Genomic DNA, 114,624 nt, shown 5'->3' on the forward strand with positions numbered 1-114,624 from the left:
GCTGCCGACCAGCAAGACGGCGAGGCAGATGTACGGGTAGATCCCGAACAGGAACTGATGCAAGTAAGCGTTCATGTCTTTCCCCAGTTGGGCCCGCGCTTACGCGCCGCGGGCCGGCCGCCTGTCGTGGAACCGCACGGTCTGCTCCGCCGGCGTCGCTGCCCCGACGAAGCGCACGGCCTCGTCCGCATACGATGCGTCGAGCGCGCGGTAGTCGTCGGCGCTCGGCCGCTCGGCGGCCACGTCGTCGTCGGCTGCATCCGGCGCGTCGGCCGGCGCGAGGCCGGCCAGCGGCAACAGCGCGCCGACGACGAAGCTGTAATGGCTGCCGCGCTGCGCGAGCTGGCCGGCCAGCGCGCGCAGGATCTCGCCGGTTTCGGCGAGCAGCTTGCGTGCGTCGGGTACCGGCAGCCGCGACAGGTATTCGAGGAACACGGGCAGGTAGTCGGGCAATTCGCCCGGGTTCAGGAACAGCCCGTGCCGCTCGTACATCTGCAGCAGGTCGACCATCGCCTGCCCGCGGTCGCGCGATTCGCCGTGCACGTGTTCGAACAGGTACAGCGACGTCGCGCGGCCACGGTCGAACAGCCCGACGTAGTTCTCCTGCAGCGTCAGCAGGTCGCGCTCGCGCACATAGGCAAAGAACCGGTCGAGGCCTGCGCGCACCGACTTCGGCGCGCGGGTGCGGTCGCGCAGGTGCGCTTCGATCGAGTCGAGCGCGTCGACGAGCGATGCGTCGGGATAGTCGAGCAGCGCCGCGAGCGCCGCGTAGGTCGGATCGGATGCGGTGCTCGTCATCGGGAAGCCTCGTGGATCGGGATGGTCTTGTTGCCCTTCTTCGGGCTGAACAGGCTCGCTTCGGAACGGCCGTCCGAGCAGCCGTTGCCGAACGAGAAGCCACACGACGCGCGCAGGTCGTATGCGTTCTCCGCATACTCGCGGTGCGCGGTCGGGATCACGAAGCGATCCTCGTAGTTCGCGATCGCGAGATAGCGATACATCTCCTCGACCTGCGCGAGCGACAGCCCGACCTGGTCGAGCACGCCGCGCGCGTCGATGCCGTCCACGTGGCGCGCACGCATGAACGCACGCATCGCGAGCAGCCGTTCGAGCGCGAGCTTCACGGGCGCCTCGTCGCCGGCCGTCAGCAGGTTCGCCAGATAGCGCAGCGGGATGCGCAGCGATTCGACGTCCGGCAGGTAGCCGTTCATCCCGAGCGCGCCGCTGTTCGCGGCCGAGTTGATCGGCGACAGCGGCGGCACGTACCACACCATCGGCAGCGTCCGGTATTCCGGGTGCAGCGGGAATGCAATCTTCCAGTCGATCGCCATCTTGTAGGTCGGCGAACGCCGCGCGGCGTCGATCCACGCGGCCGGCACGCCGTCGCGCTCGGCCTGCGCGATCACGGCCGGATCGTCCGGATCGAGGAACAGCGACAGCTGGGCTTCGTACAGGTCCTTCTCGTTCTCCACGCTGGCCGCTTCGCCGATGCGATCGGCGTCGTACAGCAGCACGCCGAGATAGCGGATGCGGCCGACGCAGGTTTCCGAGCACACGGTCGGCTGGCCGGCCTCGATGCGCGGATAGCAGAAGATGCACTTCTCGGCCTTGCCGCTCTGCCAGTTGTAGTAGATCTTCTTGTACGGGCAGCCCGATACGCACATGCGCCAGCCGCGGCACTTGTCCTGGTCGATCAGCACGATGCCGTCCTCCTCGCGCTTGTAGATCGAGCCCGACGGGCACGACGCGACGCACGCCGGGTTCAGGCAGTGCTCGCACAGGCGCGGCAGGTACATCATGAAGGTGTTCTCGAACTGCCCGTAGATGTCCTTCTGCACGTTCTCGAAGTTGGTGTCCTTCGCGCGCTTCTCGAACTCGCCGCCGAGGATTTCCTCCCAGTTCGGCCCCCACTCGATCTTCTCGAGCCGCTGGCCGCTGATCACCGAGCGCGGCCGCGCGACCGGCATCGCGCGCGTGTTGCCGGCTTCCTGCAGGTGCGCGTAGTCGAACGTAAACGGCTCGTAGTAGTCGTCGATCTCGGGCAGATGCGGATTCGCGAAGATCTGCGCGAGCAGTCGCCACTTGCTGCCGAGGCGCGGCTCGATCTTGCCGTCCGCGCGCCGCCGCCAGCCGCCGCGCCAGCGGTCCTGGTTCTCCCAGTCCTTCGGATAGCCGATGCCCGGTTTCGTCTCGACGTTGTTGAACCACGCGTATTCCATCCCTTCGCGGCTCGTCCACACGTTCTTGCAGGTCACCGAGCAGGTATGGCATCCGATGCACTTGTCGAGGTTCAGCACCATCGCGATCTGTGCGCGTACCTTCATGACGTTTCTCCCGTGTCGATGGGAGTTGGCGCTTTAGCGCCTACTCCCGTCCCATGCAAGGCCCCTATCGCGTGCATTGCGGGATCGACCGCAGTCTCTTCGCCGTCGAGCCAGTCGATCTTGTTCATCCTGCGCACGATCAGGAACTCGTCGCGATTCGAGCCCACCGTGCCGTAGTAGTTGAAGCCGTACGCGAGCTGCGCGTAGCCGCCGATCATGTGGGTCGGCTTCAACGCGATGCGCGTGACCGAGTTGTGGATGCCGCCGCGCGTGCCGGTGATCTCGGAGCCCGGCGTGTTCACGATCTTCTCCTGCGCGTGGTACATCATCACCATCCCGGACGGGATCCGCTGGCTGACGACGGCCCGCGCACACAACGCGCCGTTCGAGTTGTAGCACTCGATCCAGTCGTTATCGACCGCGCCGATCGCCTTCGCGTCGTCCTCCGACATCCATACGATCGGGCCGCCGCGCGACAGCGTCAGCATCAGCAGGTTGTCCGTGTACGTGCTGTGGATCCCCCACTTCTGGTGCGGCGTCAGGAAGTTCAGCACACGTTCGGGGTTGCCGTTCGAGCGCGTGCCGAGCATGTGCGCGTAGCTGCCCGTATCGACCGGCGGCTTGTACGCGCACAGCGATTCGCCGAACGCGCGCATCCACGCGTGATCCTGGTACAGCTGCTGGCGGCCGGTCATCGTGCGCCACGGCACCAGTTCGTGCACGTTCACGTAGCCGGCGTTGTACGACACGTGCTCGGATTCGATCCCGCTCCAGGTCGGCGACGAGATGATCTTGCGCGGCTGCGCCTGGATGTCGCGGAAACGGATCTTCTCGTCGGCGCGCGCGGCAGCGAGGTGCGTGTGGTCGATGCCCGTGATGCCGGACAGCGCGCGCCACGCCTTCACCGCCACTTCGCCGTTGGTCTCGGGCGCGAGCGCGAGGATCACCTCGGCCGCGTCGAGCGCCGTGTCGATGCGCGGGCGCCCTTGCGCGGTGCCGTCGGCGACCCTGTAGTTGAGCTCGCCGAGCAGCGTCACTTCGTCCTTCGTGTCCCAGCCGATGCCCTTGCCGCCGTTGCCGAGCGTGTCCATCAGCGGCCCGAGCGACGTGAAACGCGCATACGTATTCGGATAGTCGCGCTCGACGACGGTCACGGTCGGCATCGTCCGGCCCGGCACCGGTTCGCATTCGCCGCGCTTCCAGTCCTGCACGTCGAACGGCTGTGCCAGCTCGCCCGGCGTGTCGTGCGCGATCGGCGCGAGCACGACGTCGCGCTCGACGCCGAGATGCCCGTCGCACAATTCGGAGAAGCGCTTCGCGATCCCCTTGAAGATCTCCCAGTCGCTCTTCGATTCCCATGCGGGATCGACGGCCGCCGACAGCGGATGGATGAACGGGTGCATGTCGGACGTGTTCATGTCGTCCTTCTCGTACCAGGTCGCAGTCGGCAACACGACGTCCGAGTACATGCAGGTCGTCGACATCCGGAAATCGAGCGTCACGAGCAGGTCGAGCTTGCCGCGCGGCGCTTCGTCGTGCCACGTCACTTCCTCGGGACGCGAGCCGCCGGTTGCACCGAGATCCTCGCCCTGCACGCCGTTGGTCGTGCCGAGCAGGTGCTTCAGGAAATACTCGTGACCCTTGCCCGACGAACCGAGCAGGTTCGAGCGCCACACGAACAGGTTGCGCGGGAAGTTGCCGGGCGCGTCGGGATCCTCGCTTGCCAGCTTCAGCGTGCCGGCCTTCAACTGCCGCGCGACATCGGCGCCCGCGTGCGCGGGATCGGCGAGCGCCGCGCCGACCTTCAGCGGATTCACCGACAGTTGCGGCGCGGACGGCAGCCAGCCCATCCGTTCCGCGCGCACGTTGTAGTCGATCGGCGCCCCATGGAACTGCGACTTGTCCGCGAGCGGCGACAGCAGCGTGGCCGGGTCCATCGGGTCGTAGCGCCACTGATCGGTGTGCGCGTAGAAGAACGACGTCGAATTCATCTGGCGCGGCGGGCGGCTCCAGTCGAGCGCACCGGACAATGCCGTCCAGCCCGTCTGCGGACGCAGCTTCTCCTGGCCCACGTAGTGCGACCAGCCGCCGCCCGGCTTGCCGATGCAGCCGCACATGATCAGCATGTTCATGATCGCGCGGTACGACATGTCCATGTGGAACCAGTGGTTGATCCCGGCGCCGATGATCACCATCGACTTGCCCTGCGTCTTGTGCGCGTTCTCCGCGAACTGCCGCGCAACCGAGATCACGTCCGCGCGCTTCACGCCGGTGATCGTTTCCTGCCATGCGGGCGTGTACGGCAGGTCGTCGTCGTAGCTCGCGGCGACGTCGCGGCCGCCGAGGCCCTGGTCGAGCCCGTAGTTCGCCACGAACAGGTCGTAGACGGTCGCGACCAGCATGTCGCCGTTGCGCGTCGCGATGCGCCGCACGCCGATCCGGCGCGACAGCTCGGACGCATGCTGCGTCGAGTTGAAGTGCGCGTGCGGCTGGTTGCCGAAGTACGGGAACAGCACGTCGACCACGTCGTCGTGCTCGGCCGTGCACGACAGCCGCGGTGACAGCGCCGCGCCCTTCGACGTCTCGCCGCGCAGGTTCCACTTGCCCTTGTCGGCGTCGCCCTGCTGCCCCCAGCGGAAGCCGACCGAGCCGACCGGCACGACGAACTCGCCGTTCGCGTCGTCGATCATCACGGTCTTCCAGTCCGGATGCGCGGCCTCGTCGAGCGCGTCGTCGAAATCCGACGCGCGCACGAGGCGCTCGGGCACGTAGCCGTCGCCGTGCGGTACGAGGCGCACCAGGCATGGCATGTCGGTGTAGCGCTTGCAGTAGTCGGAGAAGTAGTCGCTCTTCCCGGCGAGATGAAATTCCTTGAGGATCACGTGGCCCATCGCGAGCGCGAGCGCCGCGTCGGTGCCCTGCTTCGGGTGCAGCCACAGATCGCCGAACTTCGCGCCTTCCGAGTAATCGGGGAACACCGACACGACCTTGGTGCCGCGATAACGCGCCTCGACGAGGAAGTGCGCGTCCGGCGTGCGCGTCTGCGGGACATTGGAGCCCCACATCATGATGAACGTCGAGTTGTACCAGTCGGCCGATTCCGGCACGTCGGTCTGTTCGCCCCAGGTCTGCGGCGACGCCGGCGGCAGGTCGCAATACCAGTCGTAAAAACTCAGGCACACGCCGCCGATCAGCGACAGGTAGCGCGAACCTGCCGCGTACGACACCATCGACATCGCGGGAATCGGCGAGAAGCCGACCACGCGATCGGGGCCGTGCCGCTCGACCGTGTGCACGTTGGCGGCCGCGACGATCTCGTTGACCTCGTCCCAGCTCGCGCGCACGAAGCCGCCGAGCCCGCGCCGGCTCTGGTACGAACGGCGCGCTTCATCGTCGTCGACGATCGAGCGCCATGCTTCGACGGGGCCGAGCGTGCGGCGGCGTTCGCGCCACAGCTTCACGAGCGCGCTGCGCACCATCGGATGCTTGAGGCGGTTCGCGCTGTACAGGTACCACGAGTACGACGCGCCGCGCGAGCAGCCGCGCGGCTCGTGGTTCGGCATGTCGGGACGTGTGCGCGGATAGTCGGTCTGCTGGGTTTCCCAGGTGACGATCCCGCCTTTCACATAGACCTTCCACGAGCACGAACCCGTGCAGTTCACGCCGTGGGTGGAGCGGACGATCTTGTCGTGCTGCCAGCGCATCCGGTAACCGTCTTCCCATTTGCGGTCTTCGTCGGTGACGGCGCCGTGCCCGTCGGAAAAGCGTGGCCTGGTGGTGGAGAAATAACGCAATCTGTCCAGGAAATGGCTCATGGGGATCTCGTTTTTCCGGTCTTTTGGCAGACCCTGATTATTTAAGGAGGCGAAATACCGGTTGTAAAGGACGATCGAATGTCGATCATTTCGTCCTTCTCACCGTGATCGAACCCATTGTCAGGCGGATCGACATATCACGACTTGATACAAATCACGGAATCGTTCATCTATCCGCAACAGTGAAATCGAATGGGGATCGAGCGCGCGGCACGGCCTGTTATGCTGCGCACTGCATTCCCGCGTTGCCCGTCCGTTGCCGTCATGCATCCCGTGACGGCGGGCGGACTCCGCATTGAATTGCACTGGACGATCCGATCCACCGCATCGGGATTCGCCAACCGCAGCCGGCCGTTCATCAAAGACCGCGCGGTTTGTTCAGTGCATTTCCGGCCGTCGGACCATCGCACCTTTACATACAAGAACCGCCATTTCATGACATCCCGACTTCTCGCCGCGCTCGTTGCCGCGGCCTTGAGCTGCACCGGCCTGCCCGTCGCCCACGCGCGCACCTACGTCGCGCCGACGGCGTCGCTCGGCAAAGGCGCCTACGTTCACCAGTTCGTGCTGCGCGACCCCGTCACGCAACAGCCGCTGCCGAACGCGCGCTACCGGCTGTTCCTTCCGGGCCAGGTCATCGCGGGGCTGCCCGTCAAGCCGGGCGAGCACGACAGCGTGATCTTCGGCACGACCGACGCGGCGGGCCGCACGATCCGGATCCGGCTGCCGAAATCGCATCCGCAGAAGCAGTGGGTGTTCAACCCGGTCGTCGGCGACGGCGACCTGGGCGAATCGTTCCGGCTGGTCGATCCGGGCGGCAAGGCGTCGCTCGGCCGTTTCCCGTACGTGCTGGACGTGGAGAACGAATATCTGGCATGCGGCTATTCGGACGCGAACGGCTACACCTACTACGCACAATCGCGCACGCCGCGGAACGTCAATCTTTACGTCGGCATGCTGGAAAAAGCGGCCGACACCGACTGGTGCGCGGGTCCGGGCCTGACCATCGCGAACAGCGCGAACGAACCCGGCACGCCGGACCTGTACACGCAGTACCTCGGCACGCTGGTCACCAACAGCGACCGGATCAGCGGCGAGTTGCGGCAGCAGATCGTCGCGAAGCTGCTGTCGCTCGCGATCGCCGAACGCGACGCAAGCCGCGTGGCTGCCGTGCTCGATCTCGACACGATTCCGGACGATCGCCTGAACGATATCGGCTACCGGCTCGTCGATGCGGGCGTGGAGGTCGATCGCGGGCTCGCAATGATCGACACGCATCTCGCGAAGTCGCCCGACGATGCGTATGCGCTCGACAGCAAGGGCTGGGCGCTATATCGCCTCGGCCGCAACGACGAGGCGCTCACGTGGTTCGACCGCTCGATCGCGATCTTCGCGAAGGACGACGACGGCGACGCGCGCGAAGCCCATGCGACCGGGCTGACGCACAAGGGTGAAGTGCTGTGGAAACTGGGGCGCCGGGATGAAGCGCGCGATGCGTTCGCGCAGGCGCAGAAGCTTCAGCCGAAGAACGCGGAGCTGGCGGAAACGCTGAAGCGGCTGGACGTGCAGGCGAGCCCGGACAGCGCGGCGGCGCCCGGTGCGAGCGGCACGTAATCTCGACGGAAGCGGTGATCGTCAGGGCAACGACGGTCACTGCTGACAGGGATCGTCACGGGACAGCATATAGACGTGCCCCGACGCGTTCGCCATCGCATGACCGTTGGCCACAAAGCGCTGCTTCGTGTTCGACATCATCGCAACGACGACTTTCGACTGATCGATGCCCGGCTGCCCCATCAGCTATGTTGTCGTTCTTCGAGCACGATAGTGCCTGCACGCGTTCCCTCAAGGAAAGACGCAGCCTCCCCGCGTCATTCCTCGCCTTTCGCGCCCGGATTGAGCATCACGACGAAGCCGCCCACACCGACGATCAATGCGATCGCGCCGCCACGCAGCGCCATCGCTTCGTCGAACAGCAGCCCCGTTACGACGGCCATCATCCCCACGAGCGACACGAACACGGCGATCGCCGCGACGACGATGCGGTACTGGCGGCGGATCATCGCTCGAGCGCCGCGTTACGCCGCAGCCGCGGCCGCCGCTTCGTCGGCATCGTCGCCGCGAATCAGCAGCACCGGGCACTTGGAGCCGCGCACGAAGCGCTCGGCGACGCTGCCGAGCAGCACGCGCCGGATCCCGCGCCGCCCGTGCGTGCCGACCACCGCGAGATCGATCCCGTGCTCCTTCACGTAGCGCTGCAGGCGCTCCGCGATGTCCTCGCCGATGCTCTCGGTCTCGACGAGTTCGGCTTCGCCTTTCGCGCCGGCCAGCGCGACGATCTGTTCGGCTTCACGCAGCACCTTGCGCCCGTCGTCGCGGATTTCCTCGACGAGCGCGTGCGGATCGAAACGTCCCGCGTACGTGAACAGCACCGACTTGTCGACCACATACACGACGCTGACGTGCGTGTCGCTCGCCAGCGCCACTTTCACGGCCTCGGCAAGCGCCTGTTTCGACGAAGCACTGCCGTCGACGGCCACCATGATCTTCTTGTACATGCGAACCTCGCTGGGGTGAACTGCCGCGCGCCCTGTCGCGCGCGGCCATGTCACCATCATCGGCCGACGGCGGGCCCGGATGTTGACGACGATCAAGCCGGCGGGCGTCCGGCCTGCGACCGGACGACGCACGCGCCGGGCACCGGGCGCCACGCATCGACGCCCGCGCCCGTCCCGTCATCGCGCGTGCGGCGCGCGGTACTTGTGCCGGTCGAACCCGCTGTCGCGCAACCAGGCACCGGCGACCGCGTCCACGTCCTGTCCGGCGAACGGCAGCACCGTGTCGGGCTGCGCACCGTGGCGATAGTTCGGCCCGGCGAACTCGGAATCCGCCGCATAACCGAAGTACGCGTTGCCGCTCCACACGATGTTCGCGTAGCTGCCTTGCGCATTCTTCGTCCGGTAGATCGCGCCGCTATCCGAAGCGTTGTAGAAGCGGTTGCCCGTCACCTGGAACGCGTTCGCATAGCTGAGGTTCTCGACGATCGGCGTCACCAGCCCCGGCGTACGCGTGATCACGACGTTGTCGCGCACCACGGAATCGGCCGATCCCGCCGCCGAGACGATCCGCCGCTTGTCGTTCAGGCTCAGGTTGTTTTCGACGATTGCCCCCGTCTCCTGCGCCGTGTGACCCAGGCCGTCGGAACCGCATCCGCAGAACAGCATCAGCCCGCCGTCGTTGTCGTGGCTGAAGTTCGCAGCCACGCGCGTGTTGCGCGTGCCGAGATCCGCGTCGAACGCCATCCCGTCGCCGGCTTCGATGTTGTTCTGCAACCGCACGCCGTTGACTTCGTTGTACTGGAACAGCGCATCGTCGGTGTTGATCGCCCACGCGCCGGCGCTGTTGCCCGGTGCGCGCATCCAGATGTCGTACAGGTGGTTCGCCTCGACCTTCGGCGCGGTTGCCGTGCGCACGATGATGCCGTCGCCGCCGACGTTGTGGATCAGGTTGTTGCGCAGCACGACGCGCGTCATCGGGAAGTAGTCCGACGCCGCCTGCGTGGCCGGATTCGTCAGGTAGGCCGGATTGCCCTTGTACGGCGGATAGTCGCCGCACGGCGCACCGCCTTCGCGGCACATCCACGCGGAGCGCGTCGACAGTGCGACCGCATCGACGGCGTAGATTTCGCTGTTCTCGACCGCGATGTCGTCGAAGTTGGTCGGCTTCTCCTTCGTGCCGACGACTTCGTTGTCGCGCGTCACCTCGAACAGCATCCCGCCGGTCGTCTTGTACGAGCCGACCGTATTGCCGGCGACATCCTTCAGATAGCCGCGAACGTGATGCACGTACACGTCGTCGACATGGTAGTGGCTGCCCGTGCCGTAATCCTCGAGCCGCACGTACAGCCCGAGGCGGCCGCCGACGGTCGTCGCATCGTTGGTCAGTTCCAGCGAACGGATCTCCCAGTACTGCGTGTTGTACAGATAGATCGCCGCGCGGTTCACGGTCGGGTTGTCCGTCTTGCACAGCGAGTAATAGCCGCTGAATCCGTTGGGCGTCTTGTGCTGCTCGGTGATCGACTGGTCGGGGTCGGCCGTCGTATCCGCACAGCCGGCCGCGATGACGGGGCGCGATGCCTTCGGGTCGCCGTATGCATCGACGACGATCGGTGCGCCGGCCGCGCCGGTACTGCCCGGCGCGGGCGTAAAGCTGCCGTTGCAGGTGGTGCCGCGCTTGAAGCGCACGTGCGTGCCGGGTGCGAGTACGATCCGGTTCAGCGTCGCGAGATCGCGGATCGGATTGGCCGGGGTGCCGAGCGTCGCGGGCGATCCCGTTCCATTCGCGCCGAGCGAACAGTCGACGTGCAGCGTGCCGGGCGTCGCGCCGCCGGCCTGCCCGGCCACGGACGCGGCGGCAAGCTGCTGCCCCGCCACGCCGTCCGCCGATTCTCCACCGCCGCATGCGGCCAGCGCGCCGATCAGCGGCGCTGCGACAATCTTCCAGTGTTTCAAAGTCAGTCTCCCGAAATATTGCATTCGTGATCCGGCACCGGGTCGACCGCCGGTCGCTCCGCATGCCGTCCGCCCATTCCGGCAGCCGGTTCGTCCAGACGAACCGGCGCCCCCTCGCTTGCCGCGGGCAACAGCCCTGCCCGCTCGGCCAGCACCCACAAACCGGCCGCCGCCGCGCCGTCGATCGTGTCCACCGGCGGCCAGCCGAACAACGACGCCGCGTGCCGGTAACGCGAGCACAACGCGGCATCGCCAATCAGCATCGGTCGCGGCGCGCCGGCGCCTGCTTCGGCGCCCGGCCCGTCGCCTTCCGCGGCAAGCCCCGCAAGCTCATGCCCGATCAGCACGCCGGACAGGTAGTCGCGCTGCTCGGCGGCCGCCAGTTCGCCGGCCAGCAGCCGCGCGCGGCTGCCGAAGATCGTCGCGAGCAGCCCCGTCGCATGGCCCGCCTGCGCCGCGTGCACGCCGCGCTCGAATGCATCGCGCGCGAACGCGGCCGGCGGCCGCATCGTGCGGCCGAGCAGGCTGTGCGTGCACAGCAGCGCGTACAGCTCGCCGGTCATGAACGTGCGGAAGCGCTCGATGCGCGAGCCGCGCACGGCAACCCATTTCGAATGCGTGCCCGGCAACCCGATCCACCGGGCAGGCGCCGAGTCGTGCGCCGCGCCGCCCGCATGCAGCGCGCCGACGATCTGCGTCTCCTCGCCGCGCATCACGTTCGCGAGTTCGCCGCGCTGGATCAGCCCCGGCACGATGTGCACGATCGCGCCGCGCCGCGCGTGTACCGGCTGCAGCGACGCGCCGAGCCGCACCGCATCGATCGGCACGTCCGCGTACGGCGCCTCGCGCCAGCCCTGCGCACTGCCGACCATGCCGGCCGCGACGACCGGCAAGTCCGGCCACGCATCGAGCCACGCGCCGCAGACGCTCTCGAACGCGTCATCGCAAGCGTCGGCGATCGCAACGCCCGCGCCGCCGATCTGCATCACGCCTTTCGGCGCGGCGCGTTCGTCGAGCACGGTGCGCGCGTCCGCCATCAGGTACGCGCGCAGCGACGTGGTGCCCCAGTCGAGTGCGATCAGGCGTGGCAACGGCGATTGCCCGCTGGCACGTGGTGTTGCATCTTGCATAGGATTCCTCTGTTTGACGGTTGCGGCTCGCTGCGTGATTCGGCCTGGATCAGAAGAGCGTCTCGATCCCCGCATAGATGCCTGTCTGTCCGTGCCCCGGCATCGGCGACGCGCCCAGCCCGTTACCGTTGCCGAGCCCCGGCGACTGCGGGTTCACGCCCAGGTTCGCGTTCGCGCTGTTGAACACGTGCGCGGCCGTCGCATACAGGAACGTGCGCTTGGACAGGTCGTACATCGTGCCGAGCCCGATGATCGTCGAGCGCCCTTCGCCGCTGTGGTCGGCGGTCCACTGGCCCGCGTCGATCTTCATCGAATAGACGGCGCCCTGCAGATGCAGGAACGGCGTCGCGTCGTACGTCAGGCCGCCCCAGTAGTAGTTCGCGGTACGCGACAGGCCGGCCGGCGTATCGGGCGCGCTGTAGCGCGTATAGCCGAGTTGCACCAGCGCCGGGCCGAAGCGCTCGCGCACGCCGATGAACGCTTCCTGCGACGCGGTGAACAGGTTGTCCTCGCGGCCGTACTGGTTGCGGATCTCGTTCCAGATGGCGCGCACTTCGAAGTCGCCGTGCGTATAGGCCACCGTCGCGCCGTCGGACAGGCCCGTCGCGCCGACATTGTTCGGCGAGCCGCGCAGCCAGCCGTTCGAGCTGTTGCCGAGGTTCGCCTGCAGCGCGAACGAGAAGCCGCCGAACTTCGGCGATTCGTAGCGGATCCCGTTCGACAGCTTCGGGCCATTGCGGTACGACGTCAGCGATTCGACCGAGTAGTTCTCCTCGAGCAACGGATCGTACGACCAGATATAGCTGTTGATGAACGAGCCCTGCCCGAGCCTCAGGAAACCGTAACGCTCGTTCTTCAACCCGATCCACGCGCCGCGCTGGAACAGCACGCCGCCGCCGTAGTTGCCGTTCGCCGCATTGATCGACGACTCGAGCCAGAATACCGCCTGGTTGCCGCCGCCGAGATCCTCCTTGCCGGTGATGCCGAGGATGCTCGTCCCCCAGTCGTTGCCTTCCGAGAAGCGCGAACCGGTCGAATGCGGGCCGTTCTGCACGCCGCTCAGGTACTGCACGTCGCCGCCGACGCGCCCCCACACCGTGACGCTCGACTGAGCCTGCGCCACCGCCGGCACCGCCAGGGCCAGCGCCGCGATCCACCCGTACTGTCGCATCAAGATCTCCTCCTGCTTTTCGTTGACGTTTCGTCTGATTTGGGAAAACGCTTTCCCTCAACGGCAAAAAAATTTCGCGGCGGTTGTCGTGTGTCGTTTTCCGCTACGTTTCGAACGGAAGGCACGCGTGCTATGCTCGCGAAATGGGAAAGCGTTTTCATTGTCGGCGCGCGATTGCGCTTTTTCAAGAAAATTCTGGCCCCCCAAGGGATACTACCGAGTCCGGTCGCGCGGCACGCCTGCGATGCCGCCGCACGGCCGCCGCCGCCGGCGCGCATGCTATGCTCGCCGGCAAAATGCACTGACACTCACTTTCACCGTGGCCAAGATCAACGAAGTCGCCGCCGCTGCCGGCGTCTCCATCGGAACCGTCTCGAAGTTCATCAACAAGACGAAGCGCTTCTCGCCGGACGTCGAGCGCCGCATCGCCGAGGCGATCGAGCAGCTCGGCTACGAGTCGAACCCGCTCGCGCGCTCGATGGCCACCGGCCAGACGGGTGCGGTCGGCGTCGTGATCCAGGACATTCTCAACCCGTACTTCACCGCGATGGTCAAGGGCGTGAACCGGATCGCGCAGCGCAACGATTTCGTCGTCCTGATCGTCGATGCCGACGAGAACCGCAAGGGCGAACGGCCGGCGCTGACGAAGCTGAGCCGGCGCGTCGACGGGCTGATCCTGAACACCAGCATGCCCGACGACGACCTGCGCTGGACCGCGAGCCTCGGCAAGCCGGTCGTCGCGGTCGGCTCCGCGCCGCGCGACGGCCTGCTCACGCTGTACTCCGATCCGGTCCGCGCGGGCGAGATGCTCGGGCAACACCTGTTGATGGAGAAATACCAGCGCTTTGCGTATATCAGCCTGCCGAACGCGCGCGGCGACGACGAGCGCCGCGCCGGCGCCGAGCAGGTGCTCGCGCGTGCCGGCCTGCCGCTGCGCACCTTCAGCGTGCCGCGCGCGACGGTGGCCGACGGCGAGCGCGTGTGCGCGTCGGTGATGCTGTCGGCCGAGCCGCCCGACGCGGTGATCTGCTACAACGACATGATCGCGGCCGGCTTCATCAAGGAAGCCGAACGGCTCGGCATCTCGATCCCGCACGACGTCGCCGTGTGCGGCTTCGACAACCTCGAACTCGGCAAGCTCACGTCGCCCACGCTGACGTCGATCGACACCGAAACCGAGCGCGCGGGCGAGGTCGCGATGACGACGCTGCTCGACGCACTGGCCGGCAAGTCGCCCGATCCGCATACGATGCTCGATGCGCGGCTGGTCGTGCGCGAATCGACGGTGCGGCCGCGCGACGCGCGGCGCCGCTGACCGCCCGGCCGTTTGCCCGTTCAACGCGGCGTGGCCGCGACCGCGTCACCGAGCCATGCGTGCGCAACACGATGCTGTTCGAGCCCGGCGACACCCGGGCGTGTCTCGAACAGGCTGCCCGCGAGCGGCCCGCGCAACAGCCCGTCCGCGCTCACGTTGACCGACGCCGACGTGACGAACAGCGTCGCACGATCGGCGCCGCCGAACGCAACGCTGGTCGGCCGCTGCACCGGCATCTCGACAACCCTGTCGAGCGCGCCGTCGGGCGCATAGCGATGCAGCCGCCAGCCGTCCCAGACCGCCGACCACACGCCGCCTTGCGCATCGACCGCGAGCCCGTCAGGCACGCCGCGCGCGTCGTCGAACGTCGCGAACGGCCGCGCATTCGACAACTGCCCCGCAGCGACGTCGAAGTCGTACGCGAAGATCGTACGGCGGCCGGAATCCGTCACGTACATCGTTGCGCCGTCCGGGCTCCAGCCCATTCCGTTCGCACAGGCGAAACCCGCGACCGCGACACGCGACGCACGCGCATGCTCGAAGCAATGCAGATCGCCGGGTCCGTCGCCGTCGTCGGCCATCGTGCCGACCCAGAAGCGGCCGCGCGCATCGACCGCGCCGTCGTTGTAGCGCAGCGACGGCCGCGCGTGCGCGGCGTCGGCCAGCCGTTCGAGCGTGCCGTGTGCGGGGTCGAACAGGTGCAGGCCGCTCTTCAGCGCGACGAGCAGCCGCCCGTCGTCGACGCTTGCGACGCAGCCGGCCAGCTCCGGCAGCAGCCAGAAGCCCGTCTGCCCGTGGCCGGGCGTGTAGCGGTAGAGCGCGGTGCGCTTGATGTCGATCCAGTAGAGCGACGCCGAGCGTTCGCACCAGAGCGGGCCCTCACCCAGGATCGCGTTCGCGCCCTGTACCAGTTTTACTGTCGTCATCGAAATTCTGTTTTTGTGCATGCGTTCGGCCGCCCGCCGGTGCGGCGGGCGGAACCTGCCGGGAGCCGGCCTTACAGCGCGCGGCCCGCGTCGTCGAAGAAGTGCGCGTGCCGCATGTCGACGCGCACACCGACCGGCTGCCCCGACGCGACCGCATACGCGTCGCGGTTCTGCCGCACCGACAGCGGCCGGTCGTGGCCCGCGAGTTCGACATAGACGATCGTCGCGTCGCCCAGATGCTCGGCGTGCGTGACGCGGCCGTCGAGCCCCGTGCCGGGCGCGCCGACCGTGAGGTTCTCCGGCCGGATCCCGAGCTGCAGCGAACCCGACGGCCACGTGCGCGACACGTCCTGCGTCGCGGCGAGCGAGCCACCCGGCACGTCGAAGCGCGGCGCATCGGCGCCGCCCCGCGCGCGGCACGGCAGAAAGTTCATCGACGGCGAGCCGAGGAACGATGCGACGAAATGGTTCGCCGGCTGCTCGTACAGCGACAGCGGCGAGCCGACCTGCTCGATGCGCCCGCCGTTGAACACCGCGATCCGGTCGCCGAGCGTCATCGCCTCGACCTGGTCGTGCGTCACGTAGATCATCGTGCTGCCGAGCTCGCGATGCAGCCGCGCGAGTTCGAGCCGCATCCCGCCGCGCAGCGCCGCGTCGAGGTTCGACAGCGGTTCGTCGAACAGGAACACGCCCGGCTTGCGCACGATCGCGCGGCCGATCGCGACGCGCTGCCGCTGGCCGCCCGACAGCGCCTTCGGCTTGCGGTCGAGCAGCGCGGACAGCCGCAGCGCTTCGGCCGCCTGCCCGACGCGCGTGCGCGTCTCCGCCGCGTCGACCCCCGCGAGCTTCAGCCCGAACGCCATGTTCTCGAACACCGTCATGTGCGGATACAGCGCGTAGTTCTGGAACACCATCGCGAGCCCGCGCTTCGCGGCCGGCACGTCGTTGACGCGGCGGCCGTCGATCAGCAGGTCGCCCGACGTGATCTCCTCGAGCCCCGCGAGCATCCGCAACATCGTCGACTTGCCGCAGCCCGACGGGCCGACGAACACCATGAATTCGCCGTCCTCGATGTCGAGGCTGACGTCCTTGATCACATCCGCGCCGTCGTCGTAACGCTTGCGGATCTGCTTGAGCGACACACTTGCCATGATTGCGTTTCTCCTCGTCCGTTCGTGCCGCTTACCATTCGGCGACCGAGCCATCCTCGCGGCGCCACACCGGGTTGCGCCAGCGGTGCCCGGTCGCGGCGGCTGCCCTCACCTTCTCCTCGTCGATCTCGACGCCGAGCCCCGGCGCATCCGGACGCGCCACGTAGCCCGCGTCGAACGCGAACGGGATGCCGCGCGTGTACGCATACATCGCGTTGTCGTCGTGATAGGCCACATTGGTCGACTGCTCCTGGATGAACGCGTTCGGCGTGCAGAAATCGATCTGCAGCGACGCCGCGAGCGTCAGCGGGCCGAGCGGGCAATGCGGTGCGACCGCGACGTCGTACGCTTCGGCCATCGCCGCGATCTTGCGCAGCTCCCAGATACCGCCCGTATGACTCACGTCGGGCTGCACGATATCGACGACACCTTCCTGCAGCAGCGCCTTGAACTGCCAGCGCGTGAACAGCCGCTCGCCCGTCGCGAGCGGCACCGCGCAATCGCGCGCGACTTCGCGCAGCGCGTCGTTGTGCTCGGGCAGCAGCAATTCCTCGTAGAACATCGGATCGAACGGCGCGAGCGCTTTCGCGAGCGCCTTCGCAACCGGGCGGCGCACGCGGCCGTGGAAGTCGATGCCGAGCCCCACTTCCTTGCCGATCGCGTCGCGTACCGTGCCGAAGCGTGCGACCGCGCGGTCGATCGCCGCCGGCGATTCGATCCAGTCGGTCGCGTTGACGACCCCCATCTTCAGCGCGGTATAGCCGGCCTCGACGAGCTGCCGCGCGTTCGCGGCCATCTCTTCGGGGGTGTCGCCCTTCACGTGCGCATAGACCCGCGCCTTGTCGCGCACGGGGCCGCCGAGCAGGTCGTAGACGGGCACGCCGAGCGCGCGCGCCTTGATGTCCCACAGCGCCTGCTCGATGCCCGAGATCGCGCTCGTCAGGATCGGGCCGCCGCGATAGAAGCCGCCGCGGTACATGACCTGGAACAGGTCCTCGATGTGGCGCGGATCGCGGCCGATCAGGTAGTCGGCGAGTTCGTGCACGGCCGCCGCGGTCGTGGCCGCGCGCCCTTCGACGATCGGCTCGCCCCAGCCGGCCAGCCCTTCGTCGGTGCTGACCTTGACGAACTGCCAGCGCGGCGCGACCGCGAATGTTTCGATTTCGGTGATCTTCATGTGGAGGAACGGGTCCGGTTGAACAGCAGTGCCGACATGCCGTTGTCGGCGACGAGATCGGCGCCGGCAATGCCGGTCGCCGCGTCCGACAGCAGGAACGCGGCGATCCGGCCGATATCGGCCGGCTCGTTGATGCGCTGCGCGGGATGCAGCGCGCGATACGCGTCGAGCAGCGCGGGATCGCGCTCGAGCGCCGCGCCGATCGGCGCGTTCAGCGTGAAGCCGGGGCTCAGCGTGTTGACGCGGATGCGCTGCGGCGCGAGGCTCGTCGCCATCGCGCGCGACATCGCGACGATGCCGCCCTTGGTCGCCGCGTACATCTCGAAGCCCGGCACGCTCGCGCCCGCATGGTTCGACGCGATGTTGACGATCGCGCCGCCGCCGGCGCGAGCGATGCGCGGCGCCGCGAGCTGCGCGCACTGGAACATCGAGCGCAGGTTGGTGCGGTACAGGCGGTCGCAGTCGTCGAGCGAGAACGCATCGAACGGGCCGTGCAGCGTAATGCCCGCGTTGTTCACGAGCCCGTCGAGCCGGCCATGATGCGCGTCGACGCGCCCGAACAGCGCGACGACGCTCGCCGGATCCGCGACGTCGGTTTCGACGAACAGCGCGTCGCGGCCGCCGAGCCGTTCGCGCACCGCATCGGCGCGCGCGACGTTCTTCTCCGCGACGACGACCTGCGCGCCGCATTGCGCGAGCACTTCGACGATGCCGAGACCGATGCCGTCGCCGCCGCCGGTGACGACGATCACGCGGCCGTCGAGCGATTCGAATGGATTCATGATTTCACCCCTTGACCGCGCCGGCCGTGATGCCCGCGACGATCCTGCGCTGAAGAATGAAGAACAGCACGAGCAGCGGCAGCGTGCCCATCACCGCCGCCGGGAACAGCTTGGTCGGGTCGATGTCGTTGGTGCCGATGAAGCGGAACACCGCGACCGTGATCGTGAACTTCGACGAGTCGGTCAGGAACAGCAGCGGATAGACGAGGTCGTTCCACACCGACAACGTGACGAACATCGCGAGCGTGCCGGTGATCGGCCGCAGCAGCGGCAGCACGATGTACCAGTACACCTGCAGCGGGCTGCAGCCGTCCATCACCGCCGCTTCTTCCAGTTCGAGCGGAATGCGCTTCAGGAAGCTCGTGTAGAAGAACACGCCGAGCGGCAGGCTCTGCACGGTGTACGCGAGCACGACGCCGAGATACGTATTGAGCAGGTGCAGGTCGCGGAACAGCACGTACAGCGGCGTCAGGCTGACGAACATCGGGATCGTCAGGCCGAGCGTCAGCACGATGTAGACCGCGGTCGACAGCCGGCCCTTCACGCGGGCCAGCGGATAGGCCGCGAGCGACGACAGCAGCGCGACGAGGAACGTGACCGCGAGCGTGATGCCGATCGTGTTCGCGACGCTGCGCCAGTAGTTCATCTCGGTGAACACGGCCACGTAGTTGCCGAAGAACACGTGATCGGGCAGCCCGAGCGGGCGCGCGATGATGTCGTCGCCGGTGCGCAGCGACATCAGCACCATGTAGATCGTCGGCAGCAGCACGATCGCGACGATCGCGATTGCGGCCACCAGCCGCGCGAAGCCCGGCACGCGGCGCAGCAGCGTGCCCGCGCGCAGCCCGCCGCCCGACGTGCCGGCGGACGGATGGTCCGCATGAAAGCGTTGGCGGATGACGTTCACAGGTTGTCCTCCCGGCGGCGCAGGATCGTGTTCTGGGTGGTCGCGACCACCACGACGATCGCGAGCATGATCATCGACAACGCGCTCGCGAAGCCGAACTTGTAGTCGTTGAACAGGCTGTGGAAAATTTGCAGCCCGAGCGTGGTCGTCGCGCCGTCGGGCCCGCCGTTGGTCAGCACGAGCGGCAGTTCGAAGGTCTTCAGCGTGCCGATCGTGCTCAGCGTGATGTTCACGGTGAAGGCCGGCGCGAGCAGCGGCAAGTCGATGCGCGTGAAGCGCACCCACGCGTTCGCGCCGTCGAGCTTCGCCGCGTCGTGCAGTTCCGACGGAATGTTCAGGTAGCCGGCCAGGAAGATCGCCGTCGAATAGCCGACGTACATCCACACGTGCACGGCCGTGACGGCCGGCAGCGTGACCGACGGATCGCCGAGCCATACCTGCTGCAACGCGTCCAGATGCACGAGATGCAGCAGCTCGTTGATGCCGCCGCCGAGGGGCGAGTACAGGTACTCCCACACGAACCCGGCGATCACCGCCGAGAACATGCTCGGCACGAGCAGCCCGACCCGCAGCGCGCCTCGCAGCCGCGGCAGCGAGAACAGCAGCGCCGCGAACAGCAACCCGAGCCCGTTCTGCACGATCACGACGATCGCCGCATACGCGAACGTGACGACGAGCGTATGCAGGCTCGCCGGATCGCGAAACGCGGCCGCGTAGTTCGCGAGCCCGATCCAGTGCGCATCGCCCACGCCGGAGAAATCCGTCAGGCTCATCCGCGCGGCCTTGAACAACGGATACAGGCTCAGCAGCGCGTACAGCGCGAGCGCCGGCACGGCGCACCACAGCAAGGTCCGGTTGCGCTTCATCGTGCGCCTCCTTCGTCGAACCGCGCCGCGCACCCTCGCGCGGCACGGGAAATGTCAGCAGTCAGGCAGCTCATCGCGCGGCCGCATCCCAACGGGCGAGCAGTTTCGCCGGGTCCTGCCCGATGTCGAGGAAATACGCGGACATCGAATTCCAGATCGCCGTGAACAGCGCGCCGGTCCACACGCCCTTCGGATACAGCACGACGTGCCCGTTCTTCTGCGCGGCCGCGTACGGCTGCGCCTGCGGCGGCATCGCGTCGGTGCCGCCCTCGAATGGGCTGAACCCGGCTTCCGCGTCGAGGAACTGGCGGTCGTTGTCGGGGCGCGCCCAGAACGCGAGCCACTTCTTCGCGGCATCGGCCTGGTGCGACGCCGCATTGATCGCCCACGCGGTGCCGAGCATGTCGAGCGCGACCGGCCCGTTGCCGGACACGAGCGCCGGCAGCGGCGCGAACTGGAACGACAGCCCCTTCGTCGCACTGAACTTCGCGATATTCCACGCGCCCTGCGGCATCATCGCGACGCGGCCGGCCTGGAATTCGGTCAGCCCCGTGCTCCACGCGCTCACGCCATTGTTCAGGCGCGGCACGAAGCACTTCGCGTCCGCGAGCACCTTCAGCGCAGCCATCGATTGCTTGAACGCCGGATCGGCCGCGAAGCGCGCGCTGCCCGCACCGACGAACGACTCGGCGCGCGCATCCGCGTCGCCGCCGCCGGCCGCGAGCCCGGACGCGATCACGAGCGCCGCGGGCGCCCAGCCTTCCTTCGCGGGCAGCAGCATCGGCGTGATGCCGGCCGCCGCGAGCTTCCCGCACGCGGCTTTCAACTGGTCGACGTCGGTCGGCACCGTCGCGATGCCCGCGCGCTTGAGCAGGTCGAGGTTCGCGAACAAGCCGATGCCGACCAGTTCCATCGGCAGCATGTAGGTCTTCCCGCCGATCTGCGTATGGGTGCGCACGCCGCGCCAGATCGTCGGCACCCACTTCTCGCCGCTCAGGTCCAGCAACTGGTGCGCGCCCTGCCACTGCCGCATCAGCTCGCGGTCGACCATCAGCACGTCGGGCCCGTTGCCGCCCTGCAGCCGCGACGCCACGACCGTCGTCGTGTCGTTGCGCGACATGTATTCGAACTTGACCTTGATGTCGGGGTTTTCCTTCTCGAACTTTGCGATCAGCGCCGCCATGTTGGCGGGCTCGGCGCCGCCGCCCTTCCAGCCCGTCACGTCGAGCGTGACCGGCGCGGCGCACACCTGCGCCGCCAGCACTGAAAGGACTGCGAAAGTTACCGCTCGAAGCCTGTTGAACATCTGCTGTCTCCACGTTGTTGTTGAATCGTTGCGCACGGCCAGTGGCGTGCGGCGGCCGGCTGTGCGGCATGCAGCCGCGATCCGTCGCGCAGGGCGCCCGCGTTTCCCGTCGTCCGATTCATTTGGGAAAGCGCTTTCCCTATTGTGTCGCACAACCTGCCCGGCGTGCAAGCACCGGCATGAAACGATCGGCTAGGGGATATCCCGAGGGCCTGCGCGACGGCCGCGAGCCGTCCCTATGCGCCCGGATCGAGCGGCCATCGTGCCGAAGGCGCTATCATCGACGATGCGACTTTCGTCCGGCCCCTTTTTGCCGGCCCCACTTTCAACTCGCTCAACCGACATGACAACGACTACCGAACGCGTGGACGGCGCCGCCCAGCATCTCGTCGCCGCCCGCCATGCCGGCTCGCCCGGCCCGCTGTTGCCTGATGCGCTGCGCCCCGAGGACGTCGACACCGCGCTCGCGATCCAGCAACGCGTGGCCGACCTGCTCGGCGAACCCGTCGGCGGATGGAAATGCGCGCTGCCGCCGCCCGACCGCGTGATCCTCGCGCCGATCTTCGCGTCGACGATCCGCGAAGCGGATGCGCCGTACCGCGTCGTCGGCGGGCCGATCGTACGGATCGAACCGGAAATCGCGTTCGTGCTCGATCGCGACCTGCCCGCCCGCGAGCGGCCGTATGAGGAAAGCGACGTGCGCGCCGCGATCCGCGAAGTGCGCGTCGTGCTCGAGGTGCTCGGCTGCCGCTATGCGGAACCGGCGCGCGCGTCGAAGTTCGAGCTGCTGGCCGACGGGCAATTCAACCAGGGGCTGTGCGTCGGCCCCGTCGTGCCCGACGGGCTGAACGTGCCGCTCGCCACTTTGGCGCTGTCGTTCGAAGGCGCGCTGAACCGCACGATCGACGGCCGCCATCCGGACGGCGATCCGCTGAAGCCGCTCGTGTGGCTCGTCAATTTCCTCGCGTCGCGCGGCGATGCGGTGCGCGCCGGGCAGATCGTGACGACGGGTTCGTACGCGGGCGCGATCGACGTGCCGCTCGGCGATGCGCTGACGGTCCGCTTCGGCGAGCTCGGCAGCCTGTCGGTGACGTTGACGGCGTGATCGGTCAGGTGCGTGGCTGCCCGGCGTTTCGTGACGGCAGCGTCATCGCCGCCACGCCCGCGACCACGCATCCGAGTCCCAGCCAGGCCGACATCGACAGCGACTCGCCGAGCAGCGCCATGCTGATGCCGACGCCGATCGGCACGCGCAGATAGGCCTGCGCGGTCGTGCCGACCGAACCGAGCGTCTGCACGAGCCGGAAGTAGATGACGAACGCCAGCGCCGTCGAGAAGATCGCGAGCGCGGCCAGCGCCAGCAGCGCTTGCGGCGACGGATGAAGCGTCCACGGCCGGTCGACGACGAGGCTCGCGGGCACCAGCACGAGCGCGCCGACGACGAGCGAGCCCGCGGCCGGTGCGGCGGGCGACAGTCCCTTGAACGAGCGTCCGTAGATCGCGGCGCCCGCGTAGCAGACGGTCGCCGCGACGATCGCCAGTTGCGGCACGAGTTGCCGCCCCAGTCCGTCGAGCACGCTGACGCCGACCACCAGCGCAATGCCCACCAGCCCCGCAACGACGCCGAACAGTTTGCGCGGCGTCAGGGGTTCGTGGCGCGTGATCAGCCAGGTGCCGAGGAACGCGAGCACCGGGGAAGCGGAATTGAGGATCGTCGCGAGACCGGCTTCGACCGAACGCTCGGCCCACGCGATCAGCGTAAACGGCACGACGCTGTTCAGCAGCGCCTGCACGAAGAAACGCCGCCAGACCGTCGGATCGCGCGGCATCGGAATCCGCCGGACACGCATCCACATCAGCAGCACCGCGCCTGCGATCAAGGTGCGCGCGGCGATCAGCGTCAGCGGCGGGATCGTCTCGACGCCGATCCGGATGAATGTGTAGGACGCGCCCCATAACGTCGAAAGCGTCAGGAGCAGCAGCAGGTCCGCGACGGCGGGCGGGCTGCGGGTCAGGGCTGGCTGCATGTCGGGTAACTCGGATTCGCGGGACGGGACGGGGCTGGCCGGGTCGGCATCGACCCGTTCGCGTCAGGCCGCACGTGCGGATTATGGCGGCGGCCGCCAGCGGATGCTTCAGCCTCGCGCGAAATGTGGGTTGCCGGCATCGACGACGCACGCTTCGCCCGCCCGTCACCCCATGACGCGGATGCGACACGACACCGTGCACCTTCGATTCGCCGTGATAACGTTGCACATCGTCGCGCGTTCCGGCCCTGACGCCGCGCACGCGCATCGCCTTCACGCCCAGACCCGCCATGTCGCTGACACCGCTTCCCGCCCTGCTCGACGAAACCCTGCACGCCGTCGTGCGCCGTTACCGGCTGCCGCCGCTCGACGGCGCGTCGTCGCTGACCGATGCGACGAACCCGGCCACCGCCCTGGCGATCGTGATCGAGGCGGCGCGCAGGATGCGGGCGGACGGCCACGCTCCCGGCGCAGCATTGCGGCAACGCTTCATCGATGCACTCGCGCAGATGATCCGCGACGCGATGGATCCGGCATCCGGCGATCCGTCGTTTCAGGCCTCGGTGCTGCGTCACGATGCGCCGAGCGTACGCGAATACGCGTCGCTGTCCGCGCACGCCGAGCAGGACCGGCGCGCGCTCCACTCGGCCGTCAATGCGATCGCGCACCCGGCCAAGCTCGAGCGCAGCGCACTGGCCTGGCAACGCGACGGCCTCGCAAGGCTGCATGCGGCCGCGACTGCAGCGTCGTGGGCCGGTCTGCATGCCGCGCTGGCGCAACTGCTCGCGCTGCCCGACATGGCAACCGACGCCGCTTTCGAGCAGGACATCGTCAAGCTGAAGGACAGCCCCGCGCTCGAACGCATGCTGCGTCTCGATGCACTGGCATCGGACGAAGATGTGCGCCGATACCGCGCGCTGTGGGTCCGCCAGGGGCCGCTCGAAGGCAGCACGGTCGCCGTTGCGCAGGGCGCCGCTTCCCAGCAGCGCGGTGCTGCCGTCGAAGCGCTGGCGGCACAGGCACTCGATGCGCTCGCACGCAGGCTCGACGCGGTGGACGAGCAGCGGACCTACCGCGTGGTCACGTCGATGCGCGTGCCTTCGTCGATACCGGGCCGGCACGACCGCGCAAAAACCGAATGGGACGCGATCCTGCTCGAACGCGCGCGCGGCACCGATCCCGCGTCCGCATGGAACGTCCGCTTCCTCGTCGAAGCGAAGGCGTCCGCGGATGCCGCGACGACCGATTTGCCGCGGCTGCTGCGCGGCCTGAACCTGCTCGCGCAGGCCGACCCCGGCACGGTCTATGCGTTCGAGACGCACCAGGGCACGGTGCGCGTGCAGGGCGCATCGCTGCGCGCACTGGCGACCGACGAAGCGTCGCTGCAACGGGACGTGCTCTATTGCTGCGATGCCTCCGCGGACGCGACGCCGCGCCTGCTGGGCGCCGCAAGCCGGATGCAGCTGCTGTCGGCGCAGGCGAGCCTCGAATACGCGAGCGCGCTCGCGCAGCAGCGGGATGCCGATCCGGACGGCCTCGGCGTCGTGTGGCACGCACTGCTGACCCTGCCGCAATGGCATGCCGTGCTGCATCAATACCCGTCGCTGCGGCAGGTCCGCGAACTGATGGTGGCGATCGACGACCTGCGGGCCGCGATCGACGACACGGACGAAGGCGGCATCGCAAGCAGCGTGTGCGCGTGATGCTCGAGCACGCCCGCCGCGCGACGCACACGCGCGGCCCGCTCAGTTGGTGAGCACGCCGAACGGCAGCGTCCACCCGGTCAGCCTGCCGCCGTCGCCCCATCGCGCGTCGGCCGCATCGACCGGCAGCAAGACCGGCGCGGCCGCACACTCGAGCGTCTCCTTCGGCGTATGGCCGAATTCCGCCTTGAACAGCCGGTGGAAATACTTCTCGTCGGGAAAGCCATGCGCCCACGCAATCTCCGCGATGCGCTGATGCCGGCGCTGCGGATCGCCGAGCACGTGGTACGCGTGGCGCAGCCGCCTGCGCGTGATCTGCCGCATCACGCCGCCCTCCTCCTTGAACAACTGATAGAGCCGTGCCCGCGACACGCCGATGTCGCGGCAGATCCGCTCGGGCGAGAGGTCCGGCTCCAGCAGGTGCACGTCGATGTAGCGGCGCACCCGGTCGACCAGCGCATGATCGATCAGGCCGCGCGCATCGTTCAACGCCTGCGCGGCGGGTGAAACGGCCGCGGCCAGCAACAGCAGCATCGACTGGACGATGCTCGGCACCTCGTGCATGCGCAGGTTCGACAGGTTCCGGAACAGCGACAGCATCTGGTCGGCGACGAGGCGCCCCACCCCGCTCGTCAGCGTCTGGCCGTGCGCGTGCGCCGCGTGGCTCGGCAGCAGATATCTGGGCACGACCAGGCTGATCACGTCGCCGGCCTCGACCTGGCAGTCGTTGATCTGCGCGACGTCGTAGACGAACAGGTCGCCGGCGCCCTTGATCAGCTCGGGCCCGCCGGTATGGCACGCGAGCCGCCCGCCGAGCAGCAGCGTGAAACGGATCGAATCCTGCCCGTCGAGCCGGATTCGCCGCGGGGTGCGGTGCACCGTATAGGTCGGCGCGCGCGAGCGCCAGTGCCTGCCTGACAGGATCAGCGGGCCGAGTGCCGCGCCGCTCGCTTCCGCGTCGAACGGGCCGAGCCCGCCGTCGTCATCGAGCCGGTAGTCGCACAGCATGTCCTTGACCCAGACATGGAACCGGTCCGGCTCGGGGTAGTCGATCGTGCGAAACTTGAAAACAGGGACGAATGCTGCTTGATCCATGACAGTTTTTTTATCGAACCGGCGGGAAAGGGTGCATCGGTTCGTCGATTATCGGACCAAATTGCGCCGGCGCAAGGCCGGCGCAGTACATCGTCCACCCAAACGGTCGACCGGCGCCCGGCGGCGGGCGTCGTCGTCATCGCAGCCATCAGCGTTGCGGATGGCATTCCCAGTTGTTGTACGTCGGCCGATCGATCGGCGTGAGCCCCGGAATCATGAACACCGTACAGCCGAAACGCCGCCCCTTGCCGGTCGTCGCGTCGTAACTCACCTTCTGGCCGCCCAGTCCGTCCTTTTTCCCGTACTGCACGTTGGCGATCGTGATCTCGTCGGACGACGCGAGCCCGAGCGTCTTCGCGGTCGACGTCTGCACGTCGATCATGTTCATCTGCGTCGTGCCGCACGCGGACAACACGAGGGCCGCGACCAGGGCGCCCAGCGCGGTCCGGACGGTGCAATGCAAGCTTCCTTTCATGCTTTCTCCCTCAATTTCCCGGCGCGAACCGGTTACGATCCCGGCGTATAGAAACTGGCCTGCACCTGGCTGCCGACGCTCGGGACATACGACAGCCAGGCAAGCGCCATCGCCCCCGTCGCGTTCACGGCCAGCGCCGGCCACGACGCGCTCTGGGCCGCCACCGTCGACGCGCTCCACGCACCCTTCCGGTAGCTGGCCGCGATGACCGCCGACGCGCCCGGCAGGCCCGTGTCCTGCCATGCCGCCGTCACGTTGCCTCCCGCATCGACCACGAGCGGCGGATACTGGCCAGCCGCACCGTTCAGGTGCTCCGTCAGCCGCTGCAGCGACCCCCAGTTCCCGCTGGTATCGGAGACGCTCACCTGCAGGGCCGCGCCGCCTTCCGCCCACATCGCGGCGGCCACGCCGTTGTCGTTGACGGCCAGCATCGGCGTCGCGATGAAACCCGTCGGCTCGACGATCGCCGGCGAAACGGGCTGCGCGGGCTGCCATCCGGTTCCGGACACATATCGTTGCGACATCGTGGCGGTGTAGATCTTCCCGCCCGTCACGTCGATTTCCCCCCAGAGCAGCGTGATGTTGCCCTTCGCGTCCATGCCTGCCACCGGCGAGATGATCGTCGTGAACAGGCTCGTGTTCGACACGGCCTGATTGACGTTGGTCCAGCCGTTGGCCGCGTCGTACGTGGCGGTCCACAGCGCCGAGTGCGTATGGTTGGTCTGCCGCCATGCGAGCACGGCACGGCCCGACGACAGGACCGAGATCATCGGCCTCACGTTGTCGGTGTCGCCGGTCACCGCCCCCGGCCCGCTCTGCACCGGCATCTGGATCACCGCCGGCGACGACCACTGTCCGGCCTGCGTGTAGCGCGACCACGCGATGCGCGTATCGAGCAGGCTGATCGACTGCGTCCACGCGACGAGCGCGTTGCCCTGGCTGTCGATCCCGGCCGAATAGGTCGAACCCGTCACGTCCGGCACCAGTTCGAATGCCGCGCCCCAGCCGCCGGCCGGGCTGTACGGCCGCGCCCACAATGCGTACGTGTTGGGGCCCGGCATCCATTCGGTCCAGAACGCGACGGCCTGCCCGCTCGCGTTGCCGACCAGTTGCGGCGGACTCGAGCTCGTCGTGTTCATCGAATGCGAGCCGTCGCCGGTGTCGAGCCGCGTCGCGCTGCCCCAGCCCGAACCCGCGACATAGTGCGCGCCCCACATCTCGTTGCCGTTCGCACCGGCCGGGCCATTGGTCATCCAGGTGGCGAGCGCGTTGCCGCTTGCGTCGATCGTCACGCTGGGATCGCCCTCCGGCCCCTTGCCGTCCACCGCAGCGGCCGTCGACCAGCCGGCCTGCGGTTGCGTGGACCCGCCGCCCGTCGGGCCGCCGCTCGAGCCGCCACCGGGCGAGGTCGGGCCGGAAGGCGAGCCGGGATTGTTCGGCGTCGACAACGACGCGCCGTCGTTCGTCGCGACGTCGTCGCCGCCGCATGCGGTCAGCGCGAGCGCGGCTGCCATGACCATCCATGTAATGGGTTTCATCGGAATCCTCTTGTTTTCATTTGCCGGCGCACTCTCGTCTGCCGTCCGCCGCAACGACGCATCCCATCGTCCGGCCCATTGATAAGCAATACTATTTAACAGGCATGGAAACCGGCATCGGTTCGCCACCCCTTGATGATCGATTCCGCCGTGCGGATCGACGCGAACGCCGCTTGCGGCAAACCTCCCCCGTCGGGCAGCAACGATCACGCCGGGTCGTCTTTCGTCGGATGTCCGTCACTGCCGGCTGCATCTTAATTCAAGCGATCCGGATTCAAGGTGGCGTTGCGTCCACACTGAGTGGACTTCCATTTCGCCGGGCCTGTGCTCGGCCGGGCCGGCCCGGCTGCACGCCGGCAGGCGTTGCCGCCCGTGAGGTACGATACGCGCCGGGGCAAACCGCGCCCCCTGAGAGATCCGGCCGTCGCGGCCTCCTACCCAGCACAAGAAAAATGCCAAGAAACCCATCGCTGCACCGAAACCTGTTCGCCGCGCTGGCGGCCAGCCTGCTCTGGACGCCGGCCGCCCATGCCAGCGGGGACGACGGCTGCTACGTGCCGAACACGCTCCGGCAATCTTCCTATTCGTGCGGCAACCTGCCGATCCTGACGCCCGCCAACGACACGCGCATCAACGCGATGCTGATGATGGTCGATAGCAGCAAGGTCGCGCAGGTGTTTCCGGACCCGAAGACCATCCCCGCGAAAGAGCGGATCAACCAGATCGTCGTGCCGTTCCCGATGGATTTCTCCGGATGGATCTACATCGGCCAGAAGGAACCCGACAAGACCGGCAACGCGCCGGATGCGGATGCGTCGTCGAACCGGTATGCCGACGGCGAAGGCAGCATCTGCCGCAGCATGGGCTCGGGCTCGGACGCGTTCAACGACGCTCTCGGCGGCGCCGGCGGCCTCCCCGCCGACGAGGCCACGCGCCTGCGCGCGGCGCGCGCCGACATCGCACAAAAAACCTGTGCCGCGGGCGGCGCGAGCGCCGCGTGGACGAAGCCGCCGGTCAAGTCGCCGCTCGGCCAGCAGTTCGCCGCGTATCTCGACGGCACGAACGCGTTCTACCGCGCCGACTTCCTCACCGCGACCCGGGCCTTCGCGAACGCATCGCACAGCGCGGACCCGTGGCTGAAGGAAACCGGCCTCTATATGGCCGGGCGCGCGCAATTGAACGCCGCGCAAGCCAACGCATTCGACAACGACAACCCGACGCCGTCGCGCGCACGCGTGTCGAAGGTGTCGCTCGACGCCGCGAACACGGTGTTCCGCACCTACCTGAAGGTGTATCCGCAGGGACGCTATGCGGCCTCCGCGACGGGGCTGCTGCGGCGTGTCGCGTGGCTCGGCGGCAACGTCACGCAGCAGGCCGACCTGTATGGCCACGCACTCGCGCGCTGGTCGCCGGCGACATCGAACGTGCCGCTGATGCAACTGGCAAACGAACTCGACAGCAAGCTGCTGTTCGGACCGGACTTCGACGCGCGCCAGATCCAGTCGCCCACCGTGCTCGCCACCGTCGACCTGCAGCGCATGCGCGTGTCGGACAGCAGCGATTCGACCCGCAAGCCGATGACGCTGGACGAATTGCAAGCGCAGAAGCCGCGCTTCGCGAACGCGCCCGCGCTGTACGACTACCTGCTCGCAACCTGGTATGTCCAGATCGGGCACAAGCCGGATGCCGCGCTCGAACTGCTGCCGCAGACGCCCGCCGCGCCGCTCGACTACTTCGGGCTCAGCCAGCAGGCGCTGCGCGCATTCGCGCTGGAGGACAGCGGCCAGAACGACAAGGCCCGCCAGCTGTGGCGCGACCTGGTCCCGCTCGCGAAATTCCGCTTCCAGCGCGAAATGCTGGAACTCGCGCTTGCGACCAACCTGGAGCAGGCCGGCCTCGTCAACGACGTGTTTGCCGACGATTCCGTCGTGCAGAACGCCGCGATCCGTGCAGTCCTGCTGCAGCGCACGGCCAATGCGGACCTGCTGCGCGCGCAGGCGCAGAACCAGGCGACCGGCGGCGCGCTGCGCGACACCGCGCTGTACACGCTGCTGTACAAGGAACTCACGCGCTCGCATTACGCGGAATTCATCGCCGATACCGCGCTGGTGTCCGGCACGCCCGCCGATCCGCTGAAGCCGTTCATCGCATCCGGCGCGAAGAACGAAGACGGCTACGCGTGCCTGTCCGCGCGCGACATCGCCACGGCGCTGCAGCAGAATCCCGCCGATCCGAAAGGGCTGAACTGCCTCGCCGATTTCGTGCGCCTGCATCCGCCCGCGTCCGGCCTCGAAAGCGATCCGGTGCCGCCGTGGATGCGCAGCGCGTCGAACACGTCCGCTACCCGCGTGCCGCCGACGCTCGGTGCATCGCCGTCGCAGTTCGCGGGCAAGCCGTACGAGCGGATGTCGAGCTACGTGACGGTGATGGCCGATGCGCAGGCGAACCCGAACGACCGCGCGTACGCGTTCTACCGCGCGATCAAGTGCTATGCGCCGGCCGGCTCCAACGAATGCGGCGGCAAGGACGTGCCGAAGAACACGCGCAAACGCTGGTTCGATACGCTCAAGACCGCCTATCCGGGCAGCCCGTGGGCGCAGAAGCTCCGCTACTACTGGTAAGCGCCGCATGAAGCGCATCGCGTGCATCGCGCTGCTGCTGGCCGCGCGCGCCGCGCTGGCCGGCACTGTCGACGCTGCGCAGTACGACGCATTCTGGCTGTGGGCGGGCGTGAAGCCGCAGGCGGTCGTGCACGGCGCGCGCACCGTCTACGTGCTGCAAGGGCAGATCGAGGCGTCGCCGCAGGACGAGTCGCAGGTACGCGTGATCGCGCAGGGCGTCGCGCTGCCGCCCGCGCCCGATGCGCGCGTGTGGCTCGTCTATCGTGCGCATACGCTGCGCTGGACGCCGCGCGTCACGCAGATCATGCTCGCGCAGCTCGAGCGCTGGCGTGCGTCCGGCCGCACGATCGCCGGCATCCAGATCGACTTCGATGCGCGTACGCGCCACCTGCAGGATTACCTCGAATTCCTGCGGACGCTGCGCGAGACCTTGCCCGCCGATTGCCGGCTGAGCATCACGGGGCTGCTCGACTGGAGCAGCCGCATCGATACCGGTCAGGTCAACCAGCTCAAGGGGATCGTCGACGAGGTGGTCGTGCAGACCTACCAGGGCCGCAGCACGATCCCCGACTACGCGGCCTACCTGCCGCGTGTCGCGCGGCTGCAGCTGCCGTTTCGCATCGGCGTGATCCAGGGCGGCGAGTGGGACGCGCCGCCCTACCTCGCATCGAATCCGTGGTTCCGCGGCTACGTCGTGTTCCTGCGCAACCGGTAGCGGGCGGCCGCACGGCGAGGGCGATCCCGCCCGCGCGCCCGGGTCAGCCCGGGCGCGGCGAGCTCGCGTCCACGTACACCCACGCCGCAACTCCCGACTCGAGCACGACGCGGTCGCGCCGATACGCGTCGACTTCGTAGTCGTCCGCGTGCCGCAGTTCCTCGCGCGTGATCGCAAACACGGTGCCGGTCACGCGATCGCCGGACTGGCCGGTATAGGCCACCACCGGGTGATGGGTCTTCCCGCTCGTCGCGACCACTTCCGGGTCGTCGATCTTCAGCATCGTCATCGCGTAGCCGGGCATCGCGTCCTCGCGACCGTCGAGCTTGCGGCCGAAGGTGGCGAGCTGCACCTGTTCGAGTTGCAGCGTGCCGTACGAAAAGAGGTGTTCGGAAAAAGCGGTAGCGGAACTGGACATGATTGAACTCGAGGAAAAAATCCGGGGCACGTGAAGCGTAACGCAGATCGCCGAAGCGCTACACGGCGCCCGCGATCGTGCTGCCGAGCCCGGCGAGCGCAATTGCGAGCAGCGCGAGCGCCGACGACGCCGAGATCCATCGCTGCTTCCGGTGAATCGATGGATGGTTGATCGCGGCCATGTAGCCGGTCAGGATCGTGAAATCGACTGCGATCCACAACGCGGCCAGGATGGCCAGGCTCACGCGCGAGTCCGGCGTGATGCCGACGAACTGCGGAAAGAACGCGACGAAGAACAGCAGGTCCTTCGGGTTCGCGATGCCGACGAGGAAGCCGCGCACGATACCGGGCAACCCCCGTGGCTGCGGCACCGGTGCGCCTGCCGCCGCGTCGTGACCGGCGCGCCATTCGCCGAGCAGCGTCCGGATCGCCAGCACCGCGATGAATACGCATCCCGCGACATGCAGCCCGGCGAGCAGGCGATCGCTGACCATCACGACGCCGAACACCATCAGCATCGCGCCCGCGATCATCACGAGGCTCGCGGCATTCGCGCCCACCGCGGTCAGCACGCCCTGGCGGAAGCCGCGCCGCGCGACGGTACCCGTCACGAGCATGACGACCGGGCCGGGGGTCGCGATGAGCAGCACGATCGCGGCGAGATAGGCGAACAGCAGCGGGTAATGGAGTGACATGAATAAAAGTTGATCGACGATTCGGGAGGCGTACCCATCACGATGGCATCATGGAGGCTCGACGTCTCGGACGGCACGGTTTCAGCCAGTATCGCGCGTCCAGGCTGCCGGTGAAAAACGGAAAATCCTGTCTAGTGACATGAGTTTTATTCATATTCAAAACCCATGAAGGCCAAATCGCTTCCCCCCGTCTATGCGCTGCGCGCGTTCGAGAGCGCCGCGCGCACCGGCTCGTTCACGCTCGCCGCCGAGGAACTGAGCCTGACGCAAAGCGCGGTCAGCAAGCACGTGAAGACGCTCGAAGCCTATTTCGGCCGGAAGCTGTTCGTCCGGCGCGGGCCCAGGATGACCGTGACGGCGGAAGCGCACATCTTCGCGTCGGGCCTGAGGCGCGGGTTCCGGCAGGTCGAGGAAGCCTGCATGCTGTTCCAGACGCAGCGCGACGTGCTGCGGGTCAAGGCGCCGTCGACGCTCACGATGCGCTGGCTGCTCGACGCGCTCGCCGCCTTTCGCGCCACGCAGCCGGCGTTCGAAGTGCAGATCGCGAGCGTGTGGATGGATGTCGATACCGTCGATTTTTTCAGCGAATCCTACGATTGCGCGGTCCTGCTCGGCACCGGCAGGTTCGGCGAAAGCACGCACTGCGTGAAGCTGTTCGACGAATGGCTGATTCCGGTGTGCTCGCGCGCGACCGCGACGGTCGCGCGCGCGAACCCTTCCGCGTGCGAGCTGATCCACCCTTCGCCCGACCGGCGCGACTGGCGCCGCTGGCTCAAGGGCAGCGGTCACGATCTGGATGTGGACATCACGCGCGGGCAGGTGTTCGACATGCTCGAACAGGGGATCGCGGCGGCGATCGCCGGCCACGGGATTTCGATCGGCGACCTCGCGCTGTGCGCGAAGGCGATCGACGAGAAGCAGCTCGCGCTGCCGTTCAAGACGGCCGTCAGCACCGGTGACGCGTATTACCTCGTCTGGCCCGAGGATTCCGGCAAGGCTGCGCAGGTGCGCGAACTGCATACGTTTCTGGCAGGCCGGATGCCGCGCCTCGCGCATCCGGGTGTTCGCTTCAACGGGATGGGCTGAAACCTGGCGATCGCGCCGCCCCTTTCAACGGGGCCGGCGGATCGCCTGCCGCCGGTCACGGCGCAGCCCGCCGACGCAGGCATGCGCCCAACATCGTTACGCCTGCACGAACGCCAGCAGATCGGCGTTCAGCACGTCCGCATTGACCGTCAGCATGCCGTGCGAATAACCCGGGTAGGTCTTGAGCGTGCCGTTCTTCAGCAGCTTGACCGACTTCAGCGCGGAATCCGCGATCGGCACGATCTGGTCGTCCTCGCCGTGCAGCACGAGCGTCGGGACGGAGATCGACTTCAGGTCGTCGGTCTGGTCCGTTTCCGAGAACGCCTTGATGCCTTCGTAATGCGCCTTCGCGCTGCCTTCCATGCCCTGGCGCCACCAGTTGCGGATCACGCCCTGATGCACGGTTGCCCCTTCCCGGTTGAAACCGTAGAACGGGCCGCTCGGCACGTCGAGGAAGAACTGCGCACGATTGTCGGCGAGCGCCTTCCGGAAGCCGTCGAACACTTCGAGCGGCAAGCCGTCGGGATTCGACGCGGTTTTCAACATCAGCGGCGGCACCGCGCTGACCAGCACGGCCTTCGCGACGCGACCGGCCGGCTCGCCATGCTTCGCGACGTAGCGGGCCACCTCGCCGCCGCCCGTCGAGTGACCGACGTGCACCGCATTGCGCAGGTCGAGCGCTTCGACGACGGCGAACGCGTCCGCAGCGTAATGATCCATGTCGTGGCCGTCCGAGACTTGCGCCGAGCGACCGTGGCCGCGCCGGTCGTGCGCGATCACGCGATAACCCTTCTGGACGAAGAAGAGCATCTGCGCATCCCAGTCGTCGCCGGACAGCGGCCAGCCATGGTGGAACATGATGGGCTGCGCGTCCTTCGGGCCCCAGTCCTTGTAAAAGATCTCGACGTGATCCTTCGTGGTGACGTATGGCATCGCGATGACTCCTGTGAGGTGAATGAACATGGCGCACTCGCCGGCAGCCATTATCGGACATTAATGTGAAATCCCGATGCCATGACAGGCCACGCAGGCCGATCATCCGCCGACAGGAAATGAACGGCGCCGTTGCGTCGCGCACCGCGCGCGTCAGCCGTCCGTCGAAACCGTCACGGCCTCCCACGCGCGGATTTCGTCGTCCAGTGCCGACAGTTTGTTCCGCACCAGCCGCAGCGCATCGCTGCCGAGCAACAGGTGCGCGGGCGGGTGTTCGGCTGCCATGACGGCGAGCATCGCCCGCGCGGCCTTCGCGGGGTCGCCCAACTGCTTGCCGCTCTTGTCCTCGCGCGCCTGGCGGATCGGGTCGAACAGTGCGTCGTAGTCGGCGATCGAGCGTGGCGTGCGCGCCATCGAGCGGCCGGCCCAGTCGGTGCGGAACGAACCCGGCGCAACGGCCGTCACGGCCACGCCGAACGGCGCGAGCTCCTTGCCGAGCGTTTCGGAAATGCCCTCCAGTGCGAATTTGCTGCCGCAGTAGTAGGCGATGCCCGGCATCGTGACGTGACCGCCCATCGACGTGATGTTCAGGATGCGGCCGCGCCGGCGCTCGCGCATGAACGGCATGACGGCCTTCATCATCGCGACCGCACCGAATACGTTCACGTCGAACTGCCGGCGCATCTCCGCGAGCGGCGCTTCCTCCATGATCCCTTCGTGCCCGTAGCCCGCGTTGTTCACCAGCACGTCGACCGGCCCGACGTTCGCCTCGATGTCCGCGACGACGCCGTCGATGCGCTCGAAGTCGGTCACGTCGAGCACGCGTGCAACCGCCGCCTGCGCGGACAGCGCCTCGAATTCCCGCGCCGCCTGCGCGCTTCGCACCGTGCCGACCACCGTGTGACCGGCCGCCAGCGCCTCCTGTGCCAGCGCGCGACCGAAGCCGCTGCTGACGCCCGTGATGAGCATGATGTTGCCTGATGCCATGTGTGCTTCTCCCGAATGTCGATTGAAGCATGCATACTAGTCTGACGATCGATGTCGATTAAGCCCGATTCCACTGATTTTCTTGCACAAAACTATGAGCACGGCCCCCACCTCCGCCCGACCTCCGTCGCTGCCGCCGCGCGACCGGAAGCGCCTGGTCACGCTGCTGCGCGCGCTGGCGCCCGACGAAGGCTACAACCTGACGGCGCTGCCGAGCGTGCGCATCCTGCGCTCGAACCGCGCGCTGTCGCGCACGCCGGTGCTGTACGACCCGGGTATCGTGATCGTGTGCCAGGGAACCAAGCGCGGCTACTTCGGCGGCGAGCGCTATCGGTATGACGAGCACCATTACCTGGCCGTCGCCGTGCCCGTCCCGTTCAGCATGGAAACCGACGCCACGCCCGAGCGCCCGCTGCTCGCGCTGTACCTGCACCTCGATTTCACGCTGGCCGCCGAACTCGCCGCGCAGATCGACCGCGAAGGCAGCGCGGAACCCGTGCAGGCGCCGAGGAGCATGATGTCGACGCCGATGGACGCAGCGATGCACGCGTCGGTACTGCGGTTCGTCGAGGCGATGCACCGGCCGCTCGATGCCGCGGTGCTCGGCCCGGCGTTGCTGCGCGAGCTGTATTTCCGCGTGCTCACCGGCGCGCAGGGCAGCGCGATGCGCAGTGCGCTCGCGATGCGCGGGCAGTTCGGCCGGATCGGCCGGTCGCTACGGGTGATCCATGCCGACTACGCGCAGCCGCTCGACGTATCGCAACTGGCCGGCGAAGCCGGCATGAGCGTGCCGAGTTTTCACAGTCACTTCAAGGCGATCACGCAGGTGTCGCCGATGCAGTACCTGAAATCGACTCGCCTGCATCAGGCACGGTTGTTGATGGTGCGTCAGGACCTGACGGCGGAGGCGGCCGGCTACGCGGTCGGCTATACGAGCCCGTCGCAGTTCAGCCGGGAATTCAAGCGCCTGTTCGGCCTGACGCCCGCGAAGGAAACGCAGCGCATGCGCGAAAGCTTCGCGATTCCGGAGGCATTCGAGGATGCGGTGTTCGTGTCGTCGCATTGACGGGGGGAACCGCGAGCGGCACATGCACGATGCCGGCCGGTCCGCGCCGTCCCCATGCATGCCCTCGTTGCGCCGGTCGGCCATGACCGCACGTTTTGCGGGCATGTCGCCATCGCCCGGAAAGAACGGACCAACCCGGGCCATGACATCGGCCGGGGCCGGACGATCGACACCGATGTGGATGCCACGGGAATGCCGGATGCTGTCGCGCACACGAACCGGTCAATCCCGCCAATCGACGCTGCGCATCGAAACCATGCGCAACCGGATCGCTATCGGAAGACGTCGCGCATGTCCGCTCCGACCCGCTCGAACACATGGCGCGCTGCCGGCGTCACGCCGCCCATATGAATGCAGCCATGGACCATTCCGGGCAGCACACTCAGATTGACCGGCACATTGGCATGCTGCAAACGCTTCGCGTACGCTTGCGCTTCGTCGCGCAACGGATCGAATTCACACACGAGCAACGTGACGGGCGGCAACCCCTCGTGCGAACGCGCGCGCAGCGGCGACACATAAGGCGATCGCCCGTCGGCCGGATCGTCCAGATACATTGCGTAGCAGTACTGCATGACCTCTTTCGTCAGATAGTAGCCCTGCCCGTAAGTGTCATAGGACGACGTGTCCATCGACGCATCGAGCGGCGGATACAGCAACAGCTGATGCGCGATGGCAGGGCCACCTTGCTCGCGGGCTACCAGACACGCCGCCGCCGCGAGGTTGCCCCCGGCACTGTCGCCGCCGACGGCGATGCGCCCGGGGTCGAGCCCGAGGTTGCCCGCGTGTCGGCACACCCAGGCAAGCGCATCGCAGAAGTCCTCCAGCGGCCCCGGGAACGGATGCTCGGGCGCAAGCCGGTAATCGACCGACAGCACGACGCACCGCGTCGCGTTGGCCAACGCGCGGCAAGGATTGTCGTAGAGCTCGAGCGTACCCAGGCACCACCCGCCACCATGCGCATACACGATGGCCGGTCGCGGTAACCCGCCATCCCCGGTGTCGTGCGGCCAATAGGCACGCACGCGTATCTGTCGCCCGTCGCGCGTCGGCGCCGCGAAGGTTTCCATACGGCCGATGGATTCCAATGGCCCGTGCCATGCCCGCAGCGCGCGATCCGTGGCATCCCGCAGCTCGGCCAGGGACGAAGGCGGTTCGCCCACGGCCAGTTGTTCCAGCAACGCTGCAATGTTCGCGTCGACCGGCATCTCAGCGGCTCCGTTCCAGGAACGGGAGCAGGTGCCCGATAAACACCTCGGGCGCCTCCTCCATCACGAAGTGGCCGCAGTCGGGCACGATCGCGCCCTGCAAGTCGGTCACGTTGTCGCGCATGGTAACCAGCGGCGCGTCGCGGGTGGCGTGTTCCGCGCCGATGGCGAGCACCGGCATCGTCAGCTTGCGCGTCGCCCGCGCCTGATTCTGGCGAATCGTCTCCGGTATCGCGCGGTAGTAGGAGAAACCACCCCGCAGGCCACCCGGCGATGAATAGGCATCGACGTAGACCTCGACGGCCACGCGGTCGCGCCGGAACGACCAGCGGTCGAACATGAACTCCAGATAGGCCCGCTCACGCCCCGCAATCAGCGTTTCGGGCAGGTCGGCCAGCTGGTTGAACATGAAATGCCACAGGAAGATGTTTTCTTCCGGTGGCGCGAAGATCGAAGGCGCGGGCGCCAGCCCGGGGATCACCGCCTCGGTCAGGACCAGCGCCGTCACGGCCTCGGGCCGGTCGCTGGCCAGCGCATAGGCCACCCACATCCCGACATCGTGGCCTGCCACCTGGTACGCGTCGAAGCCGAGTTCCACCATCACACGATGCATGATCGCGGCCGTGTGCCCCGTGTCGTAACCCTCGTGAGGCCGGTCGGAATAGCCGGTGCCCGGCGGGTCGACCGCAATGGCCATGAAGCCCCGTTCTTCGAGTGCGCGCATGACGTGGCGCCACGCGTACCAGGTCTGCGGCCACCCGGGAATCAGCAGGACGGGAGCGCCCGTGCCGGCGATGACGCAATGGATTCGCTGGCCGTCGATGCGGACGTATTGATGCGTAAAGCCTTCGAAGCCGGCCGACGGAGACAGAAGTTGAGCGGACATATGATTTTCCGTAGTGATGTGGGAGCGGCTCACGCCAGGCCGAGCATGGTGTGGATTTGCCGTGCATCGACCGCCGCACCGGCGAAATCGTCGAACGCGCGCTCCGTCACGCGGATCATGTGGTCGTTGATGAACGCCACGCCTTCGCGTGCGCCATCCTCCTGGTTCTTCAGGCAACACTCCCACTCCAGGACCGCCCAGCCCGGGTAGTCGTACTGCGCGAGCTTGGAAAAGATCGCCTTGAAATCGACTTGACCGTCGCCAAGCGAACGGAAACGACCCGCACGATCGAGCCATGAACTGTAGCCGCCATAGACGCCTTGCCGCCCCGAAGGCTGGAATTCCGCGTCCTTCACATGGAACATGCGGATGTGTTCGCGGTAGATGTCGATGTAGGCCAGATAGTCCAGCTGCTGCATCACGAAATGGCTGGGATCGAACAGGATCTTGCAACGCGCGTGCTGGTCGACCAACGCGTGGAATCGTTCGAACGAGACGCCGTCATGCAGATCTTCGCTGGGGTGGATCTCGTAACACAGGTTGACGCCGTTGTCGTCGCAGACATCGAGAATCGGGCGCCAGCGGCGCGCCAGTTCATCGAAGGCCGCCTCGATCAGGCCCGCGGGCCGTTGCGGAAACGGAAACAGGTAGGGCCATGCCAACGAGCCCGAGAAGGTGCCCATCTCGGTGAGCCCCAGGCGGCGTGACGCGCGTGCCGCCAGCTCGAGTCGCTCCAGCGCCCATGCCGTGCGCCTGGCCGGATTGCCGCGCAAGGGCTCCGGGACGAAGTTGTCGCACATCGCGTCGTACGCCGGATGCACCGCCACCAGTTGCCCGAAGAGATGCGTCGTCAACTCGCTGATCTCCAGGCCGTGCCCGGCCAGCATGCCCTTCACTTCGTCGCAGTAGTCCTGGCTGTGCGCCGCGGTCTCCACATCGAACAAGCGCCGCTCCCAGGCGGGAATCTGCAACGCCTTGAAACCAAGGCCGGCAGCCCATTGCGCGATGTTCGGCAAGTTGTCGAAAGGTGCGACGTCGGCAGCGAACTGCGCAAGATGGAGGCTGGGCCCTTTGAGGGTACGCATGTGCATGTCCTATTCTTTGTTGATCGACAAAGAATAGGACATGGGAATATCCCGTGTCAACACGGCACGCGATAAAATCGGCGCAACGACGGATCGGCAGACGAGAGAGGCAATGGCAGGAAGACCGAGGGAATTTGATCGCGACACGGCCTTGAAACAGGCGATGCTGGTGTTTTGGCGACGCGGCTACGAAGGCACGTCGATGTCCGACCTGGTCGAAGTCATGGGCATCGCCTCCGCACGCATCTACGCCGCCTTTGGCAGCAAGGAGGCCCTGTTCCAGGAAGCCGTGGCGCTCTACGAGCAAAGCGACGGCGGTTTCGCCGACCGCGCGCTCCGGGAAACGAATGTCCGCGCGGCCATCGAGACGATGCTGCATGAGGCGATAGCCACCTATACCAGGCGCGGCCGCCCTCATGGTTGCATGGTGGTCTCATCCGCCACGAACTACTCGGCCAGCAACGAAGGCGTCATGGCGTGGCTGACCGAACATCGCCGAGCCCGGACGCAATCGATCCTCGAACGCCTGCGAGAAGCGCTGGCCCAGGGCCAGCTCAAGCCTGGCACCGATGTCGGCGCATTGGCCGATTTTTACGCCGTGCAGTTGCATGGCATTTCCGTCCAGTCCCGCGACGGCGTATCGAAGGATCGCCTGCTGGCCGCCGTCGGGCCGGCGATGATGCCGCTGGATCTGGCGCTGCGCTAGCGAACCAGCGGCATCGTCCCGTGCTCGTCGGCATCGCGATCAGGGACGCGCGTTGTGCAAGCACGATGGCGCCGGCTTCAAGCAGAATCGCCAACACGGCCTCGACCTGGCGCGACACCCGCCATCTGTTCGCGGAACCCGCACGACGCCCGTCGTTGTGCAAGCGCGTCTGGCCGCGCCGCCGGTCGAAGCGCGCCACGCTGGCGACGTAAGTTTCCGCCGTCTGCATGCACGGCCTTTGCGAGCCCGACGCCCGATGCATGCACCTAGCCGGGACGGGCCTGCTCGCCGTGCGCGGTGTCGAGCACGAGACCGGCCAGCGACTTCAGGATGAATGCGGTCACGCCCCAGATGTCCTGCGGCTGGTCGGCCCAATACCAGCCACCGGCACGTTCGCCGTCGCTGTATTGCCGCGGCAGATCCGGGTTCAGCAGCGCGGAGAACGGAAACTCGAAGATCTCCTCGACTTCGGCCGGTGCGGCTTCCCATGCGGCGGCTTCCGGCACGAGGCCGATCACCGGAAAAATCGCGTGGTGGCGCTTGCGGGTCTTGTGAATCGGCATGGACCCGACGACCTGCACTGCGCCGGGATCGAGGCCGATTTCCTCGAACGCTTCGCGCAGCGCCGTTGCGCCGATGCCGGCATCCGACTCCGCCGGACGCCCGCCCGGAAAACTCACGTGCGACGAGTATTCGCTGAGCCCCGACGATCGCTTGGTCAGCAGGATCGTCGGCTCGCGCCGCGTGACGATCGCGACCAGGACCGCGGAGAATTTCCACTGGCCGTCGTTGTCCGCGAGGGAGTGCTTCGCCGTCGACCAGTCCGTTGCGGCGGGAATCCGGAAGCCTTCCACACCGCGCACGATTGCGTCCAGCGCGCCCTGCCGCGAATCGGCGTTCGGGACGCCGCTGTCGGATTTCATGTCTCCTCCTTCCTGCATGCTTGAATCTGCAAGCGCTGAGCGACACCGAACCCGACACGTGTTGCACGGGCACGGCGTCGTTATCGTAAAACCGATGAATCCGCATCCGGATGCGATCGCAAATGACACGCGTTCGAGCGCGGCCGTCTGCTTCGGCGCAAAAATATCCGCCATCGTTGCGGATGGTTGAATGCCTCGACCGGATCGCCTTCGACGCATCGAAGCAACCCGATGATGCATGAAAACCGGATCGCAGGTACGCCGCCCCCTTCATCGCATGTTGCGGGCACAATGGCGTACTGCATGGCCACCCCATGCATCGATCACGCGGCTGTGGACAGCCGATCACTCCTGTTTCGAAGCCGGGCAATCGCTTCATCCACGCGAGATTCACATGACCCCGTATGCCTTCCGCCTGCTGAATGTCTTCGCCGAGTCGACGTTCGGCGGCAACCCGCTGTGCGTATTCGACGATGCGCGCGGCATGGACGATGCGACCATGCAGGCGCTGGCCGTGCAGTTCAACCTGTCGGAGACGACCTTCGTGCTGCCGTCGGAGCGTGCGCATGCGCGCGTACGCATCTTCACGCCGGGCTATGAAATGGCCTTTGCGGGCCATCCGACGCTCGGTACCGCGCATGTCGTGCGCGACCTGCAGAAAGCAGGCGACACGCTCGCGCTCGAATTCAAGGCGGGGGTTGTCGACGTCCAGGCGCACGACGACGTGTGGACGTTCACCGCGCCGCATGCAGGCATGCCGAAAACGGCGCCGTGCCAGTTGACCGATGCGCAGACGGCGGCGCTGCTGGGCCTCGCCGAGAACGATCTGCTCGCGCCGCCGATCTGGGTCGACACGGGTGCAGACCAGTTGCTGGTCGCGCTCAAGGACCCCGCCGCCGTGCGGCGCGCGCGGCCTGACAGCGCCCGCCTCGACATCTGGCCTCAGAGCAGTCTCGGCCGCAGGACCGCGTATGTGTTCGCATTCGACGCCGAGCGCCCGGGGACGGTTGTGTCCCGCTACTTCTTCGTGAAGCAAGGCGGCGGCGTGTCGGAGGATCCGGGCACCGGGTCGGCCTGCGCGAACCTGGGTGGCTGGTTGCTTGCCGCCGGACGCGATCTGCCTGCCGCGTTTCAGGTCGAGCAGGGCGATACCGTCGGCCGGCCTTGCCGACTGCGGCTGTCGGTCGGCGCTACGGGTGACATCCGCGTCGGCGGGCGCGTGATCGAAATCGGGCGCGGCGTGATCAACGTGTGACGCGGGCGATCAGGGCGGCGCTTTCGCGCATCGCGCTCCCACCCGCCCCACTGCACTTCGTGCAGCGTCTCGCCGGGCCTGAGTACGCTCACGTCATCGCCGATCGACGCTAGGTGAAAGAAAACAGGGCGCCGGGCTTTTCGGCTTGGAAGGGATTCTGCGGTACGGTCCCGCGCCACCACTTCACATGCCCGCTCGATGAGCGGGCATTTTCCTCATCTCGCCCGCTTGACTGTACGTTCGCCCGAAAATACCGCGTTTCGGGCACGCACTTGCGCCACGCACGGTAAGCTGCACGCATCGCCCGCCCAAGCCGATCGCCGCCATGAACGACCTCGCCCCCGACCTCGCCCGCACGCTGCGCGCGTCCTGCGACGCCTGCTTCGGCACGGCCGCCGTCTGGCCGCTCGTCGAGCGTGCCTATGGCGAGTCGCAGCGCTTCTACCACACGCTCTCGCACCTGGCCGAACTGTTCGGTCATCTCGCGCCGTATCGCGCGGAACCGCTGTGGCCGGCGATCGAACTCGCCGTCTGGGCACACGATGTCGTCTACGCGACGACGCTGCCGGACTATGCGGAAAACGAAGCGCGCAGCGCGCAATGGCTCGTCCAGGTCACGAACGCGCGCTGCGACGCAGCGTGGTTGGAAGCGCATGCATCGCATGTCGCCGCCGCGCATGCATTCGTGCTTGCAACGAAATCGCACCGGCTGCCCGACAGCCTCGCGTCCACGCCGGCATTGCAGCGCGCGGGGCTGATTTTTCTCGATGCCGATCTCGCGATCCTCGCGGCCGCGCCCGGCCGGCTGCGCGAATACGATCGCGCGATCGCCCGCGAATGGGCGCAGGATCCCGATGCGCCATCGGCCATTTTCCGCGCGGGCCGCAAGCAGGCGCTCGAACATCTGCGCGCGCAGACCCCGCTGTTTCGATCGGCGGAATTCGCGCCGCTCGCACCGCTCGCGCAACGCAATCTCGATACGCTGATCCGCGCGTACGCATAAGCGCCGCGCCCGCCTGACGGACGCGCCCGCATCGCCGCCGCCTTCCTGGCTAAGCCCGCCGTGCACGCCCGGTGACCCGGCGCGCGCCCTCGCATCACGCGACTTCCCGGAAGCAGCACCCCGCCATCAAAGGCGGAAGCTGCATTTCGGCCTTGTACGACATCCGATAACAAGGTCACCGATACCACGATTCCGGCCACACATACCCCGTGAAAAGTGACCCCAATAACATCAGGAGATTGCATTCTCACATTTAATGTGATTTTATTATCATCTGTTGCAAGCCGCCGCCGACCACGCGCGCGGCGCACCCCATACCAAGGAAGAGACGCAGATGGAGACAATCGCCGTCATCGGCAGCAACATGGTCGACCTCGTGACCTACGTCGACCGCATGCCCGCCCGGGGCGAAACGCTTGAGGCGCCGAACTTCGAGCTCGGCTGCGGCGGCAAGGGCGCGAACCAGGCCGTCGCGGCCGCCCGCCTCGGCGCACGCGTCGTGATGGTCACGAAGGTCGGCGACGACGTGTTCGCCGACAACACGATCCGCAACTTCGCGCGCGAAGGGATCGACACCACGCACGTACGCAAGGTCGCCGGCGTGCCGAGCGGCGTCGCGCCGATCTTCGTCGAGCCCGATTCGAGCAACAGCATCCTGATCGTCAAGGGCGCGAACCGCCATCTGCAGCCGGCCGACATCGACGCGGCCGCGCCGGCGCTCGCCGACTGCGCACTGATCGTGCTGCAGCTCGAGATCGAACTCGACACCGTCTATCACGCGATCGAATTCGGCGCGCGGCACGGCATCCCGGTGCTGCTGAACCCCGCGCCCGCCGTGGCCGACCTCGATTTCGAACGGATCTGCTCCGTCGAATTCTTCGTGCCGAACGAAACCGAGCTCGCGATCGTGTCGGGCATGCCGGTCGATTCGCGCGAGAGCGCGGCCCGTGCCGCCGAAGCGCTGGTCGCGCGCGGGCTGAAGCATGTGCTCGTCACGCTCGGCGACCAAGGCTCGCTGCTCGTCTCGCGCGACGGCGCCCGGCACGTGCCGGGCGTCCCGGTCGACGCGCGCGATACGACGGGCGCCGGCGATGCATACATCGGCTGCTTTGCACGCTGCTACGCCAGGTCGCGCGATGCCGTCGACGCGATGCGCTACGCGTCCGCGTATGCCGCGCATTCGGTCACGGGCCTCGGCACGCAGAAGTCGTATGCGGACGCCGCGACGTTCGAACGCTTTCTCCACGACGCCGGCCTCTGATCGGCGCCTTCATCGACGAGACATTGGGAAGGAGACACCCATGAGCCGAGCCAGGATCGAACACACACCCGACGGCTATTACCTGAACCGCACGCCGCTCTTCGCATTCACGTTGCTGTGCTGCCTGTTCGCGCTGTGGGGCACCGCCGCGAACCTGAACGACGTGCTGATCGCACAGTTCAAGAAATCGTTCTTCCTGTCCGATTTCGAATCGGCATTCGTGCAGTCCGCGTTCTATCTCGGCTACTTCTTCCTCGCGATTCCGGCCGCGACCGTCGTGAAGAAGTTCAGCTACAAGACGACGATCCTCGTCGGCCTGCTGCTCTACACGACCGGCTGCCTGCTGTTCTTCCCGGCCGCGTCGATGGCGAAATACGGGATGTTCCTCGTCGCGCTGTTCGTGATTGCCGCGGGCCTGTCGTTCCTCGAAACGGCGGCGAACTCGTATTCGACGCTGATGGGCCCGCGCGACACCAGCACGCGGCGGCTGAATATCTCGCAGACGTTCTATCCGTTCGGCGCGATGGCCGGCGTCTACATGGGCAGTCTCCTGATCTTCAAGGAAGGCGACGCGTCGCATGCGCAGCTCGCGGCGATGTCGGCCGCCGAAGCGCACGTGCACCAGCTCGCGATGATCCAGGCCACGCTCGAGCCGTACAAATGGCTGATCGCCGTGCTCGTCGCCGTGTTCATCGTGTTCGCGCTCACGCCCTACCCGGCCTGCAAGGGCAACGGGCCCGGCGCGGTCACGCACCGGATCGACGCGCGCGGCACGCTCGCACGGCTGTTCGGCAACCGGCGCTTCGTCGCGGGCGTGGTCGCGCAGTTCCTGTATGTCGGTGCGCAGGTGGGCGTGTGGAGCTTCACGATCCGGCTCGCGATGCAGATCGGCGGCCTCACCGAGCGCGGCGCGTCGCACTATCTGCTCGCGACGTTCTTCGCGTTCTTCGTCGGCAAGCTGGTCGCGACGCTCGTGATGAAACGCGTCGGCCCGGCCAAGGTGCTGATCGTCTACGGCATCCTGTGCATCGCGCTGCTCGCGTACACGATCAGCGTGCACAACATCACGGCCGTCTATGCCGCCGTGTGCGTGAGCGTGTTCCTCGGCCCGTGCTGGCCGACGATCTACGGCCTGACGATCGACGGTCTCGGCAAGGACACCGAATACGGCGGCTCGATCCTCGTGATGAGCATCGTCGGCGGCGCGGTCGTGCCGCTGATCCAGGGGCTGATCTCCGACCACACCGGCGGCAACATGCAGCTCGCGTTCGTCGTGCCGCTCGCGTGCTTCGTCGTGATCGTCTACTACGGCTTCTACTGCCTGCGCCACCTGCCGGCCGCGACGCCCGATGCGCCCGCCGACAGCCGCGCGCCCGCACGCTACGCCGCACCGCGCAACACGTCGGGAGCATGACCATGCGAGGCGAGATCGAACTGCGGCGCGACGACTTCCGCGAGACGCCGCGCACGCTGTACCGCACCAACGGCTTCACCGTCACCGCGTTCGCGTATCCGTCCGGCGTCGAAGCGCTGAAGCTCGAAAACCGCCGCGGCCATCTCGTCGTGCTGCCGTATCTCGGCCAGATGATCTGGGCCGCGCAATTTGATGGCCGCGACCTGACGATGCAGCACATGTTCCGGCAGCCGAAGCGGGCGGCATCGATCATCGATACCTACGGCTGCTTCATGTTCCACAGCGGGCTGCTGCGCAACGGCTGCCCGGGGCCGGACGACACGCATGCGCTGCACGGCGAGATGCCGTGTGCGCCGATGGACCGCGCGAGCCTCGTCGTCGGCATGGATGCGCGCGGCGCATGCGTCGAAGTGACCGGCGAATACGAGTACGTGCAGGGCTTCGGCAGCCACTACGTTGCGCGTCCGTCGGTGCGGCTGGCGGAGCACGACGCGCAGATGACGATCGCAATGGACGTAACGAATCTCGGCGGCACGCCGATGGACCTGATGTACATGGCCCACCTGAACTACGCGTATGTGCCGGGCGGCCGCTTCGTGCAATCGCCGTCGCGCGGCGGCTTGCGGCTGCGCGACAGCGTGCCCGCGCACGTGAAGCCGACCGCGGCATGGCGCGACTACACGGCCACGCTCGCGCGCGAACCCGAGCGGCTCGCGACGCTCGATACGCCCGCGCTGTACGACCCCGAGATCGTGTTCTTCATGAACGGCGTGGAAACGGACGCCGACGGCGTCGCGCATTTCCGGCTCGCGCATCCGGACGGCGGGGCGTTCCACACCGCCTATCGCCCGGAGCAATTCCCGCATGCGACGCGCTGGATCCTGCACAACGCGGACCAGCAGGTCGCCGCGTTCGCGCTGCCGTCGACCTGCGAGCCCGAGGGTTATGAAGCCGAACGCCGCAAGGGCCACGTCGCCGCACTCGCGTCGGGCGCATCGCGCCGCTTCGACGTGCTCACCGGTTACCTGAGTGCGGCGGAAGCGCGCGATGCGTGATGCGATGCAAAGCGCGACGCACGCCCGCGCGCCATCAGGTCACGAGCGCGATCCCGTGTTCGCGGATCGCCGTTTCGTAGCGGCGGCTCAGTTGCCCGTCGGAGATCACGTAGTTGAAATCGGTCAGTTCGGCGAAATAGGCCGCGCGCACTTCGTCGAACTTCGTGTGGTCGACGAGCAGGAAGCGGTTCTGCGCACGCGCCATCACCTTTTTCTTCGCATCGACTTCGTGGAAGTTGAAGCACGTGACGCCGCAGCGGTCGCTCACGCCGGCCGCCGAGATGAACGCCTTCGACACGCGTACCGAGTCGAGGATGCCCGTTTCGGCGACCGATTCGAACACCATGTTCTGGCGGTGATACGCACCGCCGCACAGGATCACGTTGCAATGCGGCTTCTGCTGCAGCTTCGCGAACACGTTCAGCGAATTGCAAACCGCCGTGAATTCGAGATCGTCCGGAATGAAGTCGACGATGAACGGCGTGGTCGAGCCGCAGTCGACGAAGATCGTGTCGCCGGTCGTCACGAACTGCGCGGCCAGCTTGCCGATGCGGCGCTTTTCCTCGGTCTGCCGGTTGTTCTCGGCACTGATCAGGTACTCGCCGATATCGCTGCGCTGCGCGGCGAAATGGCGCGTCACGTAGCCACCGATCAGGCTGAGACCGTGCGGATTGTCCGCGAGATCGCGGCGGATCGTCATCTCGGACACACCGAACAGCTCGGCCACTTCCTTCAGATGAATCGCGTTCTGCCCTTGCAGCACGTTCATCAATGTCTTGATCCGTTCGCCCTTCTTCGTTTCCATGCCAGTATCCTGCGTACCCGTCGCATCCGTCGCGTGTCGTGCCGGGCACACAGGCCCGGCCGGAATGTCGTATTTGTAACAAACCGATGTGAAAACATCAACTTTCCGTGTGCCCTTTCCGCACACGATCCGTGGAGTCCTGACACATGCCGCTTTCCAACGCCCAGCTCGCCCAAACCATCGATCACACGCTGCTCGCGCCCGACGCGAGCGACGCGCAGATCCGCGAACTCTGCCGCCAGGCGGCCGAGCATCGCTTTTACTCGGTCTGCGTGAATTCGGCGAACGTGCCGCTCGCCGCGCGCGAACTGGCCGATACCGGTGTGCTCGTGTGCTCGGTCGTCGGCTTTCCGCTCGGCGCCGGGCTGTCTGCCGCGAAGGCATTCGAAGCCACAGCCGCGATCGACGCAGGCGCCGGCGAGATCGACATGGTGATCGACATCGGCGCGCTCAAGAGCGGCCGCGCCGACGACGTGAAGGCCGACATCGCGGCCGTACATCGCGCATGCGGCGCGGTGCCGCTCAAGGTGATCCTCGAAACGGGGCTGCTGACCGACGACGAGAAAATCCGCGTATGCGAGATGTGCCGCGATCTCGGCGTCGCGTTCGTGAAGACATCGACCGGGTTCGGCCACGGCGGCGCGACGCTCGCGGATGTCGCACTGATGCGCCGCACGGTCGGCCCCGTGCTGGGCGTGAAGGCATCGGGCGGCGTGCGCGACCGCGCGACCGCGCTCGCGATGCTCGAAGCCGGCGCGACGCGGCTCGGTACGAGCTCGGGGGTCGCGATCGTCACCGACCAGGGTGGCAACGGATCGGGGTACTGAACCGCGCAGGGCCGGCCGCCGGGAAACTTCACGCGGCCGGCAACCTGCGGCACCGCCCAGGAAACGCACGCCTCGTCGCGCGGCGTCACGCTCGCGAGCCGCGACGGCCGCACGCCGTTCACGACGTTCACCGATGCCTCCCAAGGCCGGTGACCGGCGCGCGCATCCTATTCTGGACGACTCGTGTCGCGTGACACCGGCGCTTTCCAGAACAGGCCGATGACGATGCCAAGCACGCACAGGGCGACCGTGTAGTAGCCGGGCGCCGCAACGATCCCCAGCTTGCCGACGAAATACGACGCGACGGCGGGCGCCGTTCCGCCAAACAACGCATAGGCCGTGTTGTAGGCAAGTGCGAACCCGGTGAAGCGGACTTCAGGCGGGAAACTGCGGACGATGATGTACGGCCCCAGCGTAATGGTCCCGATCAGGAACCCGCCGGCCACGTAAAGCGGCCACGACACGCCGCCGCCTGCCGTCAGCGTCCAGTAGAACGCGCCGCACACGGCGAGCATGCCGGCACATCCGATCGCATACGCGCGGCCTCCGCCGATCACGTCGGCCGCCCAGCCGGCAGCGACGCTCCCGAGAATCAGCATCAGGATCGACCACGAATTCATCGTGAACACCGTCTTCGCATCGAGATGAAACTGCGACTGCAGATAGGTCGGCGTGAACAGGAAAAAAAGCACGAAGACGCCGGAAAACACCCAGGTCGCCAGCATCGACACGGCGATCGCGCCACGATGATTCCCGAGCACGATCGACAGCGGCAGCCTGGCGTCCGCCGCGCGTTTTGCACGCAGCGCCTCGAACACCGGCGTCTCGTGCAGATAGCGGCGCAGGTAGACGGACACGAGCCCGAACACCCCCCCGGCGATGAACGGCATGCGCCAGCCCCATGCCAGCAGGCTCTCGTGATCGAGGTTCGACGACAGGTACCTGGCGCTCAGCGCACCGAGCAGGATCCCCGTGCACAGGCCCGCCATCAGCAGCCCGCAGGCCAGCCCGACGCGATCGCGCCGCACATGCTCCGAACAGAAGATCCAGGCGCCGGGCACCTCGCCGCCCACGGACAGGCCCTGCAGCACGCGGCACAGCAGGAACAGCAGCGGCGCGACGATGCCGAGCGTCGCGTAGCCCGGCAACAGGCCGATCAGCAGCGTCGGAAACGCCATCAGGAACAGGCTCAGCGCGAACATCTTCTTGCGCCCGATCCGGTCGCCGAAATGCGCGAAGAAGATGCCGCCGATCGGACGCACGAGATAGCCTGCCGCGAACACGCAAAAGACCTCGAGCTGCGCCAGCCATTCAGGCGTATGCGGCGGAAAAAACACCGTCGCGAGCAGCTTCGTGAAAAACACCGCGACGATGAAGTCGTAGTATTCGAGCGCGCCGCCCAGCGACGCCAGAAAGAGCGTTTTGACATCGTTGCGCGATAGCGAACGGACATCCGTCGACAGCTCGCCGGGTTGCACGGGGGTTGAATTCATTGCAATCTCCAAACACTTGAAAGGTTCACTTCCGTTCGGTATCTTTATAATCAGCCCACTGACGAATTGGATGCAAGTCAACCATCCGGAGGGTTCCTGTCCTGCATCGCCAGGGTCTGTCTTACTATCGGAACATCGACGCTGCCACCCTCCCGCATCGCCTCCATCGATCGGGATCGTTTTCGATCATTTAATCAGTACACTGACATATTGTTTTGTATATCGAGAATTTTCCCGCTGCAAGCAGGGTTACCCTGACATCACGGCCGTCACGGCCAGCGGGCGCGTCGTGCCCGATAGCGGCCGGGCTACAATGGCCCCATCGAACGACCCCTCTGGATGTTCCGTCATGACTTCCGCTACGAACAAGAAGACGTCCAAGCCCGAACCCGACCTCGAAACGGGCCATCTGTGGCAACGCCCGGGCTTCCTGATCCGCCGCCTGAACCAGATTCACATCGCGCTGTTCTTCGAATGCTGCAAGGGCTTCGACATCACGCCGGTCCAGTACGGGCTGCTGACGACGTTGAACGAGCGCCCCGGCCTCGACCAGACGTCGCTGTGCGCCGAAGTCGGCGTCGACCGCACCACGATGGCCGACGTGCTGCGGCGGCTGGAGGAGCGCGGGCTCGTGAAACGCGAACCGAGCCCGCTCGACGGCCGGCAGAAGCTGGCCACCATTTCGGCGAAAGGCACGCGCATCATGAACGAGATGTACGACAGCATGCGCGAGGCGCAGGTCAGGTTCATGGAGCCGCTGTCCGCGAAGGAGCGCACGGAGTTCGTCCGGATGATGATGGCGCTCGTCGAAGGCAACAACCAGTACGGACGCACGTCGCTCAAGCATTTCGACTGATCGCGGCAGGTTCGTCGCCCGTTCAGAACCGGTGCAGCATCCCCACGCGCGCGAGCATCTGCCGGTTGCTGCCCGACGGGCTCGACACGGCCATGATCCACGCCTTCGGCTGGTCGTCTCCGGCAACCTGCTGGTACACGGTTTCCACATAGGCCACCGTGCGCTTCGACAGCGCATAGCGGGCACCGAGCGAAAACTGGTGCGCGCGATCGTCGTGCAGCACACCGTTGCCGCGCATCAATTCGTAATCGCCACCGATCGACAGCGCCGCGTCGGCCTGATAGCGCACGCCCGCCTGATAGACATCGATTCGCGCATCGTTCGCGGTGTTCGTCGTATTCGTGTACAGCACGTTGAACGTCAGCGCGCCAAGCGCATACGTCGCGCCCGCACCGACATTGCGGATGCCGCGCATGCCGCCACCGAGCTGCGGATAGCGCTGGTACGTGTAGGCCGCACCGAGCGACAGCGCCCCGATTGCATAGTTGAGGCCCGCGCTCTGCCCGCTCTGCTGCGCAATCGAACCGGGAACGCCGCCGAACCCGGCCATCACGCCGGCCGACAGGCCGTTCCAGGTCGGCGTCACATACTTCGCGGCATTGGGCATCGCCGTTCCGGACATCCGGTCGAAGTTCGAACTGCCCGACACGTTGTTCGGAATGCCCAGGCCCGCGAACGGGCCCTGCCGGAAACCATACAGGCCGGCAATCGCGACCGAGTTGTCATGGCGCAGCAGGCTGTCGATCATGAAGTCGTACTGCTCGCCGAACGTGAGCCGGCCGAGACGATCGCTCGCCAGCCCAACGTAGGCAGTGCGGCCGAACAGCCCGCCGCCGTTGGTCGGAAAGACCGCGCCGGTGCCGAGATTGAACTGGTCGGTCAGCTCGAAGACCGCGCGATAGCCGCCGCCCAGATCCTCCTGGCCACGCAATCCCCATAGATTGGGCGATGCGATACCAGTATCCATCAGCGTGTTGCGATGCCCCTTCTGGTTGCTGACGACGGTCACGCCCGCATCGACGACACCCCAGAGCTGAACACTCGACGCATCGGCCCACGCCGACACGGACCACCACGCCGTGCACATTCCACACGCCGCCACTTGCCACGCACGCATTGTCGTTTCCTTGAAAGGATCTCTACCGTGACGGCCCGTCCTTGTGCGGGCCGCCTGTTTTTCATCGAGCAGCCGCGTCAGTGCGATACGTCGCGCCGGAATGTCTCCGGGACGAACGCGGCACCGACCACGGCCGAGACGAGCGCGACCGAGACCGGATACCAGAGGCCGAAATAGACATTGCCGTGCGCGACCGCCATCGCCGACACGACGAACGGCAGCATGCCGCCGAACCAACCCGAGCCGAGATGGAACGGCAGCGACAGCGACGTGTAGCGGATACGCGCGGGAAACAGCTCGACCATGAACGCGGCCATCGGGCCGTACACCATCGTCAGGTAAAAGATCAGCAGCCACATCAGCAGCACGACCGCGACGCCGTTGATCCGCGCCGGGTCGGCGCGATCGGTCCAGCCAGCCGCGAGCAGCGTGCGCCGCAGCGCGGCCGGGTCGGTACCGTCGACCCTGACGGTGCCGATCGTCGTGTACGGACGCCCGGCCGTCGCCGCCTGCTCGTAGGACACGCCGGACGCACTCAGAAAGGCCCGAATGCGGTCGCACTCGCTGCGCGGCGCACCGAACAGCGAGAAGTGGCAATCGTCCGCATGCACGACGACGTCGGTACGCGCCTGGAACGCCTCCAGTTGCGGATTGGCATAGTGCGTCAGCGCGTGGAAGATCGGCACGGTCGTCGTGGCCAGCAACGCGCAGGCGGCGACCATGATCCACTTGCGCCCGATCCGGTCGGACAGCCAGCCGAACAACAGGTAGAACGGAAATGCGCCAACCAGCGCGATCGCGAGATACAGGTTGACGGTCTCGGGCGCGACCTTGAGCGTGTTCTGCAGGAAATACATCGAGTAGAAATGCCCGGTGCCGAACACCACGCCGACACCCGACGCCGTGCTGAACAGCATCACCAGCACATACTTCAGGTTCGCCCACGTGCCGAAGCTTTCGCCGATCGGCGACTTCGACAGCTTGCCGGTTTCCTTCATCCGCTGGAACGTCGGCGATTCGGCGAGGCGCGTGCGCAGGTAGACGGATATCGCGAGCAGCACCAGCGAGACCAGGAACGGGATGCGCCATCCCCATGCCTGGAACGCATCGTGCCCGGCCAGCGCGCGCGTCGCGCCGACCACCGCGATCGACGACAGCAGGCCGAGCGTCGCCGTGGTCTGCAACGCGCTCGTATAGAGCCCGCGGCGCCTGTCCGGCGCATGTTCGGCCAGGTAGGTCGCGGCGCCGCCGGTCTCGCCGCCCAGCGCGAAACCCTGCAGCAGCCGGAGCACCACCAGCAACACCGGCGCCGCCACGCCGATGTGCGCGTACGGCGGCAACAGGCCGACGCCGACTGTCGCGACGCCCATCAGCACAATCGTGGCCATGAACGTGTACTTGCGGCCGATGCGATCGCCGAGACGGCCGAAAAACAGCGCACCGAGCGGCCGCACGAGGAAGCCCGCGCCGAAGGTCGCGAGGCTGGCCAGGAACGCCGCGGTCGCATTGCCGCTCGGGAAGAACAGCGTACTGAACGTCGCGGCGAGCGCCGCGTAGATGTAGAAGTCGTACCACTCGAGCAATGCCCCGAACGACGACGCCACGATCAGCGTGAATTCGCTGCGCGTGACTGTCCCCGCCGCCAGGGCAGGCGTTGCTGTCAACATGCTGTCTCCTTGTCCCGGATCGGGCCGGGCGATTCTTTTATCCGGCCGATCGCTTCAGCGACAGCCTTTGCGTCACGTTCGATCGAGCGCGGTACCCGTCCCGTGCGGAGCGGATACCGCGTGCGGTCACGTCGCCTCGTCCAGGCACGCGAGCGCTTCGTCGCGCGCCATGACGGCTGCGTACTTCTGCGCCATGTCGAAAAGATTCGCATCGTGCGGGGCAAGCGCGCGATCGCCGACGCAATCGGCGAGCACGAACGGGCGGAAGCCGTACTGCATCGCGTCGACGACGCTCGCCCGCACGCATCCGCTCGTGACGGCGCCGGCCACCGCAAGCGTGCGCACGCCGCGCTGCGCGAGCCAGGCCGCGAGCGGCGTGCCGAAGAACGCCGACGGGCCCGTCTTGCGCACCACGAGTTCGCCCGCCCACGGCGTCAGTTCCGGCACGATCGCGCTGTTGTGCGCGTGCTCCTTCAGCGCGAGCAACCCGGGCACCTTGGTCGTGAAGAGGTTCTCGTCGGCATCGTCGTCGGCAAACACGATGCGCGTATGGGCGATCGGCCAGCCGCGCGCGCGGGCGGCTGCGAGAAGCGGCACGGACCGTTCGATCGCCTGCGCGATATTGCCGCCGCCGAACACGTCCGGATCGGCGAAGCCGTTCACGAAGTCGACGATCAGCAGGCCGACCGGCGCGACCGGTTCGAGTGCCGCACCGAAGCGCTGGCGGCGATAGGTATCGAGGTCATGTGTCATGTGCGGTCTCCTCAAACGACTTTGCCATTGCGCACCACGGCTTCCCCGTCGAGGAAGACGTCGCAGTGGCGCAACGGGATGTCGATGTGACAGGTCGTGGTGCGCTGGCCGCCGCCTTCGTTGTTCGGTCCGAGCGAGAACAGGAAATTGCCTTCGAACGCGCGGGCATCCATGCCGATGGTGGCCTCGCGGTCGTACAGGCCGAGCGTCGCCCAGTGCGCCCGCGGTTGCAGCCCCCAGCCGATATGCGAGATCGCATACGCTTCGCGATCGTCGAACGTCGCCATGTATTCGGACAGCAGCTGCGCATCGATTCCCCCTTCGATGCGCGTCGCAAAGCCGGCCTCGACGGTGAGGACGATCGGCTCCCGGACGTAGCACTTCTGCGGAAGCAGGATGTCGCCGCGATCGATCACGATACGTCCGCACGCGCGCCCTTCGTCGGGGAACGTCAGCGCGAAACCGCTCGGCCAATGATCCCAGCGCCCCGGTTCGTCGACGAAACCGTATTCGGCAATCGCGTCGAACTCGCCGATCGGGCAGCGCAGATCCGTCCCGGCCGCCGACACCACGCGCATCTCCTTCGCGCACGCGATGCGCGCGCGGGCGGCCAGCACGCGGATGCGGTCTTCCTGGGTGGGCACGAGACGCGTCAGCACTTCGGGAGGCTCGACCGCGAGCAGGATCTTCGTGCCGCCCTTCAGGATGTCGAGCTGCTCGGGCGAAAACAGCAGCGTCATCAGGTCGAGCACGAGATCGCTCGCCTTGAGCGCCGCAATCGCCGCCCGGTTGCCGGTCAGCGGCGTCGTGCCGAGATACGCGAGCGAATCGCGGCTCAGCGACTTCTCGCCGTTGACGGGCGGCAGATCCAGCCGGTTCACCACCGCGCCCATCGACTGGGCCGCGATCGATGCGGTACTGAGGGTTTGCGGGTGGGTGGCCGAGCTCGTCAGGATCGTGACGGTCTGGCCGGGTTCGAGGCGCGACAGCGTCAGGACCTGCTTCCACGCGTCGACCATCTGGAAATCGCTTACGGGCATGATGGGCTCCTTTGAACGTGTGTCGTGGCTCAGCGCCCGGTCGCGACAGCGAACGGCAGCGGCACGCCGAGAAATCCGCCGAAGGCCCGATAGAAGCCGGCTTCGTCGTCCCACGGGATCATGTGGCCGGCATCCGCGACATGGGCGTGGACGAGATGCGGAACGAGGCGCTGGATCTCGTCCACGTCGGCCTGCCGGACGACATCGCCGCGCCCGGCCGTCATCAGCATCACCGGGATGTCGATCGACGGCAGGTCGCGATGGATGTCGTCGGTATGGAAGCCGTCGAAGCTGGCCCGCACCGCGCGCTCGTCGCACGTGTGCAGCCATTCGGCGCGCAGCCGCAATTGCTCGTCGGTCCAGGTCGGACAGAATTCGCGCATGGCTGCGTAGCCGGCACCGTCGCGCGCCATGCGCATCGAATCGATGTACCACGGAAGCGCAGACGGATAGGGGCGACGCCCCGGCCCCGATACCGGCGGGTCGACCAGTACGATGCGCGCCATGCCGGCAGGCTTCGCCGCCGCGGCACGCACCGCGATGCGCGCCCCCATCGAATGCCCGACGACGCTGTAGTGCTCGAGGCCGAGCGCGTCGGCAAACGCCACGAGGTCGCGCGCCTGGGCATCGAGACTGTAGTCGAGCGTATCGGACGCCGACGACAGCCCGCGCCCGCGCACGTCGAGAACATAGGTGTCGCAGGTCGTGCCGAGATGCTCGCCGACGAAGCCCCAGGTCGCCGCCGGGCTCGTGATGCCCGGCACGATGACGACCGGATCGCGGCCGGCACGCGGCGCCTGCCGGCCGCCGTAGCGCAGGTAATGCTGGCGGATGCCGTTCGCGTGAACGTTGCCGCCGTACATGAAAGTGGAACGATCGCTCATGAACACACTCCGCTTCGTCAGTACGCGCCGGACAACAGTGCGCCGGCGCCCGGCACGACGGGCTCGAGATCGAGCTCGCGCAGCATCGCGTAGGCGGTCGCGATCGCGGCCGTGATGACCGGCTTGCCCGTCATCGCCTCGACCTGCGCGACGGCCGGCAGCGACGGCATCTGCACGCACGCGGACAGCACGATCGCATCGGCATCCTGGTACGGCAGCGTCTTCACGATGCCGGGCAGGCGCGCCGGATCGTGGCGGCCGACGTCGAGGTTGTCGGGGATCTCCAGCGCGCGATAGGCGAGCACGTCGAAGCCTTCGTTGCGGATGTAGTCGACCACGAGTTCGGTGAGCGGCAGCATGTACGGCGCGACGACAACGATGCGCTTCGCGCCGATCACCTTCAGTGCGTCGACGAGCGCGCCCGCGCTCGTCAGCACGGGCGCCTGCGCGCCGTTGTCGGCCGTGTGCTTCGTCAGGCGCGCCTGCGACACGCGGTGGTAGCCGTGGCCCATCGCCATGATCGCGACGAGGCACGCGTAGCCGAGCACGTCGACGCGCGCATCGCTCAGCTCCATCGCGCAGCGGTCGGATTCGGCATCCATCGCCGCGAGCTCTTCCTTGACGACCTTCTTCATCCGCATCCGGCTCGAATGAAACGTGAAGCGTTCGGGGCGGATCGTTTCGCGCAGCCGCAGCATCGCCGGGATCTCGGTTTCCATCGTCGTATTGGAGCTCGGCACGATCTGGCCGATACGAAATTGCTTGCTCATTGCAGGTTCCTGTTTCTACGGAGAAGGGTGTCGTGACGCCGGACCCCGGCGTCAAAGCCTGAAAATGCGCGCCGCATTGCCGTGACAGACGCGCTGCCGTGTTGCGTCGTCGAGCGGCGCCTGCTCGATGAAGTCGGCCGCGACGGCCGTCGACTCGTACGGGTAGTCGACCGAAAACATCACCGCGTCGGCCCCCATTTCGCCGATCGCACCGATCAGCGCGGGCGCCGAACACACGCCCGACGTCGTGATCAGGATGTTTCGGCCGAAATAGTCGGAAGGCTGGCGTTCAAGCCTCACGCCGTGCGAATAGACGGCGAAGCGGCTGTCGAAGCGCCAGCGCAGGAACGGCAGGCCCTCGCCCATGTGCCCGAGAATCACCTTGACGCCCGGGAAGCGGTCGAACACGCCGCCGAACAGCAGCCGCAGCGCATGGGTGCCCGTTTCGACTCCCCACCCCCATGCGGCGCCCGCCAGTTCCGGATGTCCGTCGAACACCCGCGGCGTCACGTACGCGTCGGCCGGATGCAGGTACAGCGGCACGTCGAGCGCCTGCAGGCACGCCCAGAACGGGTCGTACGCACGCTCGTCGTAATACGCGCCGAACGTGTGCCCGTTCACCAGCGCGCCCTTGAAGCCGAGCGTCGTGACGGTGCGCGTCAGTTCGTCGATCGCGGCATCCGGCGACTGCATCGCCAGCGTCGCGAATCCGCCGAAGCGCGACGGATGCCGCGCGATCTGTGCAGCCAGGAAATCGTTGCTCTCCCGCGCACGCGCCACCGCGACGGCGGCGTCGCGCTCGCCCTGCACGCTCGGGCCGGTCTGCGACAGGATCGTGTAGTCGATGCCCGCCCGGTCCATCTCGGCGAGCCGAAGCACGTCGAAATCGGCCAGCCGCGCGCCGAGGTCGGCCAGCACCGCCGGCGCGATGTGTTGCGTAAAACTCTTCGAGTACGCGTGGAACCCGGGCGTCGAAAAATGTTCTTCCAGCGCGATCTTGCGGATACGGTCGGTCACTTCATGCTCCATATATTCAGCATACTGACAATTTTGGCGGGATATCGCGGACGATGCCGTCCGCGGCCTGCCTTGCTCAGCGTCCTCCGAACAGGCGCTTGATGCGCCCCCAGACGACGCTCCAGATCATCGCGCCGACGTTGAACTTCGTCGTCGCCGGCCCGGCCGCGGGTGCGGCGTCGCCGCCGAGCTGCGCGGTGATGCGTGCCCCGAAATCGGCGATCATCCGCCGCACGAAATCCTTGACGAGCCCCGATCGCGAAAACTGCGCGAGCGGCCCCTGCAGCATGTATTCGAGCGTCACCGCGACACGTGTTTGCGCACCGTCTTGCTCGGGCGTCAGCGCATACGTGACGTCGCCGTTCGCGCGCGACCGGCTGATATTGTCCTGGCCGGCACCACGCATCACCGCGCGATGGTTCGCGTCGTCGCGCTCCAGCCGGGCCGAGCCCGCGAAGTTCGCGGACATCGGTCCGAACTTGATCGCGATGCGGCCCTTGACCTTCTCCGCGTCGTGCTCGACGAGTTCCGCGCCCGGCAGGCACGCGGTCACCGACGGCAGATCGCCCATGAACGCCCATACGCGCTCGAGCGGGAACGGCACGATGAAGCTGTCGTCGATCGCGGTCCAGCCCTTGCGATCGGCGGCAGACGGCACGGTGGCGGACGGCTCCGCCACCTGCACCGGGCGGACGGGCGGCGTCGCGGCGCCCGGCACCGGTTCGGCACGCTTCGCATCGAACGTCGTGAATCCGGCCGTCGCGCCGGCGCGCCCGGCGGGCCCGGCGACCGCCGGCAACGCCGACGGCACCGGCTGCGCGAGCGGATTGCGTCTCAGGTCGTCGAGCACCCAGCGAATCGCTGCAACGATGCCCATGTACCCGGTGCAGCGACACAGATTGCCCGACAGTTCGAGCCGGATGCGCGCCTCGTCCGCGTCCGGCAAGCGCTGCACGATATCGCGCGCAGTGATGAGCATCCCGGGCGTACAGTAGCCGCATTGCAACGCGTGATGCTGCGAGAACGCGCGGCGCAGCCGCGTCATCAGTTCGTCGTCGTCGAACCCCTCGATGGTCCGGACCTCACGTCGATCGCACGCGACCGCGAACGTGATGCACGCGCGCACCGGTTCGCCGTCGCACAGCACCGTGCACGCGCCGCATACGCCGTGCTCGCAGCCGAGGTGCGTGCCGGTCAGGTGATGGGTATCGCGCAGGAAATCGCCGAGATGCACGCGTGGCGCGACTTCGTTGCGGACGGGTTTGTCGTTGATCGTCAGTTCGATGGCAGACATGATATCTTCCTGTCAAAAACGGCCTACCGGCCGAACACGGCGGCAAGACAGCGTTCGACCGCCGCCTCGTGCATGCCGCGATCGATCGCATCGGCGTTGGGCATCACGGTCGCGACCGCGTCGGCGATCGCCGCCTGCGTCGCCGCAGCCGGCCCGTGGCGGGCGATCTCCGCTGCCAGCGCATCGAGCGCGGCGGGCGGGCCGTCCAGCGCACCGGCCACCACGCGCGCCAGGCCCGTTTCCGCGTCGAAGACGGCCGCCGCGCTCGCGTGCGCGAATTCACCGGTCTTGCGGCACAGCTTGTAGTAGCCCCAGCGCACGGCGTCGCTCGTTCTGGGCACGAGCACCGCGGAAATCAGCTCGCCGTCCGCCAGTTGCGTCGTAAATGCGCCGAGCATGAACGTGGCCGCGCGAACCTGCCGGACACCCGACGGCCCGGTCAGTTCGAGCCGCGCATCGAGCGCGCTCAGCGCCAGCGGCCAGTCGGCCGCCGGATCGGCATGCGCGAGGCTGCCGCCGATCGTGCCGCGATTGCGGATCGCGCGGTACGCGATACCCGACGCGACAACCTGCAGCATGCCGCCGCGCAGCAGCGGATGCTTGCCGTCCTCGATTTCCGCGTGCGTGACGGCCGCGCCGATCCGGATGTCGCTGCCCGCTGCGCTGACCTGGCGCAAGGCATCGATGCGCGACACGTCGATCACGCGTGCCGGCCGCGCCAGCCGCAGATTCAGCATCGGCCCCATCGACTGGCTGCCGGCCATCGGCTTGGCGCTTCCGTTGCCCCGTTGCAGTTCGTCCAGCGCATCGGCGATCGACGCACACGCCACGTATTCGAATGCGGCGGCCTTCATCGGATTGCCTCCCCTGCCGCGACCGCGGAATGCGTGCCCGCGGCGTGGCCGCCTTTCGCCGCCTCGATCGCCTGCAGCAGCCGGCGCGGCGTCAGCGGCGTTTCCGATACCCGCGCGCCGAGCGGCCGAAGCGCATCGTTGACCGCATTGAAAAGCGCGGCCGGCGGCGCGATCGCACCGCCCTCGCCGACACCTTTCGCACCGAACGCCGTGTACGGCGACGGCGTTTCCATGTGATGGATCCGCAGCGACGGCAGCTCAGTCGGCCCCGGCAACATGTAGTCGGCCAGCGTCGACGTCAGCGGCTGCGCATTGTCGTCGTACAGCGTCTCTTCGTAGAACGCGGTGCCGATTCCCTGTGCCGTCCCGCCGATCGTCTGTCCTTCGACCACCATCGGATTGATCATCGTGCCGCAGTCTTCGACGATCACGTAATCGAGGATCTCGACCTGCCCCGTTTGCGTATCGACCGCCACGACCGCCGCATGGGTCGCGTAGCTGAATGCGCCCGTGTCGACCGCCGGCTTGAAGCCTTGCGTCGTTTCCAGGCCGGCCAGGTCGACGCCCTTCGGCAACGTGTCCGGCCGCAGATACCAGGCCGCCGCGACGTCCGCGAGCGTGACGCTGCCGCTCGCGCCCACGACGCGCCCCGCGTCGAATCGCACCGCGCTTTCCGCTTCGTTCAGCAGGTGCGCGCCGATCCGGACCAGCCGCGGGACCAGTTCGCGACAGGCCGCGGCGACGGCGCCGCCCGCCATCACGATGCTGCGCGATGCATAGGTGCCGGTCGAATACGGCGTGAGCGCCGTATCGCCGTGCACCAGCCGGATCTTCTGCACCGGCACGCCGAGCACCTCGCTCGCGATCTGCGCGAGCGTCGTCTCCATGCCCTGCCCGTGCGAATGGATGCCCGCGCGCAGTTCGATGCCGCCGTCGGCCGTGATGCGCGCGGTGGCAAGATCGTAGCCCGGTACGACGGGCAGCCCCCACGACGCGAACACCGACGTGCCGTGTGCGGATTGCTCGGTGAAGGTGGCGAAGCCGACGCCGATCAACCGGCCGTCGGGCTCGCCCAGCGCCTGGCGCTGCCGCCAGCGCGACACGTCGATCTGCTCGACGGCCTGCTTCAGGCTTGCCTGGAAATCCCCGCTGTCATAGTGCTTCTTCACGACGTTCGTGTACGGCATGTCGGCACCGCGCACCAGGTTGTCGTGACGCACCTCCCACGCCTCGCGTCCGACCGCGCGCGCGATCGCGTCCATCGTCAGTTCGATCGCGAAGCACACGCCCGTTCGCGCGACGCCGCGATACGGCAGGAAGCCCGGCTTGTTGGTCGCCGCGCATTGCGTACGGCACCGGTAGCCGCGGAAATCGTACGGCCCGGGCAGGTTGCCGAGCGCTTGCCCGGCCTCGAGGCCGATCGTGAACGGCCACGCCGAATAGGCACCACCGTCGATCAGCAGTTGAGCATCGAGCGCCAGCAGGCGGCCGCGATCGTCCGCATAGGCCGTCAGTTCGTAATGGTGCTGCCGCGTATTCGCGCCCGCGATCAGGTGTTCGCGCCGGTCCTCGATGAACCGGAACGGCCGCTTGTACGTCAGCGCGAGCCACGCGACGCACAGCTCCTCCTGCTGCAGCACGCACTTGTAGCCGAATGCGCCGCCGACGTCGGGCGAGATGACGCGCACCTGTGCCTGGTCGAGCCCGAGGCACTGCGCAAGGATCGTGCGGATCATGTGCGGCACCTGCGTCGACGTGATCACGACGAGCTGCGCCTGCGTGTGGTCCCAGTATGCGAGCGCGGCCTTGCCTTCCATCGGCACCATGCACTGACGCGCCAGATCCACCGTCTGCTTCACGACGACGGTCGCACGCTGCGCGTGCGCGTCGAAGTCGACATCGGCCTTCAGATCGAGAAACAGGTTGTCGGGCCAGTGATCGTGCACGCGCGTGTCGGTGCGCTCCCGCGCGGAAAACGCATTCGCGAACGCCGGCAATTCGTCGAGATCCAGCTCGATCTCCTCGGCGATGTCTTCCGCTTCCGCACGCGTTGCCGCGAAGCACATGGCGACCGGCTCGCCGACGAAGCGGACCTTGCCCGACGCCAGCGGCGGATGCGCGGACGACCGGTAGCTCGGCAGGCTCGAATCGGCGACGATATCCGTCGCGCCTGCCATGTCGTCCCGCACGATCACCTGGGCCGCATGCCGTTCGGGCTTGCCGATGCGACGAACGATCGCATGCGCAAGCGGACTGCGCAGGAACGCCACTTCCTGCAGGTCGGGAAACGTGTAATCCGCGACGAACCGCCCCTTCCCGTTCAGGTGCCGCTCGTCCTCCCGGCGTCGCACGCGCGCGCCGACGCCGCCGGTATCGACCGGCGCCTCCGTGTTCGGTGCTTCGTTCATATGCTGTCCTCCCGGGCCGCCCGCAACGGACGCCCGCTCGTTTGCGCGCTCGCCATCAGACCGGATACGCGAGATCGTTGGCGATCAGCGCCGTGTCGTACACGGCCTGCCGCTCCTTCAGCAGCAGGCTGCTGCCGTTGCGTGCGAAGCGGTCGTACAGGCGGCCCGCCTGATGAACCGTTGTCGCGCCTTCAACCAGCGTCTGCAGCAGGACGTAATTGCTCTGCGCGACGATCTCCTCGTCGTTCGCGTCGAGAATCCGCACGTTCGTGACCAGATGCAGCACGCGGCGCGGCGCGAACATCTGCGTGCGCGAGATCGCGACCGCGCGATCGCGCAGCATGTCGCGGCCTTCCGCATAGACGAGCCCGACCGGCAACCCGCGTTCCGCATTCTCGTATTCGGTCACGCGATACACGCACTGCTCGGCAAAGAACTCGGGCCAGCGCTCCAGCTCGCCGTCGTCGAGCGCAGCGCAATACTCGGCGTGAAATGCCTCGACCGCCATGCGGGCCGCGATCGCATCCCCGTGCGCGACCGGCTTTTTGTCGAATCCTTTCAGCATCAGAACCCCATCACTTCCCGATAGTGTTTGTACATGGCGCGAATCGCCGCCTCCGAGATCAGGTTGTCCGCGGTACCGATCTTGTCGCCGTCGAGCCGGATCACGCTGCGGTCGGTCACGGAGCGCCGCACGCCCTCCTGGACGAACTTCATCGCCTCGTTGTCCTCCAGCCCGAGAAAGCCCGCCGGCCCCATCAGGTTGCCCTGGCGCAGGCGGTGGCGAACCATGTCGTCGCTGTCGTCCTCGTAGCCGAACATCGTCCACAGCATGATCATGCTGTTCGGCCCGTTCGGCACGATGTGGCGCACGCCCAGCGTGTTCATTTCGCGCTGCACGACCAGGTTCGGCCAGATCGTCTGCATCGTCACCGACCATTCGGAATCGAACTCCTTGACGAATTCGAGGAAGCGCTCGTCACGCAGCACCATCCCTTCGTGGAACGAACGCATCTCCTTCTTCTTGTCCTCGTCGACCTGCGCGTAAAGATCGTCGCTCTTGGCCGACGCCATCGTGCCGTGAATCCCGTACTTGCCATCGGCGATCATCGCGGAACGGTTGCCCGCCACCAGCAGGCCGAACACCACGAGGAACGAATGCAGCAACGTCGCGTGATACGGATCCTTCAGGTTCTCGTGGTACATCTTCCAGTTGCACGGCAACTCGTTCTTGTAGAAGCCGAGAATGCGCAGCCGCTTGCCGTTGAACACCGTATCGAAATCGGTGAGGATCTCCGGCGTCAGGTAATCCTCGAGCGGCTCCATGTCGTGCACGAACGATGCGAACACGACGCCGTTCCGCGTCGCGACCGCAAGCTTGCGCAGCCCGTGCGCGTCGTTGCGGAAATCCTTCGGCATGCCGCCGAGCTTGTTCACCCCGCGCTTGAACGGAATGCCTTGCAGGTTGCCTTTCAGGTCGTACGACCATTGGTGATACGGACAGACGAACTCCGCGTTGTTGCCGCGGCTGTGCCGGCAAAATTCCGCGCCGCGATGTGCGCACCGGTTCTCGAACACGTTGATCGACCCGTCTTCGGCACGCGATACGACGACCGGCGTCGGCCCGACGTACGAACGCTTGTAGTCGCCGGCGTTCGGCACCTCGGCTTCGAGCGCGACGAAGTTCCAGGTCCGGCCGTGGAAGATCCGCTCGACCTCCCGCGCATAGACGGCGTCGCTGGTATAAACCCAGTCGGGAATCGCCTGAAGGCCTTCGTCGGGCCACGCGAGCGCTTCGACCGGAAGGTTTTTTGCCTGCGGCGTTCCGCCGCCGATGATGGTGTCGCACGAATACACGTTGTTCTCCGCTGGGGCGCAGCCGCTGCGCCCGAATTGATGACTACGCCGCCCGCTGGTCCAGCTGCCGCAACTTGACCGACGGGTCCGCCAGTGCGGCCGGGTCGACCGGCGTCCCGCGCTCGAGCAAGCGGCGCAATGCACGCAGTTCGCCTCCCTGGTTGATCGCCAGTGCATACACGATCGCGCCGCCGCGCAGTCCGATCGACAAGGCCTTCCCGTCCGGCGACGGCCGCTCGACCCAGCACTCGATCGCACTGTCCGGCATGCCGAGCATCTGGATGTTCCAGTCGTACTGATCGGTCCAGAACCACGGCGTGGGTCGATAGGCCAGCTGTTCGCCCGTCATGTTGGCCGCCGCGACGATCGCCTGTTCCTGCGCGTTCTGCCAGGACTCGAGACGCAGTCGCTGACCCGTCGCGCCGAACGGAAAGTTCGCGCAATCGCCCGCCGCATAGATGCCGGGCGCCGAGGTACGGCAGTACGCGTCGACCACGATGCCGTTGTCGGTTTCAATGCCCGACCGGCGCGCGAGATCGTCGTTCGGCGTCTGCCCGATCGCAACGACACAGAAATCGAAACCGGCGCTGCCGCTTTCCGTTTCGAGGCGAACACCCGGCCCCGAATCGTCGACGCGCAATCCGCACGCATCGAAGACGAACCGCACGCCATGCGTCTCGTGCTTGTCGCGCAGCCGCGCGGCAAATGCCGCCGGCACCGCCCGCGCCAGCAGCCGCGACGCCGATTCGAAGATCGTCACGTCGAGACCCCGCTTGCGCGCGCTGGCCGCGAATTCGAGACCGAGGAACCCGCCGCCGATCACCGCCACCGATTGCGCGGTGGCAAGCCGTTCACGCAAACGCATCGCATCCGCCAGCGTCCGCAACGAGTACACGTGCCGCCCTTCGCGCAGGCCCGGCCAGTGCCTGGCACGTCCGCCCGTCGTCAACAGGCACTGGTCGAAGTGGATCGACGGTCCGTCGCGGAACGCGGCAACCCGATTCGCAAGATCGAGCCGCTCGACGCAATCGTCGCGCCATTCGATGCGCGAATCCTGATAAAACGACGCCGGATGCAGCCAGCCGGTGAAGCAATCCGCATCGTCGCCGGCAAGCAGCACGTCCTTCGACAGTGGCGGCCGCTCATAAGGGCGCGCAGGTTCATCGCCCGCGAGCACGATGCGGCCCCCGAACCCCCGTGCGCGCAGCGCCTCGGCCGCGCGCCCGCCGGCCTGCCCTGCCCCGACGATCAGGATCGTCTGCGACGCGTGCCGTGCATCGACCGTCGACGCGTTCATAGATCCACCATGATCGAATCGCCTTCGAGCCGGACGTCGTACACGCGTACCGGTGCCGTTGCCGGCGCGCACACTGCGGCGCCCGTGCGAATGTCGAAACGGCCCTGGTGAAGCGGACATTCGATACACCCGTCTTCCATGTAGCCGTCGCTCAACAGCGCGAACTGATGCGTGCACACGTTGTGCGTCGCGTGAACGTTCCCGTCGAGCAGATACAACGCAATCCGCTCGTCGCCGATCGTCACCGGAAGCGGTTCGTCTTCCACCAGGTCGGCCCGCTTCGCTGCGAATCTGTAACTCATCTGCTTGCCTCAATTAATCAGTATGCTGATGAATTAAGCTTAACAGCGTCAAAATCGAAGTCAAGCACTCCGGTCCAGTGTTTACCCGACGACATGACGCGTTACCGACCCGCTCGCAACAATTTCAAGAACGCGTGCCGGAGAAGCCGGGGCGTTGCCCGTCGTGCTGGATCCGCGACTTGCCGCACCGGCCAGGATCGACGAGGGACCGTCCCCCCAATGAGATATTGGAAGCCACCGCCGCGGATGCCGGAGAGTTTGACATGACGATCGACGTCGGCGAGTTGAAGCGCGGCCGCGCCGACGACGTGACGGCCGACATCGCGGGCGTACACCACGCATGCGGCGCGGTGCCGCTCAAGAGACCCTCGATACGGGGCGGCTGACCGACGACGAGACAATCCGCGCATGCGGGATGTGCCGCGATCTCGGCTCGGCGTTCGTGAAGACGTCGACCGGGTTCGGCCACGGCGATGCAACGCTCGCGGATGTCGCGCCGCTGACTGAACCGCCGCTGGCGTCAGCGGGTAAAGACGTTCAGCCCGCCGTCGCTGAACAGTTCGGCAGTCACGCGCGTCGGCGGCGTACCGGCGAACGTGAGCGCGTATTTCGACCCGGGCGGCGCCATTTCACCCGACGGGCTGATCGCGAACGTATCGCCGTCCCAATGCGCGCACGCGAACGGCACGTTGCCGGCACCGATCGTCAGCACCAGCGCGTTGTTGACCACGCTCACCGTCATCGGCCCGTAGTAGTCGTTGCCGTAGGTGCCCGCATAGGCGGCCAACGCTTGCGGCGGCGCCGGCGACACGGGAGCGGCGGCACCGGCCAGCGAACCGGCCGGCGCGGTCAGCGGGGCCGTCTGCTCCTTCGCGAAGGCCGCCCAGTCCCGCTGCTGCGCACCGTACTGGACCAGGTCGAGGAAGGCGAAACCGATCGCCTCCGCCACGCCGACCGGCCAGGTGTTGGTCAGCACGGCAATGCCGATGTCGAGCGACGGCACGAGCACGAAGAAGGTACCGGCGCCCAGCAGGAAGCCGCCGGAGTGGCTGACCATCGGCCGCCCGCCGTCGGCGGTCGTGCCGACGTTGAAGCCGAAGCCGTAGTACGCGGCGGCGCCGTCCGCGCTCGCCGGGCGGATCTGGATTTGCGGCGACAGCGCCGGCGACAGCGCGGCGGCGGGGATCAGTTGCGTCGCGCCGGCGCGGCCGCCGGCCAGCACCATCGCCATCCATCGCGCGAGATCGTTGACCGACGAGCTCGCGCCGCCCGCCGGCGATTGCAGGTCGGCATCGCGCGGCGCCGCGACCGGCACGAACACGCCGTTGACGGGCACGTGCCCCACCGCATGGTTCGCGCTCGCCTGGTAGTCCGCGTATCGCGAGCTCGTGCGCGTCATCCCGAGCGGCGCATAAACGGCCTGCTCCGACAGCGTCGCCCAGTCGATGCCCGCCGCATTCGCGACGCCGATCGCCGCGGCGGTCAGGCCGATGTTCGTATACGCATAATGGCTTCGGTAGCCGACGAGCGGGATCTCGCGCAACCGGTTGAATACGGTCGCCTGGTCGAACCCGAGTTCCTCGAGCTGATCGCCGACATGCTCCGGCAGCCCCGAACGGTGCGCATACAGGTCGGCGACCGTCAGCGACTGCGTGACCGCCGGATCGGACAGCGCGAACGATGGCATCAGCTGCTGCATCCGCGTATCCCAACGCGCGACGCCCTTGCCGACCTGCGACGCGACGACCGTCGCACCGATCGACTTCGAGACCGACGCAAGCTGAAAGATCGTATCGGCGTCGACGGGCTGGCCGGTGGCCGTGCTGCACACGCCGTAGCCCTTCGCGAACAGCGTCTTCCCGCCGTGCACGACGGACACCGCGATGCCGGGCACGCCCGAGCTGCCGAGCAGCGCGCTCACGAGCGGGTCGAGCCGTGCGACGGCCGCCGCGACCTGTGCATCGGGCACCGGCGCGAGCGGATCCGGCGACACCGAATCGCCGCCGCACGCCTGCAGCATACCGAGGCCGCCGAGGCCGATTGCCGAGCCGAATGCCGTCTTGAGGAAGCGCCTGCGATCGAAAGAGTCGGTCATGATGCAAACCCCGTGGATTGGTGCGTGCGTGTTCTGTTCTTGATCTCCGGCGCGATCCGGCACGGTCCGGCCCCGATCGCCCGGATAATATGCCTGCCCCTCACGAATCCCACAATACCCGGGCGCCGTCGCGCACCGTCTTCCGCTCATGCCGCAACGCCGGCACAATGCCGCCCATGCGCTACGACAACACCTTCGTTTACCCGTCCGCCGGCATCGCCGGCCGGCTCGCCAACCGGATCGTCGGGAGCGGCCCGCTGCTGCGCGCACGCCGCGCGCTGCTGTCGCGGCTGCCGTTCCTGCAGCTCGCGAGCGACGTCGAGAACGTCGTGTATTGCACATGGGTCGTCGAGGTCGCCGCCGTCGCGCACCTCGTGCCGCGCGGCGTCACGCTTGCGAGCCGCGACGGCCGCACGCTGTTCACGACGCTCACCTATGCGCACCGGCACTTCGGCCCGCGTCTCGCCGGCCCGCTGCGGCGCGTGTTTCCGTCGCCGCTGCAGAGCAACTGGCGGCTCTACGTCGACGCGCTGCCGGACGGGATGCCGGCCGAGCGCACCGTGCTGTTCGTGAAGAACGTATTCGACCACCCGCTCTATGCGCTCGGTAGCCGGCTCTTCAGCGATGCGTTGCCGTCCCATCTCGCGCGGCGCTTCACGCATGCGGCCCACGCCGGACGCTACGACACGGTGCTGGCCGGCGGTGGCGGGAGTGCGCCCGACTTCCGCTGCACGGCCGAAGCGTCGGACGACCGGACGCTGCCCGCCGCCTTCGCGCCGTTCTTCGACGACTGGCGCGCGGCCGTCGCGTACCTGGCGCTGCAGCATGCGGCGATCGCGCATGTCCAGGACTGCGACCGTCTTGCCTGCGCGTCGATCGACCTGCCGATCCGCGTCGACGCGGTCCGGCCGCTGACGACGACCGGGCCCGCGGGCGGCGGCGATTTCCTCGCACGCATCGGCGCCACCGGCGAACCGATGTGCTTCGTTGTGCCCAACGTCGCGTTCCGTGTGCTGTCCGAGCGGTTGCTGTAACGCGGCGCTCAGCCGGTTCGGCGCCCGGGCGCGCCTTCGTCCGCGCCGCCTTCGTCCGCCAGCCGCCCCGCGTAATCGCGCGCAAACTGCACCGCAATCCGCCCCGAGCGCGCACCACGTTCGAGCGCCCATTGCAGCGCCGGCTCGCGCGCCGCACGGATCTGCCCGTCATCGAACCCGGCCGCGCCGAGACAGCTCTCGACGACGGCCAGATACTCGTCCTGCGTGAAGCCGTAGAACGTGACCCAGATCCCGAAGCGCTCGGACAGCGAGATCCGCTCCTCGACCGCATCGCCCGGATGCAGCTCGCCGTTCTCCGCGCGCGTCACGTTCGCGTTGTCGCTCGCCTGCTCGGGCATCAGGTGGCGGCGATTGGACGTCGCGTACACCAGCACGTTCGACAGGTCGCTCGCAACCGAGCCGTCGAGCACCGTCTTGAGCCCCTTGTAGCCGGTCTCGCCGGCCTCGAACGACAGGTCGTCGCAGAACACGATGTAGCGCTCGGGCCGTGTGCGCACCAACTCGACGATCGCCGGCAGATCGTTCAGCCCTTCCTTGCTGACCTCGATCAGCCTCAGCCCGTGCGCCGCGAACGCGTGCAAGCACGCCTTCACGATCGACGACTTGCCGGTGCCGCGCGCGCCGGTCAGCAGCACGTGATTGGCCGCGAACCCGCGCACGAACTGCCGCGTGTTCCGTTCGACGATCGCCGCCTGCCGGCCGACGTTGCGCAGCGCGTCAAACGCGACGAGCGCGGGCGTGGCGATCGGCTCGAGCGGCGCCGATCGATCGCCTGCGCCGAAACCGCGCCAGCGAAACGCGACGGCCGCATCGAAATCGACGGCCGCCTGCCGCCCGGTGCCCGCCATCGCTTCGAGCGCGGTCGCGATACGTTCGAGGTGGCGCGCAAGCGACGGGTCGGCAACCGGTGCATGGTCGTCCGGCAGCGCGGCGATCAGGTCCTGCACGTCGAAACCGGCGCTCATTGGCGGGCGCCTTGCGACGCACCTGCATGGAACGGGAACCGCTGCGCGATCGCCACGCCGACAAGCGCGACGCCGCCGCCGATCAGGTGATACAGCCGCAGCGATTCGCCGAGCAACACGATCGCGCCGCCGGCCGTCATCACGGGCAGCAGGTTCATGAACATCGCGCAGCGGCTCGGGCCGAGCAGCCGCACGCCCTGCATCCACAGATAGGGCAGCACCACCGACGCCAGCACGCCGGCGTACAGGATCAGCGGCACGCTCGCGCGCGTCGGCCACGCGGCCTGCGCGGGCAACCGCAGCAGCATCGGCACCATGAACACGAGCGCGGCCAGCGCCTGCACGTAGGTCGACTGCCATGCCGGCAGCGCGCCGATGCGCCAGCGCTTGAGCAACACGCCGTAAAGCGCGTACGCGGCCGACGCGGCCAGCATCAGCAGGTCGCCCGCATGCACGCCTCGCGCGGCGATCGCCGTCGGGTGCCCTTCTGCGATCAGGTAGACGACACCCGCGAGCGACAGCACCCCGCCGCCGATCATGCCCGCGCCCGGCGGATCGCCGAGCAGCAGCGAGCTGAGCACCATCGTCATCAGCGGCACGAGCGCGGTGATGATCGCCATGTTGGTCGCGCTGGTCGTCTTCGCGGCCTCGTAGGACAGGCTCTGGAACAGCGCCATCGCGAGAAAGCCGAGCACCGCGAGCTTCGGCAAGTGCGCGACGAGACTCGCGCGGTTGCGCCACGCGGGGGCCAGCGTGAAGACGCTCATCAGCGCGACGGCGAGCAGCAGCCGGTAGAACGTGATGGCCGACGGGTCGATCGTCGACGCCGACAGCTTCGACACCACGACGTTGCCGGCCCACAGCGCGATCGCGCAGAAGGGAAACAGAAAAGGAGACTTGTTCATCGCGTTTGACGGATTAATATCCTGACAGGGGATCTGGCGTGAATCGGAACGCCATCGTGCCCGTCCGCCCAACTGCCTGTCTCACGCCAAAATGTCAGGACTTATCGCCAATCGGACAATCGAGTCCACCCAGCCCTTCGCGCACCTGCGCTACGAATCGACGCCGATGCCCGTGGCCGCGATGGCGGCCGCGTACGTGCACGGCACGTTGATCCCGACGCACAGCCATCGCCGCGCGCAGCTCCTCTATGCGATCGAGGGCGTGATGCACGTGCAGTCCGAAGGCGCGTCGTGGGTCGTGCCGCCGACGCGCGGCGTGTGGCTCGAAGCCGGCCTCGACCATACGGTGCAGATGAGCGGCGACGTGCAGATGCGCACCGTATTCGTCGAACCGGGCGCGGTCGAGCACCTGCCTGCGCGCAGTTGCGCGGTGGAAGTGCATCCGCTGCTGCGCGAGCTGATCCTCGCCGCGGTCGACGTGCCACTCGACTATGCGCCCGGCTCGCGCCACGATCACCTGATGCACCTGCTGCTGGCCGAGGTGACGGTCGCGCCGCTGCTGCCGCTGTACCTGCCGTGGCCGCACGATGCGCGCCTGCGGACGATCTGCGATACGCTCGTCACCACGCCCGACGACCTGTGCACGATCGCCGAGTGGGCCGACAAGCTCGGCCTGTCGGTGCGCACGCTGCATCGCGCGTTCCGGCGCGAGACGGGGCTCAGCTTCCGCCGCTGGCGCGAGCAGGCGCGGCTGCTGCTCGCGCTCAAGCGTCTTGCGCACGGCGAGAAAGTGCTGACCGTTGCGATGGATCACGGCTACAGCAGCCAGAGTGCGTTCTCCGCGATGTTCAAGCGGCATTTCGGCATGTCGCCGTCGGCGTTCTATGCGTAGCAGCCACGCTACCGCGCCGCGATTCCCGCGATGAAGCACGCACACGCAGCCGCCGACGCGACCGTGCGCACGTGATTCCACATCGTCCAGTCGTGCACGTAGCGCGTCCACAGCGCCACGCCTTGCGCGGTCGCCGGATCGGCCGCGGCAAGCGCATCGTTGAGCGGCACGTTGACGGCCATCGTCACCGCGAACATGCCGAACACGTACAGCACGCCGCCCGCGACCGCCGCCATCGCGCCCGGCTGGTCGCGATTGAACAGCGCGATCACGACGAGCGCGAGCGCCATCAGCGTCGTGCCGAGGAACAGCGGCATGAACGGCGAACGCACGATGTCGACGTTGATCGCATTCATCGCGGCCGTGCCGGCCTGCGGCGCGATCCGTCCGAGCGACGTCATCACGAACGTCGAGAACGCGAAGTACACGCCGGCCATCAGCCCGCAACCGATGGCCGAACCCCACAGCAATGCGGCAGTCACGAACGCGATCATGGTCAGGCGCTCCACACGCCGGTGGCGGCCGTCGCTCGCGCATAGTCGGCGAAATCGCGCGCCGGCCGCCCGAGCGTCTGTTCGATGCCGTACGCCACCGCGCTGTTGCGCCCGTCGAGCACCACGCGGAACAGATCGTCGAGCAGTTCGACGACCGGCTCCGGCACCCCGGCCTCGCGCAGCCCGGCGACGAACGCTTCGGGTGGAATCTCGCGATAAGCAACGGGCCGGCCGGCAGCCCGCGCGATTTCGCCGACTGCTTCAGCGAACGTCAGCGCGCGCGGGCCCGTGACTTCGATCACGCGGTCCTCGAACCGCGCATCGGTGAGCGCGGCCACGGCCACGTCCGCGAGGTCGTCCGTATCGACGAACGGCTCGCGCACCGCGCCTGCCGGCAGCGCGACTTCGCCGGCCAGCACGCTGTCGAGCAGATAGCCCTCGGAGAAGTTCTGGTTGAACCAGCTGGCGCGCACGACACCCCAGCCCACGCCCGACGCCTGCAGCGCGGCCTCGGCCGCCAGTGCGCCGGGCTCGCCGCGCCCGGACAGCAGCACCACGCGCTCGACACCGCTTTCCCGTGCAAGCCGCGCAAAGGCCGCGATCGCTTCCACGGCGCCGTCAACGGACAAGTCGGGCTGGTAGGTCACATACGCGGCCGACACGCCGTCGAGCGCGGCGGGCCAGGTCGCGGGCGCCGTCCAGTCGAAGCGGACGGCCGACGTGCGCGACACCGGGCGCGTCGCGAGGCCGCGTGCACGCAGCCGCGCATCGACGCGGGCGCCCGTCTTGCCCGAACCGCCGACGATGAGGATGGGAAGTGCCGACATGTGCGTCTCCTTTGACGAAAATACGAGAATGTCTCGCGTTTCAAAAACACGATAGACTCTCGCATTAGCAACGTCAAGTTTTTCCGGAGGCGGCATGGGCCGACAAAAATCGGGGCAGAACGACGAGCCCGACGCGGCGGCAGCGGACGCGCCGGCGCGCGCACGGCTGGTGCCGACGCAACAGCGCAGCCGCGAGCGGTTCGAGCGCATCCTTGCGTGTGCGTCGGAAGTGATGATCGAGAAGGGCTGCGACGCATTCCGGATGAGCGACATCGTCGAGCGCACGGGCATCTCGTTCGGTTCGCTGTATCAGTACTTTCCGGACAAGGCGGCCGTGATCGGCACGCTCGCGGAGCGCTACAACGCGGTCGGGCACGACTGCGTGCGGCGCGACCTCGCCGCGATGAAGACGCTCGACGACCTGCACGCCACGCTCGCCCGCATCACGGACAGCTACTACCGGATGTTCGTCGACGCGCCGCTGATGCGCGACATCTGGCGCGCGACGCAGGCCGACCGCGCGCTGCAGGATCTCGACCGGGCGGACGGCGAATTCCTGGCCGGGCTGTTCGCGGATGCGCTGGGAGACGTGGCGCCCGACACGACACGTGCGCAACGCAGCGCATTCGCCGAGCTGATGATGATCCAGATCGCGGCGGCCGTGCGCCACGCGATCACGTTGCCGCCGAAGGCGGCGCGGCAGATCCTCGCGATGTTCAAGCGCGCGCTGCCGCGCGACCTGTCGGTGCTCGACGCATAATCGCGCCGCACAATGCACGCGGCCGCCCGAAGGCGGCCGCGTGAAGTGGCAGGACGTGCCGCTTACTTGCCGTAGTCGTACACGCCGCGCCCGGTCTTGCGCCCGAGCCGCCCGGCCGACACCATCTCGCGCAGCAGCGGGCACGCGCGATACTTGGGATCGCCGAAGTCCTTCACGAACACGTCCATCACGGCGAGGCACACGTCGAGGCCGACGAGGTCGGCCAGCGCGAGCGGCCCGATCGGGTGGTTCGCGCCGAGCTTCATCCCCGCGTCGATCTCCTCCGCCGATGCGATGCCTTCGGCCAGCACGAAGAACGCTTCGTTGATCATCGGCACCAGGATCCGGTTCACGACGAAGCCCGGCGAATTGCGCACGCCGATCGGCGACTTGTCGAAACGCTCGGTCAGTGCGCGCACGGCCGACGCGGTCGCATCGCTCGTCTGCAGCCCGCGGATGATCTCGACGAGCGGCATCAGCGGCACCGGGTTGAAGAAGTGCATGCCGAGGAAACGCGACGGCTCCGCGAGCAGCGCCGCGAGCGCGGTGATCGAGATCGACGACGTGTTGGTCGCGATGATCGCGTCGGGGCGCGCGACGGCCTCGATCTGCTTCAGGATGCGGCCCTTCAGCTCGACGTTCTCGGTCGCCGCTTCGATCACGATGTCGACCGATGCGAGCTTCGCGTAGTCGGTCGACGTCGTGATGCGCGCGAGCGCCGCATCGCGTGCGGCCGCGTCGAGCTTCTCCTTCGACACGAGCCGCTCCAGGCTGCCCTTCAGCGTGGCGAGGCCCTTGTCGAGCGCGGCGTCGCTGACGTCGATCATCACGACGTTGAGTCCCGCAACGGCAGCCGTTTGCGCAATGCCGTTACCCATGGTTCCGGCGCCCACGACGCCGACGATTTCGATGGCCATGAATTTTCCTGTGTGTTCGGGTGCTGAACGGTCGATTATCAGATGTTCTCGAAGATCGCAGCAATCCCCTGGCCGCCGCCGATACACATCGTCACGAGCGCGTAACGCCCGCCGATGCGCTTCAGCTCGTACAGCGCCTTGACCGTGATCAGCGCGCCGGTCGCACCGATCGGGTGACCGAGCGAGATGCCCGAACCGTTCGGGTTGACCTTCGCCGGATCGAGGCCCAGCTCCTGCGTGACGGCGCAGGCCTGTGCGGCGAACGCTTCGTTTGCTTCGATCACGTCGAGATCGGTGATCTTCAGGCCCGCGCGTTCGAGTGCCTTCTGCGTGGCCGGCACCGGGCCGATGCCCATGTACGCCGGATCGACACCCGCGTGCGCATACGCGACGAGGCGTGCGAGCGGCTTCACGCCCTGGGCGCGCGCAGCGTCCGCGCTCATCATCAGCACGGCTGCCGCCGCATCGTTGATGCCCGATGCGTTGCCGGCCGTCACGGTGCCGTTTTCCTTCGCGAACACCGGCTTGAGTTTCGTGAAATCGTCCGCGCTTGCGTCTTGACGCACGTGCTCGTCGGTGTCGAACGCGACCTCGCCCTTCTTCGTGCGGATCGAGATCGGCAGGATCTGATCCTTGAAGCGCCCTTCCGCGATCGCGCGCGCCGCGCGACGATGCGATTCGAGCGCCAGCGCATCCTGTGCGTCGCGCGAGATGTCGTACTTGCGTGCGACGTTCTCGGCCGTCACGCCCATGTGGATCGTCTGGAACGGGTCGTGCAGCGCGCCGAGCATCATGTCGACGAGCTTGCCGTCACCCATGCGCTGGCCGAAGCGCGCGGCCGGCACCGTGTACGGCGCGCGGCTCATGCTTTCCGAACCACCGCCGATCGCGACGTCGGCATCGCCGAGCATGATCGTCTGCGCAGCGGACACGATCGCCTGCAGGCCCGAGCCGCACAAGCGGTTCACGGTCAGCGCCGGCGCGTGCTGCGCGACACCGCCATTGATCGCCGCGACACGCGCGAGATACATGTCCTTCGGCTCGGTGTTCACGACGTGGCCGAACACGACATGGCCGACCGCATCGCCCGGCACGTTCGCGCGCGACAGCACTTCCGCGACCACCTTCGCCCCGAGATCGGTCGGCGAGAAATCCTTCAGGCTGCCGCCGAAATCACCGATCGCGGTACGGACACCGCTCACCACCACGACTTCTTTCGCTGCATTGCTCATCGTTTCACTCCGGTTCGTTCGCGCCCGCGGGCGCAAGGATGCGTTGCGTTACATGTTCGGGTAATTCGGCCCGCCGCCGCCTTCCGGCGTGACCCACACGATGTTCTGCGTCGGGTCCTTGATGTCGCAGGTCTTGCAGTGCACGCAGTTCTGCGCGTTGATCACCAGGCGATCGCTGCCGTCGTCGTTCTTCACGAACTCGTACACCGCCGCCGGGCAGAAACGCCCCTCCGGCCCCGCGTACGTGCGCAGGTTCACGTTCACCGGCACGTTCGCATCCTTCAGCGTCAGGTGCGCCGGCTGGTTCTCTTCGTGGTTCGTGTTCGAGATGAACACCGACGACAGCCGGTCGAACGTCAGCTTGCCGTCCGGCTTCGGATATTCGATCGGCTCGCACTGCGACGCCGGCTTCAGCATCTCGTGGTCCGCATGCTTGTGGTGCAGCGTCCACGGCACGTTGCCGCCCATCACCTTCTGCTCGAGCCCGACCATCAGCGTGCCCAGGTACAGGCCCTTGGCCATCCACTGCTTGAAGTTGCGCGCGCGATACAGCTCCGTGTACAGCCACGACTGCTTGAACGCGTCCGGGTACGCGTTGAGTTCATCGCTCTGGCGGCCGGCCTGCACCGCGTCGAACGCGGCGTCGGCCGCCAGCATGCCGGTCTTGATCGCCGCATGGCTGCCCTTGATCCGCGATGCGTTCAGGAAGCCCGCGTCGTCGCCGATCAGCGCGCCGCCCGGGAACACCGTCTTCGGCAGCGACAGCAGGCCGCCGGCCGTGATCGCGCGCGCGCCGTACGACACGCGCTTGCCGCCTTCGAGAAACGCGCGGATCGACGGATGCGTCTTGTAGCGCTGGAATTCCTCGAACGGCGACAGGTACGGGTTCGTGTAGCCGAGGCCGACCACGAAGCCGACCACGACCTGGTTGTTGTCCATGTGATACAGGAACGAGCCGCCGTACGTATCGGACTTCAGCGGCCAGCCGGCCGTGTGGATCACGAGGCCCGGCTTGTGCTTCGCGGGATCGATTTCCCACAGTTCCTTGATGCCGATCCCGTACGCCTGCGGCTCCGCGTTCGCGTCGAGCTTGAACTTCGAGATCAGCTGACGGCCGAGGTGGCCGCGGCAGCCTTCGGCGAACAGCGTGTACTTCGCGTGCAGCTCCATGCCGAGCTGGAAGTTCTCGGTCGGCTCGCCGTCCTTGCCCACGCCCATGTTGCCGGTCGCGACGCCTTTGACCGAGCCGTCGTCGTTGTACAGGATCTCGGCGGCCGGGAAGCCCGGGAAGATCTCGACGCCCAGCGCTTCGGCCTGTGCCCCGAGCCAGCGCGTGACGTTGCCCAGCGAAATCACGTAGTTGCCGTGGTTCTGGAAGTTGGCGGGCAGCGCCCAGTTCGGCGTCGTGACCGCGCTTTTCTCGGACAGGAACAGGAAGCGGTCTTCCGTCACCTCGACGTCGAGCGGCGCACCCCGTTCCTTCCAGTCGGGGAACAGTTCGTTGATCGCGCGCGGGTCCATCACCGCGCCCGACAGGATGTGCGCGCCGATCTCGGAACCCTTCTCGAGCACGCACACGCCGATCTCGGTGCCTTTCTCGGCGGCCAGCTGCTTGAGCCGGATCGCCGCCGACAGCCCGGCGGGGCCGCCGCCGACGATCACGACGTCGTATTCCATCGATTCGCGCGGGCCGTATTGCGCGAGCAAGTCCTGTGTGGTCAAAATCCTGTCTCCTCCTGCGTCCCGACCGTCAACCGGTCAGAACTGGTCTTCCGTCAACGCGAGCACGCTCTCGTTGCCCTTCGCGCCGACGATCGACGCTTCGAGCGCACCGGCCTGCACGAGAATGTGCTCCGCATAGCATTGCGCGATCGCGATCTTCGCGTCGAAGAACGCCGGGTCGCTCGCGCGGTTCGCCTGCGCGGCCACCAGCGCACGCGCCATCTGCCACCCGCACAGCACCACGCCCGCCAGCTTCAGGTACGGCACGCTGCCCGCGAACACCGCGTTCGGGTCCTGCTTCACGTTCGCCAGCACGTAATCCACCACCGACGACAGCGCGCGGGCGCCCTTCTCCAGCTGCGCCTTCATCGATGCGGCCGCCGCGCCGTCCAGCTTGCCCAGCGCCGTCACCGTGTCGCCGACTTCCGCGAGCAGCGCCTTCGCCACCGCGCCGCCGTCGCGCATCGTCTTGCGCCCGACCAGGTCGTTCGCCTGGATCGCCGTCGTTCCTTCGTAGATCGCCAGGATCCGTGCATCGCGGTAGTACTGTGCCGCGCCCGTCTCCTCGATGAAGCCCATCCCGCCGTGCACCTGCACGCCCAGGCTCGCCACGTCGTTCACCATCTCCGTGCTCCAGCCCTTCACCACCGGCACCAGATACTCGTAGATTGCCTGATGACGGCTGCGCGTCGCCTCGTCCGAATGGCGGTGGGCAATGTCGCTGTGCGCGGCTGCCACGTATGCCAGCGCCCGTGCGCCTTCGGTCAGTGCGCGCATCGTGCCGAGCATGCGGCGCACGTCCGGGTGATGGATGATCGTCACCGACTGCTTGGCCGACCCGTCCACCGGGCGGCTCTGCACGCGTTCCTTCGCGAATTCGGCCGCCTTCTGGTACGCACGGTCGGCCACGCCGATCCCCTGCATCCCGACGCCGAAGCGCGCCGCGTTCATCATGATGAACATGTATTCGAGGCCGCGGCTTTCTTCGCCGATCAGGTAGCCGATCGCGCCGCCGTGGTCGCCGTACTGCAGCACCGCCGTCGGGCTCGCCTTGATCCCGAGCTTGTGCTCGATCGACACGCAGTGCACGTCGTTGCGTGCCCCCAGCGAGCCGTCTTCGTTGACCATGAACTTCGGCACGATGAACAGCGAGATGCCCTTCACGCCTTCCGGCGCGTTCGGCGTGCGCGCCAGCACCAGGTGGACGATGTTGTCCGCCATGTCGTGCTCGCCCCACGTGATGAAGATCTTCGTGCCGAACACCTTGTAGGTGCCGTCGCCCTGCGGCTCGGCGCGCGAGCGCACCAGCGCGAGGTCGGAGCCCGCCTGCGGCTCGGTCAGGTTCATCGTGCCGGTCCATTCGCCCGAGATCAGCTTCGGCACGTAGCGCTGCTTCTGCTCGTCGGTGCCGGCCGTCAGCAGCGCCTCGATCGCGCCGTCGGTCAACAGCGGACACAGCGCGAACGACAGGTTCGACGCGTTCAGCATCTCGATGCACGGCGTCGCGATCAGCTTCGGCAGCCCCTGGCCGTCGTACTCGGCCGGATGCTGCAGCCCCTGCCAGCCGCCTTCGACGAACTGGCGGAACGCTTCCGCGAAGCCCGGCGTCGCGGTCACGACGCCGTCCTTCCAGCTGCTCGGGTTGCGGTCGCCTTCGACGTTCAGCGGCGCCAGCACCTCGCCGCAGAACTTCGCGGACTCGTCGAGCACGGCCTGCGCCGTGTCGTAACCGGCATCCTCGAAACCGGGCAACTGCGCGACGGCGTCGATACCTGCGAGTTCCTTCAGCACGAACAGCATGTCCTTGACGGGGGCGTTATAGCTCATGGTCGATGTTCCAATCAGGCGGTGAATGAGGTGCGCTCAGGGCTCGATGCGGCAGAAGCGGCCAGACCCGGGCGACGTGGTGACCCATCGTAATGCCGCCGCCGGCGATTCCCATTGTCATATCCGGCCCACATGGTGACAAAATCGGCCACGAGATAGGGGGGCGTTGCCGGGAAAGGCCGGCTGGACAGGGGTGTGGCGAATTCGGGTTTGGCGGATTCGGCGAGCAATCGGCGTGCCCGCGGCAGGCGCCGATGCCGCGGATCGGGCCTGGGCCGGCGGCAATGGGAGCCGGTTATGGGAAGCGCGCGCGAATACCGGTCACGCGCCCGGTGCGGTTGCATCACGCGCCGGGCCGGCTCGCGTGCCACGTTCATCGGGGCCACATCAACACCGGCAGCAACGCCCCGCGCCGCATGTGCATCGGCCCGCCATGCATCAACGATACGTGGCGGGCCGACGGTATGCAGGAACCACGCGTCCGGAACGGGCCTGCGGCCCGCGCCGGTCGCGCGGCCGCGATCAGGAGGCTTTCAGCACACCGAAGACCTCGCTCAGCATCGACTTCGCATCACCGAACAACATGCGGTTGTTGTCCTTGTAGAACAGCGGATTGTCGACGCCTGCATAGCCCGAAGCCATGCTGCGCTTCATCACGATCGACGTCTTCGCCTTCCACACCTCCAGCACCGGCATGCCGGCGATCGGGCTCGTCGGATCGTCCTGCGCCGCCGGGTTCACGATGTCGTTCGCGCCGATCACCATCGACACGTCGGCTTCGGGGAAGTCGTCGTTGATCTCGTCCATCTCCAGCACGATGTCGTACGGCACCTTCGCTTCGGCCAGCAGCACGTTCATGTGCCCCGGCATGCGGCCCGCGACCGGGTGAATCGCGAAACGCACGTCGACGCCCTTCTCGCGCAGCAGCTTCGTCAGTTCGAACACCGTGTGCTGGGCCTGCGCCACCGCCATCCCATAGCCGGGTACGATGATCACGCGCTTCGCCTCGCGCAGCAGCTCGGCCGTTTCCGCCGCGCTCACCGCGACCGCTTCGCCGGCCGGTTGCGCACCGCCGCCACCGGCTGCCGCCGGGGCGCCCGCGCCACTGCCGAAGCCGCCCGCGATCACGCTGATGAAGTTGCGGTTCATCGCGCGGCACATGATGTACGACAGGATCGCACCCGACGAGCCGACCAGCGCGCCGATCACGATCAGCAGGTCGTTGCCGAGCATGAAACCGGTCGCGGCCGCCGCCCAGCCCGAGTAGCTGTTGAGCATCGACACCACGACCGGCATGTCCGCCCCGCCGATCGCCATCACCATGTGCACGCCGAACAGCAGCGAGATCACGGTCATCACGACGAGCGGCAGCATGCCGTCCTGGATGCTTTCCGCATGCAGGAACGCGCGGCCGTAGTAGATCACGATCAGCAGCGCGGCCAGGTTCATCCAGTGCCGTGCCGGCAGCAGCAGCGGCTTGCCGCCGATCTTGCCCGACAGCTTGCCGAACGCGATGATCGAGCCCGCGAAGGTGATGGCGCCGATCAGGATGCCGACGTAGATCTCCACTTCGTGGATCGCCTTCTCGGCACCGGTGAATTGCAGCGACGTGTCGATGTAGCTCGCGAAGCCCACCAGGCAAGCCGCCAGACCGACCAGGCTGTGCATCAGCGCGACCAGTTCCGGCATCTGCGTCATCTGCACCTTCTTCGCGGCGTACAGGCCGACGGCGCCGCCGACGACGAGTGCGGCGATCACGTACGGAATGCCCGCGGCCGACACGCGCGGACCGGCCACGGTGGCCAGCACCGCGATCAGCATGCCGATCATGCCGAGCAGGTTGCCGCGACGCGCGGTTTCAGGGTTGGCCAGCCCGCCGAGGCTGAGGATGAACAGGATCGCGGCGCCGATATAGGAGACGGTAGTCAGGTTTGCAGTCATGGTTGTCGTCCCCTTATTTGCGGAACATCGCCAGCATGCGACGCGTCACCGCGAAGCCGCCGAACATGTTGACGGCCGTGAGCGTCAGCGCGCCCACCGCGAGGCCCAGGATCAACCCGGACGGACGGTCACCGGCGTTGGCCAGCTCGCCCAGCGGCGGTGCGACCTGCACGAGCGCGCCGATCGCGATGATCGACGAGATCGCGTTGGTCACGCTCATCAGCGGCGTGTGCAGCGACGGCGTGACGTTCCAGATCACCATGTAGCCGACGAAGCACGCGAGCACGAACACCGTGAAGTGCGACAGGAAGCTCGCCGGCGCGAACTGGCCGACGAACAGGAACGCCAGCGCGCCGATCGCGAACACGATCGCGAGCGCCTTGGCCGACATCGGCTCGCCGGCATGTCCGTGGCCCTTGGACTTCGCGGGCGCGGCCGCGACAGGCACCGCCTGCGGCTTGGGCGCGACGACCGCCTGCTTGATCGGCGGCGGCGGCCACGTGACGTTGCCTTCCTTGATGACGGTGAGGCCGCGGATCGCGTCGTCGTCGAAGTCGACGTTGATCGTGCCGTCCTTGCCCTTGCACAGCTCCTCGACCACGCGCAGCAGGTTGGTCGCATACAGCGTGGACGACTGCCGCGACAGGCGCGACGCGAGATCCGTGTAGCCGACGATCGTCACGCCGTGGCGCACGACGGCCTCGCCGGGTACCGTGAGTTCGCAGTTGCCGCCCTGTTCGGCGGCCATGTCGACGATCACGCTGCCGGGCTTCATCGACTGCACCATCTCGGCCGTGATCAGCTTCGGCGCGGGCTTGCCGGGAATCAGCGCGGTCGTGATGATGATGTCGGCGTCCTTGGCCTGCTGCGCGTACATCGCGCGCTGCGCCTGCTGGAAGCCTTCGCTCATCACCTTCGCGTAACCGCCGCCGCCCGAGCCTTCCTCTTCGTAGTCGACCTTGACGAACTCGCCGCCCAGCGACTTGACCTGATCGGCCACTTCCGCCCGGGTGTCGTTCGCGCGCACGATCGCGCCGAGGCTGGCGGCCGTGCCGATCGCGGCGAGGCCCGCCACGCCGGCACCGGCAATGAACACCTTGGCCGGCGGAATCTTGCCGGCCGCCGTGACCTGGCCGTTCAGGAAGCGGCCGAATGCGTGCGCGGCCTCGATCACCGCACGGTAGCCGCTGATGCTGGCCATCGACGTGAGCGCGTCCATCTTCTGCGCGCGCGACAGCGTACGCGGCAGCGAATCGATCGCCAGCACGGTGGCGCGCTTCGCGGCCAGCTGCTGCATCAGTTCGGGGTTCTGCGCCGGCCAGACGAAGCCGATCAGCGTGCCGCCCTCGCGCATCAGCGCCACTTCGTCGCCGGTCGGCGGACGCACCTTGAACACGATGTCGCTGCCGGACCAGAGCTCGGCCGCTGTCGCGGCAACGCTCGCGCCGGCCGCGCGGTACGCGTCGTCGTCAAAATTCGCGCCGGCCCCGGCGCCGCTTTGGACGGCGACCGAAAACCCCAGCTTGACCAGCTTCTCGACCACTTCGGGGACGGTCGCTACGCGCCGTTCGCCGGTGGCTGTCTCCAACGGAATCCCAATCTGTAATGTCATATTATGAAAGATGGGTGATGGCCGTCGCGAAGCGCTCGGGCCGGTGCGTCAAGTTACCAGAATCATGTGCATGTTTCGAAATCTGCGTGCGACCCGCGATGGCATCGCCGCCGGGCGCCGGATACGGGCGCCGGCCGCACACACCGGCGTCCCCGCGTCCTACACCTGCCGCCGGTAAGTCCCCGGCGTACTCCCTGTCCAGTGCCGGAACGCGCGGTGAAACGCGCTCGGATCGTCGAAACCGATATCGGCGCCGATCGCCGCGATCGTGTCGGGCGTGTCGGTCAGCCGCTGGATCGCGATGTCGCGCCGCAACTCGTCCTTCAGCACCTGGAACGTCGTTCCTTCGGCGGCCAGGTGGCGGCTCAGCGTGCGTACCGAACAGTGCAGGTGCTCGGCCGCGTGGTCGATCACGGGCAGGTCGGGCAGCGCCGCCGACAGGTACTGCCGCACGCGATGGCACACGAGCTGTTCGCTGAACGATTCGAAGATCCAGTCGCCGGGCGCGCGCGCAAGGAACTTGCGCAGGTTGCGCTTGCTCTGCCGGATCGGCGCATCGAGGTAATCGGCGCTGAAACGCATCAGCGTGCGCTCGCAATCGAACTGCACGGAGCCGGTGAAGAAATACAGGTGGTCGACCGCATGGCGCGGCCGCGGGCACGCGAATTCGATCTGCAGCAGCGGGATCTTTTGCCCGATCAGCCAGGAGCACACGCCGTGCACGAGCTTGAGCATCAGTTCCTGGCCGAGCGCGCCGATCGGGCCGATCGCGTCGTTCGGGCGCAGCAGCACCTGCGCGATCAGGTCGTCGCGCTTCGATTCGACGAAGAAATCGTCGAGCAGGATGTGGAAAAACTGTCCGAAACGATGCAGCGCCGTTTCGAGGTTGCGCGCATCGAGCAGGCTCAGGCACAGGTACTTGAGCGTGCCGCCGCGTAACGGGCGCGAGAAGATGCCGGGCATCTCGTCGTCGAGATCGATCGCGAGCGTGCGGTACAGCGTCGAGAACTGTTCCTCCGTCACGCGTGCGTGCGGCTCGCCGAGCAGCTCGATCGGGATGCCGGCGCCGCGCAGGTAGCGCTCCACCACGTCGCGCTGCGCCCCCGCGCTCGCGAGGAAACCGTTGACGAGCGAGATCGGCACCGTCGCGCTCGGCGACGGCATCGCACGCCCGGGCCGGGCGGAAAGGGCATCTGAGCCGGTCATCGGGTCCCCGTCGATCGAACCGCTCGCATTGTACTTGAGCGGCCCGTGCGTCACCTTCGAGACCTTCGGGGCCTTCGGGACCTTCGGCGCACCGGGCCGCGCAGCCACGGCCGCGCGGCGCGTCGGCACCATCAGTCGGTGCGGCTGAGTTCACGGCGCAGGATCTTGCCGACCGTGGACTTCGGCAGCCGGTCGACGAAGCGGACGATCTTCGGCACCTTGTAGGCCGCGAGGCTCGCGCGGCAATGCTCGACGAGGTGGGCCTCGGTCACGCCGGCATCCGGCGCGAGCACCACGAACAGCTTGACGGCCTCGCCCGTGCGCGGGTCCGGCACGCCGATGCACGCGCACTCGGCGACGCCCGGCAGCGCGGTCGCGACGGCTTCCACTTCGTTCGGATACACGTTGAAGCCCGACACGATGATCATGTCCTTCTTGCGGTCGACGATCCGCAGGAAGCCGGCCGCGTCGAACACGCCGACGTCGCCGGTGCGGAAATAGCCGTCCGCCGTGAACGCGGCCGCGTTCGCATCCGGTTTCTGCCAGTAGCCGCCCATCACCTGCGGCCCCTTCACGCAGATCTCGCCCGCTTCGCCGATCGCCACCTCGCGATCCTGGTCGTCGAGCAGCATCACGTCGGTCGACGGCAACGGCAGGCCCGTGGTGCCCGTGAACGAGTCGATCGACTGCGGGTTGAACGACACGACCGGCGACGTTTCCGACAGCCCGTAGCCCTCGCGGATGAAATTGCCGGTCACCGCCTTCCAGCGCGACGAGATCACGTCGATCACCGCCGCGCCGCCGCCGGCCGACAGCTTCAGCCGCGACCAGTCGACTTCGTTCAGGCGCGGATGGCCGGCGAGCCCCGCGTACAGCGTGTTCACGCCGACGAATACCGTCGGCCGCGCAGCCTTCAGCACGTCGATGAAGCCGTCCATGTCGCGCGGGTTCGCGACGAGCCAGTTCTGCGCGCCGATCGCGAAGTAGGACAGGAAGTTCACCGTCAGCGCGAAGATGTGATACAGCGGGATCGCCGTAACGACGACCTCCTCGCCCGGCTCGCGCGCGGCCGGCACGATCGCCGCGAACTGTTCGATGTTCGCGACGAGGTTGCGATGCGACAGCGCCGCGCCCTTCGACAGGCCGGTCGTGCCGCCCGTGTATTGCAGCAGCAGCAGGTCCGCGCCGCCCAGCGCAACCGGTTCGTACGCGAGCGATTCGCCGGCCGCAATGGCGTCCGCGAGCGCGGTCGAACCGGGTGGCAGTGCATCGCACGTGCCGGCCGGCGCATCGACGACGCCGAGATCGCCGCGCCCCACGCTCAGCACGGTGCGCACGCGCGTGCCGCCGACCACGTCGGCGAACGTGCCCATCGAGCCGCCGCAGACGACGGCCACCTCGACGCCCGCGTCGTTGAGCTGATGCTCGAGCTCGCGCGCGGTGTAGTGCGGGTTCACGTTGACCTGGATCGCGCCGATCTTCGCGACGGCGACGAACACGACCGGAAACGCGAGCACGTTGGGCAGCATCACGGCCACGCGGTCGCCCTTGCGTACGCGGACGACTTGCTGCAGATAGGCGGCCAGCGCGGTCGACAGGCGGTCGACGTCGGCATAGGTGAGCGTGCGGCCGAACGCATGGAACGCCGGACGGTCGGCGAAGCGGCGCATCGCGTCGTCCAGCAGCGCGCTTACGGAAGAATGGCGATCGGCATCGATCTCGGCGGGGATCGAGCCATACGACCCGGTCCAGTGTCTCTTCGTCATGTCTCACTCCACGGGGGGACGGTGCGCCCGCAGCACACCGTTCGCACGGCGGCCTGCACGCCGGAAGGACGCGGGCCGTCGCCTGACCGGCGACTATCGCCCGCGCGACGCGCTTTGCAAATGATCCGGGCGGCCGAAAAGATGATCGAAACGGACATGCGGGCGGGCCCGCTTGTCTAGGCAACCGCGCTTGCCGCGGCAGGCAGTCGCATATTCCACCGCGCGGATTGCAAAGCATCAAGCGGCATGGCACGGGCTGCCGCCCTTCTTCATAATCGACGGTCGCCATTCTTTCGTCTAGACGATGCAGCCGCTTTCCCTGGCCCCCGCCGGCACGTTCTCGTCGGTCCGGTTCCTGCTGACCGACATGGACGAGACCCTGACCCATCGGGGCCGCCTGGCCGCGCAGACCTATGCAGCACTCGAGCGGCTGCAGGCGCACGGCATCCGCGTGATTCCCGTGACGGCCGCGCCGGCAGGCTGGTGCGACCAGATGGCGCGCATGTGGCCGGTCGACGGTGTGATTGCGGAGAACGGCGGACTCTTCATTCGGCGCAGCCCGGACGGGAACGGTGTCGAGCGCCGGTACTGGCACGCGGACGACGCGCTCGCCGGCGCGCGCGACGCACGCCGGCGTATCGCGCAGCATGTCGAGAAGATCGTACCCGCTGCACGCCTCGCGGACGACCAGGACTTCAGGCTGACGTCGCTCGCGTATGCACGCACCGGCTCCGACCAGGACGACCGGGTACTCGACGCGCTGGTCGCGGCCGGCGCGGACGCGACCATCAACAATCTGTGGATCATCGGCTGGGCCGGCGGATACGACAAGCTGTCGATGTCGCTGCGCGTGCTGTCGGACACCTACGGCGTCGACGCCGATGCCGCGCCAGCGTGCGTCGCGTACGCCGGCGACTCCACGAACGACGCGCCGATGTTCGGCCATTTCACGCACACGGCCGGCATGAGCACCGTGGTCGAGTATCTGCAGCACCTGCCCGTGCCACCGCGCTGGATCACGCACGGCCCCGGCGGCAGCGGATTCGTCGAGTTCGCCGACGCGATCCTGCGCGCTCGCCCGGACGATCAGCGCTGACCGGTCCGGCGGCCCGACTATCGCGTTATCAGCATGGACAACATACGGGATCAGGCGATTCCGGCCGCCGGTCGCGCCTGATACGATCGCTTCGCTTCCGGTTCGCCGCGGCCGAGCGCACCGCGCAACGCCGCCGATGAAGCCGATACACGCGCATCCGCACAACGGATTCCGCCTGCGCCATACCCTGGCCCAGCCGGTCGCTCCCGCGGCCGCTTAATCAGGATTACTTCACATATGCCGCCGATCGCGGCAACGTGCCGCGCCGGAGCAACAGACACGACACATTCAACCCGCGAACCTATCCCGCTCCATCAAGAGGTCAGTCGCCATGCCAGAACGCATCTCGTTTGGACAACTCCCCGCCCGGCTGCTCGACGTCGTGCTCAACGTCGAGGAATACGCGAACCACACCGGACACGATTTCAGGCTCGTCGAGCTGGTGCGTGCACGCGTGTCGCAACTGAACGGCTGCGCGTATTGTCTCGACCGTCACATCAAGGAAGGCATCCACGCAGGCGAAGATCCGCTGCGCTACAACCTGCTGCCCGTATGGCACGAGACCCCCGGCCTCTACAGCCCGAAGGAACAGGCGGCGCTGCGCTGGGCCGAAGCGCTCACGCTGATCAGCGAGCACGCGATCGACGACGCGTTCGTCGCCGCGACACGCGAGCACTTCGATCGCGACGAACTGGCGACGCTCACGCTGATCGTCGCGCAGATCAACACGTGGAACCGGCTCGCCAAGCCCTTCGCGTGGCAGGCCGGCGTGTTCCAGGCCGGTTGACGCCGGTTGACGCCGGTCGAGGCCGGGCCGGGTGCGCCGGGTGGCACCGGCGCGCGTATCAGGGTGAACCCTGTAGCGCATGGGATCGTTCCCGCGCAGAATTGCGTGCCGTAAACGATATCGATTCGGACGCAGGATCCCGTCATGCCGCGCAGTGCGCTCTTGAACCCGACGGCCGCCCGCGCAGCCCGCCTGCCGGACGCCGCCCCCGCCCACGCGCTGCGCGAGCAGCGCTTCACGCCGGCCAAGCTGGCCGTGCTGCTCGACGTGGCGGCACAGGCCGGCCTCGACCCGGCCACGGTGCTCGACGGCACCGGCCTCACGCCGGCCGACGTCGCCGATCCGTTCACGCTCACGTCGCCGCTGCAGTTCCTGACGGCCGCGCGCCGTGCGATCGGCCGGTACGACGGCACCGATCTCGGCGTGCGCGTCGGCCGCCGGCTGCACGCGTCGAGCTACGGGATGTACGGCTACGCGATGCTGTGCTCGGAATCGCTCGCGCACGCGTTCGATTCGGCCGTCAAGTACCACCGGCTCGCGAACGGCATGCTCGCGATCCGCTGGGTCGAACAGGGCGACACCGCTTCGTGGCTGTTTCCGGACCGGCACGAGGTCGGGCTGCCCGATCTCGACGAGCCGCTGTACCGTTTCCTGATCGACATGCAGTTCGCGTTGCACGTGACGATCATCAAGGACGTGATGGGTGCGTGGTGCGTGCCGGCGCGTGCGCAGTTCGCGCAGCCGGAGCCGCCGCACGCGGCATCGCTGGCCGATGCGCTCGAATGCCCGATCGCGTTCGACCAGCCGCATCATGTGCTCAGCTATCCGGCCGCGTGGCTCACGCGCGCGCCGCAGCTCGCCAATCCGATCACCGTCGCACAGGTGTCGTCGCACTGCGCGAGCCTGCTCGAGGAATTGCGCAGCCAGGCCGGCGTCACGCGGCGCGTGTACCAGGAACTCACGCGCACGCCCGGGCAGTTTCCCGACATCGACGCGATCGCGGACATCCTGTGCATGACCTCGCGCACGCTGCGCCGCAAGCTCGAAGCCGAAGGCACGTCGTACAGCGAACTGCTGACGAGCGTGCGCAAGGCGCTCGCGCTCGACTACCTCAGCACGACCACGCTCAGCACCGAGGACATCGCGCTGACGCTCGGCTTCAGCGATGCGGTCGGCTTCCGCCACGCGTTCAAGCGCTGGACCGGCACGACGCCGAGCGACGTGCGGCGCAAGCGCGGCGGGTAAGCGCGGCGGATGCCGCCGCCGACGACGGCGGCGGTCAGCGTGCGTCACCGCCCGGCAGCGACGCAACCGCCAGCGCAAACTCGAACACCGCGCCGCGCCCGGCCCGGTCGACGAGCCTGATCCCGCTGCCGTTGAGCGCAAGCATCCGGTGCACGATCAGCAGGCCGAGCCCGCCGCTTGTCACCGTGCCGCCGCTCATCGGCCGCTGCGGCCGCTGGAACAGCCCTTCGCGCCGCGCAGCCGGGATCCCTTCGCCGGTATCCGCGACGGTCACGACCACGCGGTCGCCCTGCGGCTCCAGCGCGACCTCGATTTCGCCGTGTGGCGGCGTGTGCCGCAGCGCGTTGTCGAGCAGGTTGGTCAGCACGCGCTCGATCATCCCGAGATCGGCCGACACGACCGGCACGCGCGGCGGAATTCGCGCATGCAGCGCGACGCCGCGCGCCTGCGCGGTCAGCTCGAACTTCTGGAACACGTCCTGCACGAGATCGACGAGCGAGAACGGCTCGCGCTCGGCCTGCACGCCGCCCGATTCAAGCCGTGCGAGCTCGAACAGCGCCTGCGCGAGCCGGCCGACCTTCGCGCTCTGCGCGAGCGCGATCGACAGGTAGCGCCGCCGCTCGGGTTCGGCGAGCGTGTCGGCCTTCAACGACAGCGTCTCCAGGTAGCCGTGCAGCGATGTGAGCGGCGTGCGCAGGTCGTGCGAGATGTTCGTGATCAGTTCGCGCCGCTGCTGGTCCTGATGTGTCAGCGCGCGCCACTGGTCGCCGATCCGGTCGGCCATCTGCGCGAACGCGGATTCGAGCACCACGATGTCGTCGCCGCGGCGGGCCGGCGAGCGCGGCACCGGCGGCTGCGTGTCGGGCGCGCCGTTCGCGTCGAAGCCACGCATCGCGTCCGTCAGCCGGCGCAGCGGGCGCGTGATGAAGCTGAACGCAACAAGGCCTGCGAGCAGGCCGAGCAGCGCGACGAGCGCCATCGACCACAGCGTGGTGCGCAGCACGTTGCCGGCGTCGACGCGTGCGGCCAGGCGGTCGTGCGCTTCGCCGAGCAGCACCACGTAGATGTAGCCCGACGGCGGCTGCCCCGCGCGCTGCAGCGGCGCGGCGCTGAACACCTTGCGCGCGTCCGGGCTGCGCGGATCGTCGCCGAGAATCGGCAGCGGCTGGCCCGCGATGAAGCGCTGCACGGGCGCGAGATCGATACGGTCGCGCTTCACGTGGCCGGGCGGCGCATCGTCGCCCTGGATACGCCCCGCGTTGTCGAGCAGGTACACCTCGACGCTCGGGTTCACGCCCATCAGCTGGCTGAACAGCGTACGCACGGCATCGGGGCGCAGCCCGTTCGCGTCCATCAGCGGCGCGCTGTTGGCGATGTTCGCGGCCAGGTCACGCGACAACGCCTGCACGACTTCCTTCTCGCGCATGTCGTTCGCGCGGATCTGCAGCCACGCGGACGCGCCCGAGCACGCGAGCAGCAGGACCGAAAACACGAGCGACAGCCGCTGGGTGAGCGTGAGCTTCATCATGCGTCCCGCTGGCCCGGCGCGGCGAGCTTGTAGCCGCGGCCCCACACGGTGAGGATTCGCACCGGATCGGCCGGATCGGCCTCGATCTTCGCGCGCAGCCGGTTGATGTGGGTATTGACCGTGTGTTCGTAGCCTTCGTGCTGGTAGCCCCACACCGCATTGAGCAGGTCCATCCGCGAGAACACCTTGCCCGGATGCCGCGCGAAGAAATACAGCAGGTCGAATTCGCGCGGCGTGAGGTCGATGCGCGCACCGTCGACGCTCGCCTCCCGTGCGATCGGGTCGATTGCGAGCCCCGCGACGTCGAGCGTGCCGGCGTCGATCCGCGAATCGCGCGCGAGCGCGTCGACCCGCCGCAACAGCGCCTTCACGCGCGCGACGAGTTCGAGCACCGAGAACGGCTTCGCCAGGTAGTCGTCGGCGCCGAGCTCGAGGCCGAGGATCCGGTGCACCTCGCTCGACCGCGCGCTCGTGATGATGATCGGCGTGTAGCGCGTCATCGCGCGGGCGCGCCGGCAGATTTCGAGGCCGTCGACGCCCGGCAGCATCAGGTCGAGGATCAGCGCGTCCCAGCCGCCCTGTTCGAGCAGGCGCAGCCCTTCGGCGCCGTCCGCGCTGTGCACGACTTCATAGCGCTCGTCACGCAGGTGCAGGCTCAGCACGTCGGCGATGTCGGCGTCGTCCTCGACGATCAGGATGCGTTTCGGTTGGTCCATGGCGGTGGGGGGCGGCACGTCGAAGCCGGGTTCGATAACGGTTGTCGGCGGGCGATCGATGGCCCGGGTCGAATCGCGGCGGAAAGCTGCGCTGCCGTCATTGTGCAAAATTTTGCGGCGGGAAGTGATCACATTTCGTTTATCTTTGGATCACGCTCGCATTGCAAGCCAGTACCCGCAACGATTACCGTTCTGGCCCCTGAAATTTCCCCGGTATCCTGAAGCGCCCGCCAAACAGCGGACGTCGCCACGCGACGATCGTGGAATCGCCCCCGTCCTACGTGCGTGCCGCACCTCGCGCGGGCAGATCGACGGCCGATTGCATGAACCGTTGATCGACCGTCGCGGAGATCCGCCGGGCCGTTTCATGCAACGCCGCGCCGATCTGCGTGACCGACAGCGCGCCCGCTTCGCCCGACTGCGCAAGGTACGGGCAAGCGAGGATCGCGATGGCCGAACCCGACTTGTCCACGATCGGCGTCGCGATATCGGTGATGCCGGGAATTCGCTCATTGGGGCGGCAGAGATAGCCGTCGACCAGATGCGCGGGCAACGCTTCGTCGCCGAGCGCCGGATTCCGCGACTCGATATCGTGCCCATCGGCCCGCGACAGCCGGGTCCGCACGTCTTCGTCCTGAAAGGACCGGTACACCTCGCCAGCAGCGCTGCCGTGCATCGAAACGCGCGTCCCGACGCGGACCGCGATGTTCCATTCCGTTTCGCTGCCGGCCGTTGCGATGACGATCATCGTGTCGCCGTCGAATACCGTCAGATAGCACGACTGGACCATCTGCAATGCGAACTGCTGCAACAGCGGGGTGACGAGCGCGCCCAGCGATCGTGTCGGCGCGTGATGCTGCCCGAGAAAGTAGAGCTTCATGGTCAGCGCGTACCGGTCGTACCGATCCACCCGGTAGATGTAACCACGATCCTCGAGCACCTGCATCATCCGGTACAGCTCGCTTCGGCTGCGCTTCAACGCGCGGCAGATGTCCGCCTGCGCCATGCCGTACTCGCGATCGATGAGCACCTCGAGGATATCAAGGCCCTTCTCGAGCGCCGGGGCGCGATATCTTGCCTTTTTCTCAGGTCCCGTATCGACGAGATCCGCCGCGTCAATTTCTGGATTCTGCATGAGCTGAAATTCCGGTCGTCAAGCAATGCCAGGATCACCGGTTCCGTGGCCCGGCGGGACGGCAAGAAAACGCGTCTGCCGCGTCATGAACCGACGAGCATCTGGCGAGACAATGTGCGTCGACATGCGCCAACCGTTCCGACGAGCACATGCCGAATTCGCGAGAACAGCTCAACAAGCCTGTTTTTCCGGCCACCATGGCTGCGGTGTGTCCCGAATCAGATAGTCATCCAGGTTCTTGCCGACAAGCCACCTGGGGCGTGCACCTTTTCCCGACCACGATCGACCGGTGTCCGGGTCGTAGTACTTTGCCGAAGCCTTTTGTCGATTGGCCTTGATGAAACCCGCCGCCCGCAACAACTCGATTTCCGTGATGTCGAACAGCTTGACGTGCTCGGCAATCTCCTCGAGCTTGACTTTCTTCTCCTTCTGCCTGGCTTCTTCGACAATCAGATTCAAGTGACCGAGCTGCTTTTGAAGCTCGCGAATCGTAGGACTCTTCATTCGATCCATTCCGAGATTAAGTCAATTGGCGGCCTTTCGGCTGCGCGTGAGCGATGCGGTATTTCCGTGACTGCATGACCCATCTCGCGGCACCCGATCCCGAGAACGGGGCGCAACGTCCCGACCCATACGCGTCATACGGGACAAGCCACCAACGTGAGTCTCGAACTCGCGCTGCCCACCATCGAACCACGATCTCGAGCAGCGCTGGCGATTCACGATGGCGCTGAATTTACGGCATCAATTTACGCGGCACATACCGTTCAACGCATGATTCGTGCCATCTCCAAGCATTCGGTTGCAGCGCCGCATAAAAACGTCGGCAAACCAATGACTTTTATCTGTCGCTCAAAATATCTGAATAAAACCGGCTCCTGCGGTAAAACGTTTGCGTTCTGCCCGCAGCGACGTGCCGTTACGTAACGGCACGTCGTAACGCACACGTGACGAACGGGACATCGGCACGCCATCCTTCGCGAACGTTCGATCGAGTAAATGCTTAGTCATGCGAATCAGATGTTGCCGTCTTGCGTGCAATCGCGCATCATCCCACCCTGACGCGGGCCGAACACAGCACGGCGAATTCGCTTCGGGCCACCCACCTCATCCATTGCCCAGACGCCCCACCACATGTCCTCACCGATCCTTCCCGCCATCGTCGCCCTCCTGGCCGCTACAACGGTCGCACCGGCCAACGGCGCAGAATCCGCTCCACTCAATCTTTGCGAGTTCGTGCCGGTATTCAACGAGAATTTCAGCGCGTTCCACGTGTCGCCCCATATCCTGGGCGACGCACAATGGATCGCGCACACACCGTGGAATGGCGACTTCGGTGATGCCGCGTTCTCCGATCCGGGGCCTCAAGGGCCGTTCAGCGTGGTCAACGGCGAATTGCACATCACGGCGAGCCGCACGCCGCAGGGGCGCTGGCATTCCGGCCTGATCGCCGCGGCAGACGCGTCCGGCAACGGCCGCGGCGTGCGCTACGGATACTTCGAAGCACGCATGAAGATGCCGCCCGGCCCCGGCACGTGGCCGGCATTCTGGTTGATGAGCCTCAAACCCGTCGCCGACCCCGCGCCGCGTGTCGAAATCGATGTCGTCGAATACTACGGGCACGCAACCGATCGGTATTCCTCGTCGCTTCATGTGTGGTACCGCGGCGCGAACCAGAATCAGTCGCGCCATGTCACGCATCGCAGTCCCGTTCCGGCCGACTCGCTTGTCAACGGGTACCACGACTACGGGGTCCGCGTGCTGCCAGACAAGATCACGTACTACCTCGATCGCCGCCCCGTCTGGGAGCAGGCGACGCCAGCCGAACTCGATACACCGCTCTATCCGCTCGTCAATCTTGCGCTGGGCTCGGGTTATCCGATCGACCAAACGCCCGACCCGTCGACGCTCACCGTCAAATGGGTGCGGCTCTATACGCTCGACGAAGCGGGCAAATCAAGCCGCTGTGCGCGGCCGAAGGAACACTGATCGCGCCCCGGCTCGGGGCCGCCACCCGCGCCGCCCCGGCTGGCCGTGAACTAGGCCGATTGCGGCTCCAGCGCCGTGCACGCGGCGAAGACTTCGAGCAGACGTTCGACCCACGCATCGGGTGACAGCCCCATGTGGCGGGTCGCCGAGTGGGCGGCGATGCTCATCCGTCGCGTCGCATCGTCATCGTGCGCAATGCGGGCAATCGCACCGGCGAATGCCGCCTCGTCGGCGGGATCGCACGCGTCGCCGGCGCCGCACGCAACGATGTCGCCTGCCAGCAACGCAGACTGCGCGACAACGACCGGCAATCCGCTCCACATCGCTTCCGCGGCCACGAGGCCGTACGGCTCCGGATAGCGCGAGGGCATCAGCAGCGCGCGTGCGGATTGCACACGTTGCGCCACTTCGCTCGGTGCGAGATGGCCGCAAAACGTTACTTCCGGATACGCGGCGCGCAACGCGGGCATCATCGGCCCGTCTCCGATGATGACGAGCCGCGCGCCTGCGCGCCGCGCCGCGCGCGCGGCAAGGTCCGGCCCCTTCTCCGATGCCAGCCGGCCGACGAACACGAACGTGTCGTTGTGTTCTGCGGCGATGCGCTCGGTGCTCCACGGCGTCACCGGGTTGGGTACGGTTTGCAAGCAACCGACGGGAATGCCGCCGCGCTCGAGCGGTTCGCGCATCGAGTGGTGAATCATCAGGACGCGAGGCCCGGCGGAATCGAAGTGAAGCGTGTGCGATTGAACGGCCTGCCTGACCGTACGCCACACCTTGTGCGCGTAGTGTCGCTTGTCGCAATCGCGCGTCACGCAGGCCGCGCCGAGCGGAACGCGCGTACAGACGGTGCCGGCACGGTAGTCGGCAAATGCGCCGTTCGGGCACACGAGGAAAAAGTCGTGCGCCGTAATCACGGTCCGCTCGCGTACGCGACGCAGCGCCGCGAACAAGGACGGCGACAGGATCTGGCTCCAGCCGTGCACGTGATAAACCGTACCCGGCGTGTCGTGACGCGTGATCCACGCATTGAGCGTTCTAACCGTGTCCGGGTTGTACACGCCACGCCCCAACGCGGCCGCCCCCGCCTGCAGCAACCCGATGCCTCTCAGGCAGACGACCTCGATACCGAGCGCGTCGAACTCCGGATTGGCGCCGTCGTCGCCGGTGACGTACGTCACCTCGACGCCGCGTTTTCGCATCAGGCGCAGTTCGAGCAACGCCAGCGCCGTCGCACCCCCATTGGCGACCGACACGTCGTTGACGATCACCAGCCGTTGCGGAGGAGTTGTATTCATACGAGCGACGCTCCCGCCACCGGCGCGCGGCCGGCAGGTTGCCGCGCTCCCGCCACCGCGCCCCTCAGCGCAGCGGCGAGTTCGGCCACGTGTGCGCACGCGTCGTCGAGCACGGCGCGATGCACATGCGCATCGATGCCCTCACCGAGCTGCCGGGCAGCGAGCCCGACGACGGCGTCGATCGAATCGACACCGACCGTACAAAGGCAGTGCCCGCGCCCGACACCCGACAGAAACGATTCGAGCTTGACGTCCCACGCGAACCCGATCTGCGGGACCGCATACGAGAATGCGGCGATGTTCGCGTGAAGCCGGTGCGCCATCAACAAGTCGAACGATGAAATCAGTCGCGCGAGGTCGGCCGGCGTCGCCGCACGAGGCGCGAAAGTGATCCGGCCGGGCCCGGCAGCCTCCGCGAGGATCGGGCGCAGTTCGTCGATGTAAGCCTCGTCTTCGGGACTGCCATTGGCGAACACGACGAAACGCCAGCCATATGCGCTACCGGCACGCACGAGCGCGCGATACCATTCGGCTTGCGCCGCTGCCGATACGCGAATACTGCCGCCGTGGTACTTGAGCGCGATCGGATGGGTAATCCCCAGCCCTATCGTGGTGACGGCGTTATCCGGCGTGCGGGATCGCGCGACATGCCGCGACACCAGGTGACCGGGATCGTGCACGACCTGCGCCGCGCGAATCCCGGCACCGCACAAGCGCGCCCGCCAGATCTCGGCCGAGCGTCGCTCGCGCACCGACGCATGAAACAGCGAAACCCCGCCGAGCGCGCGCCGGAACAGCAGCTCGCCACGCGACGTCCAGTCACCGGATACGCCGACACCGAAGACGGCGGCCGGCAAACCGAGATCACGGACTTCCGCCATCGCGGCATCGAGCTTCATCGGGAAGTTCAGATCCGCATCGCTCAACAGATTGCCACCGCCGACAACAACGGCGTCGACGCCGCGCAACACCGAACGCCAGCGCGGACGCAGTTCCGTGTGCAACTTGTACCCGAGCACCGAGTGCACGATCGCATGACGCACGACACGCGGGCTGTGGTGCATCAGCGTCAACACCGATTTTCGGGAGGTTGCGCCGCATGCGTAGTCGGTTCGACCCGCGAGATCGATCACGCGAATCTCGATGCCCGGCAACGCCGCCGCGAGTTCCGCCTCGAGACATTCGGACAGCATGCCGTCGCCGAGATTCGGGCTGTACTTCACGTTGACGAGCGCGACGCGCGGCGCATGCGGCATTTCGTCGGCGCCAGGCGCCCCGTGGCGAACGCGGTTCTGCATGGTGGGATGATCGGGAGGCATTGTTGTGTCGCAGGACTTTTTCCAGACTCGCTGGACGTTACCGCGTGAAAATGAGCGGCACGATGGCGGAAAGGCATGCGAGCGGCAGCTTCGCCCTGCACATTCACGGATGCGAAACCGACGTTTGCGTCGGATATCTGCCGTCGCGCTCAGGTGACGATACGCTTTCACTATACCTTCCAATTCCATTATGCTTCGCATACCGTAACAAATATTAAAGGTTTGCCAAGCCGAAGCAGCGATACCTGCGCCAACGAGTCCGTGCTTGCGCCCGATGCCGTTCCGCCGCTCATAGCAGTTCCGCACGTTCCGGCGTCCGGCGTCCGCGCAACACGTCGACGAATGCGATCAGGTTTCCGGCCAGCCGGCCGCGTCGATCGATATAGGCTTCCGGTGCGATCGATTTCGCCATGTTGGCGGCGAAGTTGCGCACGATCTGGCGGCACGCATCGTGACGTGACAACGTCCCCTTGGCCATCATGTAGACCGGGTTCATGACTTGCGAGTAACCGAGCCGGCGTCCGGACACGCGGCCGCGCTTCACGCCGAGATGCACACCCACCGCACTGCCGAGTTTCACGAGCCGGCCGTGGCGCTGGGCGACCCGTGCACCGAAGTCGAGATCCTCCAGCCAGCCGTACAACACGAGCCGCTCGTCGAAACGCAACGCGGCAACCGCCGACGCGCGGAACGCCATGTTGCAGCCGTAAGGACTGTAGCCGTCCTGGGTCCATCGCTGCGTGTCGTCCCGGACGGCAGCCAGTGCCCGCTTCGCGTCGTCAATCGTGAGCCCGGGGCCGAGAATGCCGTCCGCAACGACGTGCCCCGTCACGCATGCGAGCATCGGGTCGCGCTCGAATGCGTCGGCAACCACGCACAGCCAGTCCGTTTGCGGGACGAAATCGTCGTCGAAGAACGCGACATAGTCCGTATCCGCCGGCACCCTGTCGAGGATCGCATTGCGTTGACGCGTCAAGCCAGGCTTGACGAACACGATGGACAGATCATCGGCTTCGGCAAGCGCGCCAACATCGTCCGGCCCCGTGCACGCGACGATGATCGACGTCGGCCTGAGCGTTTGCGTACGCAGGCAGGCAACGATGTTCGCCAGCTCGGCGGGCCGGCCGCGCGTCGCAATGCCGGCACAAACGCGCGGAGCGCCCGATGTCGCACGGTCATGCACGTTCACGGGTCCGCTCTCGCGAACTTCCCATTCATGAGTCATCACATACCCTCGTTACTGGCGAATTCGGTTGTCGTTGACACTCGTGGCCGGAACGCCATCGATACCGAAGATTTCCGTCATCAGCTTCGCGCGCCACAGACCGGCTGCCAGCGCCCCCAGCATCGTCAACTCTCCGACGAGGCGTGCACCTGCCATCCCGAGCGCCCCCCATTGGCTCGCCAGCGGAATCGCACATGCCAGACTCACGACCGCGCCCAGCACGCCTGCTTGCGCAAGCAGACGTTCGAGCTTGCGCGGAATCAGGAAATAGGCGCCGAGGACCTGCGTGCATACGCTGACGGGAAGCACGAACACCATGAGATTCAACACCGGCACACAGCGCTCGAAGCCGGCACCGAGCGCGAGCGGAATGAGCCGCTCCGACAGCAGGACAGTCGCGACTGCCGCAAGCGCCGCCCCGGAAAAGAACCACACGAACACCCGCCGCATCAGACGATTCGCGCGCGACGGATCGCTGCCGACCAGGCTGGTCAGCTTTGGCACGAGGATCTGCGCGGCCGGCGACATCACGCTCAATCCCGCCGCGACGAGCCGCTCGGCAACACCGAACGCGCTGACCTCGGAGGCATGCGCCATGGTCGACAACAGGTACGTCGACGCGCCCGCCAGCAAGACCGATGTGCCGCCATAGACGAAAATGACCGTCGACCGGCGGATCAGGTCCACTGCGCGCTTCAGGCTCGCCACGGCGCCTGCGAACTCTCGGCGGATCAGCCAGTACGCGAGCCCGAGCTGGACGACGCTCGACGTCAGCAGCAACGGAAATACACGCTCGACATCGGACGGGTGATGCACGAAGCCGACGATCAGCGACAACGAAATCGCGAAGCCGACGACTTCGATCCGGACGCTCGCGATCGCGCGGCCGGTGCTGACGAGATACCACCCGACGTTGAATGCCGAGACCAGGCCCATGGCGATGACGACCGGCCCGCTCGACCAGTGCTGGCGAAACGCCAGCGACGCGCCGATCGCGATCGTGCCGGCGACGATGGCCGGCACGCACAGCAGTTGTCGGGCGATCACGTGGGTGCGCAGAATCTCGGCCCGCTCGGTGCTGCCTGCGGCATGCACGGTATCGCGCGCGCCGACGGTCGGAAAGCCGTAGCTCACGAACAGCCACAGCGAATTCGACAGCGAGGCGCCCGCCAGCACCAGGCCATAACCGCTCGGGCCGAGCGCGCGCCCGTAATACGGGAGCATGAACAACGGGTACAGATAGCGGAACATGTAGGCCACATACACCGCCAGCAATTCCGTGCGAGACGAGGTGGTGTTCATGTCGCCCTCGGCTCCCGGTTCGATGCACGCCTGACGTTCAGTGCCCCGAACGCCGCCGCCGCAAACAGATAGACGCACGGCCCGAGGTCGAACACCGTGCCGGACAGCGTCGCGCCGATCAGCGCCGCGGCCATCGCTTGAACGGCTGCGAAACTGACGATCCGGTCCGATGCCCACGTAGCAGGCCGCACGCGTACGCGCACGGTGCGGTAAAGGAACAGTCCGAACAGCATCGCGCCCAGCAGCCCGAGATTGCCGAGCGTCACCGCGACGAAGCTCGATGCCCTCGCGCTGCCCAGGCCGGCACCCAATCCGAACGTATCGACGAAGTTGATCAGCGACTGCATGTTCCACGCGCTGCGCTCGACGCCCGAATCGCTGCTCATCTTGCTCGTCAACGTCCGGTTGATTACCTCGGACACGGCCGTCACGATCGGCGAATCGATTGCGACCAGTACGCACGCGATCAGCGCGACCGCCACGCACGCCACCGCCAGCATCCGGAACTTCCTTGCCTGGCTGTGACGGGCGATCGCGCCGGAGCGACTGGCCATGAAGACGGCGAGATAGATCGACAGCCCCACGTACCCGGTACTCGACGTCGACAGCAGCACGAAACCGGCCGTCAACAGCGCAAGCAATCCCGACAGGCTCCGCCGATAGCCGAGCAGCCAAAGATTCGCGGTGAACGCAAAGAGCGGCAGCGAGAAGCCGGCAAATGCCGATGCCTCGGAGAAAGTCCCGCTGATTCGCCGCATGCCTCCGACCTCCGCGCCGTCCAGGATCGAGTACTGCGCGGTCTTCAGCGGATCCAGCAGACTGACGCCCGCAGCGCTGCCGAACAGATCGGCCGCCGCGGCGATCGCGTTCAACGCGGTCAGGAACAGGAACGCGTCCGCCACGGCCCGGCTGGCGTCGCGTCGCCGCATCACCATCGAGGCGGCCAAATAGAGCAGGCATTCACCGATCAGGTATGCGGACTGGCTCAGGTTTCCGGACACGGGGCCGAGCGGCTGCAGCATGAGTTGCGTCGTGCCGATGTTGGAACGATCGATGGAATAAACCGACGTGGTGTCGGCCAGCATGCGCGGAAACACGACAGCCGTCATGCACGCGTAGCCGGTCAACACCAGCAGCCAGAACCCGGGCGAGCCGACTCGAAGGCTGCTGCGGATCGCGCGCGAATCTTCGAGGAACAGCGCGCGTGCGACGAACAGCGGCATCATCAGGCTGGCCGGCAACACGCCCAGCCCGCCGAATGCAACCGCCTCGGTCGCCCCGAACAGCGTGCTGGCCACCATCACGTAGACCGCCCACCGATAAGGCAGCACGAACGTCAGGATGCCGAGCGCAATGACGATCACGCCGAACAGGCTCAGCTCCACGATGGTTCGCCCCTCGCCGAGCCGCCGGCCGTGTCGCGCGCCCCGGCGGCAGATGCGCGGTTGCGCAGCGCGCTGGCCATCACCTCCAGCAGGCCGTCGCGAAATCGCTCGACCGTGAATCGCTGCGCGTTGGCGCGGCACACCCGTGGATCGAACCCGCCTGCCGCCTCGAAGCGCATCACCGCGTTGACGATGTCCGCGCTTGCCTGCCGTTCGAAGAACAACCCCGTGCGTGTGCTCGCATCCCCGGATGCGATCACCGTCTCGAGCGCGCCGCCGCGCCCGTAAGCGATGACCGGCGTTCCGCACGCCTGGGCCTCGACCGGCGTGATGCCGAAATCCTCTTCGGCGGCGAATACGAACGCCTTCGCCCGCTGCATGTAGTCGACGAGTACCGCATCCGGCTGATAGCCCAGCAGCGTGACGTTCGGCGTGGCGGCGGCCTTGACGCGCTCGAAATCCGGCCCGTCGCCGATCACGACGAGGCGCCGTTCCGGCATGCGGGCGAACGCCTCGACGATGAGCGGCATGCATTTGTACGGCACCATGCGCGACGCCGTCAGATAGAAGTCTTCCTTCTGCGTGACCAGCGAAAATCGCCCGATATCGACAGGCGGATAGACGACCGCCGCATCGTAGCCGTACACCTTGCGGATGCGTCTCGCGATGAAGCCGGAGTTCGCCACGAACGCATCGACGCCGTGCGCGGTACGCTGATCCCAGATGCGAATGTAGTGGAGCATCGCGCGCGCGATCCAGCCTTTCAACCCCGTCGACAGGCCCGACTCGTTCAGGTAACGATGTTGCAGATCCCACGCATAGCGTATCGGAGAGTGCACGTAGCTCATGTGCAGCTGATCCGGCCCGGTAATGACTCCCTTCGCGACGGCATGGCTCGATGAAATCACCAGGTCGTAGCCGGACAGGTCGAGCTGCTCGATCGCGAACGGCATCAACGGCAAGTACGCACGATAGGCCGAGCGTGCGCGCGGCAGCCGCTGGATGAACGACGTGGTGGCGACCTTGCCGAGCAGCTTCTCGCGCTCGCTGTCCGGCAGGAAATCGACCACCGTGAACAGGTCCGCCTGCGGCCAGATGTTGAGGATCTCGGCGAGGACTTTCTCGGCGCCCGCATAGGTCGTCAGCCAGTCGTGCACGACGGCGACGCGACTGAAATGCCGCCCCGTCTCGTTATCGGTGTGCCGCGCGTCAGCCTGCGAACGCGTCATGGCGTCACACATTGAAGTTGTATCGTTCATGCAGATCCTCGCCCGATGGTTGTCCGTGGCCGCCCGTCATGTCGGCCGGTCGCCTGTTCCATGCCGACATCCGTCATGCCTTGCCGTAGTACGCGTGACTGTCGCGATTGTGGCGATAGCGCCCGTAGCCGTACGCGTAGCGTCCCGGCCGTACGCTGAGCCCGTTGAAGATCAATCCGTGCGGGGACACGCCCACGTGACGCAGCCGCCGGATCGATTCCTTGATCTCGCCGTGTTTCGTCACCCCCTGACGCACCACCAGGAACGTCACGCCAGCGTGGCCGGCCAGTTGCGCGGCGTCCGGAACCGCAAGAATCGGCGGGCCGTCGCACACGATCACGTCGTAGGTCGCCCCCAGTTCGGACAGAATCGTGCGCAGATCCGAATCGAACAGCGCGTCGCTCGCATTGATCTGCACGCTGCCCGTCGCGATGAAATCGACGCCTTTCAGGATCTCGCGGTGCAATACGTCTTCGACGCGATGCGTGCCCTGCAACAGCTCGACGAGCCCGGCTCCCGGACCGACGGGAACCGTCCGCTGGAGTCCGCTTCGACGCAGGTCGGCATCGACCAGCAGCACGCGCTTTCCGGCCGAGCCCAGCACGGCAGCGAAATTCAGCGAGATGAAGGATTTCCCGACGGAAGGCGTCGGGCCGGTGATGAACACCATCCGGTTCGGCACGTCGGTCATCGCGAATTCGAGTGCGGTCCGGAAGCTGCGCAGGCTCTCGAGTGCCGGGTCCATCATCGCGTTGTGGGCGAGAATCAGCTCCCGTGACGGCGTATTCGCGACGCGACGCAAACGCGTCAGCGACGCTTCCTGGCGGCTATACGGCACCGTCGCATACACGGGTACGCCGCAGACGTGCTCCACCTCGATCGGGTCGTCGATCGAGTCGAACATGCGGCGGCGGCTGAACGCAACCGTCGCGCCGATCAGCAACCCGAAGACTGCCGACCCGACGATCACGAGCAGGCGCTTCGGCCTGACCGGCTCCTCGGGAACCGCCGCCGTGTCGACCAGCCGCACGTTGCCGACCTTCCCTGCCTTGACGAGACGCAGTTGCTCCTGCGTGTTGAGCAGGTTCGTATACAGCTCGGTTCCGACCTGTACGTCACGTTGCAATCGCAACACGTCCTGCTCGACGGGCGGCAACGCACGCGTACGTTGCTCGATACCCCCAATTTCCGCCTGGGCCGTATCGAGCTGCGCATCGAGCGCACGGATGGCCGGATGTTCCGGCGTGAAGCGCGCCATCAGTTCGTCGCGTTTCTGCTTCAGCGTGGTCAGGCGTGACTGCGCATCGACCGAGCGCTGCAGCAGCGCAGTCGCTTCCTCATCGAGATTCAACGTTCCGTGCTTGGCGCGATACGCGTTGAAGCGATTTTCGGAGAGCTCGAGCTGGCTCCTCAACTCCGGCAACTGTGCATTGAGGAAGCTGATCGATCGCTCGGCTTCCTCGGATTTGCGCCGCTCGTTCTGGTGAACATATTCGCTGCCCAGCGTGTTGAGGATCATCGCCGTCTTCACCGGGTCGGACCCATCCAGCGTGACGCCGATCACGTCCGATTGCTTGCCTTTCTCCGCAATGTTCAGGCTCTGCCGGAGATCCTCGATCGTCGACAATGTCGAATACCGGCGCAGCACGAACGTGGCGCCCGGCTTGCCGCGGACCGACGTGACCAGCAGCGAGAGCGGGCCGTCCGGCGTGACCACCTTCAGCGGTACGCCGATCGTGCCGCCCGCGTCGACATCCGGGCCCGACAGACGGTACGTGTTGCCCGGCTGCAGCGCCATGACGAACGTTTCGCCATAGCGCTTGTCGGGCACGTCGAACTGGGCAACCGAGATGCGCTCGGTACCGGTCACATAGCCGAACGGCAGCGGATCCGACACACGTGTCGCGTGCCGGGACAGCAATGACCCGATCAGCGGCAAGTAGCGCGGATGCGCGTCGATGGCCAGCGACAAGGTGTCGACCACCTTGCTCGCCACCAGACGCGACCTCAGCACCTCGATTTCCGACGATGCCTGGGTCTTGACGTCGAACATCGACGAAATGTCGCCGAGCATGCTCTTTGCCGAATTCGTGTTTTCTTCGACCTGCACCAGGATATCGGCCCGATAGACCGGCACCCCGAGAAACGCATAGGTCGTGCCGATCAACAGCATCAATCCCGTGACGAACGCGATCAGCCGCCGGTTGTCGTAAAGCGCGTCGAGATAACTCGCGACCGTCCCGGGCGGCCCGTCTTCCGGTTCCGCGTAATGCACCGGCGCATCAAGATGGTTCATGGGTCGTTTCCTGCAATGTTTGGGTGTGACGGGTGACACCGGCCAGCAGGCCGGACCAGTGCCTGACGCCCGTCGTCAATCGATCGACCGTCGCCGCATATGCCGCACTGTCGAGCCGATAGGGATCCGCCACGTCCCCGTCCGGCAGCAGACGGCAGACGCGTTCGGAGACGGACGGGTAGCGGTGTACGATGACCTGGCGCTGACGCTCGCTCATCGTCAGCACAAGAGCGGACGACTCGATCATCCAGCGTGCCAGCAGTTGCGAGCGATGCTGGCCGAGGTCGAGGCCGATGCGCTGCATGACGGCGATCGCCGCCGGATCGGCGCCCATTCCGGGCATCGCGTCGACGCCGGCCGACATCACATGCACACCCTCCAGCACGCGTCGAAACAGCGCCTCCGCCATCGGGCTTCGGCACACGTTCGCAGTGCAAACCAGGAGCAGACGGTCCATGTCAGAACGCGATATTGCGGCCGGTCGCGAGCGTCTGCGCGCTAGGCAGGAACATTCCCACCACGCGGCTCCAGCGCACCAGCGACGACGCATCGACGAAGACCACGTCGTCCGGCATCAGGTCGAAATCGTTCGCGAGCGCCATCGCTGCCGGCGATGTCGCATTCAGGTGAAAGACCGTCGGCGCCCCGCCGCGCCGGCTACGCACGACATAGACCTGGCTCGCATCGCCCGAATACGGACTGACGCCGCCCGCATAGCCGAGCGCATCATTCAGCGTCAGGCGGCCGTTGTTGAACGTCGCCGTCATCGTGTGCCCGACCTCGCCGAGCACGAACACCTTGCTGTCGCTCACGGGATAGACGCGGACGAGATCGCCGCTTTGCAGCAGGATCCGGTCGGGGTTGAGTCCCTGCTCGATCATGCGCGGCAGGTTCACGGTCACGGTCGCCTCTCCGCGCGTGACCGCGACGCGCGCGCGATCGCCGTTCGACGTGAAGCCCCCTGCGCGATTGATCGCTTCGGGCAACGTCATCGGCAGGTCGTTCATCACCTGAAGGCCGGGAATGCGAACTTCACCGTCGAGATAGATGCGTCGGCTGCGATACGCCTGAATCCGCAAGGTCACCTGCGGATCCCGGATATAACGCGCCAGGTGACGCGCAAGCATGTCGCGCGCCTGCAACTCCGTGAGCCCGCCGACCTTGACGGGGCCGACATACGCGAATTGCACCACCCCGTTCGTGTCGACCGTATAGCCGGAAACGATCGCGTTCGAGCCGGTCGTATCGATGCCGTTCGATGTCGCGACGACGGGCATGTTCAGTTCCGGGTGATCCCATACGACGATGCTGAGGACATCGCCGGGCCCGAGCGTGTACGGTCGCGCCTGCTGGAACAGCGAAAGCACATCCTTCGGGATCGACGGCCCGGCCTGCGCTCGCGTCTGGTCGATCAGCGCGGCATCGATCTCGACGAGCGCGCCGGCGGGCGGTGCATCTTCGGTTGCGGTGCCGCCCGTCGTAGCCGCAAGTGACGCCGCATGCATCGCACGGCCACAGGCCCCCGACGGATCCGCGGAGACATCGGCCGGACACCCGCCGCGAAAAGTCATGCCAGGCGCAAACGCGCAGCCACCGAGCCACGTCAGCGCGAGTGCGACCGACAAGATTCCGCCGCATCGTGCAACCCGGCTGCGTACGTTTCGCGCTTCCTTCGATACGACGGACAGTGCTATCGTTCGAAAACCGATCAGAGGGTCAATCATCCTTTTTGGCCTATATGTTGGATGGCGGGTCGAATCGATCCTCCACCGTCTTCTGTCAATCACGCGCATCGCAAAGCAACCGCACGCCCTGGCATATCCGCACTCACCCCGAAACGATCCCGCTTCTTGCCATTTCATGAAAATCCCGCACCTGCTTGCTGTTGCAACGAGCATTTCGCTCAGCGTCACCGCCCTTGCACAGTTCCCTGCATCCACCTCTGCCGCCAAACGCGCGCCCCACGCCACCCGCATCACGCAGACCGAGGCGATGCTTCCGGTTCCGGCCAGCGCGGCAAGCGACGCCGCATCGTCAGCCAGACCCGCCGCACCGAAGCTGTCGGGTACGACGGGCAAGCATCACGCGCCGCTGACACGTCGCCAGCACCTTGCCCGTTACCGCGACCGGAGCAGCGGCGCAGCAAGCAGCACGGCTGGCGACCCGTACCAGTACGACGGCTGGTCGGCATCTTCGGCTTACGCGAATCCCGCCCCCACTTCGCCGTGACGCCACCGCGTCGCGGGCCGGCCTCGCGACATCGATCCCGCACGACATGCCACCGTCAGTACGCCCCCTCCCGTCGCATCACGACCTTGACGGTTCGCAGCAAGATGCCGAAGTCGAGCAGGGGCGACCATTGCTTCACGTACGACACGTCGAGCGATACGCGCTGCGCATAGTCGACATTGCTGCGTCCGCTCACTTGCCATAGCCCGGTAATGCCAGGCGTGCTCATGAGGTAGTAGTGCGCGTCGCTGCCATAGCGCGCGAGTTCCTGGTCGACGATGGGGCGCGGGCCCACGAGACTCATTTCACCGCGCAGCACATTCCACAACTGGGGCAATTCGTCGAGGCTGGTCCGTCGCAGGAAATGCCCGACCGGCGTGATGCGCACGTCGTTCTTCAGCTTGAAATCCCTCATCCATTCCGCGCGCGCTTCCGGATCGCGGGCGAGCGTGTCGCGCAACACTTCTTCGGAATTGACGACCATCGTGCGGAATTTCAGGCACCGGAAACGCGTTCCGTCACGGCCGACACGTACGTGCCCGAAGATTGCCGGACCGCCATCACGCTTCACCACGATAATTAGTATTACGAATAATGGAGCCAGAATAAAAAGAAGCGGAATCGAAAGCGCGAGGTCGAAAACGCGCTTGAACACGAGCCGCATCATTCGAGAAGCCACCACCGGCCCTTGTGCCGCCACACTGCGCGCGCGCCGGCCGAAACGCACGACCAGCTTCAGTACCGCGAGCGCGAGCGTGCGGGCCAGCAGCATCCCGAGCCCGCTGGTAATCGTCCAGTAGACGAACCATAGTCCGCGCACCAGATGCAATCGGTGCAGTACGAAGAGCAATGCATATCCGCCGGCCTGCACGATAAGCCAGGCGACAATCGCTCGACTCATCAGGTTGACCGCCGAGCGTTCGCGAGTGCCGCGATACAGCCCGCATGCCGGAAACACGGACAACGCGAGCGCAACCGCGAAAGCCACGAGCAGGCCATCGAATCCGGCGTGCGACAGGCCGTCCGCCGGAAACCCGAAATGCAATGCGCCAAAGGCGCCGACCACGATCAACGCACCGTCGATCACGCGCAAGAAGAACCCGTCCATCATTTACCCCGACATGTACGAAATATCGATTAATTATTTATTTCGCAATACTAATTTTATGACCTGACTGGATTATTCGAATCGAGAAATGGCTACGCTTGCGCCCGCATGCCGGCAGATCGGCTCTGCTGGAACCTGCTGGTACGTTCCGTTGCGGCAAGGATGACGTCGCCCCCGGACAGGCCTGAATCGATTGGCCTGCCGGAGCGATCAATGGTGCGAATGTCCGGATTCGACCGCTTCGCCCCCGCGTCGCGTCCGGATTTCGGAATGTGGTTTCGATTCATGTTTGGTCTATCGTCTTGGTATTCGTTACTGCGGCACGCATCGTTTAATGCACAATCCGTGCCACTGTTCCGAATTTTCTTGCTGCAGTGCAGAAAAATTCCAATAAAACAATGACCTATGATTTTTGTTCAAAACGTCTGATTAATTAGAATTCCAATTGGAAAACGTTTGCGACTCGATCATCGTGTCGCCCGTTACGTAACGGCACGCCGTAACGCGCACACGATGGAAATAACACGGGCAATTCGATTCGACGTGTAGCGCGTAGATGAATGAAGGGAATATCTGAGTGTCACCGGAATTCTTCTAATTATTTTTATGCATCGAATCTGGATTGCCGGTTCACTGGTGAACAAAAGGAAACGACTGTGCATTTCCGGTTTCAGCCTGAAATCGAATCGCCGTTATATGACGACCGTCGTGGAGACTTGTGCTGCGCGCATCCGCATCCCGCGTCAGCGTCGGTGGGATGAAATCGATCGTCACGTCCACATGACAGTCCGCGTCACGTCGACCTGCGCTTGCGCCCCGGCTCATCCTCGAGCAGCACGGCCCCCTGCCCGCGCTCGCTCAATGCATCGCCCGGGTTCCTCAACGGGCAATCCTTCATCGACAGGCATCCGCAGCCGATGCACCCGTCCATCTGGTCGCGCAACTGGGTAAGCTTCCGGATCCGTTCGTTCAACAGGTCGCGCCATCCTGTCGACAGCCGCCGCCAGTCCGCCGCGCTCGGCGCCTTGCCGGACGGCAGCTCGTCCAGCGCGGCCTTGATCCGGTCGAGCGGAATGCCCGCGCGCTGCGCAACCTTGATGACCGCGACCCGTCGCAGCACGTCGCGCGCATAACGACGCTGGTTGCCGTCGCTACGCCAGCCGTGAATCAATCCCTTGGCTTCGTAGAAGTGGATCGACGACACGGCAATACCGCTGCGCCGCGCGACCTCACCGACGGACAACGGCACCTGCATATCGATTTTCATGATCCCCGCCTGTTGACCTCAACAATGGTTGAGGTTTTATAACGGATACCGATGACCCTTTCAAGCATCCGGTCGCCAGGACAGGCGATCACGCATCGGAGAAGACATGAGTATCGACGACGTCACGAACGCGCCGCCTGCATCGGCCGCGCCGTCGACCGCGGGCTGGCGTGCGCTGCTGTCGGGCGCGAACGGCATGCGGTCGCTGGCGCTGGCCGGCGGTGTCGCGCTGCATGCGATCAACATCTACATCGCAACGACCATCCTGCCGTCGGTCGTTCGGGATATCGGCGGGCTCGAATACTACGCGTGGAACACGACGCTGTTCATGGCTGCATCGATCGTCGGCGCGCCGCTGTCTGCCAACGTGCTCGGACGTTTCGGACCGCGCGCCGCCTACCTCATTGCGCTCGTCGTGTTTTGCGCGGGCACGCTCGCGTGCGCGAGCGCGCAGACCATGCCGTGGATGCTCGTCGGCCGTACCGCACAGGGATTCGGCGGCGGGATCCTGTTCGCGCTCAGCTACGCGTTGATCCGGGTCGTGTTCGACGCACGCCTGTGGTCGCGTGCAATGGCGATGGTGTCCGGCATGTGGGGCGTCGCGACGCTTTGCGGGCCGGCAATCGGCGGAATCTTCGCGGAGACGGGGTCCTGGCGACTCGCGTTCGTCGCATTGCTGCCCGTTGCCGCCGTGCTGGCGCTGATCGTGATCGTCAGGCTGCCCGCACACGAGGCGTCCGGCCAGCCGGCATCGCGGCTCGCGCTCGGCAGGATTCTGCTGCTTGCCGCCTCGGTGCTGGTCGTGTCCGTGGCCAGCCTGTCGACGGCGCGCGCCGCGAACATCGCGGGTGTCGCCGCGGGCCTTGCGATCGCAGCGCTGATCGTGCGCGTCGAGCGCGACGCGACGATCCGGCTGCTGCCGACGGGTGCCTACAGCATCCGCACACCGCTCGGCGCCATCTACGCGTGCATGAGCCTGCTCGTGATCGGGATCACGACGGAGGTGTTCGTTCCGTATTTCCTGCAGGTCATTCACGGCTACCCGCCGCTGATCGCCGGCTATCTGACCGCGCTGATGGCGGCAGGCTGGACGGTCGGCTCGGTCTTCAGCTCGGGGCAACGCGCGCGTACCGCGCAAGCGCTGGTGCGCGGCGGGCCGCTGGTCGTGATGCTGGCGCTCGCCGCACTCGCGTTCGTCGCCCCGCAGCAGCACCCGCCCGGAACCTGGGCCGGGGTGACCATCCTGTGCATCGCGCTCACGGCGGTGGGGGGCGGCATCGGCGTGGGTTGGCCCCACCTGCTCACACGGATTCTGACGCACGCACCGGCCGGGCAGGAAGACCTCGCTTCGACGTCGATCACGACCGTGCAGCTCTATGCGACCGCGATCGGCGCCGCGCTCGGCGGGCTCGTCGCCAATCTCGCCGGTTTCTCGACGCCCGGAGGACTCGCCGGCGCGCAGCAGGCGGCCGCATGGTTGTTCGGCCTGTTCGCGGCCGCGCCCCTGCTGGCCGCCGTCGTCGCTCGCCGCGTGCCTGTCCGGTGATGGCCGGGCCGCTCGCCTGCGCTCCCGGACGCCTTATGACTGACAACCCGACTTGACGGAATCCCTGCCATGACCTCGTTCGTTCCGCTGTACGACGGCGACCACGAAGCGCAATTCGACGACGACGTCGCCGCACATCTCGACGGTTTCGCGTTGCGTCTGCTCGCCGGCCGCGTCATCGCGATCCGCGACAATACGTTCCACGATCTTCAGAACCTGATCGCAGGGCGTGGCGCGATCACGCAAAACGGTGTGCCATTCGACCTGAGGCGCAGCAATCTGCGCACGCTGCATTACGATTTCGGCCGGCACGGTGAACTCGAACAGCGCTATGTGGAACGGAACGATGCCGCGTTGCGTGCCGCACTCGCACCGCACCCGGTCCGCCCGCGCGCCCCGATCGACGCCGTGCGGCTGTCGCCGCACGATCGCCTCGCATTCCTGCCGTTCGATCACGCCGACGAAGTGCCGAACATCGCGGCCGACGCGATCCACAACGCGGCGACGCGGCTCACGCTGTCGCACTGGCCATCGAATCGCACGCCGGCACGTTATCGGGCCAACCTTTCGACAGAAAGCGTGCTTCGCTTCGTGACGGAAGGCGCCGTCGATCCGGACGTGCACTGCGTGACGACCGATCACTTCGATCTCGACGGACTCGCGTCGATCTATGCACTCATCGCGCCTGGCCACGCGTTGCGCCATCAGGCGCTGCTGGTCGATGTCGCACGCTTCGGCGACTTCGCGCGCGGTCGCTCGGACGTCGCGCGCCGGCTCGCGTTCGCACTGGACTCGGTTGCCGCGCGGGTTTTACAGGATGTCCACGGGTTCAGCGATGACAGCGCGCGCATCGCGACGGTGTTTGACACGCTGTTGCCGACCTTGCGTGACTGGCTCGATGCGCCATCGATACCCGACGCCCTGTGGCGCGACGCCGAGCGTCACCATGCCGGCACCGAGGCCCTGCTCGATCACCCGGGTACGCACATCGAACAGCATCCCGAACTCGATCTCGCGGTATTCCGGCTGCCTGCGTCGGCCGCGCCTTGCGGGCTCGCATCGCAACGCTACTTCGGGTTGTCGCCGATCGGATTTCACAACCGGACCGCCCTGTCGACGCTCGCGCTCGTCGCGCACGACGATGTCATGATTCATCAGCGTTACGAGGGCTGGGTCGCACGCGTCTCGCAATCGCCGCGCCCCCGGCGCGACCTGTCGATCCTCGTGCGTGCGCTGCAGGCGGCCGAGCGGGGGACATCCCACTGGCAATACGATGGCGTCCAGCACATCATGCCGCGTCTTGGCCGCGCCGGCGAACATGCCGGCGTCCTGCCGGCGGAAACGGTCGTCAACGAGTTGAAGCAGTTGCTGGCGATCGCACCACCGGCGTGGTCGCCCGTGCCCGCGACAGCGCCGGACGCGCAAGCGCTGATGGATGCGTGACCGCGATGGTGCACATACCGATTCCATTTGGATTCCAGCGCATGAGCCGACGTGACGTCGGTCGCTCTCTTACCAGGTCGAATCATCCCGTTCGCATCACAGCGCCTCGATTTTCGTACGCTCAACCGTGACCGACGTCAGGCGGATCGGCCGTGGCCCTCGGCGTTTGTCTTCATCGACGCGTCACGCCGCCAGTCCCGTCGACGACAGATCCGCCGTCTCCGGATTGAACCGGGTCATGCAATTCAGATCGCGCGCGCGAATCTGTTCGGTCATGAAATCGACGAAGATTCGAATGCGCGTCGGAAGATGTTGCCGGCTCAGATAGCAGATGTAATGGCCGCGATCCTCCGGCACGTGCTTCGCCAGCGCGACGACGAGCTCGTTCGACGCGAGGTGATCGCGAATCTGGTAGCCCGCCATCTGTGCGATGCCCGATCCGTTCAGCACCGCACGCAATACCAGATCCGCGTCGTTGAACGTGAGGCGCGACGTCGGCAGGTACTTTTGCACGCGCCCGTCGACATTGAACTCCCATTCGAACAGACGCCCGCTCGCAAACCTGAAATTGATGCATGCGTGCCGGCCGAGGTCCTCGACGCGCTGCGGGAGTCCGTGCTTCGCGACATACGACGGCGCCGCGCAAAGCACCATCTGCATCGGAATCAATTGACGGGCAATGATGCTGGAATCCTCGATGCGCCCGTTGCGAAACGATACGTCGATCCGCTCCGACACCAGGTCAATCGGCCGGTCGTCGAGCAGCAGATCGATGACGATTTCCGGATACGCGTCCGCAAACTTTTCCAGCAGCGGCGCCACGATCTTCCTGCCGAATCCCACTGCCGCGCTGATGCGAATGAGGCCGCGCGGCGGCCCCTGCCGCAACTCCAGCATGTCGTTCATGGCTTCCACGATCTGGGCCACGCCCTGATGGCAGTTCTCGAAAAATCGTTGGCCCTCGCGCGTCAGTTCGGTCGTGCGCGTGGTGCGCTGAAACAGCCGCGTGCTCAGCTGCGCCTCCAGCTTCTGGACATTCCGGCTCACGGCCGGCCGCCCGACGCCGAGCCGTTCGGCAGCCCTGGTGAAGCTTCCCTCGCTCGCCACTGCAACGAATGCGAGGATGCCTGCATAGCTCGCACCGAAGCTCGCCGACAACGCATCGGCGCGACTGGCCAGATCGCGACGAACGCCGTGCTCCGATGTTTCCGACCGATTCATTTCCCGTGCCCCCAGACATGTCGCGCCCCCCGATTGCCCGTCGCCGACCTGCGCCGGCGAACTGCCGCGCGTGCCAATGCGAATCAGCTTCTCGCGAGCCACTGGTCGAGTCCGATGCGGCCGAGTCGTGCAGGCCCGAGCGGGACCAGCGATTCTTCCTCGACGCGGCCGCCGTAGTAGCGGGCGTCACCATCGATCACCACCGCGCGCGAGTCGCCGGCCGACTTCAAATAGCGTGCGA

General features: G+C 66.8%; 101 protein-coding genes and 1 pseudogene (2 of these 102 cut by a window edge). 27 read left to right on the plus strand and 75 right to left on the minus strand.

What is annotated here, in order from left to right:
* The 4 genes in view from narI to OHZ10_RS35245 are tightly spaced (at most 24 nt apart) and all read right to left on the minus strand, a layout consistent with a single transcriptional unit that may run on beyond the window.
* Positions 1-75, minus strand: the beginning of a protein-coding gene (gene narI, locus OHZ10_RS35230) for a respiratory nitrate reductase subunit gamma (RefSeq protein WP_174994074.1). Its footprint begins 609 nt before the window's first position; 75 of the gene's 684 nt are visible here — the first part of the coding sequence; it begins with the start codon at positions 73-75; its stop codon lies off the left edge, out of view.
* A 24-nt stretch (positions 76-99) separates the two neighbouring features.
* Positions 100-798 carry a nitrate reductase molybdenum cofactor assembly chaperone gene (gene narJ / locus OHZ10_RS35235; RefSeq protein ID WP_342706461.1) on the minus strand — a complete coding sequence of 233 codons (699 nt, stop codon included), beginning with the start codon at positions 796-798 and terminating at the stop codon, positions 100-102.
* A complete protein-coding gene (gene narH / locus OHZ10_RS35240; protein ID WP_342706462.1) occupies positions 795-2,324 on the minus strand; it encodes a nitrate reductase subunit beta in 1,530 nt (509 codons plus the stop codon). The genes narJ and narH overlap by 4 nt, the downstream gene beginning before the upstream one ends.
* Complete coding sequence (locus OHZ10_RS35245; RefSeq protein WP_342706463.1) at positions 2,321-6,139, minus strand: nitrate reductase subunit alpha; 3,819 nt, start codon at positions 6,137-6,139, stop codon at positions 2,321-2,323. The genes narH and OHZ10_RS35245 overlap by 4 nt, the downstream gene beginning before the upstream one ends.
* Positions 6,140-6,574: 435 nt before the next feature.
* Between OHZ10_RS35245 and OHZ10_RS35250 the strand changes: the two genes are divergently transcribed.
* Positions 6,575-7,753 (plus strand): tetratricopeptide repeat protein, encoded by a 1,179-nt coding sequence (locus OHZ10_RS35250; RefSeq protein WP_342706464.1) that lies wholly within the window; start codon positions 6,575-6,577, stop codon positions 7,751-7,753.
* Between the two features lie 36 nt (positions 7,754-7,789).
* On the opposite strand, the gene OHZ10_RS35255 is transcribed toward OHZ10_RS35250, so the two are convergent.
* The 6 genes from OHZ10_RS35255 to OHZ10_RS35280 form a co-directional block, all read right to left on the minus strand.
* On the minus strand, positions 7,790-7,936 hold the full coding sequence (locus tag OHZ10_RS35255) for a hypothetical protein (RefSeq protein ID WP_340626134.1): 147 nt from the start codon (positions 7,934-7,936) through the stop codon (positions 7,790-7,792).
* 74 nt (positions 7,937-8,010) lie between these two features.
* Positions 8,011-8,202, minus strand: a complete 192-nt coding sequence (locus OHZ10_RS35260) for a DUF2964 family protein (RefSeq protein WP_342706465.1) — start codon at positions 8,200-8,202, stop codon at positions 8,011-8,013.
* 15 nt (positions 8,203-8,217) lie between these two features.
* The gene (locus OHZ10_RS35265; protein WP_059242111.1) at positions 8,218-8,697 is read right to left on the minus strand and encodes a universal stress protein; all 480 of its coding nucleotides are present in this window, start codon (positions 8,695-8,697) and stop codon (positions 8,218-8,220) included.
* 177 nt (positions 8,698-8,874) lie between these two features.
* Positions 8,875-10,650: a hypothetical protein gene (locus OHZ10_RS35270; RefSeq protein WP_342706466.1), complete on the minus strand. Its 1,776-nt coding sequence runs from the start codon at positions 10,648-10,650 to the stop codon at positions 8,875-8,877.
* A 2-nt stretch (positions 10,651-10,652) separates the two neighbouring features.
* Positions 10,653-11,780: a 2-dehydro-3-deoxygalactonokinase gene (locus tag OHZ10_RS35275; RefSeq protein ID WP_342706467.1), complete on the minus strand. Its 1,128-nt coding sequence runs from the start codon at positions 11,778-11,780 to the stop codon at positions 10,653-10,655.
* Positions 11,781-11,829: 49 nt separating this feature from the next.
* Positions 11,830-12,951, minus strand: a complete 1,122-nt coding sequence (locus OHZ10_RS35280) for a porin (RefSeq protein ID WP_063805316.1) — start codon at positions 12,949-12,951, stop codon at positions 11,830-11,832.
* Positions 12,952-13,270: 319 nt separating this feature from the next.
* Between OHZ10_RS35280 and OHZ10_RS35285 the strand changes: the two genes are divergently transcribed.
* Positions 13,271-14,266, plus strand: coding sequence for a LacI family DNA-binding transcriptional regulator (locus OHZ10_RS35285; RefSeq protein ID WP_063805298.1), 996 nt, complete (start codon positions 13,271-13,273; stop codon positions 14,264-14,266).
* A 20-nt stretch (positions 14,267-14,286) separates the two neighbouring features.
* Here the strand turns inward: OHZ10_RS35285 and OHZ10_RS35290 are convergent, their stop codons facing one another.
* The 7 genes from OHZ10_RS35290 to OHZ10_RS35320 form a co-directional block, all read right to left on the minus strand.
* Positions 14,287-15,192, minus strand: a complete 906-nt coding sequence (locus OHZ10_RS35290) for an SMP-30/gluconolactonase/LRE family protein (protein ID WP_174994065.1) — start codon at positions 15,190-15,192, stop codon at positions 14,287-14,289.
* A gap of 71 nt (positions 15,193-15,263) precedes the next feature.
* A complete protein-coding gene (locus OHZ10_RS35295; RefSeq protein ID WP_059242120.1) occupies positions 15,264-16,343 on the minus strand; it encodes an ABC transporter ATP-binding protein in 1,080 nt (359 codons plus the stop codon).
* 31 nt (positions 16,344-16,374) lie between these two features.
* Positions 16,375-17,520, minus strand: coding sequence for a galactonate dehydratase (gene dgoD / locus OHZ10_RS35300; RefSeq protein WP_059242122.1), 1,146 nt, complete (start codon positions 17,518-17,520; stop codon positions 16,375-16,377).
* Complete coding sequence (locus OHZ10_RS35305; protein WP_342706468.1) at positions 17,517-18,302, minus strand: SDR family oxidoreductase; 786 nt, start codon at positions 18,300-18,302, stop codon at positions 17,517-17,519. Before OHZ10_RS35305 ends, dgoD begins: the two co-directional genes overlap by 4 nt.
* Before the next feature lie 4 nt (positions 18,303-18,306).
* Positions 18,307-19,209 carry a carbohydrate ABC transporter permease gene (locus OHZ10_RS35310; RefSeq protein ID WP_174994062.1) on the minus strand — a complete coding sequence of 301 codons (903 nt, stop codon included), beginning with the start codon at positions 19,207-19,209 and terminating at the stop codon, positions 18,307-18,309.
* The gene (locus OHZ10_RS35315) at positions 19,206-20,075 is read right to left on the minus strand and encodes a carbohydrate ABC transporter permease (protein ID WP_011349624.1); all 870 of its coding nucleotides are present in this window, start codon (positions 20,073-20,075) and stop codon (positions 19,206-19,208) included. Before OHZ10_RS35315 ends, OHZ10_RS35310 begins: the two co-directional genes overlap by 4 nt.
* A 70-nt stretch (positions 20,076-20,145) precedes the next feature.
* Positions 20,146-21,381 (minus strand): ABC transporter substrate-binding protein, encoded by a 1,236-nt coding sequence (locus OHZ10_RS35320; RefSeq protein WP_174994060.1) that lies wholly within the window; start codon positions 21,379-21,381, stop codon positions 20,146-20,148.
* Positions 21,382-21,724: 343 nt separating this feature from the next.
* On the opposite strand from OHZ10_RS35320, the gene OHZ10_RS35325 reads away from it, so the two are divergent.
* A complete protein-coding gene (locus OHZ10_RS35325) occupies positions 21,725-22,486 on the plus strand; it encodes a 2-keto-4-pentenoate hydratase (protein ID WP_059242132.1) in 762 nt (253 codons plus the stop codon).
* A gap of 4 nt (positions 22,487-22,490) precedes the next feature.
* Here the strand turns inward: OHZ10_RS35325 and OHZ10_RS35330 are convergent, their stop codons facing one another.
* Positions 22,491-23,408: a DMT family transporter gene (locus OHZ10_RS35330; protein WP_059242134.1), complete on the minus strand. Its 918-nt coding sequence runs from the start codon at positions 23,406-23,408 to the stop codon at positions 22,491-22,493.
* Between the two features lie 290 nt (positions 23,409-23,698).
* Between OHZ10_RS35330 and OHZ10_RS35335 the strand changes: the two genes are divergently transcribed.
* Positions 23,699-25,111: a hypothetical protein gene (locus tag OHZ10_RS35335; protein ID WP_059242136.1), complete on the plus strand. Its 1,413-nt coding sequence runs from the start codon at positions 23,699-23,701 to the stop codon at positions 25,109-25,111.
* Positions 25,112-25,153: 42 nt separating this feature from the next.
* Here OHZ10_RS35335 and OHZ10_RS35340 read toward each other — a convergent pair whose 3' ends face one another.
* From OHZ10_RS35340 to OHZ10_RS35350, 3 genes are all read right to left on the minus strand, one after another.
* The gene (locus tag OHZ10_RS35340) at positions 25,154-26,206 is read right to left on the minus strand and encodes an AraC family transcriptional regulator (protein WP_342706469.1); all 1,053 of its coding nucleotides are present in this window, start codon (positions 26,204-26,206) and stop codon (positions 25,154-25,156) included.
* Between the two features lie 148 nt (positions 26,207-26,354).
* On the minus strand, positions 26,355-26,681 hold the full coding sequence (locus tag OHZ10_RS35345; RefSeq protein WP_059242140.1) for a hypothetical protein: 327 nt from the start codon (positions 26,679-26,681) through the stop codon (positions 26,355-26,357).
* A 32-nt stretch (positions 26,682-26,713) separates the two neighbouring features.
* A complete protein-coding gene (locus OHZ10_RS35350; protein ID WP_342706470.1) occupies positions 26,714-28,219 on the minus strand; it encodes a hypothetical protein in 1,506 nt (501 codons plus the stop codon).
* Between the two features lie 452 nt (positions 28,220-28,671).
* Here OHZ10_RS35350 and OHZ10_RS35355 point away from each other — a divergent pair, with 452 nt between their 5' ends.
* The gene (locus OHZ10_RS35355; RefSeq protein ID WP_342706471.1) at positions 28,672-30,840 is read left to right on the plus strand and encodes a hypothetical protein; all 2,169 of its coding nucleotides are present in this window, start codon (positions 28,672-28,674) and stop codon (positions 30,838-30,840) included.
* Between the two features lie 7 nt (positions 30,841-30,847).
* Positions 30,848-31,555, plus strand: coding sequence for a DUF3142 domain-containing protein (locus OHZ10_RS35360; RefSeq protein ID WP_059242146.1), 708 nt, complete (start codon positions 30,848-30,850; stop codon positions 31,553-31,555).
* A gap of 43 nt (positions 31,556-31,598) precedes the next feature.
* Here the strand turns inward: OHZ10_RS35360 and OHZ10_RS35365 are convergent, their stop codons facing one another.
* Complete coding sequence (locus OHZ10_RS35365; protein ID WP_059242147.1) at positions 31,599-31,973, minus strand: gamma-glutamylcyclotransferase family protein; 375 nt, start codon at positions 31,971-31,973, stop codon at positions 31,599-31,601.
* 58 nt (positions 31,974-32,031) lie between these two features.
* A complete protein-coding gene (locus OHZ10_RS35370) occupies positions 32,032-32,667 on the minus strand; it encodes a LysE family translocator (protein ID WP_059242149.1) in 636 nt (211 codons plus the stop codon).
* A 165-nt stretch (positions 32,668-32,832) separates the two neighbouring features.
* Here OHZ10_RS35370 and OHZ10_RS35375 point away from each other — a divergent pair, with 165 nt between their 5' ends.
* Positions 32,833-33,753, plus strand: a complete 921-nt coding sequence (locus OHZ10_RS35375; protein WP_342706472.1) for a LysR substrate-binding domain-containing protein — start codon at positions 32,833-32,835, stop codon at positions 33,751-33,753.
* Between the two features lie 96 nt (positions 33,754-33,849).
* Here OHZ10_RS35375 and OHZ10_RS35380 read toward each other — a convergent pair whose 3' ends face one another.
* Both OHZ10_RS35380 and OHZ10_RS35385 read right to left on the minus strand, forming a co-directional pair.
* Positions 33,850-34,686: an alpha/beta hydrolase gene (locus OHZ10_RS35380; protein WP_342706473.1), complete on the minus strand. Its 837-nt coding sequence runs from the start codon at positions 34,684-34,686 to the stop codon at positions 33,850-33,852.
* Between the two features lie 153 nt (positions 34,687-34,839).
* A complete protein-coding gene (locus OHZ10_RS35385; protein ID WP_059242152.1) occupies positions 34,840-35,673 on the minus strand; it encodes an oxidoreductase in 834 nt (277 codons plus the stop codon).
* A gap of 94 nt (positions 35,674-35,767) precedes the next feature.
* On the opposite strand from OHZ10_RS35385, the gene OHZ10_RS35390 reads away from it, so the two are divergent.
* A complete protein-coding gene (locus tag OHZ10_RS35390; RefSeq protein WP_342706474.1) occupies positions 35,768-36,739 on the plus strand; it encodes an AraC family transcriptional regulator in 972 nt (323 codons plus the stop codon).
* 272 nt (positions 36,740-37,011) lie between these two features.
* On the opposite strand, the gene OHZ10_RS35395 is transcribed toward OHZ10_RS35390, so the two are convergent.
* The 3 genes from OHZ10_RS35395 to OHZ10_RS35405 are packed head-to-tail and all read right to left on the minus strand — an operon-like array spanning position 37,012 to position 39,918.
* The gene (locus tag OHZ10_RS35395) at positions 37,012-37,947 is read right to left on the minus strand and encodes an alpha/beta hydrolase (RefSeq protein WP_342706475.1); all 936 of its coding nucleotides are present in this window, start codon (positions 37,945-37,947) and stop codon (positions 37,012-37,014) included.
* A gap of 1 nt (position 37,948) precedes the next feature.
* On the minus strand, positions 37,949-38,833 hold the full coding sequence (locus OHZ10_RS35400; protein ID WP_256087524.1) for an alpha/beta fold hydrolase: 885 nt from the start codon (positions 38,831-38,833) through the stop codon (positions 37,949-37,951).
* Positions 38,834-38,862: 29 nt separating this feature from the next.
* Entirely contained in the window at positions 38,863-39,918 is a 1,056-nt protein-coding gene (locus OHZ10_RS35405) for a sugar phosphate isomerase/epimerase family protein (RefSeq protein ID WP_256087525.1), read from the minus strand.
* A 112-nt stretch (positions 39,919-40,030) separates the two neighbouring features.
* Between OHZ10_RS35405 and OHZ10_RS35410 the strand changes: the two genes are divergently transcribed.
* Positions 40,031-40,624, plus strand: a complete 594-nt coding sequence (locus tag OHZ10_RS35410; RefSeq protein ID WP_340626145.1) for a TetR/AcrR family transcriptional regulator — start codon at positions 40,031-40,033, stop codon at positions 40,622-40,624.
* A 266-nt stretch (positions 40,625-40,890) separates the two neighbouring features.
* Here the strand turns inward: OHZ10_RS35410 and OHZ10_RS35415 are convergent, their stop codons facing one another.
* A complete protein-coding gene (locus OHZ10_RS35415) occupies positions 40,891-41,547 on the minus strand; it encodes an NUDIX hydrolase (RefSeq protein ID WP_233464335.1) in 657 nt (218 codons plus the stop codon).
* A 394-nt stretch (positions 41,548-41,941) separates the two neighbouring features.
* Here OHZ10_RS35415 and OHZ10_RS35420 point away from each other — a divergent pair, with 394 nt between their 5' ends.
* From OHZ10_RS35420 to OHZ10_RS35440, 5 genes are all read left to right on the plus strand, one after another.
* Positions 41,942-42,802 carry a PhzF family phenazine biosynthesis protein gene (locus tag OHZ10_RS35420; RefSeq protein WP_342706476.1) on the plus strand — a complete coding sequence of 287 codons (861 nt, stop codon included), beginning with the start codon at positions 41,942-41,944 and terminating at the stop codon, positions 42,800-42,802.
* A gap of 325 nt (positions 42,803-43,127) precedes the next feature.
* Positions 43,128-43,805 carry a hypothetical protein gene (locus tag OHZ10_RS35425; RefSeq protein ID WP_256087528.1) on the plus strand — a complete coding sequence of 226 codons (678 nt, stop codon included), beginning with the start codon at positions 43,128-43,130 and terminating at the stop codon, positions 43,803-43,805.
* A gap of 334 nt (positions 43,806-44,139) precedes the next feature.
* On the plus strand, positions 44,140-45,066 hold the full coding sequence (gene rbsK / locus OHZ10_RS35430; RefSeq protein ID WP_342706477.1) for a ribokinase: 927 nt from the start codon (positions 44,140-44,142) through the stop codon (positions 45,064-45,066).
* Positions 45,067-45,106: 40 nt separating this feature from the next.
* Positions 45,107-46,480: an L-fucose:H+ symporter permease gene (gene fucP / locus OHZ10_RS35435; protein ID WP_340626146.1), complete on the plus strand. Its 1,374-nt coding sequence runs from the start codon at positions 45,107-45,109 to the stop codon at positions 46,478-46,480.
* Positions 46,481-46,482: 2 nt separating this feature from the next.
* Entirely contained in the window at positions 46,483-47,535 is a 1,053-nt protein-coding gene (locus OHZ10_RS35440) for an aldose 1-epimerase family protein (protein WP_059242173.1), read from the plus strand.
* A 34-nt stretch (positions 47,536-47,569) separates the two neighbouring features.
* On the opposite strand, the gene deoR is transcribed toward OHZ10_RS35440, so the two are convergent.
* On the minus strand, positions 47,570-48,340 hold the full coding sequence (deoR, locus tag OHZ10_RS35445) for a DNA-binding transcriptional repressor DeoR (RefSeq protein ID WP_059242175.1): 771 nt from the start codon (positions 48,338-48,340) through the stop codon (positions 47,570-47,572).
* A 146-nt stretch (positions 48,341-48,486) separates the two neighbouring features.
* On the opposite strand from deoR, the gene deoC reads away from it, so the two are divergent.
* Positions 48,487-49,167, plus strand: coding sequence for a deoxyribose-phosphate aldolase (gene deoC, locus OHZ10_RS35450; protein WP_342706478.1), 681 nt, complete (start codon positions 48,487-48,489; stop codon positions 49,165-49,167).
* 167 nt (positions 49,168-49,334) lie between these two features.
* Here the strand turns inward: deoC and OHZ10_RS35455 are convergent, their stop codons facing one another.
* Entirely contained in the window at positions 49,335-50,660 is a 1,326-nt protein-coding gene (locus OHZ10_RS35455; RefSeq protein WP_174994084.1) for an MFS transporter, read from the minus strand.
* A 349-nt stretch (positions 50,661-51,009) separates the two neighbouring features.
* On the opposite strand from OHZ10_RS35455, the gene OHZ10_RS35460 reads away from it, so the two are divergent.
* Positions 51,010-51,516: a MarR family winged helix-turn-helix transcriptional regulator gene (locus OHZ10_RS35460; protein WP_174994040.1), complete on the plus strand. Its 507-nt coding sequence runs from the start codon at positions 51,010-51,012 to the stop codon at positions 51,514-51,516.
* 22 nt (positions 51,517-51,538) lie between these two features.
* Here the strand turns inward: OHZ10_RS35460 and OHZ10_RS35465 are convergent, their stop codons facing one another.
* The 14 genes from OHZ10_RS35465 to OHZ10_RS35530 form a co-directional block, all read right to left on the minus strand.
* Complete coding sequence (locus OHZ10_RS35465) at positions 51,539-52,603, minus strand: porin (protein ID WP_342706479.1); 1,065 nt, start codon at positions 52,601-52,603, stop codon at positions 51,539-51,541.
* A 107-nt stretch (positions 52,604-52,710) separates the two neighbouring features.
* Entirely contained in the window at positions 52,711-54,300 is a 1,590-nt protein-coding gene (locus OHZ10_RS35470; RefSeq protein WP_342706480.1) for an MFS transporter, read from the minus strand.
* A 126-nt stretch (positions 54,301-54,426) separates the two neighbouring features.
* Complete coding sequence (locus OHZ10_RS35475; RefSeq protein ID WP_059242185.1) at positions 54,427-55,053, minus strand: isochorismatase family protein; 627 nt, start codon at positions 55,051-55,053, stop codon at positions 54,427-54,429.
* A gap of 11 nt (positions 55,054-55,064) precedes the next feature.
* Entirely contained in the window at positions 55,065-56,093 is a 1,029-nt protein-coding gene (locus OHZ10_RS35480; RefSeq protein WP_342706481.1) for a 2,5-dihydroxypyridine 5,6-dioxygenase, read from the minus strand.
* A 29-nt stretch (positions 56,094-56,122) separates the two neighbouring features.
* Entirely contained in the window at positions 56,123-56,977 is an 855-nt protein-coding gene (locus OHZ10_RS35485) for an alpha/beta fold hydrolase (protein ID WP_059242188.1), read from the minus strand.
* A gap of 17 nt (positions 56,978-56,994) precedes the next feature.
* The gene (locus OHZ10_RS35490) at positions 56,995-57,747 is read right to left on the minus strand and encodes a maleate cis-trans isomerase family protein (RefSeq protein ID WP_174994036.1); all 753 of its coding nucleotides are present in this window, start codon (positions 57,745-57,747) and stop codon (positions 56,995-56,997) included.
* A gap of 51 nt (positions 57,748-57,798) precedes the next feature.
* Positions 57,799-58,764 carry an amidohydrolase family protein gene (locus tag OHZ10_RS35495; RefSeq protein ID WP_340626150.1) on the minus strand — a complete coding sequence of 322 codons (966 nt, stop codon included), beginning with the start codon at positions 58,762-58,764 and terminating at the stop codon, positions 57,799-57,801.
* 76 nt (positions 58,765-58,840) lie between these two features.
* A complete protein-coding gene (locus tag OHZ10_RS35500) occupies positions 58,841-60,058 on the minus strand; it encodes a xanthine dehydrogenase family Fe-S subunit (RefSeq protein ID WP_342706482.1) in 1,218 nt (405 codons plus the stop codon).
* Positions 60,059-60,081: 23 nt separating this feature from the next.
* On the minus strand, positions 60,082-60,912 hold the full coding sequence (locus OHZ10_RS35505) for an FAD binding domain-containing protein (RefSeq protein WP_059242197.1): 831 nt from the start codon (positions 60,910-60,912) through the stop codon (positions 60,082-60,084).
* Complete coding sequence (locus OHZ10_RS35510) at positions 60,909-63,320, minus strand: xanthine dehydrogenase family protein molybdopterin-binding subunit (RefSeq protein WP_342706483.1); 2,412 nt, start codon at positions 63,318-63,320, stop codon at positions 60,909-60,911. The genes OHZ10_RS35505 and OHZ10_RS35510 overlap by 4 nt, the downstream gene beginning before the upstream one ends.
* 55 nt (positions 63,321-63,375) lie before the next feature.
* A complete protein-coding gene (locus tag OHZ10_RS35515; RefSeq protein WP_059242201.1) occupies positions 63,376-63,885 on the minus strand; it encodes an aromatic-ring-hydroxylating dioxygenase subunit beta in 510 nt (169 codons plus the stop codon).
* A complete protein-coding gene (locus tag OHZ10_RS35520) occupies positions 63,885-65,177 on the minus strand; it encodes an aromatic ring-hydroxylating dioxygenase subunit alpha (protein WP_174994031.1) in 1,293 nt (430 codons plus the stop codon). The genes OHZ10_RS35515 and OHZ10_RS35520 overlap by 1 nt, the downstream gene beginning before the upstream one ends.
* 43 nt (positions 65,178-65,220) lie before the next feature.
* On the minus strand, positions 65,221-66,546 hold the full coding sequence (locus tag OHZ10_RS35525; RefSeq protein WP_342706484.1) for an NAD(P)/FAD-dependent oxidoreductase: 1,326 nt from the start codon (positions 66,544-66,546) through the stop codon (positions 65,221-65,223).
* The gene (locus tag OHZ10_RS35530) at positions 66,471-66,776 is read right to left on the minus strand and encodes a non-heme iron oxygenase ferredoxin subunit (RefSeq protein ID WP_059242207.1); all 306 of its coding nucleotides are present in this window, start codon (positions 66,774-66,776) and stop codon (positions 66,471-66,473) included. The genes OHZ10_RS35525 and OHZ10_RS35530 overlap by 76 nt, the downstream gene beginning before the upstream one ends.
* 221 nt (positions 66,777-66,997) lie before the next feature.
* Between OHZ10_RS35530 and OHZ10_RS35535 the strand changes: the two are divergent.
* Positions 66,998-67,272, plus strand: a pseudogene (locus tag OHZ10_RS35535) (deoxyribose-phosphate aldolase); the annotation flags it as partial.
* A gap of 24 nt (positions 67,273-67,296) precedes the next feature.
* Here the strand turns inward: OHZ10_RS35535 and OHZ10_RS35540 are convergent.
* Positions 67,297-68,871: a serine hydrolase gene (locus tag OHZ10_RS35540; protein WP_059242209.1), complete on the minus strand. Its 1,575-nt coding sequence runs from the start codon at positions 68,869-68,871 to the stop codon at positions 67,297-67,299.
* 167 nt (positions 68,872-69,038) lie between these two features.
* On the opposite strand from OHZ10_RS35540, the gene OHZ10_RS35545 reads away from it, so the two are divergent.
* Positions 69,039-69,905 (plus strand): DUF2071 domain-containing protein, encoded by an 867-nt coding sequence (locus OHZ10_RS35545; RefSeq protein WP_059242211.1) that lies wholly within the window; start codon positions 69,039-69,041, stop codon positions 69,903-69,905.
* Positions 69,906-69,913: 8 nt separating this feature from the next.
* Here OHZ10_RS35545 and OHZ10_RS35550 read toward each other — a convergent pair whose 3' ends face one another.
* Both OHZ10_RS35550 and OHZ10_RS35555 read right to left on the minus strand, forming a co-directional pair.
* Positions 69,914-70,891 carry an ATP-binding protein gene (locus tag OHZ10_RS35550; RefSeq protein ID WP_342706485.1) on the minus strand — a complete coding sequence of 326 codons (978 nt, stop codon included), beginning with the start codon at positions 70,889-70,891 and terminating at the stop codon, positions 69,914-69,916.
* Positions 70,888-71,796 carry a DMT family transporter gene (locus OHZ10_RS35555; RefSeq protein WP_059242215.1) on the minus strand — a complete coding sequence of 303 codons (909 nt, stop codon included), beginning with the start codon at positions 71,794-71,796 and terminating at the stop codon, positions 70,888-70,890. The genes OHZ10_RS35550 and OHZ10_RS35555 overlap by 4 nt, the downstream gene beginning before the upstream one ends.
* Before the next feature lie 91 nt (positions 71,797-71,887).
* On the opposite strand from OHZ10_RS35555, the gene OHZ10_RS35560 reads away from it, so the two are divergent.
* Entirely contained in the window at positions 71,888-72,688 is an 801-nt protein-coding gene (locus tag OHZ10_RS35560) for an AraC family transcriptional regulator (RefSeq protein WP_059242217.1), read from the plus strand.
* Between the two features lie 8 nt (positions 72,689-72,696).
* Here the strand turns inward: OHZ10_RS35560 and OHZ10_RS35565 are convergent, their stop codons facing one another.
* Both OHZ10_RS35565 and OHZ10_RS35570 read right to left on the minus strand, forming a co-directional pair.
* Entirely contained in the window at positions 72,697-73,182 is a 486-nt protein-coding gene (locus OHZ10_RS35565; protein WP_256087541.1) for a DUF1772 domain-containing protein, read from the minus strand.
* A gap of 2 nt (positions 73,183-73,184) precedes the next feature.
* Entirely contained in the window at positions 73,185-74,009 is an 825-nt protein-coding gene (locus tag OHZ10_RS35570) for an NmrA family transcriptional regulator (RefSeq protein WP_342706487.1), read from the minus strand.
* Positions 74,010-74,103: 94 nt separating this feature from the next.
* Here OHZ10_RS35570 and OHZ10_RS35575 point away from each other — a divergent pair, with 94 nt between their 5' ends.
* Positions 74,104-74,769: a TetR/AcrR family transcriptional regulator gene (locus tag OHZ10_RS35575; RefSeq protein ID WP_059242222.1), complete on the plus strand. Its 666-nt coding sequence runs from the start codon at positions 74,104-74,106 to the stop codon at positions 74,767-74,769.
* Between the two features lie 62 nt (positions 74,770-74,831).
* Here the strand turns inward: OHZ10_RS35575 and OHZ10_RS35580 are convergent, their stop codons facing one another.
* From OHZ10_RS35580 to OHZ10_RS35615, 8 genes are all read right to left on the minus strand, one after another.
* Positions 74,832-75,686 carry a 3-hydroxybutyryl-CoA dehydrogenase gene (locus OHZ10_RS35580; protein ID WP_059242224.1) on the minus strand — a complete coding sequence of 285 codons (855 nt, stop codon included), beginning with the start codon at positions 75,684-75,686 and terminating at the stop codon, positions 74,832-74,834.
* A 38-nt stretch (positions 75,687-75,724) separates the two neighbouring features.
* Entirely contained in the window at positions 75,725-76,918 is a 1,194-nt protein-coding gene (bktB, locus tag OHZ10_RS35585) for a beta-ketothiolase BktB (protein ID WP_059242226.1), read from the minus strand.
* 48 nt (positions 76,919-76,966) lie between these two features.
* A complete protein-coding gene (locus tag OHZ10_RS35590) occupies positions 76,967-78,595 on the minus strand; it encodes an electron transfer flavoprotein-ubiquinone oxidoreductase (RefSeq protein ID WP_422674397.1) in 1,629 nt (542 codons plus the stop codon).
* An 81-nt stretch (positions 78,596-78,676) separates the two neighbouring features.
* Positions 78,677-80,467, minus strand: a complete 1,791-nt coding sequence (locus OHZ10_RS35595) for an acyl-CoA dehydrogenase (protein ID WP_342706488.1) — start codon at positions 80,465-80,467, stop codon at positions 78,677-78,679.
* A 522-nt stretch (positions 80,468-80,989) separates the two neighbouring features.
* A complete protein-coding gene (gene pntB, locus OHZ10_RS35600; protein ID WP_340626158.1) occupies positions 80,990-82,408 on the minus strand; it encodes a Re/Si-specific NAD(P)(+) transhydrogenase subunit beta in 1,419 nt (472 codons plus the stop codon).
* A 13-nt stretch (positions 82,409-82,421) separates the two neighbouring features.
* The gene (locus tag OHZ10_RS35605; RefSeq protein ID WP_342706489.1) at positions 82,422-84,020 is read right to left on the minus strand and encodes a Re/Si-specific NAD(P)(+) transhydrogenase subunit alpha; all 1,599 of its coding nucleotides are present in this window, start codon (positions 84,018-84,020) and stop codon (positions 82,422-82,424) included.
* Positions 84,021-84,179: 159 nt separating this feature from the next.
* Positions 84,180-85,358, minus strand: coding sequence for an AraC family transcriptional regulator (locus OHZ10_RS35610; RefSeq protein WP_342706490.1), 1,179 nt, complete (start codon positions 85,356-85,358; stop codon positions 84,180-84,182).
* Positions 85,358-86,992: an AMP-binding protein gene (locus OHZ10_RS35615; RefSeq protein ID WP_342706491.1), complete on the minus strand. Its 1,635-nt coding sequence runs from the start codon at positions 86,990-86,992 to the stop codon at positions 85,358-85,360. The genes OHZ10_RS35610 and OHZ10_RS35615 overlap by 1 nt, the downstream gene beginning before the upstream one ends.
* Positions 86,993-87,296: 304 nt before the next feature.
* Between OHZ10_RS35615 and OHZ10_RS35620 the strand changes: the two genes are divergently transcribed.
* From OHZ10_RS35620 to OHZ10_RS35630, 3 genes are all read left to right on the plus strand, one after another.
* The gene (locus tag OHZ10_RS35620; protein WP_342706492.1) at positions 87,297-88,088 is read left to right on the plus strand and encodes an HAD-IIB family hydrolase; all 792 of its coding nucleotides are present in this window, start codon (positions 87,297-87,299) and stop codon (positions 88,086-88,088) included.
* Positions 88,089-88,419: 331 nt separating this feature from the next.
* Complete coding sequence (locus OHZ10_RS35625) at positions 88,420-88,875, plus strand: carboxymuconolactone decarboxylase family protein (RefSeq protein WP_342706493.1); 456 nt, start codon at positions 88,420-88,422, stop codon at positions 88,873-88,875.
* A 144-nt stretch (positions 88,876-89,019) separates the two neighbouring features.
* Entirely contained in the window at positions 89,020-90,120 is a 1,101-nt protein-coding gene (locus OHZ10_RS35630; protein ID WP_059242242.1) for an AraC family transcriptional regulator, read from the plus strand.
* A 34-nt stretch (positions 90,121-90,154) separates the two neighbouring features.
* Here OHZ10_RS35630 and OHZ10_RS35635 read toward each other — a convergent pair whose 3' ends face one another.
* From OHZ10_RS35635 to OHZ10_RS35650, 4 genes are all read right to left on the minus strand, one after another.
* Positions 90,155-91,645: a HAMP domain-containing sensor histidine kinase gene (locus OHZ10_RS35635; RefSeq protein ID WP_059242521.1), complete on the minus strand. Its 1,491-nt coding sequence runs from the start codon at positions 91,643-91,645 to the stop codon at positions 90,155-90,157.
* Positions 91,645-92,364 (minus strand): response regulator transcription factor, encoded by a 720-nt coding sequence (locus OHZ10_RS35640; RefSeq protein ID WP_342706494.1) that lies wholly within the window; start codon positions 92,362-92,364, stop codon positions 91,645-91,647. The genes OHZ10_RS35635 and OHZ10_RS35640 overlap by 1 nt, the downstream gene beginning before the upstream one ends.
* Before the next feature lie 277 nt (positions 92,365-92,641).
* Positions 92,642-93,499: an IclR family transcriptional regulator gene (locus OHZ10_RS35645; RefSeq protein ID WP_342706495.1), complete on the minus strand. Its 858-nt coding sequence runs from the start codon at positions 93,497-93,499 to the stop codon at positions 92,642-92,644.
* Positions 93,500-93,670: 171 nt separating this feature from the next.
* The gene (locus OHZ10_RS35650) at positions 93,671-94,003 is read right to left on the minus strand and encodes an H-NS family nucleoid-associated regulatory protein (protein ID WP_059242246.1); all 333 of its coding nucleotides are present in this window, start codon (positions 94,001-94,003) and stop codon (positions 93,671-93,673) included.
* Positions 94,004-94,159: 156 nt separating this feature from the next.
* Between OHZ10_RS35650 and OHZ10_RS35655 the strand changes: the two genes are divergently transcribed.
* Entirely contained in the window at positions 94,160-94,426 is a 267-nt protein-coding gene (locus tag OHZ10_RS35655) for a hypothetical protein (protein WP_342706496.1), read from the plus strand.
* Between the two features lie 207 nt (positions 94,427-94,633).
* Entirely contained in the window at positions 94,634-95,488 is an 855-nt protein-coding gene (locus tag OHZ10_RS35660; RefSeq protein ID WP_342706497.1) for a glycoside hydrolase family 16 protein, read from the plus strand.
* A gap of 50 nt (positions 95,489-95,538) precedes the next feature.
* Here OHZ10_RS35660 and OHZ10_RS35665 read toward each other — a convergent pair whose 3' ends face one another.
* From OHZ10_RS35665 to soxR, 11 genes are all read right to left on the minus strand, one after another.
* A complete protein-coding gene (locus OHZ10_RS35665) occupies positions 95,539-96,783 on the minus strand; it encodes a glycosyltransferase family 4 protein (RefSeq protein WP_342706498.1) in 1,245 nt (414 codons plus the stop codon).
* Positions 96,780-98,291 carry a polysaccharide pyruvyl transferase family protein gene (locus OHZ10_RS35670; protein WP_342706500.1) on the minus strand — a complete coding sequence of 504 codons (1,512 nt, stop codon included), beginning with the start codon at positions 98,289-98,291 and terminating at the stop codon, positions 96,780-96,782. The genes OHZ10_RS35665 and OHZ10_RS35670 overlap by 4 nt, the downstream gene beginning before the upstream one ends.
* 100 nt (positions 98,292-98,391) lie before the next feature.
* Positions 98,392-99,327, minus strand: a complete 936-nt coding sequence (locus OHZ10_RS35675) for a glycosyltransferase family 2 protein (RefSeq protein ID WP_059242253.1) — start codon at positions 99,325-99,327, stop codon at positions 98,392-98,394.
* A 12-nt stretch (positions 99,328-99,339) separates the two neighbouring features.
* Positions 99,340-100,629 carry an oligosaccharide flippase family protein gene (locus tag OHZ10_RS35680; RefSeq protein ID WP_342706501.1) on the minus strand — a complete coding sequence of 430 codons (1,290 nt, stop codon included), beginning with the start codon at positions 100,627-100,629 and terminating at the stop codon, positions 99,340-99,342.
* A complete protein-coding gene (locus tag OHZ10_RS35685; RefSeq protein ID WP_342706502.1) occupies positions 100,626-102,014 on the minus strand; it encodes a hypothetical protein in 1,389 nt (462 codons plus the stop codon). Before OHZ10_RS35685 ends, OHZ10_RS35680 begins: the two co-directional genes overlap by 4 nt.
* Complete coding sequence (locus OHZ10_RS35690; RefSeq protein WP_342706503.1) at positions 102,005-103,243, minus strand: glycosyltransferase family 4 protein; 1,239 nt, start codon at positions 103,241-103,243, stop codon at positions 102,005-102,007. Before OHZ10_RS35690 ends, OHZ10_RS35685 begins: the two co-directional genes overlap by 10 nt.
* A gap of 103 nt (positions 103,244-103,346) precedes the next feature.
* Complete coding sequence (locus tag OHZ10_RS35695) at positions 103,347-105,569, minus strand: GNVR domain-containing protein (RefSeq protein WP_059242263.1); 2,223 nt, start codon at positions 105,567-105,569, stop codon at positions 103,347-103,349.
* A complete protein-coding gene (locus OHZ10_RS35700) occupies positions 105,556-106,026 on the minus strand; it encodes a protein-tyrosine-phosphatase (protein WP_059242265.1) in 471 nt (156 codons plus the stop codon). Before OHZ10_RS35700 ends, OHZ10_RS35695 begins: the two co-directional genes overlap by 14 nt.
* Before the next feature lies 1 nt (position 106,027).
* Positions 106,028-107,647, minus strand: a complete 1,620-nt coding sequence (locus OHZ10_RS35705) for a polysaccharide biosynthesis/export family protein (protein WP_425394801.1) — start codon at positions 107,645-107,647, stop codon at positions 106,028-106,030.
* Positions 107,648-107,853: 206 nt separating this feature from the next.
* A complete protein-coding gene (locus tag OHZ10_RS35710; RefSeq protein WP_059242267.1) occupies positions 107,854-108,906 on the minus strand; it encodes a sugar transferase in 1,053 nt (350 codons plus the stop codon).
* A gap of 793 nt (positions 108,907-109,699) precedes the next feature.
* Positions 109,700-110,173, minus strand: coding sequence for a redox-sensitive transcriptional activator SoxR (gene soxR / locus OHZ10_RS35715; RefSeq protein ID WP_059242269.1), 474 nt, complete (start codon positions 110,171-110,173; stop codon positions 109,700-109,702).
* 106 nt (positions 110,174-110,279) lie between these two features.
* Between soxR and OHZ10_RS35720 the strand changes: the two genes are divergently transcribed.
* On the plus strand, positions 110,280-111,719 hold the full coding sequence (locus tag OHZ10_RS35720; RefSeq protein WP_425394802.1) for an MFS transporter: 1,440 nt from the start codon (positions 110,280-110,282) through the stop codon (positions 111,717-111,719).
* Between the two features lie 69 nt (positions 111,720-111,788).
* On the plus strand, positions 111,789-113,162 hold the full coding sequence (locus OHZ10_RS35725) for a DUF6687 family protein (protein ID WP_342706024.1): 1,374 nt from the start codon (positions 111,789-111,791) through the stop codon (positions 113,160-113,162).
* A gap of 183 nt (positions 113,163-113,345) precedes the next feature.
* On the opposite strand, the gene OHZ10_RS35730 is transcribed toward OHZ10_RS35725, so the two are convergent.
* Together OHZ10_RS35730 and OHZ10_RS35735 are read right to left on the minus strand one after the other, a co-directional pair.
* A complete protein-coding gene (locus tag OHZ10_RS35730; protein WP_342706516.1) occupies positions 113,346-114,383 on the minus strand; it encodes a LysR family transcriptional regulator in 1,038 nt (345 codons plus the stop codon).
* A gap of 83 nt (positions 114,384-114,466) precedes the next feature.
* A protein-coding gene (locus OHZ10_RS35735; RefSeq protein WP_174993667.1) for an SDR family oxidoreductase crosses the window boundary here: on the minus strand, positions 114,467-114,624 show its end. The gene runs 586 nt beyond the window's last position; only the last 158 of its 744 coding nucleotides appear in the window; its start codon lies beyond the right edge, outside the window; the stop codon is at positions 114,467-114,469.

The sequence above is a fragment of the Burkholderia arboris genome (genome assembly GCF_038723655.1).
Classification (GTDB): Bacteria; Pseudomonadota; Gammaproteobacteria; order Burkholderiales; family Burkholderiaceae; genus Burkholderia; species Burkholderia arboris.

What these genes read in the sequence shown, in the direction of transcription:
- narJ (WP_342706461.1), bottom strand. Translation starts at nt 798, where the DNA reads ATGACGAGCACCGCATCCGATCCGACCTACGCGGCGCTCGCGGCGCTG.
- narH (WP_342706462.1), bottom strand. Translation starts at nt 2,324, where the DNA reads ATGAAGGTACGCGCACAGATCGCGATGGTGCTGAACCTCGACAAGTGC.
- OHZ10_RS35245 (WP_342706463.1), bottom strand. Translation starts at nt 6,139, where the DNA reads ATGAGCCATTTCCTGGACAGATTGCGTTATTTCTCCACCACCAGGCCA.
- OHZ10_RS35250 (WP_342706464.1), top strand. Translation starts at nt 6,575, where the DNA reads ATGACATCCCGACTTCTCGCCGCGCTCGTTGCCGCGGCCTTGAGCTGC.
- OHZ10_RS35255 (WP_340626134.1), bottom strand. Translation starts at nt 7,936, where the DNA reads ATGGGGCAGCCGGGCATCGATCAGTCGAAAGTCGTCGTTGCGATGATG.
- OHZ10_RS35260 (WP_342706465.1), bottom strand. Translation starts at nt 8,202, where the DNA reads ATGATCCGCCGCCAGTACCGCATCGTCGTCGCGGCGATCGCCGTGTTC.
- OHZ10_RS35265 (WP_059242111.1), bottom strand. Translation starts at nt 8,697, where the DNA reads ATGTACAAGAAGATCATGGTGGCCGTCGACGGCAGTGCTTCGTCGAAA.
- OHZ10_RS35275 (WP_342706467.1), bottom strand. Translation starts at nt 11,780, where the DNA reads ATGCAAGATGCAACACCACGTGCCAGCGGGCAATCGCCGTTGCCACGC.
- OHZ10_RS35280 (WP_063805316.1), bottom strand. Translation starts at nt 12,951, where the DNA reads ATGCGACAGTACGGGTGGATCGCGGCGCTGGCCCTGGCGGTGCCGGCG.
- OHZ10_RS35290 (WP_174994065.1), bottom strand. Translation starts at nt 15,192, where the DNA reads ATGACGACAGTAAAACTGGTACAGGGCGCGAACGCGATCCTGGGTGAG.
- OHZ10_RS35295 (WP_059242120.1), bottom strand. Translation starts at nt 16,343, where the DNA reads ATGGCAAGTGTGTCGCTCAAGCAGATCCGCAAGCGTTACGACGACGGC.
- dgoD (WP_059242122.1), bottom strand. Translation starts at nt 17,520, where the DNA reads ATGAAGATCACCGAAATCGAAACATTCGCGGTCGCGCCGCGCTGGCAG.
- OHZ10_RS35305 (WP_342706468.1), bottom strand. Translation starts at nt 18,302, where the DNA reads ATGAATCCATTCGAATCGCTCGACGGCCGCGTGATCGTCGTCACCGGC.
- OHZ10_RS35315 (WP_011349624.1), bottom strand. Translation starts at nt 20,075, where the DNA reads ATGAAGCGCAACCGGACCTTGCTGTGGTGCGCCGTGCCGGCGCTCGCG.
- OHZ10_RS35320 (WP_174994060.1), bottom strand. Translation starts at nt 21,381, where the DNA reads ATGTTCAACAGGCTTCGAGCGGTAACTTTCGCAGTCCTTTCAGTGCTG.
- OHZ10_RS35325 (WP_059242132.1), top strand. Translation starts at nt 21,725, where the DNA reads ATGACAACGACTACCGAACGCGTGGACGGCGCCGCCCAGCATCTCGTC.
- OHZ10_RS35330 (WP_059242134.1), bottom strand. Translation starts at nt 23,408, where the DNA reads ATGCAGCCAGCCCTGACCCGCAGCCCGCCCGCCGTCGCGGACCTGCTG.
- OHZ10_RS35335 (WP_059242136.1), top strand. Translation starts at nt 23,699, where the DNA reads ATGTCGCTGACACCGCTTCCCGCCCTGCTCGACGAAACCCTGCACGCC.
- OHZ10_RS35340 (WP_342706469.1), bottom strand. Translation starts at nt 26,206, where the DNA reads ATGGATCAAGCAGCATTCGTCCCTGTTTTCAAGTTTCGCACGATCGAC.
- OHZ10_RS35345 (WP_059242140.1), bottom strand. Translation starts at nt 26,681, where the DNA reads ATGAAAGGAAGCTTGCATTGCACCGTCCGGACCGCGCTGGGCGCCCTG.
- OHZ10_RS35350 (WP_342706470.1), bottom strand. Translation starts at nt 28,219, where the DNA reads ATGAAACCCATTACATGGATGGTCATGGCAGCCGCGCTCGCGCTGACC.
- OHZ10_RS35355 (WP_342706471.1), top strand. Translation starts at nt 28,672, where the DNA reads ATGCCAAGAAACCCATCGCTGCACCGAAACCTGTTCGCCGCGCTGGCG.
- OHZ10_RS35360 (WP_059242146.1), top strand. Translation starts at nt 30,848, where the DNA reads ATGAAGCGCATCGCGTGCATCGCGCTGCTGCTGGCCGCGCGCGCCGCG.
- OHZ10_RS35365 (WP_059242147.1), bottom strand. Translation starts at nt 31,973, where the DNA reads ATGTCCAGTTCCGCTACCGCTTTTTCCGAACACCTCTTTTCGTACGGC.
- OHZ10_RS35370 (WP_059242149.1), bottom strand. Translation starts at nt 32,667, where the DNA reads ATGTCACTCCATTACCCGCTGCTGTTCGCCTATCTCGCCGCGATCGTG.
- OHZ10_RS35375 (WP_342706472.1), top strand. Translation starts at nt 32,833, where the DNA reads ATGAAGGCCAAATCGCTTCCCCCCGTCTATGCGCTGCGCGCGTTCGAG.
- OHZ10_RS35380 (WP_342706473.1), bottom strand. Translation starts at nt 34,686, where the DNA reads ATGCCATACGTCACCACGAAGGATCACGTCGAGATCTTTTACAAGGAC.
- OHZ10_RS35385 (WP_059242152.1), bottom strand. Translation starts at nt 35,673, where the DNA reads ATGGCATCAGGCAACATCATGCTCATCACGGGCGTCAGCAGCGGCTTC.
- OHZ10_RS35390 (WP_342706474.1), top strand. Translation starts at nt 35,768, where the DNA reads ATGAGCACGGCCCCCACCTCCGCCCGACCTCCGTCGCTGCCGCCGCGC.
- OHZ10_RS35395 (WP_342706475.1), bottom strand. Translation starts at nt 37,947, where the DNA reads ATGCCGGTCGACGCGAACATTGCAGCGTTGCTGGAACAACTGGCCGTG.
- OHZ10_RS35400 (WP_256087524.1), bottom strand. Translation starts at nt 38,833, where the DNA reads ATGTCCGCTCAACTTCTGTCTCCGTCGGCCGGCTTCGAAGGCTTTACG.
- OHZ10_RS35405 (WP_256087525.1), bottom strand. Translation starts at nt 39,918, where the DNA reads ATGCGTACCCTCAAAGGGCCCAGCCTCCATCTTGCGCAGTTCGCTGCC.
- OHZ10_RS35410 (WP_340626145.1), top strand. Translation starts at nt 40,031, where the DNA reads ATGGCAGGAAGACCGAGGGAATTTGATCGCGACACGGCCTTGAAACAG.
- OHZ10_RS35415 (WP_233464335.1), bottom strand. Translation starts at nt 41,547, where the DNA reads ATGAAATCCGACAGCGGCGTCCCGAACGCCGATTCGCGGCAGGGCGCG.
- OHZ10_RS35420 (WP_342706476.1), top strand. Translation starts at nt 41,942, where the DNA reads ATGACCCCGTATGCCTTCCGCCTGCTGAATGTCTTCGCCGAGTCGACG.
- OHZ10_RS35425 (WP_256087528.1), top strand. Translation starts at nt 43,128, where the DNA reads ATGAACGACCTCGCCCCCGACCTCGCCCGCACGCTGCGCGCGTCCTGC.
- rbsK (WP_342706477.1), top strand. Translation starts at nt 44,140, where the DNA reads ATGGAGACAATCGCCGTCATCGGCAGCAACATGGTCGACCTCGTGACC.
- fucP (WP_340626146.1), top strand. Translation starts at nt 45,107, where the DNA reads ATGAGCCGAGCCAGGATCGAACACACACCCGACGGCTATTACCTGAAC.
- OHZ10_RS35440 (WP_059242173.1), top strand. Translation starts at nt 46,483, where the DNA reads ATGCGAGGCGAGATCGAACTGCGGCGCGACGACTTCCGCGAGACGCCG.
- deoR (WP_059242175.1), bottom strand. Translation starts at nt 48,340, where the DNA reads ATGGAAACGAAGAAGGGCGAACGGATCAAGACATTGATGAACGTGCTG.
- deoC (WP_342706478.1), top strand. Translation starts at nt 48,487, where the DNA reads ATGCCGCTTTCCAACGCCCAGCTCGCCCAAACCATCGATCACACGCTG.
- OHZ10_RS35455 (WP_174994084.1), bottom strand. Translation starts at nt 50,660, where the DNA reads ATGAATTCAACCCCCGTGCAACCCGGCGAGCTGTCGACGGATGTCCGT.
- OHZ10_RS35460 (WP_174994040.1), top strand. Translation starts at nt 51,010, where the DNA reads ATGACTTCCGCTACGAACAAGAAGACGTCCAAGCCCGAACCCGACCTC.
- OHZ10_RS35465 (WP_342706479.1), bottom strand. Translation starts at nt 52,603, where the DNA reads ATGTGCACGGCGTGGTGGTCCGTGTCGGCGTGGGCCGATGCGTCGAGT.
- OHZ10_RS35470 (WP_342706480.1), bottom strand. Translation starts at nt 54,300, where the DNA reads ATGTTGACAGCAACGCCTGCCCTGGCGGCGGGGACAGTCACGCGCAGC.
- OHZ10_RS35475 (WP_059242185.1), bottom strand. Translation starts at nt 55,053, where the DNA reads ATGACACATGACCTCGATACCTATCGCCGCCAGCGCTTCGGTGCGGCA.
- OHZ10_RS35480 (WP_342706481.1), bottom strand. Translation starts at nt 56,093, where the DNA reads ATGCCCGTAAGCGATTTCCAGATGGTCGACGCGTGGAAGCAGGTCCTG.
- OHZ10_RS35485 (WP_059242188.1), bottom strand. Translation starts at nt 56,977, where the DNA reads ATGAGCGATCGTTCCACTTTCATGTACGGCGGCAACGTTCACGCGAAC.
- OHZ10_RS35490 (WP_174994036.1), bottom strand. Translation starts at nt 57,747, where the DNA reads ATGAGCAAGCAATTTCGTATCGGCCAGATCGTGCCGAGCTCCAATACG.
- OHZ10_RS35500 (WP_342706482.1), bottom strand. Translation starts at nt 60,058, where the DNA reads ATGTCTGCCATCGAACTGACGATCAACGACAAACCCGTCCGCAACGAA.
- OHZ10_RS35505 (WP_059242197.1), bottom strand. Translation starts at nt 60,912, where the DNA reads ATGAAGGCCGCCGCATTCGAATACGTGGCGTGTGCGTCGATCGCCGAT.
- OHZ10_RS35510 (WP_342706483.1), bottom strand. Translation starts at nt 63,320, where the DNA reads ATGAACGAAGCACCGAACACGGAGGCGCCGGTCGATACCGGCGGCGTC.
- OHZ10_RS35515 (WP_059242201.1), bottom strand. Translation starts at nt 63,885, where the DNA reads ATGCTGAAAGGATTCGACAAAAAGCCGGTCGCGCACGGGGATGCGATC.
- OHZ10_RS35530 (WP_059242207.1), bottom strand. Translation starts at nt 66,776, where the DNA reads ATGAGTTACAGATTCGCAGCGAAGCGGGCCGACCTGGTGGAAGACGAA.
- OHZ10_RS35540 (WP_059242209.1), bottom strand. Translation starts at nt 68,871, where the DNA reads ATGACCGACTCTTTCGATCGCAGGCGCTTCCTCAAGACGGCATTCGGC.
- OHZ10_RS35545 (WP_059242211.1), top strand. Translation starts at nt 69,039, where the DNA reads ATGCCGCCCATGCGCTACGACAACACCTTCGTTTACCCGTCCGCCGGC.
- OHZ10_RS35550 (WP_342706485.1), bottom strand. Translation starts at nt 70,891, where the DNA reads ATGAGCGCCGGTTTCGACGTGCAGGACCTGATCGCCGCGCTGCCGGAC.
- OHZ10_RS35555 (WP_059242215.1), bottom strand. Translation starts at nt 71,796, where the DNA reads ATGAACAAGTCTCCTTTTCTGTTTCCCTTCTGCGCGATCGCGCTGTGG.
- OHZ10_RS35560 (WP_059242217.1), top strand. Translation starts at nt 71,888, where the DNA reads ATGTCAGGACTTATCGCCAATCGGACAATCGAGTCCACCCAGCCCTTC.
- OHZ10_RS35565 (WP_256087541.1), bottom strand. Translation starts at nt 73,182, where the DNA reads ATGATCGCGTTCGTGACTGCCGCATTGCTGTGGGGTTCGGCCATCGGT.
- OHZ10_RS35570 (WP_342706487.1), bottom strand. Translation starts at nt 74,009, where the DNA reads ATGTCGGCACTTCCCATCCTCATCGTCGGCGGTTCGGGCAAGACGGGC.
- OHZ10_RS35575 (WP_059242222.1), top strand. Translation starts at nt 74,104, where the DNA reads ATGGGCCGACAAAAATCGGGGCAGAACGACGAGCCCGACGCGGCGGCA.
- OHZ10_RS35580 (WP_059242224.1), bottom strand. Translation starts at nt 75,686, where the DNA reads ATGGCCATCGAAATCGTCGGCGTCGTGGGCGCCGGAACCATGGGTAAC.
- bktB (WP_059242226.1), bottom strand. Translation starts at nt 76,918, where the DNA reads ATGAGCAATGCAGCGAAAGAAGTCGTGGTGGTGAGCGGTGTCCGTACC.
- OHZ10_RS35590 (WP_422674397.1), bottom strand. Translation starts at nt 78,595, where the DNA reads ATGGAATACGACGTCGTGATCGTCGGCGGCGGCCCCGCCGGGCTGTCG.
- OHZ10_RS35595 (WP_342706488.1), bottom strand. Translation starts at nt 80,467, where the DNA reads ATGAGCTATAACGCCCCCGTCAAGGACATGCTGTTCGTGCTGAAGGAA.
- pntB (WP_340626158.1), bottom strand. Translation starts at nt 82,408, where the DNA reads ATGACTGCAAACCTGACTACCGTCTCCTATATCGGCGCCGCGATCCTG.
- OHZ10_RS35605 (WP_342706489.1), bottom strand. Translation starts at nt 84,020, where the DNA reads ATGACATTACAGATTGGGATTCCGTTGGAGACAGCCACCGGCGAACGG.
- OHZ10_RS35610 (WP_342706490.1), bottom strand. Translation starts at nt 85,358, where the DNA reads ATGGTGCCGACGCGCCGCGCGGCCGTGGCTGCGCGGCCCGGTGCGCCG.
- OHZ10_RS35615 (WP_342706491.1), bottom strand. Translation starts at nt 86,992, where the DNA reads ATGACGAAGAGACACTGGACCGGGTCGTATGGCTCGATCCCCGCCGAG.
- OHZ10_RS35620 (WP_342706492.1), top strand. Translation starts at nt 87,297, where the DNA reads ATGCAGCCGCTTTCCCTGGCCCCCGCCGGCACGTTCTCGTCGGTCCGG.
- OHZ10_RS35625 (WP_342706493.1), top strand. Translation starts at nt 88,420, where the DNA reads ATGCCAGAACGCATCTCGTTTGGACAACTCCCCGCCCGGCTGCTCGAC.
- OHZ10_RS35630 (WP_059242242.1), top strand. Translation starts at nt 89,020, where the DNA reads ATGCCGCGCAGTGCGCTCTTGAACCCGACGGCCGCCCGCGCAGCCCGC.
- OHZ10_RS35635 (WP_059242521.1), bottom strand. Translation starts at nt 91,645, where the DNA reads ATGAAGCTCACGCTCACCCAGCGGCTGTCGCTCGTGTTTTCGGTCCTG.
- OHZ10_RS35640 (WP_342706494.1), bottom strand. Translation starts at nt 92,364, where the DNA reads ATGGACCAACCGAAACGCATCCTGATCGTCGAGGACGACGCCGACATC.
- OHZ10_RS35645 (WP_342706495.1), bottom strand. Translation starts at nt 93,499, where the DNA reads ATGCAGAATCCAGAAATTGACGCGGCGGATCTCGTCGATACGGGACCT.
- OHZ10_RS35650 (WP_059242246.1), bottom strand. Translation starts at nt 94,003, where the DNA reads ATGAAGAGTCCTACGATTCGCGAGCTTCAAAAGCAGCTCGGTCACTTG.
- OHZ10_RS35660 (WP_342706497.1), top strand. Translation starts at nt 94,634, where the DNA reads ATGTCCTCACCGATCCTTCCCGCCATCGTCGCCCTCCTGGCCGCTACA.
- OHZ10_RS35665 (WP_342706498.1), bottom strand. Translation starts at nt 96,783, where the DNA reads ATGAATACAACTCCTCCGCAACGGCTGGTGATCGTCAACGACGTGTCG.
- OHZ10_RS35670 (WP_342706500.1), bottom strand. Translation starts at nt 98,291, where the DNA reads ATGGAATTGGAAGGTATAGTGAAAGCGTATCGTCACCTGAGCGCGACG.
- OHZ10_RS35675 (WP_059242253.1), bottom strand. Translation starts at nt 99,327, where the DNA reads ATGACTCATGAATGGGAAGTTCGCGAGAGCGGACCCGTGAACGTGCAT.
- OHZ10_RS35680 (WP_342706501.1), bottom strand. Translation starts at nt 100,629, where the DNA reads ATGAACACCACCTCGTCTCGCACGGAATTGCTGGCGGTGTATGTGGCC.
- OHZ10_RS35690 (WP_342706503.1), bottom strand. Translation starts at nt 103,243, where the DNA reads ATGACGCGTTCGCAGGCTGACGCGCGGCACACCGATAACGAGACGGGG.
- OHZ10_RS35695 (WP_059242263.1), bottom strand. Translation starts at nt 105,569, where the DNA reads ATGAACCATCTTGATGCGCCGGTGCATTACGCGGAACCGGAAGACGGG.
- OHZ10_RS35700 (WP_059242265.1), bottom strand. Translation starts at nt 106,026, where the DNA reads ATGGACCGTCTGCTCCTGGTTTGCACTGCGAACGTGTGCCGAAGCCCG.
- OHZ10_RS35710 (WP_059242267.1), bottom strand. Translation starts at nt 108,906, where the DNA reads ATGGACGGGTTCTTCTTGCGCGTGATCGACGGTGCGTTGATCGTGGTC.
- soxR (WP_059242269.1), bottom strand. Translation starts at nt 110,173, where the DNA reads ATGAAAATCGATATGCAGGTGCCGTTGTCCGTCGGTGAGGTCGCGCGG.
- OHZ10_RS35720 (WP_425394802.1), top strand. Translation starts at nt 110,280, where the DNA reads ATGAGTATCGACGACGTCACGAACGCGCCGCCTGCATCGGCCGCGCCG.
- OHZ10_RS35725 (WP_342706024.1), top strand. Translation starts at nt 111,789, where the DNA reads ATGACCTCGTTCGTTCCGCTGTACGACGGCGACCACGAAGCGCAATTC.
- OHZ10_RS35730 (WP_342706516.1), bottom strand. Translation starts at nt 114,383, where the DNA reads ATGAATCGGTCGGAAACATCGGAGCACGGCGTTCGTCGCGATCTGGCC.